Consider the following 112,487-nt stretch of genomic DNA (forward strand, 5'->3'; position numbering starts at 1 on the left):
GGGGCGGGATCGATGACGACGTCGGGCATGGGCCCTCCTTCTGTTGCGGTGTTCAGTTCGGTGCCGGCCCTGTGACCGGCGGATGTCTCGGGCGGATGTCAGAGCGGGCAGGTGCGCGCCGCGGCATCCGCTGGTTCAGCGGGTGGTTCCGGCGACCTTCGGCAGCGCGCCACCGGCTGCGGCGTTTCGGTCGGGACGGAAGTTGTGGAAGTCGACGCCCGGGATGCCCGTCACGTGGTCGATCTCATCCTCGATGAGGGCGGCCTCCCACTCTTCGGGACCGACGAGGGGCAGGCGCACGCGAGGGCTCGAGATGCGGCCGAGGCCGTGCAGGATGTACTTCGCCGCGACGGTGCCAGGCACGTGGGTCATGGTGGCCCTCACGAGCGGCTCGAGCTGCTGGTGGGCGGCCGTGGCCGTGGTGAGGTCGCCGCGGTTCACGGCGTCGACGATCGTGCGGTACGGCGCCGGCGCGATGTTCGCGGTGACGCCGATGAGGCCCGTCGCGCCGATCGCGAGGTGCGGCAGCACGTTCGCATCGTCGCCCGAGAAGTACATGAGGTCGGTCTGGTTCAGCACCCGGCTCACCTCGGAGAAGTCGCCCTTGGCGTCTTTCACGGCGAGGATGTTGGGGTGCTTTGCGAGCCGCAGGATCGTCTCGTACTTGATGGGCACGCCCGTGCGGCCGGGGATGTCGTAGAGGATGACCGGCAGGTCGGTGGCGTCGGCCACGAGCCGGAAGTGCGTGAGGATGCCGGCCTGTGTCGGCTTGTTGTAGTACGGCGTGACGATCATGATGCCGTCGGCGCCGACGCGCTCGGAGTGCTTGTACAGCTCGATCGCGTGCGCGGTCTCGTTCGACCCGCCGCCCGTGATGATCTTGGCGCGGCCCGCGGCGACATCCTTGCCGACCTCGACCAGCCGGATCTTCTCGGGGTCGGTGAGCGTCGAGGTCTCACCCGTGGTGCCCGTGACGACGATGCCGTCGGCGCCCGCCGAGATGACGTCGTCGATGTGCTTCTCGACCCCGGGCCAATCGACTTCGCCGTCCGCCGTCATCGGCGTGACGAGCGCGACGAGCACTTGTCCGAAGGGATTCTCTGAGGTCACGCTCTCCAGCGTATCGGTTCGGCCCCGCGGGGCGGGTCACGGCGGCGCTCGCCCCGCTCTCACCGCTGCGCCCTGCAGCTGCCAGTCTCGGTCGGGAGCTTCCCCATGCCCTTCCTGCGGATATACGATCCGGCGCGCCGCCAGGGTCCGCAAATCCGCGGGGTGTCGGATCGTATATCCGCAGTTCTGCACGACGGGCGGCGGGAGGCGCCGCAGAGAAGTTGCTCGGACCAGCGACGGGTGACAGAACCACGACCTCGGATCAGCCGGCCGTGCGAATGCTCTCGGCCCAACTGTCGATGTGCAGCCCACGACGACACTTCTCGAGGATCGCCGCTTCGACTGCGGGCCAGTCGTACACGACGAGCGCGTAATCGAACCGAAGGGTGTCGAAGCCGAGTCCGGCCGCCACGGCGTCACGCACCCGGTCCTTATGGCGACTCTCGGCGCCCTCGTGCCCCGGTCGCCCGTCGACCTCGATGATCAGACGGTCGCCGAGCACGAAGTCGACGCGACCGACTCCGACGATCTCGACCTGCGCCGTGAGCGTGATCCCGAGCCGATGCAAACGCACCTTCATCAGTGATTCGAGGCCGCTCTCCGACTCCGCACTGGCCAGGTCGACGAGCCAGGATCTGGACTCGGCGATCCGCGACCTCAGTCGAGAGAGGTCGGTGCGCGACAGTCGCCGCAGCCGGAGCGCTGATTCGAGTGCGGCGAAGAATGCGTCCTCACCGATGCACAACAACAGCTGAGTGAGAGCGTCGACGAGGCAGACACGGCCTGCCGAGACATCCGCTTCGCCCCAATGACTCACGCAGGTGCAGCCGACGTGAGGAAATGCGTGTCCATGGGGCGGGAGGGCGACATGCACCTGCTCGTCGTTCGGCAGCACCCAGAGGCCGGCCTCGCGCGCCACGGAGACGCAGCCGAGCACGCCACCGTGGGCGACCGCGGTGCGGAGTTCGTCGGGCGCGTCACTCGCCACATACACGCCGCGGCGTGCACGTTCGATCCCGCCTGAGCGCACAGCACGCGCAATCGCCGCGCGCCCGATGCCGTGCGCCGCGAGCTCGCGAGCACTCGCCAGTCCTCCGAGTCGGGCGCAGACGGCAAGGACTGCTGTCGATGAAGTAGCCGCCATCGGGCGAGCATGCCGGTCGTCCGGACGACACGGGCGCCGGGTGCAGCATCGGTGTCCGAGCCGGTCGGTCACCACCTTGTGGAGGAGAAGTCGGCGCTGAGGGTCGGCCCACCTGCGGGCGCGCTACTGCGGATATACGATCCGACACGCCGGTACCTCTTCAGAGTTCGCGGCGTGGCGGATCGTATATCCGCGGGAATGACGGCCGGTTGGTGAGGCGCCGGGCAGGGCGACAGAGGTCAGGCGTCAGGCGTCAGCGACAGAGGTCAGGCGTCAGGCGTCAGGCGTCAGGCGTCAGGGGCGCTCGTAGCGGCGGAACTGGTAGCCGACGCCCGTGCGGGAGACCCGCGTTCCGGCATCGTCGGTGTCGACCAGCCGCCAGCTCAGGTCGATCGACGGGGCGTAGGCGTCGCCGGGGATGTCGAGGTCGAGCTCGGTGACCTCGAGACGGTCGGCGCGATCGATCAGGCGAGCGTAGAGCTCGCCGCCGCCGATGCCCCAAATCCATTCGGGGTCGGCTGCCGCGGCCAGCGCGAGCGCCTCGTCGATCGAGCCCGCACGAACCGCCCCCGAGGCCGCCCACCCCTCGTTGCGGGTGACGACGATGTTCACGCGCCCCGGCAGCGGCCGGAACCGCTCGGGCAGCGAGTCCCAGGTCTTCCGGCCCATCACGACGGGGCTGCCGAGGGTCGCGGCCTTGAAGTGGGCGAGGTCTTCTGGCAGGTGCCAGGGCATCACGCCGCCCGCCCCGATCACGCCGCCGTAGGCTTCGGCCCAGATGAGGCCGAGCTTCGGCCGCGAGGCATCCGTTCCGCTCATACGGCGACGGCCGCGCGGATCGGCGGGTGGTGCTGGTAGCCCTCGACGACGAAGTCCTCGTATTCGTAGTCGAAGACCGAGTCGGGTGTGCGCGCCAGTCGCAGCGTCGGCGGTGCGTACGGCTCGCGGGTGAGCTGCTCCGTCACCTGCTCGACGTGGTTGTCGTAGATGTGGCAGTCGCCGCCGGTCCAGACGAAGTCGCCGACCTCGAGCCCGGTCTGCGCGGCGATCATGTGGGTCAGCAGCGCGTAGCTGGCGATGTTGAACGGCACTCCGAGGAACATGTCGGCGCTGCGCTGGTAGAGCTGGCAGCTGAGCTTGCCGTCGGCGACGTAGAACTGGAACAGCGCATGGCACGGCGCGAGCGCCATGTCGGGGATGTCGGCGGGATTCCACGCCGAGACGATGAGGCGACGCGAGTCGGGGTTCGTGCGGATCTGCTCGATGACGTCGGAGACCTGATCGATCGTCTCGCCCGACGGAGTCGGCCACGAGCGCCACTGCACGCCGTAGACGGGGCCGAGTTCGCCCGAGGCATCCGCCCATTCGTCCCAGATGGTGACGCCGTGCTCGCGCAGCCAGCCGACGTTCGACGAGCCCTGCAGGAACCACAGCAGCTCGTAGGCGATCGACTTGAAGTGCACGCGCTTGGTGGTGACGAGCGGAAAGCCCTGCGAGAGGTCGAACCGCAACTGGCGGCCGAACACGCTGCGCGTGCCGGTGCCCGTGCGATCGGTCTTGACGGCGCCGTGCTCGAGCACGTCGCGCAGCAGGTCTTCGTACGGGGTGGGGATCGTCTCGGCCATCCCGACAAGGCTAACCCGCCGCAGGCACAGGGCGGCAGAGGCGGGCGGGATGCCGCGGCATCCGTCATGCATGGTCACACTCCGCCCGGCGCGACGCGGCCTGCGTACGCTCGACCGCATGAACTGGCTCCCCGCCTTCGCGACCGGCGCAGCACTCGTCGCCGCCGCGACCGTGATCGGCCTCGCGTGGCGCTCACGGCAGGGAGTCGCCAGGAGCGGCTCCGGCGACGTCGTGCGCCCGGCCGACCTCGGCGTCGCCGCGTTCGGCGAGCGGGCCACCCTCGTGCAGTTCTCGACCGAGTACTGCGCGCGCTGCCCGGCGACGGGGCGCCTGCTGACTCAGCTCGCCGGCGAGCACGAGGGTGCGGCCCACGTCGAGGTCGACCTCACGCATCGCCCCGACCTCGCCGGCCGGTTCCGGGTCACCGAGACGCCGACGACCCTCCTGCTCGACGGCGACGGCGCGGTGCGCGCCCGCATCGCCGGGCTCCCCCGCCCCGCGGCGGTTCGCGAACGACTCGACGACCTCTTGAGGAGCCCCCGTGCCATCTCCGACTGATCCGGCATCGGCAGGCCGTACGCCCGCCGGCATCGACCCGCGCGGCCCGCGCTTCGGCGCCGCCATCACGGCGACCCTGCTGCTCATCACGTTTGTGCTCGCGATCGCGGGCGCGGATGCCGCGGCGTTCTGGCTGCTCGTCGCGGCCACCCTGCTCTTCGCCTGGGGTGCGTTCGCCGGCGTCCGGCGGCATCCGTACGGCCTGCTCTTCGCGAAGCTCGTCCGGCCGCGCCTCGCGGCACCGGCCGAGCTCGAGGACCCGCGTCCGCCGACCTTCGCCCAGGGCGTCGGCTTCGCGGTCGGCCTCGCGGGCGTGCTGCTCTCGCTGCTCGGCGTCGAATACGCGGTGCCGATCGCCGCGGCGATCGCGTTCTTCGCCGCGTTCCTGAACGCCGCGTTCGACTACTGCCTCGGCTGCCAGATCTATCTGCTTCTGGCGCGGGCCCGGATCGTGCCGCGAACCTGAACTGCGGCGGCACTCGCAGCTAGGCTGGGAGCCCGGCTCGACGAGGAGGATCACATGGCAGTCACGAGTGAAGCGACCACCGTCTGGAAGGGCACGCTCTTCGAGGGATCGGGCGATGTCGCCCTCGATTCTTCGGGCCTTGCCAGCTTCCCGGTGAACTGGAAGGCGCGCGCCGAGGGCGTTGCCGCCACCACGAACCCCGAAGAGCTGCTCGCCGCGGCGCACTCCTCGTGCTTCTCGATGGCGCTCTCGCTCGGCCTCGCGCAGGCGGGCACGCCAGCCGAGAGCATCCAGACCACTGCGGCGGTCACCTTCGAGGCCGGCAAGGGTGTGCTCGGCAGCCACCTGCTCGTCAGCGCCCGCGTGCCCGGGCTCACCGAGGAGCAGTTCGAGGCCCTCGCCGAGGACGCGAAGAAGAACTGCCCGATCTCGCAGGCGCTCGCCGGCGTCCCGATCACGATCGAAGCCGAACTCGCCTGATCCATGCGGGTACTCGTCGCCGGCGCATCCGGTTTCATCGGCACCGCGCTCGTCTCCGCACTGACCGCCGATGGGCACGAGGTCGTCCGCCTCGTGCGACGTCGCGCCCAGGGCGCCGATGAAGCGGCGTGGTCGCCGGCGGCGGGCATCATCGACTTCACCGTCATGGACCGCGTCGACGCGGTCGTGAACCTCTCGGGGGCCTCGCTCGCGCGCCTGCCCTGGACGAGGTCGTATCGCGTCGAGATCCTCGAGTCGCGCATCACGGCGACCCGCACGCTCGCCGATGCGATGCGCAAGGCGCGGCAACCGCCCGCGGTCTTCCTCAGCGCCTCGGCCGTCGGGTACTACGGCGATCGCCCCGGCGAGCTGCTCACCGAGTACTCGAGCGCCGGCACCGGCTTCCTCGCCGAGGTCGTCGGGCGGTGGGAGGCCGCTGCGCACCTCGCCCCCGAGGAGACCCGCACCGTCGTCTTCCGTTCCGGCGTCGTGATCGGGCACGGCGGCGCCATGAAGCGTGTCGGCACGCTCACTCGGCTCGGCGTCTCGGGCCGTCTCGGCACCGGCGGCCAGCACTGGCCGTGGATCGCGCTCGACGACGAGGTGGGCGCGCTCATGCACCTGCTCGGCTCTTCAGTCTCGGGTCCGGTCAACGTGGTCGGTCCGACACCGGCGACGGCCGATCGGGTGATGAACGCGATGGCCGAGCGGATGCATCGCCCCTACGCCCTCGGAGTGACCGAGCGCATGCTCGGGGTCGCCCTCGGTCGCGCCGCCGACGACCTCCTGCTCGCGAGCCAGAAGGTGCGGCCGCAGCGGCTGATCGACGACGGCTACCGGTTCCGCCACGCCACGGTCGAGTCGGCGCTCGACGCGATGCTCAGCGCACCGCACACCACGGCCCGATAGAGCCGCTCGCGACGTCAGCGCTCGGCTCGGGAGAGCTCGATCGCATGACGCACCGACTGGCGGGCGCTCTTGCGGTCGCCCGCGGCGTCGTAGGCGAGTCCGAGACGGAGCGCCGCCTGCCACGACTCGGGAGCCTCGGCCGCGGCAGCGCGGAAACCGTCGAGCGCCGCGCCGGCAGCGGCGCGCTCGGGGCGTCCGCTCGGCAGGAGCGGCAGCTCGAGGTCGAGCCCGCCCTCGGCGTCGAGCCGCTTCACGAGTTCGTGCGAATGGATGCCGAAGCTGAGCTCGCGCCACAGCGCCCACAGCGCGATGAGCGGCAGCACGAGCAGGGCGACGCCCATGGCGATCGCGACCGGCTCGCCCGTGGCCATGAACTGGACCGCGCGCCAGCCCACGAGCGCGAGGTAGAGCACGAGGAGCGCGGCCATGATGAGCGCGCCGATCTTGGTGGTCATCGGCTCGTGCCGGGCAGTCCGAGGTCGAGCAGCTTGTCGAGGCCGACGGTCACGCCAGATGCCCCGGGGGCGCTGCGGAGCGCGAGCAGGATGCCGGTCTCGTACGAGCTCGGCGAGAGCGTGGAGTGCGTGATCGTGAGGGTCTCGCCGTCGCCGCCGAACACGACGCGCTGCTCGGCCGCGACCCCGGCGAGGCGCAGGCTGTGCACCGGCACACCGCTCACGAGCTGGCCGCGAGCGCGCTGGTCGGCGTGCGGCGCGGCGACCGGGCCGCGGGCCGCGCGGGCGTCGCCGATGAGCTCCGCCGTGCGCACTGCCGTGCCCGAGGGCGAGTCGACCTTGCCGGCGTGGTGGGCCTCGACGATCTCGATCGAGTCGAAGTACGGTGCCGCGAGCGTCGCGAAGGCGGTGCCGAGCACGCTGCCGATGGAGAAGTTGGGGATGAACAGCACGGCACCCGCGTCGGCGTGGCCGCGCACGAAGGCGGAGATCTCGGCGATGCGGTCGCTCGACCATCCGGAGGTGCCGACGACGATCGGGATGCCCGCGCCTGCGGCGAACTCGACGATCTCGGCGCTCGCACCGGGGTGCGTGACATCGAACGCCACGTCGGCGCCGAGCATGAGGTCGAGGCTCGAACGCGAGTCGAGTGCGGCGTGGAGTTCGAGGTCGTCGGCCTCCTCGATCAGTCGAACCGCCAGCTGCCCCATCTTGCCGGTGGCTCCCGCCACGGCGACCCGTATCGTCACGGTTTCACCCTAGCAAGCGGCGGCCGGGCGACGGCCGCCGGAAAGCGACGGCGGAACGAGGCATCCGCTGCCCTTCGCGCCATAGTGTGGGGGCATGCTGCGTTACCGAGACGCCAACGTGACCGATGCCGACGCGCACGCGCTGCTCGGCGACTACTTCGCCGAGCGTGCCCTGGGGTTTCCGGCCGAGCAGGGCGAGTACCGTCCGACGTGGCCCGATGCAGCCCAGTTCACGCCGCCGGCCGGCGTCTTCCTCCTCGCCGTCGACGACACGGGCACGGCGGTCGGATGCGGCGGGGTGCGACGAATCGAGCGCCGACCCGAGACCCTCGAGGTGCGCTTCGAGGTCAAGCACCTCTGGCTCGCGCCCGCGGCGCGCGGCGGCGGCGAAGGGCGTCGCCTGCTCGCCGAGCTCGAGCGCCGGGCGATCGAGTACGGCGCGCAGGAACTCGTGCTCGACACGAACGCGAGCCTCGAGGCCGCAGGCGGACTCTACCGCTCGAGCGGGTACGTCGACATCGAGCCGTACAACGCGAACCCGAACGCGACGAACTGGTACGGCAAGCGCGCCGACTGACGCGGGTCGCAGCGCAGGGCTGCGGGAGCGCTCAGATCGAGTACGGCTCGGGCAGCCCGGTGCGCAGCTCGGGCGGCAGGTGCGCGATGTCGTTGTGCGCCACGAGGCTCCACGGGCGCCCGGGCTTCTGGGTGAGCACGGTGAGCGCGCAGTTCGCCTGGTTCAGCGAGACCCAGCGCCAGTCGGGCGCGCCGAGCACCTCGCGCACGAACCAGGCGATCACGAAGTTGTGCGTGATGAGCAGCTCGTGCCGGTCCTCACGGTGCGAGCGGAGGAACTCGGCGGCCGCATCGGCCATCTGGGCGCTCCCGGCCTCGATCTCGGCCTCGGTCACCGAACCGAAGAAGGCGTCGTACGCCTTCGGCGTCTCGGGCGCCGGCCCCGACGGGATGCAGTCGAACAGGAGCGGCGAGGGCTCGGGGTTCAGCGCAGGCATCTTCGCCGCGATGATCTCCGCCGTCTCAGCGGCCCGCTGCAGCGGCGAGTGCCACGCGTTGTCGAACGGCACCCCGCCGAGACGTTCGGCGAGGAGCTCGGCCTGGCGGCGCCCACGAGGTGACAACGGTCCGTCGGGCAGGCCGTGCTCGGCGTCGAGCTGCTCGCCGTGCCGGACGAGGTAGAGATGGTTGGCCACGGATATCGATTCCTCTGGTGCGGGTCGGGTGCCGCGGTCAGGCGACGTCGGAGCTCGGGGCGACCGCTTCGGTCGCGCCCGTGAGGGCTGCCTCGTCGATCGCGCCGACGGCGACGAGCGAGAAGGCGCGTGAGGCGAGGTCGCCGGCGAGCTGCTGCACGTCGTCGGCGGTGACGAGTGCGATGCGCCGCAGGGCCTCGTCGAGGTCGACGAACTCGCCGAGGGTCAGCTCGGCCCGGCCGAGCCGCGACATCCGCGTGTCGGAGTCCTCGAGGGCGAGCGCCGATGCGCCCGCGAGCTGGCCGGAGGCCCGGCGCAGTTCGTCGGCCGTCACGCCGTCGGCGGCGAGACGCTCGAGCTCTTCGCGCATGAGTGCGGCGACGGTGCCCGCCTTCGACGGGGCGCAGCCCGCGTACATGCCGAAGAGGCCGGCATCGGAGTAGCCGGGCGCGAAGGAGTAGACCGAGTAGGCGAGCCCGCGACGCTCGCGCACCTGCTGGAAGAGTCGCGACGACATGCCGGAACCGAAGATCGCGTTCAGCACGCTCATCGTGGGCCGGCGTTCGTCGGTCGCGACGAGTCCGGGAACGCCGAGGAGCAGGTTCACCTGCTCCGTCGGTCGGGAGACGACCGTGATCTCGGGGCCCACCGCGAGCGCGGCGGGCGCGACGGAACGCCGTTCGACGGGCTGCCCGGCGGCCGACGGGTCCCACCCGGCTGCCGCCAGCGCACGGTCGAGTTCGGCCAGCAGCTGGTCGTGCTCGACGGCGCCCGCGACCGTGACGACGAGGTCTTGCGGGCGGTAGTTCGCCCGGTAGTGCTCCCACACGCCATCGCGGGTGGCGCTGCGGATGGTCTCGGGATTGCCGCCGATCGGGCGACCGAGCGGGTGGGCGCCGAGCACCGCTTCGAAGAATCGTTCGTTGGCGACGTCGCCCGGGTCGTCGCCCGCCATCGAGAGCTCCTCGAGGATCACGCCGCGCTCGCTCTCGAACTCCTTCGGGTCGAGCAGCGAGGAGGTGAACATGTCGGCGAGCACCTCGACCGCCATCGGAAGGTCGCGGTCCTGCACCTTCGCGTAGTAGCAGGTGTACTCCTTCGCGGTGAGCGCGTTGTGCTCGCCGCCGACGGCATCGAAGGAGATCGCGATGTCGAGGGCCGAGCGCGCGGCCGTGCCCTTGAAGAGGAGATGCTCGAGGAAGTGCGTCGATCCGTACGTCGCGGGGTGCGCGGCATCCGCTCGCTGCTCGTCGCGCGAACCGACCGCGACCCAGAAGCCGATGGTCGCGCTGCGACTGCCCGGCACCTGCTCGCTGAGCACTCGCACGCCCGATGGGAGCACGCTGCGCCGAACTCGCGCGTCGCCTGCTGCGGTGAAGGAGAGCTCGGCCTGGCCGAGTGGGAGGTCGACAGCGCCGTTCATCCCGATCAGCCTATGCCACGCGCGTCGGGAGCGCTCGGGTTGCGAGCGCCTGGTCGACGACCGCCTCGGTCGCCGCGCTGCTCAGTCGGACGCGCGGTCGAGTTCGACGATCTCCGAGCGCTGCAGTTCGACGGATGCCGCGGCCATCAGCGCCTCGACCTGATCGGGTCGGCTCGCACTCACGACGGGCGCCACGACGGTGGGCTTCGCCAGCAGCCAGGCGAGGGCGATCGTCGCCGGCTGCACACCGTGGGCGAAGGCGATCTCGTCGACGGCGGCGAGCACGCGGTGACCGCGCCGACCGAGGTAGCGCGCCTGGCGCTCGCCCCTGGCGTCGTGACGCACATCGGCGCGGCGGCGCACCTGGCCGCCGAGGAATCCGCTCGCGAGGCCGAAGTAGGGCAGCACGGCGAGCCCCTGGGCGTGTGCCACAAGCTCGGGCGCCCCCTCGAAGGGCCGGCGCTCAAGCAGGTTGTACTTCGTCGTGAGCGCCTGGAACCGGGGCAGGCCGTTGGCGGCGAGCACACGCGCCTCGATGAGTCGCTCCGGCGAGAAGTCCGCTGCGCCGATCGCGCCGACCTTGCCTGCGGCGATCAGGGCGTCGACCGCGCCGAGGCTCTCTTCGAGCGGCACTGCGGCGTCGTCGCCGTGGAAGTAGAGCAGGTCGATGCGCTCGATGCCGAGTCGCAGCAGGGAGTCGTCGACGGCTGCCGCGATGTCGGCCGGCGACAGCCCGCGGTGGTCGGGGTGATGGCCGACCTTCGTCGCGATCGCCATGCGGTCACGGGTGCCGCGCGAGTCCATCCACTTGCCGATGATCGACTCGCTGCGACCCGCAGCGTAGCTGTCGGCGGTGTCGACGAGCGAACCGCCGATGCCTGCGAACCGGTCGAGCACGTCGAAGGCCTGCTCGGTGCTGAGCGTCCAGCCGAAGGTGCTGCCGCCGAGCGCGAGGGGGTGCACCTCGATGCCGGTGTCGCCGATCGGAACCCGGCGCGGAACGTTGATGGGGCCGGAGAGCAGGTTCGAGGCGAGGACCTCGACGTGCAGTCCGTCGAACGTGTCGACCTGATCGTCGTGCGCCGGCGCATCCGCCAGCACGAGGGCTGCTCCTGCACCGTTCGATTCGTGCGCCCGATAGACGTGTCGTCGTGCCACGTTCCCCTCCTCCCCAGGATTGACTCCGACACTACGTCTCGTTCGACGCTCGGCGTGCGCGATCCGCGGAACAGCAGGTGAACCGTTATCGAATCGTTTTGCTCACTCGCCCGCTCGACGAACGAGCGAGACAGCCTGTCGGAGCACCGGAGCATCGACCATTCCGCCCCGGAAGGCGAAGACTCCGCCGTGCTGTTCGGCCGCCTCGAGCACGGCGCGAGCCCACTCCAACTGCTCCGAATCGGGCCGGTACGCCTCGCGCACGACCTCGATCTGCCCGGGGTGGACGCACGCCGTCGCCGCGAAACCGACGGCCACCGCGTCCTCCGCTTCGGCCCGCAGCCCCTCGAGGTCGCCGATCTCGAGGTGCACGGTGTCGATGGCGGCGATGTCGTGCGCCCCCGCCGCGAGGCACACCTGGGACCTGGCGTGCCTCGCGACGTCGCGGTATCGGCCGTCGGGGAAGCGGCTCGACGAGCCGCCGAGCGATGCTACGAGGTCCTCGGCCCCCCACATGAGCGCCGAGACGTTCGGCAGCGCGGCGACCTCGTGCGCCGCGAGCACCCCTCGGGCGGTCTCGCAGAGCGCGATGACCTCGAACTCGGCGAGGTCGACGAGGTCGGCGGTGCCCTCGCACTTGGCGAGCATGACGGTGCGGTAGTCGGTCTCGACGAGCGCCGCGAGATCATCGGCGAACTCGGGACTCGCGGCGGGGTTGACCCGCACGATGACCCGCTCCGGGTCGAGCGGCGTGCCGAGGATCGCGAGGCGCGCCGCGTGCTTGGCGTCGGGGCCGACCGCGTCCTCGAGATCGAGGATCACGGCGTCGGCACGGTCGAGGGCCTTCCCGAAGCGGTCGGGCCGGTCGGCCGGGCAGAAGAGCAGGGCCGGGCCGAAGCGGAAGGTCGGATGCGTCATCCGTTCGCCCCCTCATCGTTCCGGGCCGCCGCCGAGCCGGCAGCCGGCAGCCGCTCCCCCGCCTCGCGGAGCCAGACGAGCATCGTGCGCGATGCGGTCGCGACGACCTCACCGTGCTGATTGCGAGCCGTGTGGGCCAGCACCACGACCCCCTGGCCCGGGCGCGAGGCCGACTCGCGCTTGGACTCGACGACGCTCTCGCCGTAGAGCGTGTCGCCGACGAACACCGGGTGCGGGAACGCGACCGCGCCGAACCCGAGGTTCGCGACGAGCGTGCCCTGCGTGAGCTGGCCGACCGACTGGCCGACGAGCGTCGAGAGGGTGAACAGCGAGTTGACGAGTCGCTGGCCGAACGGCTGCTCCGCCGACCACGCCGCGTCGAGGTGCAACGGCTGCGGGTTCATCGTGAGCGTCGTGAACAGCACGTTGTCGGCCTCGGTGACCGTGCGACCCGGCCGGTGCAGGTAGCGCACCCCCTGCTCGAACTCCTCGAACCAGAGTCCGCGCTGCACGACGTCGCGGAGCGGCGCCGTCTCACTCGAAGCATCCGTCATGGCGGTCCTCCTAGCCGATGCCCAGCTCGCGTGCGATGACCATGAGCTGCACTTCGTTCGTGCCCTCGCCGATCTCGAGGATCTTCGAGTCACGGTAGTGCCTCGCCACGAGCGACTCGTTCATGAAGCCCATGCCGCCGAAGATCTGGGTGGCGTCGCGCGAGTTCAGCATGGCGGCGTCGCTCGAGACGAGCTTGGCCATCGCGGCCTCCTTCTTGAACGGAAGGCCGGCGTCGACCCGCCGAGCCGCGTCGTGCCAGGCGAGGCGCGCGGTGTAGACCCGGGCCTGCATCTGGGCGATCGTGAAGGCGATGTACTGGTGCGACGCGATCGGCACGCCGAAGACGTTGCGGGTCTTCGCGTAGGCGAGCGCCTCGTCGAGGCAGCCCTGCGCGACGCCGGTCGCGAGCGCGGCGATGGCGATGCGGCCCTCGTCGAGCGTGCGCAGGAAGTTGGCGAAGCCGCGGCCGCGTTCGCCGAGCAGGTTCGCGGCGGGCACGCGCACGTCGTCGAAGGTGAGCGGATGCGTGTCGGAGGCGCGCCAGCCCGACTTGTCGTAGCCGGGGTCGACCGTGAAGCCGGGCGTGCCGTTCGGCACGATGATCGTCGAGAGCTCCTTGGAGACCGAGCCGTCGGGGCGGGTGCGCTCGCCCGTCACCGCGGTGACCGTCACGAACCTCGTGATCGGCGTGCCCGAGTTGGTGATGAACTGCTTGGAGCCGTTGACGACCCACTCGTCGCCGTCGAGCACCGCGGTCGTGCGGGTGGCGCCGGCGTCGGACCCGGCCTCTGACTCGGTCAAGCCGAACCCGGCGAGTGCGCGGCCGGCGACGAGGTCGGGCAGGAGTTCGGCCTTCTGCTCGTCGGTGCCGTGGCGGAAGACGGGCATGGCACCGAGGCCCACCGCGGCCTCGAGGGTGATCGCGATCGACTGGTCGACGCGGGCGAGTGCCTCGATCGCGAGGCACAGCGCCATGTAGTCGCCGCCCTGGCCGCCGACTTCCTCGGGGAAGGGCAGGCCGAAGAGCCCGAGCTCGCCCATCTGCGCGACGACGTCCATCGAGAGCGTGTGGGTGCGGTCGGCCTCGTACGACTGCGGGGCGACGACGGTGTCGGCGAACTCGCAGACCATGTCGTACAGCTGCTGTTCCTCGGCGCTCAGCTCGGTGCTCACGGTCGTGCTCCTCATTCCTGGTGGGGTGCGGCCGGGTGCGCGCCCTCGTGGGGTGCGCCCGACGATGCGGGGACGGATGTCGGGACCTCGGCGGATGCCGGGTCGGCGGAGGCCGCGGAGGCCGCGGAGGCCGCGGAGGCGGCGGCCGCGAGCTGCGGCTCCACCCGGGCGACGGACTGGTCGCGGGAGACCTGCTCCCCCACAGCGACGGCGAGGCGCACGATGCCGGCGACCGACGCCGTGACGCGGTGCTCCATCTTCATCGCCTCGATCGCGATGACGGCGTCGCCGGGCAGCACGGCGTCGCCGTCGGCGACGAGCACCGCGGTGACGGTGCCCGGCATGGGCGCACGGAGTTCGGGGTCGGCGAGGCCGCCGCGTTCGATCATGGCGAGACGGGCATCGAGCGCGGCGCGCCGGTCGGCGGCGGGCACGCTCCAGATGCCGGTCGGCGTGTGCAGCCAGACCGCGCCGTCGGCGTCGATCGCGACGACGTCGGCCGTCTCCGCGTCGGGGCCGGGCTGCATCGCCGGCCGGCCGAAACGCCAGTCACGTGCGGTCTGCCAGGCATGGGCGCCGACGGCCCGGGCCGCGTCGATCACCTCGGCGTCGCGAGCGGCCGCGGCAGCCGCGAGCACCTCGGGCGGCGCGGCATCGGACTCGGGGTCGGGCATCCGGTCGATGAGGCCGGTGTCGAGGTGGCCGCGCTGCACGGCGGGGTCGGCGAGGAGGCGGCGGAGGAACCCGAGGTTCGTCTCGACGCCGAGCACGACGGTGTCGGCGAGCGCAGTGTCGAGCCGCGCGAGCGCCTCGACGCGGTCGGCGCCGTACGTGATGACCTTCGCGAGCATGGGGTCGTAGTCGGCGGTGATCTGCTGACCCGAGCGGATGCCGCCGTCGACCCGCACCCCGACCCCGCTCGGTTCCCGCCAGACGAGCAGTTCGCCGATCGAGGGCAGGAAGCCGCGCTCGGGGCTCTCGGCGTAGACGCGTGCCTCGATCGCGTGGCCCGTGAGGTGCACGTCATCCTGACGCAGCGCGAGCGGCTGGCCCGCTGCGACGCGGAGCTGCTGCTCGACGAGGTCGACGCCGGTCACCAGCTCGGTGACGGGGTGCTCGACCTGGAGCCGGGTGTTCATCTCGATGAAGAAGAACTCGTCGGGCGCGGCATCCGACACCAGGAACTCGACGGTGCCGGCGCCGCGGTAGTCGACGCTTCGAGCGGCATCGCACGCCGCCTGCCCGATGCGGGCGCGGGTCTCGGCGTCGAGCAGCGGCGAGGGCGCCTCTTCGATGACCTTCTGGTGGCGGCGCTGCAGCGAGCACTCGCGCTCGCCGAGGTGGATGACGGCGCCGAAGTCATCGGCGAGCACCTGCACCTCGATGTGCCGCGGGCGCTCGATGAGCCGCTCGAGCAGCAGTGTGTCGTCGCCGAACGCGGCGATGGCCACGCGCCGGGCCGCGGGCAGCGCGGCGGCGAGCTCGCGGGCGTCGCGGGCGATCTGCATGCCCTTGCCGCCGCCGCCGGCGCTCGGCTTGACGAGCAGCGGGTAGCCCACCGACTCGGCGGCCGCGGCGAGCGCGTCGTCGTCGAGCGAGGGGTCGGCGATGCCCGGCACGGTCGGAACGCCGGATGCCTCGACGTGGCGCTTCGCGCGGATCTTGTCGCCCATGACCTCGAGCGCGTCGACGCCCGGTCCGACGAAGACGATGCCGGCGTCACGGCAGGCCTCGGCGAAGCCCGCGTGCTCGGAGAGGAATCCGTAGCCGGGGTGGATCGCCTCGGCGCCGGTCTCGCGCGCGGCGGCGATGATGCGGGCGGGGTCGAGGTAGCTCTCGGCGGCGGATGCCGGGCCGATGCGGACGGCCTCGTCGGCCAGTCGCACGTGCGGTGCGTCGGCGTCGGCGTCGGAGAAGACGGCGATCGAGCGGATCCCGAGGCGGCGCAGCGTGCGGATGACTCGCACGGCGATCTCGCCGCGATTGGCGACGAGCACCCGATCGAACGGGCGCGGCGGTCGTACCTCGGTGCCGGCGTCACCCGTGCCCATCCGCGCCTCCCTGCGCTCGACGTGCGCGAACACAGTTAACGCGCACTAACTGGATTCGATGTTAGTGGGCGTTAACTGAAATCACAAGGGGCGACTCGCGACACGGCGACGACGAATGCCCCGCCCGGGCGCCGACCGGTCGGGCGCCGACCGGCCGGGCGGTCGACGTCCGGCCGCTCGCCGTCAGACGCCGGCCGGCACGAGCGCCGCGGCGATACGATCGACGCCGAACTCGAACGCCCGGTCGACGTCGCCGCCCAGACGGAACGCCCCGGAGAGCTCCATGCTGATGAAACCCGTCACCCACGCGGTGAGCGTGCGCGCGGCATCCAGCGCGTGCTCGGGGCCGGCGAGCTCGGCGGCGACGGCGAGCAGCGGTGCACTCGCCTCGCGGAGCGCCTCGACCTCGAGCCCCGAGTCGTCGCCGGGCGCGAAGACGAGCCCGTAGGCCGCCGGTCGCTCGTGCGCGAAGGCCCGCACCGTCCTTGCGAGCCGAGCAGTCTCGGCGAGCGCCGCGTCGCGACCGCCCGCGCGGTCACCGCGCTCACCGCTCGCCGAGCCCGCATCGCTCTCCGCCTCGAGGCGCTCGCCGAGATCGACGACCGCCGCCGCGGCGATGAGCCGCACGAGGTCGCTCCGGTTCCGCACGCGCTTGTACAGCGACGGAGCCCGAACACCGACGCGTTCGGCGACGGCCTGCATGGTGAGGCCTCCGAGCCCTTCCTCTTCGAGGATCTCGCTCCCCGCGGCCAGGATCGCCCCGAGCGAGGTTCGTTCCGGTGTCGGCATCTGGGATTCCCTTCGACCATTCGACTCTAGGCTATTGCGCATAGCCATGATGGCTATGTATCATAGCCATCAACCAATCCCCCATCACAAGCGAGGCATCTGATGAAGCTCGGCCCCTCCCTCCACCGCATCGGCTCCGACATCGTCGCGGTCTACCTCGTCGACACGCCCGAGGGCGTCACAGTCATCGACGCGGGGCTCGCCGGGCAGTGGAGCGAGCTGACCGCCGAGCTGGCCGCGATGGGCCGCTCACTCGGCGACATCCGCGGCGTCGTGCTCACTCACGGCGACTCCGACCACATCGGCTTCGCCGAACGCCTGCGCCGCGACCACGGCGTGCCGGTCTTCGTGCACACGGCCGATGCGGCCCGCGCCCGCGGTGAGGAGTCGACGAAGCCGGAGTGGGGCGGCATGAAGCTCGGGGCGACCTCGAAGTTCCTCTGGTACGCCCTCACGCACAACGGCCTCCGCACGACCCCGCTCACCGAGGTCACCACGGTCAACGACGGCGACGTGCTCGACCTGCCGGGTGCACCGCGCGTGATCAGCATGCCGGGTCACTCCCCCGGCAGCGTCGCGATCCACGTGCCGGCCGCCGACGCCGTCTTCGTCGGCGACGCACTCACCACCCGCCACGTGCTGACCGGCGCGACCGGGCCGCAGCCCGCACCGTTCACCGACGACCCCGCCGAAGCGCTCGCATCGCTGCGCCGCCTCGAGGGAATCGGCGTCACCTGGGTACTGCCCGGCCACGGCATGCCGTGGAACCGCGGCGTCGACGAGGCGATCCGCGAGGTCGAGGCCGCCGCGGCGCGTCAGGCCTGAAGCAGGAACGGATTCTGGTCGGGTCGGCTCCTCCCGCTCTTCGGGTCGATCTCCCTGTCCCTTGTCTCGATCACGGTCCATACGAGGAGATCTGCGATTCCGAGGGCCAGTGCGGGCTCGGCCGTCCTCGAGACAACAGATCTCCGCGGAATCGCACGAGCTCAACGAGTGCGATGCAATCCCTGCGCCACGGCGCGCACGATGTGATCCTGAACCGTCTGCCATCGGTCGACGATCTGGGAGTAGCCGACCCGGATCACGTGGTAGCCGAGCAGCATCAGCTCCGCATCGTGCTCGATATCGGACTCGCGCTGCTCGCCGACGTGATGGCCACCGTCGATCTGCAGCACGAGGCGTTCCCCGATGAGGAAGTCCACCCGATGTCCCGCGATCCAGACCTGAGGCACGAGCGGGATCTTCATCCATGCCAGTCGTGGCACTACGAACGACTCCAGGCCGGAGTCGGAGAACGGGAGTGCCGACCCGAGCACGTTCCGCACTGCCGTCGGAAGGGGCATCCGTTCGAGCGCCTGCCGATCGAGGAGACCTCGACGCAGCGCAGACTCCCACACCGCGAGGGCCGCCTCGAACGGCTGACACTGCGCCACGAGGACGAGGACGTTCTCGATCGGGTCGGTGAGGGCATCGGGATGCCGCGGCACGAGCGGCTTCGCCCAATGCACGGTCGCATCCCTCGGAGTGGCGCATCCCGAGTGCGCGGGCGCGGCGACGTGCGGTCGGTCCTCGTCGAGTACCCAGAGTCCGAGACGCCGCGCCTGACTGATGCACGAGACCACCACCCCGGCACGAGCGGCAGCGACGAGATACGCATCGGCACCGGGGACCGCCACCCAGCCCTTGCGCACCCGGGCCAAGCTTCCGCTCGCGAGAGCCCGGTCGATTCGGTGCCGACTGTAGCCGGATCGGATGAGGTTGCGTGTGCGGACGACCCCGCCCATCGCAGACGCGTACACAGTGATCGGATCGGTCGCATGATCGGGTTCGACCGCGGTGGCGCTGTTCACACCGTCGACACTGAGCGAGGCTCGAGCGGACACGGATGTCACGGGCAGATCCGTGCACAACTCGGGTCCTCGGGCGAATGTGGAGGAGGCGTGCGGCAGCGTCGAAAACGAGGGGATCCGCGATTGCGAGGGCCTATCCCGTCCCACTCGCCCTCGGAATCGCCGATCTCCTCGCATCTGCAGGGGTGCGGGGCGCGGCTTGGACGGAAGGAGTGGCGCGAGGGCCACTCCGTGCTGAACAGCCGACCTACATGCGGAACAGCCCGAACGCCGGCTCGGGCAGCGGCGTGCGGCTCGCGAGCTCGAGCGCGAGGGCGAGCACCGTGCGCGTGTCCTCCGGCGCGATGATGCCGTCGTCCCACAGTCGGGCGGTCGAGTGGTACGGGCTGCCCTGGTCGTCGTACTGGGCACGGATCGGGTCCTTGAACGCCTGCTCCGCGGCATCCGACCAGGTCTCGCCCTTCACCGCGAGCTGGTCGCGCTTGACGGTCGAGAGCACGGATGCCGCCTGCTCCCCGCCCATCACCGAGATGCGGGCGTTCGGCCACATCCAGAGGAACCGGGGCGAGTACGCCCGCCCGCACATCGAGTAGTTGCCGGCGCCGAACGAGCCGCCGATGACGACCGTGAACTTCGGCACGCGGGTCGTCGCGACGGCCGTGACCATCTTCGCGCCGTGCTTGGCGATGCCGCCCGACTCCGCATCGCGGCCGACCATGAAGCCCGAGATGTTCTGCAGGAAGAGCAGCGGGATGCCGCGCTGGTCGCACAGCTCGATGAAGTGCGCGCCCTTCATGGCCGACTCGCTGAAGAGCACGCCGTTGTTCGCGACGATGCCGACCGGGTGGCCGTCGATGTGCGCGAAGCCCGTCACGAGCGTGTCGCCGTACTCGCGCTTGAACTCGGCGAACTCGCTGCCGTCGACGAGACGCGCGATCACCTCGCGCACGTCGTACGGCTGCTGCACGTCGACCGGCACCGCGGCGGTGAGCGTCGACGGATCGACGGCCGGCGGCCGCGGCTCGCGCACGGCCCACGCCCGCGGCGCCGGCTCGGGCAGGGTCGCGACCATGTCGCGCACGAGCTCGAGCGCGTGCTCGTCGTCTTCGGCGAGGTGGTCGGTGACGCCCGAGACGCGGGTGTGGAGTTCGCCGCCACCGAGCTCTTCGGGGGTGACGATCTCGCCGATCGCCGCCTTCACGAGCGGCGGGCCGCCGAGGAAGATGGTGCCCTGGTTCCGCACGATCACGGTCTCGTCGCTCATCGCGGGCACGTAGGCGCCGCCGGCCGTGCAGGAGCCGAGCACCGCGGCGAGCTGCGGGATGCGCATCGACGAGAGCTGCGCCTGATTGAAGAAGATGCGACCGAAGTGGTCGCGGTCGGGGAACACCTCGTCCTGCAGCGGCAGGAAGGCGCCACCCGAGTCGACGAGGTAGATGCACGGCAGCCGGTGCTCCTTCGCGACCTCCTGGGCGCGCAGGTGCTTCTTCACCGTCATCGGGTAGTAGGTGCCGCCCTTGACCGTGGCGTCATTGCAGACGACGAGCACCGGGCGTCCGTGCACGAGCCCGACGCCCGTGATGATGCCGGCGCCCGGCGAGTCGCCGCCGTAGAGCCCTTCGGCTGCGAGCGGGGAGAGTTCGAGGAACGGGCTGCCCTCGTCGAGCAGGCGGTCGACCCGGTCGCGCGGCAGCAGTTTGCCGCGAGCGACGTGGCGGTCGCGGGATGCCTCGGGGCCGCCCAGCGCCGCCGTCGCGAGGCGGGTGCGCAGCTCCGAGAGAAGCTCGGCGTGGGCCTCGGTGTTGGAACGCGCGGCATCGGCGCTCGGGTCGATGCTCGTCTGCAGGATGGACATTCGTTCCACCAGTCTTCGTCGACGGCGCGCCCCCTTGTGGCCGGCGCTGAATTTCGGTTAGTGTGCACTAACTCGATTCCCGATGTTAGCGAGCATTAACCGAGATGGCAACCACACCGAGCACGGCCGAGATCGTCGGCGAGCCTCTCGCGGGCGCACCGGCCGTCGGCGCCGCGACCGAACGCAGCCGGCAGAAGGCCGATCGCCGACAGGCGATCCTCTCCGCGGCCGCGACGCTCTTCGCACAGCGCGGGTACGCCGGTGTCACGATCGAAGACCTCGGTGCAGCCGTCGGCGTGAGCGGCCCCGCCGTCTACCGCCACTTCCCCGGCAAGGCCGCCGTGCTCGCCGCGATCCTCCAGGGCGCGAGCATCACGCTGCTCGACGGCGCCGAGCGGGTGCTCGGCGCGGCATCCGACCCCGCATCAGCGCTTCGCGAGCTCATCGCGTTCCATGTCGACTTCGCACTCGGCGACGCCGACGTGATCCTCGTGCAAGACAGGGAGCTCGAGCAGCTCGACGTCGACGCGCGTCACGAGGTGCGCCTCCTCCAGCGCCAGTACGTCGAGCACTGGGTCGACACCCTCCACAGACTCCGGCCCGATCGGGCCGAGACGGAACTCAGGATCCGGGCACACGCCGCCTTCGGCCTCCTGAACTCCACTCCGCACAGCGCCCGCATCCCTGGGCGCAGACCCGCCGACGGCACCATCCGCGGCATCCTGGAGGAAATGACATGGGCGAGCCTCATGTCGTGACCCTGCGCGCCACCCGCGCAGGCGATCTCGACGCACTGTTCGCGTTCGGTGAAGACGAGAGGGCCGTGCACATGGCCGCGTTCACGTCACCCGATCCGAGCGATCGCGCGATGTTCGACGCCCATTGGCGTCGGCTCCTCGCGGACCCCACGGTCGACACCCGCACCGTGCGCGCGGATGGCGTGATCGTCGGCAGCGTCGGCCGATGGTTCGAAGACGGCCGTGCCGAACTCACCTGCTGGATCGACTCGGCGCACTGGCACGAGGGCATCGCCACCCGGGCGATGCGGTTGTTCCTCGACGAGGTGCACGAGCGCCCGGTGCGCGCCCGCGTGGCCGCCGACAATGCTCCGTCGATCGCACTGCTCGAGAAGCTCGGCTTCCGGCACGTGGGCACCGAGACGAGCTTCGCGAACGCGCGCGACGCCGAGATCGAGGAGCGCGTCTACACGCTCGATTGAGCCCGAGCGGATCGCACCATCGACCCGGTCAGCTGCCGGAGCGCGCTCCCTGCTCCGCGGCGATGCCGGCGATGCGTGCGGCGAGCTCGAGGTCGCGCGAGGTGACCCCGCCGACGTCGTGGGAGCTCAGCTCGAACTCGATGCGACCCCACCCGAGCTTGACGTCGGGATGGTGGTTCAACTCGTCGGCCACGACGGCGACCGCGTCGAGGAATCGAACGGCGCTCGCGAAGTCCGCGGTCGAGTAGGCGGCGACGAGCCGATCGCCGTGATGGCCGAATGCACCCCCGGCCAACTCGTCGGCGGTCTCCCCGGGCGAGAGGATGCTGCGTGCGTTCATGCCACCATCCTCTCGCCGGGCCTTCGATGCCGCCACCGGTGCTCGCACCGGGGTTCGCCTCACACCATGGTCAACGCGACACCCGGCTCCCGGAGGATCGCACCGACGTCGGCGAGGAAGCGCGAGCCCTGCGCCCCGTCGACGAGCCGGTGGTCGAACGAGAGGCTCAGGGTCATCATCTCGCGGAGCGCGATCTCGCCGCGGTACTCCCACGGCTGACGGCGCACCGCGCCCATCGCGAGGATCGCCGCCTCCCCCGGGTTCAGGATCGGCGTGCCCGCGTCGATGCCGAAGACGCCGATGTTCGTGATCGAGATCGTGCCGCCCGAGAGATCGGCCGGGCTCGTGCGCCCGGCGCGCGCGGTCTCCGCGAGCGCGGCGATGGCGTCGGCGAGCTCGGCGAGCGTCATGCGCTCCGCCGCCTTCACATTCGGCACGACGAGGCCGCGCTCGGTCGCGGCGGCGATGCCGAGGTTGACCCCGCCGAACCGCACGATCTCCTGCGCCTCCTCGTCCCACCGGGAGTTGATCTCGGGGGTGCGGCGAGCCGCGATGCACACGGCCTTCGCGACGACCGTGAGCGGCGTCACCTTGCGGCCCGCGAAGTCGCGATCGTCGCGCAGCCCGCGGAGCAGCTCCATCGTGGCCGTCACGTCGACGGTCAGGAACTCGGTGACGTGGGGCGCGGTGAACGCGCTCCGCACCATCGCCGCAGCGGTGTGCTTGCGCACCCCCTTGATCGGGATCCGCGTCTCGGCGGGCGCTTCGGCGCGACCGGCCGCCGTGAGCGACGACACGTCGTCGGGCACCGGCATCGCGAGAGCGGATGCCGCGCGCTCGACGTCGTCACGAGTGATCAGGCCGCGCTCGCCGCTGCCGTCGATCGTCTCGAGGTCGAGGCCGAGATCGCGGGCGAGCTTGCGCACGGGCGGCGTCGACCGAGGGCGTTCGGTGCGCGCCGTCACAGAGGCGGCCGCCGCAGCGACCACCGGCTCGACGCGCTGAGATTCGGGCACCGACGGCACGAGGTCGGCGGCGAGCGCCCCGCGCCGGGCGCGGCGCTTCGGTCCACTCTCGGCCGCGGCGCCGTAGCCGACGAGGTTCGGCCCTGGCGCGGCGTCGGCCGCGGCATCCGCATCGGGGCTCGGCGAGGCCTGGACGGTGTGCGCCGCAGACGCGGCACCTGCGGCCGGCGCCGAGCCAGGGGCATCCGCCTCACCGGTGTCGCAGGAGAAGAGCGGGGCGCCGACGTCGATCGTCTCCCCCTCTGCCGCATGCAGCGCCGTGATGACGCCGGCGTACGGCGACGGCAGCTCGACGACGGCCTTCGCGGTCTCGACGTCGGCGATGATCTGGTTGAGCTCGACGCGATCGCCCACGGCGACGCGCCAGGCGACGAGCTCGGACTCGGTGAGACCTTCGCCGAGGTCGGGCAGCGGGAAGCTCCGGATCATGCTCACGCCTCCACCCCGCTCAGCGAGTTCGGCCGGCCCAGCACCCGGTCGACCCCGTCGAGGATGCGGTCGAGGTCGGGCAGGTGGTGCCGCTCGAGCTTCGCCGGCGGGTAGGGGATGTCGTGGCCGGTGACGCGCACCGGCGCGGCCTCGAGGAACTCGAAGCAGCGCTCGGTGATCGAGGCCGCGATCTCCGCCCCCACCCCGCCCTGCTGCCCGGCCTCGTGCGTGATCACGAGCCGGCCGGTGCGGCGCACTGAGGCCTCGATGGTCGCGTAGTCGACGGGTGCGAGCGAGCGCAGGTCGATGACCTCGATCGAGACCCCGTCTTCGGCGGCGGCAGTGGCGACATCGCGTGCCGTCGGCACGAGCCCCCCGTAGGTCACGAGGGTCACGTCACTGCCGGTCGTCACCGTCGTCGCGACGCCCATCGGCCGGGCGTCGGCGAGGTTCGCCGTCTCGTCGACCTCGCCCTTCACGTGGTAGCGCCGCTTCGGCTCGAAGAACAACACGGGGTCGTCGCTCGCGATCGCCTGGCGGATCATCACGTAGGCGTCGGCCGGGTTCGAGCACGCAACGACGCGCAGGCCGGCGGTGTGCGCGAAGTACGCCTCGGGCGACTCCGAGTGGTGCTCGGCCGCGCCGATGCCGCCGCCGAACGGCACCCGGATCGTGATCGGCATGCGCACGTTGCCGTGCGAGCGGTAGTGCAGCTTGGCGACCTGCGCGACGATCTGGTCGAACGCCGGGTAGATGAAGCCGTCGAACTGGATCTCGATGACGGGGCGGAAGCCGCGATACGCGAGTCCGACCGCGGTGCCGACGATGCCGGCCTCGGAGAGCGGGGTGTCGACGACCCGCTTCGCCCCGAACTCCGCCTTCAGCCCGTCGGTGACGCGGAAGACGCCGCCGAGGGTGCCGATGTCCTCGCCCATGAGCACGACCTTGTCGTCGTCGGCGAGCGAGCGCCGGAGCCCGGCGTTGAGGGCCTTCGCGAGCGTGAGCGTGGTCATCGTGCGCCTCCTTCGGCGGTCTCGGATGCCGCAGCGCCCGTCTCGTCGAACATCGCGAGGTAACGCGTGTAGTGGTCGCGCTGGCGCTCGACGTGGCTGTTGGGCTCGGCGTAGACGTGGTCGAAGACGGTCAGCGCCTCGGGGTCGGCGATCGTCGTGAGCGCGGCACGGAGCTCAGCGGCCGCGCGGTCGGCGTCGGCCCCGACCTCGCGCTCGAGACCGGCGACGTCGACACCGGATGCCTCGAGCAGCGCGAGCACTCGTGCGAGCGGGTCGCGTTCGCGCCATTCGGCGAGCTCCTCGTCGGTGCGGTAGCGCTTCGGGTCGTCGGCTGTCGTGTGCGGCCCCATGCGGTACGTGACGGCCTCGATGAACGTCGGCCCCTCGCCGCGGCGGGCGCGGTCGAGGGCGATGCGGGTGGCCGCGAGCACGGCGAGCACGTCGTTGCCGTCGACGCGCACGCCCGGCATGCCGAAGCCGTCGGCGCGGCGGGCGAGGTGCTGCTTCGACTGCAGGCCGACCGGTTCGGAGATCGCCCACTGGTTGTTCTGGCAGAAGAAGACGACCGGGGCGTCGAAGCTCGCGGCGAAGACGAGCGCCTCGTTGACGTCGCCCTCGCTCGTGGCGCCGTCGCCGAAGTAGGCGATGGCCGCGGCGTCAGAGCCCTCCCATGCTGCGCCCATGGCATAGCCGGTGGCGTGCAGCGTCTGGGCGCCGATGATGATCTGCGGCACGGCCATGCCGTGCTCGAACGGGTTCCAGCCGGAGGCCGTGCTGCCGCGCCAGACGGAGAGGAGGTCGGCAGGTGCGACGCCGCGGACCCACGCGAGCGCGTGCTCGCGGTAGCTGGAGAAGATGAAGTCGTCGTCGCGGAGCGCGCGGCCCGAGCCGATCTGCGCGGCCTCCTGGCCGGCGAGCGGCGGCCAGAGCCCGAGTTCGCCCTGCCGCTGGAGCGCGGTGGCCTCGGTGTCGATGCGACGCACGATCGCCATGTCGCGGTAGAGGCGGCCGAGCGCACCGAGGTCGATGTCGGCGATCCACGGATCGAACTCCGCGTTCGCGTGGCGTTCGCCCGTGGGAGTCACGAGCTGCACGAAGTCGTCGGGCCTCGTCAAGAGGCCGGTGGCGTCTCGGTCTGATGGGGTCATCGTCGATCCTCGCTGTCGGCGGGCTCGCTTCGTGGGCTGCCCGCGCCCGGCGACTCTGCCGGATACCCAGAGCGTACGTCGATCTTGCACACAGCTCAACCAACAAGAGTGCCGCTGAGCATGTTGCACGGTTCGCTCGACCGTTCGACTGCTATCGTGTGGCGTTATGACCGGTTACGACGCTGTTGACAAGGCGCTGCTCACGGCGCTCGCCCCCGACCCGAGGGCGACCGTGGTGGCGCTCGCCGACCGTCTCGGCCTCTCGCGCAACACGGTGCAGGCGCGCATGGCGCGCCTCGAGGCATCCGGCGCCTTCCTCTCCTTCGAGCGCAGCATGGACCCGGCGCCGCTCGGGTACCCGATCGAGGCGTTCGTCTCCGTGCACGTGCGCCAGAAGCTGCTCGGCGACGTCGTCGACGAGATCGGGCGCATCCCCGAGGTGATCCAGGCGCACGGGCTCTCGGGGTCGATCGACCTGCTCGTGCGAGTGGTCTGCCGCGACGCGCACGACCTCTTCCGCATCGACGGCGAGATCCTCGCGATCGACGGCGTCGAACGCACCGAGACCTCGCTCGCGATGGGCGAGCTCATCCCCTACCGACTGGCGCCGCTGCTCGAACGCTGAGGCGGCAGCGCGCGTCAGCCGAAGAGCTCGATGTGCTCCTCCTCCGGCCCGAGCTCCGGTTCCGAACGGAGCTCGAGGACGGAGCCGACGCGTTCGAGCTCGAGCACGACGATCTCGTTCCTCCCCGCACTGAGCAGCGGGCCGGGCACGTAGAGGGTCACCTGCGGTCCGACCTCCCAGTAGCGGCCGAGCAGGAAGCCGTTGATCCAGAGGAAGCCCTTCCCGAAATCGGGCAGCGCGAAGAAGGCGTCAGCCGGAGCTTCGAGGTCGAGGGTGGCGCGGAAGAACCCGGGGCGGGTGTCTCCCTCGTGCTCCGAGACCTCGGCTTCCGCGTCGGCGAGTCGGCTCGCCGCCGGCGTCACCTCGGCGAGTTGAGCCGCGCCCCACTCCGCGATCGGCAACGATAGGCTCTGCCAGCCCTGCACGAGTCGACGGTCGACCTGCACGGTGCCGAGGATGCCCTTGCCTTCGCCGAGCATCGGCCCGTAGTTGATGCGCCCCTGGTTCTCGACGAGGATCTCGAGCTCGACCCGCTCTCCCCGGCCCTCGACACCGATCCCGTCGAGCGCTTCGACCTCGTCGACGATGCCGACGAGGCGGCCGTCGATCCACACGTGCGCGCGATCGTGCAGGCCGCGGATCGTGAGCGTGCTCGATCCGGTGGGGAGAATCGGGTGCGCTCGGTACAGCACCAGGCCGGCGTCCTGTCCGAGCTCCTCGAAGCTGCGTGGGGCGGGCGTCACCGGCGCGCCGGGTGCACCACCGACGGCGCGAAGCGCCGGAAGCAGGTCGGCCGCAGGCGTGAACGGAACCCGTGCCGCCTGCAGCACCGGCCGATCGGCCGGGGCCGGCGGCGGCTCGATGCCCGTGAACGCCGTGAGGCTCGAGCGGAGCACCCGGCCCTTCGCCGTCATGCGCCCCTGTTCGCTCACCGGGGCATCCGAGTCGTAACTCGTCGTCGTGGGGGTGAGTACCCGTCCGTCATGGTTCGCCCCCGACCACAGGCCGAAGTTCGTACCTCCATGTGCCATGTAGATGCTGACCGATCCGCCCAGCGAGAGGATGTCGTCGACGACGCCCACCGCACTCTCCGGCGCCCGCACATGGTGCCGGCCACCCCAGTGGTCGAACCAGCCGTTCCAGTACTCGGCGCAGAGGAACGGCTCGCCATCGCGCCGCGAGCGGAGCAGCGCAGCCGCCTCACCCGCACGCGAGCCGAACGTCGCCGTCGCGAGCACGTCAGGCAAGGTCCCGCCGTCGAGCATGAGTTCGGTCGGACCGTCAGCCGTGTACAGGAGTTCGTCGATCCCGCGCTCGACCAAGGCCTGACGGAGCCAACGCAGGTAGCCGAGGTCGTCGCCGTAACTGCCGAACTCGTTCTCGAGCTGCACGGCGACGATCGGCCCGCCTCGGCCAGCCTGCAGGCCCGCGAGGCGCGGGATGAGTTCGTCGAACCACTCGGCGACCGCGGCAAGGTACTGCTCGTCGCTCGACCGAGGACGCAGCCCGGGCCGCGCAGTGAGCCAGGCCGGGAATGCCCCGTTGTCCCATTCGGCGCAGATGTACGGTCCGGGCCGCACGATGACGTCGAATCCGAGTTCACCGGCGAGGCGGATGAACGCCTCGAGGTCCCGCCATCCGCTGAAATCGGCCGGCCCGTTCGTACGCTGGTGGAAGTTCCACGCCACGTACGTGTCGATCGTGTTCAGTCCGAGCGCCGCCAGCCGCTCGAGCCGGTCGCGCCACAGCTCGGGGTGGACGCGGAAGTAGTGGATCGATCCGCTCAGCACGCGATGCGGTCGACCCGCGCGGAGGAGTTCGCCGTCGCGGAAGGTGAGCAGCGGCACGGATGGCTCGGCGGGAGAGTCGTCGAGCGAGGTGCTGTGGAAGGTGGTCACTTGATGGCTCCGGCGGTGAGGCCCGCACGCCAGAAGCGCTGCAGGCAGAGGAAGGCGACGACGAGGGGGAGGATCGACAGGAACGCGGCAACGACGACCGTGCCGGCCGGGATCTGGCCCTGCGACGCGGACCAGCCGGCGAGACCGACGACGACCGGTTGCAGCGAGGTGTCGTTGAGCACCATCGCCGGCAGCAGGTAGTTGTTCCACACCTCGACGAACTGGAACAGGAAGATCGTCACGAGCGCCGGCGCCATGATGCGGGCCGAGACCGAGCGGAAGATGCGGAACTCCCCCGCGCCGTCGAGCCGTCCGGCCTCGATGAGCTCGTCGGGCACCGCCTGCGACGCGAAGACGCGGGCGAGGTACACCCCGAACGGGCTGACGACCGACGGGAGCAGCATGGCGAACGGCGTGTTCAGGAGGCCGACCTGGTTGAACATCAGGAACAGCGGAAGCGTGAACATGATCTTCGGGATGAGCACGGCAGCGAGGATGGCGCCGAACACGACGCCGCGCCCCCGGAACTCGTACTTCGCGATCGCGTACCCCGCCATCGCCGAGATGACCGTGCCGAAGAGTGCGGCGGTGCCGGCGTAGAACACGCTGTTCAGCATCCAGCGACCGAAGATCCCGTCGTGGGCCTCGAAGACGAGCGCGATGTTCTCGAACAGCGCGAACCCGTCGAACCACAGGCCGCTGCCGCTGAACTGGTGGCCGGCCGGTTTCGTGCTCGCCACGACGAGCCACCAGACCGGGGCGAGGAAGTAGAAGGTCGTGATCGCAAGGACCGTCATCACGCCGATCCGGCTTGCGAGGCTGGTGTCGCGCTGCCCACCCGGGCGAGCACCGGAATCGCGTTGCTTCGGCGGGCGTGTTGCGGAGACGAGTGTCGGCGTCATCGCTCGCCCCTGCCCGTCACCTTGAAGAAGACGAAGGAGGCAACGCCGACGAGTACCGCGAGCACGACCGACTGGGCTGCAGCGTACGGATAGTTCTGCGCGGCCACAGAGGCCTGGGCGGCCATCAGCGGCGTGTAGGTCGAGGTGATCGCGCCCCCCGAGATCGGCTTCAGCACCGTCGGCTCGTTGAACAGCTGTGCGGACCCGATGATCGAGAACACCGTCGTGAGAATGATCGCGGGCCGGACCATCGGAATCTTGATGCTCCATGCGATGCGCGTCGCCGAGGCGCCGTCGAGCTTCGCGGCTTCGAGCATCTCACCCGGGATGGTCTGCAGCGCCGAGTAGATGATGAACATGTTGTAGCCGGTCCAGCACCAGGTCACGACGTTCGCGACCGACCAGAGCGCGAGCTCCTCGCTGAAGAACGGGATCGTGAAGCCGAACGCCTGCTCGAGGAAGCCGTTGATGGGGCTCGTGACCGGTGAGTAGAGGAACGACCACATGACCGCCGCGACGACCGTGGGCACGGCGAACGGCAGGAAGCTCGCCAGCCGGAAGAACCCGCGCCCCCTGGCCGACTTCGAGTCGAGCAGGAGCGCGATCAGCAGGGCGAGCCCGAGCATGATCGGCACCTGCACCGCGCCGAAGACCAGCACTCGACCGAGCGATGCGACGAACTCGTCATCGCTGAACACACGGGCGTAGTTGGCGAACGGATCGAAGGAGAGCGTCGGTGCCGCGAGTCCCAGACCGCTGCGCTGCAACGTGAACAGGCTCTGCACGAACGCGAAGACGATCGGCGCGACGTACATCGCGGCGAACAGCGCGAGGAAGGGCAGTAGGAACAACCATGGCGTGCGCCATCTGAGCGTGCGGGCGCTCGCTCCGTTCGCGGTGATCGCGGTCATTTCACTCCTGTCGTGATGCACCGTAGTGCGGTCGTGGCACGGTTCCTGTGGATGGCGGGCCGGGCTCTTCGGCCCGCCATCCACGATGCGGTGGAGACGCGTCGGATGCTACTCGGCGACCGAGAGGCCCTGGGCATCAAGACCCGCGACGGTCTTCTCCTGCGTCGCCACGAGTGCATCCGCGATGGTGCCGTCGCCGGCCCACGCCTTGCTCAGTGCGTCGTCGAGGTAGCCGACCGTCTCGGGCATCGTCGGGCCCCACACCCATCCGTTCGCGACCTGTGCGAAGGACTCGGCGAACACCTCGTAGATCTTCTGGCCGCCGAAGTAGTCGTCACCCTCGCTCAGCACCGGGAGGCTCAGCAGTTCGGTCGCTGCGGGGTAGAGCCCCGCCGTCGTCACGAGTGCGCTGAACGTGTCGGGGTCGGTGCTCATGAAGTGCGCGAAGTCCCAGGCGGCTTCGGGGTTCTCGCACCCCTTCAGCACGGCCGTGCCCGACCCGCCGACGTTGCCGGTCACTTCATCGCCCGCGTTCCACTGCGGCATCGGGGCGACCGCCCACTTGCCCGCACCATCGGGTGCGCTGCCCTTCAGGACGCCGGCGATCCAGACGGCGCCCACGTGCGTCGCGATGCTCCCGTCGCCGATACCGGTGTACCAGGACTGGTCCCACATCGGTGCCGGGCTCATCAGGCCTTCGTCCACCATTCCCTGCCAGTACGAAGCGACCTGCTCACCTTCCGGCGAGTCGATCGAAACATCCCATGCGTCGCCCTCGACGCCGAACCACGGCGCTTCGGCCTGCCAGTCGAAGCCGGCGTAGTCGTAGTTGAGGTACGTCGCGGAGATGAACTTGGACGGATCCGCGGCGTGGATCGTCTCTGCAGCGGCCTTGTACTCGTCCCACGTCGTCGGCACCGCGAGGCCGAGCGACTCGAAGACCTCGGTGTTGTAGAACATGGCCATCGGCCCTTGGTCGACCGGGGCGCCGAAGACGGCGTCGCCGACGCTCATCGCCGACCAGGTCGCCGGGCTGAATTCGTCTTCATCAGCGGCGGCGATCTCGGAGACGTCTTCGAGTGCGCCCTGTGCGGCGAAGCTCGTGAGCGTCTCGTAGCCGACCTGCGCGAGGCACGGCGCGTTGCCTGCGGTGACGGCGTTGAGCATCTTCTCGTAGCCGCCCTTCGCTCCTGAGGCGACTTCCTCGTAGTTGACCGTGACGGCGTCCTGTGACGCGTTGTACGCGTCGACTGCTTCGGCGTAGCCCGGCGCCCACCCCCAGAAGTCGATCTCGACGGGAGCGTCGGCGCTCGGCAAACCACCCGAAGTGCATGCGGTGAGCGCGATGCCCGTCGCGAGTGCGCCGGCCAGACCGACCGAGCGAAGTGCTGTCTTCTTCACTGAAATCTCCTTCGAATGCAGAGGGACTGGCCGAGCGGCCGCCGGGACGAGTGTTGCACAGATTGTTACCGATAACAACAACCGAGTTCCCGAGCAGCGCGCGGTTTCTTTGACATCCGGCGAATCGAGCCGCGGAAGCCATATGATCGATAACATCTCAAGTGGCATGGCGACCATGCCGCATCCAACGCACTGGGAGCACCGATGCCGAGCACCGAACGCCCGACCAGCGGCCGAACACCCGACATGGGCGATGTCGCCGCGCTCGCTGGAGTCTCGAAGCAGACCGTCTCCCGAGCGCTCAGCAACCACCCCAACGTCACTCCGCGCACACGAGCCAAGGTGGAGGCCGCCGTGGCCCAGCTCGGCTACCGCCGCAACGCCGCGGCGAGCACCCTCTCGTCTGGCCGCAGCCGCACGATCGGCATCGTCAGCATGCCGACCGTCAACTACTCGAGCGCCGTGTTCAGTTACAGCATCGAACGCGCCGCCCGCGCCGGCGGCTACTCTGTGAGCGTCGCATCCGTCACATCGCTCTCGCCGGACTCGATCGCCACCGCGATGTCGCGACTCGCGGAACAGGCCGTCGAAGGCATCGTGCTCATCGTTCCCATGATCGTCGGCAGCGAGGCGACGGAGGCGATCAGCCGCCGCATCCCGACCGTGACGATCGACGGATCGCGCTCCGAGTCGACGCAGGTCGTCGCCGTCGATCAGACCGAGGTCGGTCGCCTCGCCACCGAGCACCTCCTCTCCCTGGGTCACGAGACGGTCTGGCACCTGGCCGGCCCTGACGAATGGGTCGAGGCCGGAGAACGCGAGGCGGGGTGGCGGGACACCCTCGAATCGGCCGGCCGCACTGCTCCCCCGATCCTGCGCGGGGACTGGTCGCCGGAGTCCGGATACCAGGCCGGGCTCCTCCTGGCCCGCATGCCGGAGGTCACGGCGGTGTTCGCCTCGAGCGACGAGATGGCCTTCGGGGTGATCCGTGCCCTGCACGAACAGGGTCGGCGCGTGCCGCACGACGTCTCCGTCGTCGGGGTGGACGACATCGCGTTGGCGGCCTACTGCAGCCCCGCGCTCACGACCGTGCGGCAGCCGTTCGAGGAGATCGGCGCACTCGCTGTGGAGCACCTGCTCGAGAACATCGCCGATCCGTCTTCGACGCGCGAGCCGACCATCGTCGCCGCCTCGCTCATCGCGCGCGGCAGCACAGCACCGCCCGCCTGATTCCGAGCGCGGGTCGCGGCTCTCTCGTCGATCGATCGCGCGCGTGCTATCGTCTGGCGCCATGACCGGCAACAGCACTGGTCGAACGCCGGACGCGGGGCCGATGCGCATCGCGGTGCTCCGCTGCGAGCGGCTCCCCCGCTTCGTGACATGGGAGATCCCCGACGTCGAGTCACTGTTCGACGACGACCGCCGGCTCCTCGAGGCGTTCTCCGCGCTCGGCGCCGATGCCGAGCCCGTGGCGTGGACCGACCCGGAGGTCGACTGGGATGCCTACGACGCCGTCGTGCTCCGGAGCACTTGGGACTACGTCGACCGCCTGCCGCAGTTCCTCGAGGTGATCGCCGCCATCGAACGCTCGAGCGCCACCCTGCTCAATCCAGAGGCGCCCGTACGGTGGAACGCCGACAAGCACTACCTCGACGATCTCGACCGACTCGGCGCGCCGATCGTGCCGCTCATCCGCGGCACGCCCGCCGCGGGGGCACTCCTTCACGCGCAGATCGCCGATGCGGGCTGGCACGAGCTCGTGCTGAAGCCCGCGGTCGGCGTGGGCGGGTCGGGCGTCGTGCGAGCGACCGCCGCGACGCTCCACTCCGAGCTCGACGCGTTGCCGCCCGAGACCGAGGTGATGGTGCAACCGTTCGCCAGCGCGATCCTCGACGAGGGCGAACTCTCGTTCATCTACCTCGGCGACAGGCTGAGCCACGTGCTGCGCAAACGACCGGCGACCGGTGACTTCCGAGCGCACGGGATCTACGGCGGCACCGTCGAGGCGACTTCTGCCGATCCGGCGGATGTCGCGGAGGTGCACTCGTTGCTCGCGCGCCTCCCGTTCGACCTGCTCTACGCCCGCTTCGACGTCGTGCGCGTCGACGGACGGCTCGCCGTGCTCGAACTGGAACTCATCGAGCCGATGCTCTACTTCGGCCTCGCACCGGGCAGCGCCGAGCGACTCGCCGAAGCGGCACTCGCGCGACTCGGACGCCGCCCTCGCAGCTGAGCAGATCGAATTGCAAAGAAACCCTTGCAAAGGTTTCTTTGCAGCGATACCTTTGCAACATGGCATCCACGAACCCCGACGACATCACGGCCCAGCCGAGCAGCAGCCGTCACCCCGGCATCGATCACGTGCTGCCCTCCGCGAGCCTCAAATCGCTCGCGCATCCGCTGCGCGTTCGCATCTACGACGAGCTCTCGGCGTACGGCCCGCTCACTGCGAGCGGACTCGGCGAACGGCTGGGCGAGTCGAGCGGCTCGACGAGCTACCACCTGCGCCAGCTCGAACGTGCCGGCCTCGTGCGCGAAGACACCGCGAGGGGCAAGGGCCGTGAGCGCTGGTGGGACCGCACCCCGGGCTCGATCTCGATCCCCGATGCGCGATCGATGCCGCCCGGCAGTGCCGACCGCCTCGCGGTGAAACTCGTGGAAGACGAGTGGCTCCGCACCCGCGACCAGAACTTCCGCGAGTTCGTCGCCGAGGGTGAGAACGTCTTCGCCGCCGAATGGCTCGACATCGCGACCTTCGACACGATCAACCTGCGCCTCACGCCCGCACAGCTGCATGAGCTCGTCACCGACATCGACCTCGTGCTCAAGCGATACATCGACGCGTACAAGCGCACGCCATCGACCGGCTCGCGGCCGGTGCAGATCCACATCAACGCCTTCCCGCTCATCCGCGGGGAGCCGACCGACGACACCTCACCGCGCGTCACTTCACCGAAGGAGCAACGATGAACACCGCTCTCCTCTCCTCCAGCTCCGGACTGCTCTCGGGCTGGGCGGTGCGCAGCGGACTCGGCCTGGCGAGCTGGGGCATGCAGCGCGCGGCCCGGCGCACCGACCGCGACCGGCTCCAGCGCCGCCTCGAAGCGATGGCCGCCGCCGAGGCGGCCCTCGCCGAGCGCGACGCCATGCACCGCAGCGCCGGCTTCCTGCCGCTCTGAGCTGCCAGGCTCCGGGTCGCGCTGCGCTCCCCATCGGTCGGGTCGGTCGCCACTGCCACGGACTGCTCCGCCCGATCGGATCGCATCAAGCTGATCAGTCCGAGATCGCGCAGATCTCCGAAGTTGCCTAGCCCACAAACGACGGATGCCCCGCCCGAACGAATCGGGCGGGGCATCCGCCGTATTGACTGCGACTTACGCGTCGACGCCCTCAGCGGGCTCTTCGGCGTGCGTGCCTGCGGTCTCGCGACCCTCGGTGTCGGCCTCTTCAGCCAGTACCGGGGCGAGCGACAGCTTTCCGCGGTCGTCGATCTTCGTGATCTCGACGAGGATCTTCTGGCCGACGCCGAGCACGTCTTCGACGTTCTCGACGCGCTTGCCACCGGCGAGCTTGCGCACCTCGGAGATGTGCAGCAGGCCGTCCTTGCCGGGCAGCAGCGAGACGAACGCGCCGAAGGCGGCGATCTTCACGACCGTGCCGAGGAACTGCTCGCCGACCTCGGGGTTCGTCGGGTTGGCGATCGCGTTGACCTGGGCGCGGGCGGCCTCGGCCGAGGGGCCGTCGGTCGCGCCGATGTAGACGGTGCCGTCCTCCTCGATGGAGATGTCGGCGCCGGTCTCGTCCTGGATCGCGTTGATCGTCTTGCCCTTCGGGCCGATCAGCTCGCCGATCTTGTCGACGGGGATCTGCACCGAGATCACGCGGGGCGCGGTCGGGGCCATCTCGTCGGGGCCGTCGATGGCGGCGTTCAGCACGGCGAGGATCGTCGTGCGGGCGTCCTTCGCCTGCGTCAGCGCGCCGGCGAGCACCGAGGCGGGGATGCCGTCGAGCTTCGTGTCGAGCTGGATCGCGGTGACGAACTCCGACGTGCCGGCGACCTTGAAGTCCATGTCGCCGAGTGCGTCTTCGGCACCGAGGATGTCGGTGAGCGCCGCGTAGCGGGTCTCGCCGTTCACGGTGTCGGAGATGAGGCCCATCGCGATGCCGGCGACGGGTGCGCGCAGCGGCACGCCGGCGTTCAGGAGCGCGAGGGTCGAGGCGCAGACGGAGCCCATCGACGTCGAGCCGTTGGAGCCGAGCGCCTCGGACACCTGGCGGATCGCGTAGGGGAACTCCTCGCGCGTGGGCAGCACCGGCACGAGTGCGCGCTCGGCGAGTGCGCCGTGCCCGATCTCGCGACGCTTCGGCGACCCGACGCGACCGGTCTCACCGGTCGAGTAGGGCGGGAAGTTGTAGTTGTGCATGTAGCGCTTCTTGGTGACCGGGCTCAGCGAGTCGATCGACTGCTCGAGCTTCAGCATGTTCAGCGTCGTGACGCCGAGGATCTGGGTCTCACCGCGCTGGAAGATGGCCGAGCCGTGAACACGGGGAACGACCTGCACCTCGGCGTCGAGCGGGCGGATGTCCGCGAGCCCACGACCGTCGATGCGCACGCCCTCTTCGAGCACGCGCGAACGCACGACGTGCTTCGTGACCGACTTGTAGGCGGCGGAGACCTCGGCGTTGGCCGACTCGGGGAGCTCCCCGGCCTCGACCTTCGCGGCGACCTGCTCCTTGACGCGCGACTTCAGCGCGTCGTCGGCGTCTTGACGGGCGACCTTCTCGGCGATCTGGTAGATGCCCTTGAGCTCTTCGAGCGCGATCGCCTCGACGACGGCCTTCGTCTCGGCCTGGTAGGGCGGGAACGTCGGGTAGTCGGCGGTGGGCTTCGCGGCGGTCTTGGCGACCTGCTGCTGCGCCTCGACGAGCTGCTTGATGAAGGGCTTCGATGCCTCGATGCCCTGCGCGATGACGGCCTCGTCGGGCTTGACGCCACCGGCCTGGATGAGGTTCCACGCGTTGTCGGTCGCCTCGGCCTCGATCATCATGATCGCGACATCCTGCGAGCCGTCGGCCTCGGTGACCACGCGACCGGCGACCACCATGCTGAACACGGCCTCTTCGATCTGCGAGTACTTCGGGAACGCGACCCACTGGCCGTCGATGAGGGCGACGCGGACGCCACCGACCGGGCCGGAGAACGGCAGGCCCGAGAGCTGCGTCGAGAGCGACGCGGCGTTGATGGCGAGCACGTCGTAGAACTCGTCGGGCTCGATCGCGAGCACGGTGACGACGACCTGCACCTCGTTGCGGAGGCCCTCGACGAAGGAGGGGCGCAGGGGGCGGTCGATCAGGCGGCAGGTGAGGATCGCCTCGGTCGAGGGGCGGCCCTCGCGACGGAAGAACGAGCCCGGGATGCGACCCGCGGCGTACATGCGCTCTTCGACGTCGATCGTGAGCGGGAAGAAGTCGAAGTGCTCCTTCGGCTGCTTGGAGACCGAGGTCGCCGAGAGCAGCATGGTCTCTTCGTCGATGTAGGCCGCTGCGGAACCCTGCGCCTGCTGCGCGAGTCGTCCGGTCTCGAAGCGGATGGTGCGGGTGCCGAACTTGCCATTGTCGATGACGGCTTCGGCGAACGTGATTTCAGGACCTTCCAAGAGGTCGTCTCCTTTGTTTACCGTCGCACCCCGTGTGGGCGCGACTCATCCAGAGGAGCAGGAACAGGCAATACGAATCGCATCAGCCGATGCGTTCACGCTGGCCACCAGTAGAAGTCCACCAAACCCAAGATTTGGTAATCCACCACAGGGGACCAGCTTCCTGCCGGCCTGCTCCAACCGATCGCCCGCACGAATCGCACGGGCAACCTCCCCCAATGCTAGCAGAGCGCCCGTTTTCGGCCCGTGAACAGCGGATGTCGCGTGGCGCGGGCCGGCTCGGCGCCGCCCGGGCGTGCGCGAGCACCGGGCATCCGTGCCAGACTCGAACGCATGAGTTCCGACGAGCAGACCAACCAGGGCCCGTCCGACGAGGCGAAGCGCAAGTTCCGCGAAGCACTCGATCGCAAGAACAACGCGGCGAAGAAGCGCTCAGGCGAAGCCCACCTCGACGGTGGCGGCGCAGCGCAGCACACCCAGGGTCCGGCCGACCACAAGCGCGAGTTCCGGCGCAAGAGCGGCTGATCGGGTTCACTCCCCCGACGCCGGCGTCGGGATCGCGGCAACCGCCGTGCTCTGAGGCGCGTGCTCCGTCGTGCGCACGATGACGGGCAGGAGCTGGGCGCGCTTCGGCGCACGCCCGTCGCCGGCCGCGCGCCCCGCGAGCCTGCGCCGGAGCCACGGAAGTGCGTGCCGCCGGAGCCATTCGGCGTCGCCGACCGCGGCACCGGCGAGCTCCTCCTCCTGATCGTGCACGGCATGCTCCAGCTCGCCGAGCACGCTCGCGTCGCGCACGCCGAGCACACGTGCCGCGGCGTAGGCGATGCCGCGATGCCCTGCGGCGTTCAGGTGCACGCGGTCCTCGGCCCACCGCTCGTCGTCGACGAGTCCGGGATGGGCGTCGACGTCGAGGAGCATCGATCCCGAGGCCTCGGCAAGCTCGCGCAGGCGTGCGTTGTAGACCCGGAAGCGGCGTGCGAAGAACCGGGTCGCCGGCCGGCTCGGCAGGAACGGCGTCACGAGCAGCACGTCGCACCCGGTCGCGCGGAGCCGCGCCACGGCGTCGCCGAGCTCGCGTGCGAGCCGCTCCGGATCGGCCCGCCGCCCCACGAGGTCGTTCGCCCCGATGAGCACCGACACGAGGTCGGCCCCGAGCGCCGCGGCCTGCGGCAGCTGCTCCTCGATCGCGTCGCGCACCTTGCGACTGCGCACCGCGAGGTTCGCGTACGCGATCGGCTCGCCCGCCGAACTCGTGACGGCGAGCAGCATCGCGAGTCGGTCGGCCCAGCCGCGGTACTCCCCCGCCGGCACGCGCGACTCGTCGCAGAGCCCTTCGGTCAGCGAGTCCCCGACCGCGACGTAGCGGGACCAGCGTCGCGGAGTCGGGGTCGGAGTCGCAACGGGCGGTGCGGATGCCGCGGGGCCGGCGACTCGATCGAGCGGCTGCGGCGCCGAGGCATCCGTCGCCGCGACCTTCACCCGGCCGGTCGCCTCCTCGTAGTGCCCGATGAGTTCGTCGCCGAGGCGGTCCCAACCGCGCCCGGAGACCGACGCGCGCGCCCGCTCGCCGAAGGCGCGGCGCTTGGCGTCGTCGCCGGTGAGGTCGCGCACCCGTTCGCGCAGCTCGTCGAGGTCGCCGGGGCGGTAGAGCCATCCGTTCGCACTGTTCTGCACGAGGTCGACGGGGCCACCGCGACCGGTCGCGACGACCGGCACGCCGCTCGCCATCGCCTCCTGTACGGTCTGGCAGAACGTCTCGCTCTCGCCGGGGTGCACGAAGACGTCGAGGCTCGCCATGGCCCGCGCGAGCTCGTCGCCGCCGAGGAATCCGGTGAACCGGGCCTCCGGCAGCATCCGCTCGAGCAGCGGCCGCGACGGACCATCTCCGATCACGACGAGTCGGACTCCCGGCAGTGCGGCGAGCGCACCGAGATCCTCGACCTGCTTCTCGGGCGCGAGGCGGCCGACGTAGCCGACGAGCACCTCGCCGCCGGGCGCCATCCGGCGTCGCCACGCCTCGTCGCGCCGAGCCGGTGCGAAGCGATCGGTGTCGACGCCGCGGCGCCAGAGCCGGAGCCGGTCGACGCCGAGGGACTCGAGCTTCTCGACCGCCGACGACGACGGCGCGAGCGTGAGCGTCGCCCGCCGGTGCAACCGGCCGAGGTGGCGGCTGAGCGAGGGAGCCGCCCCCGGCACCCCGTAGCGCTCGGCGTACGACGGGATGTCGGTCTGGTACACCGCGACGCTCGGGATGCCGAGCGACTCGGCGGCGAGCACGCCGCGCCAGCCGAGCACGAACGGCGAGGCGAGGTGCACGACATCGGCATCGTGTGCGCGCATCACCTCCGCGAGACGGTGCGCCCCGGCGAGGGTGACGCGCACATCGGGGTAGCTCGGCAGCGGCACCGATGGGAGCAGCACCGCTCGGGCACCGTAGAGCGTGTGATCGATGGGGCCGGACCGCGGAGCGATCACGAGGGCGTCGTGGCCCCTCCGCTCCAGGTGGCGCAGCGTCTGCAGGAGCGAGTGCGTCACGCCGTTCATGTGCGGGAGGAACGATTCTGCGAGGAGGACGACCTTCACGCCTCCAGCGTGGGGGGTGCGCGGTCGCCGCTCGGACCGAATCGCAGGTTCGAGCCGAGGATTCATCAGTTGGTCGACTCCCGTTCGCCTTGCTCGTGGCCGGGGCGCCGGACGAGCCGGTGACCACAGCGCTGCAGCGGTCTCCGAGCTCGGCACGAGAGGATGAGCAGCATGAGCGTCCGAGAACCGCAGGGGATGCCGCGAGGTCGCCTCCTCCCGAGCGCGGTGCTGCTGGACTTCCACAACACACTGGCGATCGCCCGGTCGGTCGAGGACTGGATCGGCGGGGCGCGCTCGATGGTCTCCGGCGGAATCGGCGCGCCGGAGCGGCTTCCCGAGATGATCCGGAACGTCTGGGGGGATGCGAGAGAGCTCTTCCCGGCGCTGGAGTGGGATCTCGACCCTGCGGCCCATCGGCACGCGTTCGTGTCGACGCTGGGCCGCGGCGACGGCGTCTCCTCGGAGTTCGCCGAGGCGCTGTACGAGACGATGCCTCGCCAATGGGTGCTGAATGCGGGCGCCGCGGCCTTCATCGTTCGGGCCTCTGCTGCTGGGATACTACTGGGGCTCGTCTCGAACATCGCGCTGGACGTTCGACCGGCTCTGGAAGGCTGGGGCATCGCATCCGCGTTCGGGGCGGTGATCCTGTCCTACGAGGTCGGGTACGCGAAACCCGACCCGCGGATCTTCCAACTCGCCGCCGACTCGCTCGGCGTCGATCCCACCGCGTGTCTCATGATCGGCGACTCCGCTCACGACGATGGCGGTGCGTCAGCGCTCGGAATGCAGTGCATGATCACTCGACCGGAACAGATGCGGCACGTCTTCGAACTCGTCTGCCCGCCATGAGCGTCGCGGTTCGCGGCCTTCGCGGACCCCTCGCTTTCCGACCGCGCACGGCGGATGATGGGTGGCGTACGCATGCACGCCACCATTCGAGGAGGAATGCCATGGCATCCGTCGCACGAGTCACCACCATCACCGTCCGGTCCGAGACCGGGTTCGACGACGCGGTCGCCGCCGGCGTCGCGAGGGCGTCGGAGACGCTGCGCAACGTGACCGGCGCGTGGGTCAAGGAGCAGAAGGTCGACGTCGCCAACGGTGCGGTCACGGCCTGGTCGGTCACGCTCGAAGTGACCTTCGTGCTCGACGACTGAGCCGCGCCTCGTCGAGGTGTGCACACCCGGTGCAGCGGAACGCCGCCCGCACCGGGCGATGCCGTGCGCGATCGAGCCGTCGCGCTCCGGTCGCCGGTCGGTCGCATGCCGTTCACCTCGGCCCGCTAGAACGAGCAGGTGGATGACGCGTGGCTCACCGGACTGGCCGCATCGCCGTGGCTCCTCCCCCTGCTCTTCCTCCTCGTCGTGGGCGACGCGTTCCTCGTCGTGCTGCCGAGCGAGACCCTCGTCGTGGCGCTCGGCGCCCTGTCGGCGACGACCGGCTCCCCCGAGCTCTGGCTGGTCGTGCCCGTCGCCGCGGCCGGTGCGGTCGTCGGCGACGGGCTCTGCTACCTGATCGGTCGGCGCGTCGGCCCCGACCGCTGGCGCTGGCAGCGCACGGACCGCGTCGCCGCCGCGATCGAACGGATCCGCACTGCCGTCCATCGACGCACGGCACTGCTCGTCTTCACGGCTCGCTACGTTCCGTTCGCACGCATCGCGGTGAACCTCGCGGCCGGAGCCGGACGCGTGCCGCTCCGACGGTACCTCCCGTTGTCGGCCGCCGCCGGCGTCGCCTGGGCCTGCTACAACGTCGCGATCGGCGCGATCGTGGGCAGCGTCCTGCGCGATTCGCCGTTGCTCGCGATCGCCGTCTCCATCCCGGTCGCCATCGTGCTCGGGGTCGTCGTCGACCGCACGCTCGCGATGCTCGATGCGCGCCGGGCCCGGGTGAACGTCGGTCGGGGCGAGCACTGATGACGCCGGGGCATCCGCTCGCTAGCATGTGGCCGACCGTCTCAGGTCTCCCGCAGGAGTCTCGATGTCCGAATCCCTGGAACCGCACGACTATGTGACACTCCGTCTCGACGCTGCTCCATTCAGGCGGGAGTATCGGGTGTTCCCGACGAGGGAGGGCCTCGACCCCGCACCGCCGGAACCCGACTCCGCCTTCGGGGCCGACGGCACGGCGGCGGCCGAAGACCTCAATCCGCGCGTGTTCCTTCCGGAGCGGGCCCACCCCTACGCCGCGCGCGGATTGCGGGTCGCCCTCGCCATGAAGGGCGGGGTGAGCCTCGCCGTCTGGATCGGCGGCGCGATCGCCGAACTCGACATCCTCCGTCGCATCCGCATCTACGGTGTCGGCACCGACCCGCGGCCTCGTGCGCTGCTCATCCGCCCTCGCATTGCGCCTCCGACGGAGGCCGAGGCGGCGGCGGAGGGTCCGCTGCTCGACCGCGCGGATGCCTACGCGCGCCTCCTCCTCGCCCGGGGCTACGACCGTGTCGAGTACGACGTGCTCGCCGGCGCGAGCGCGGGCGGCCTCAACGGCGTGATGTACGCGGTCGCGCAGCGCGCCGGCGTCGGGCTCGAGGGCATCCTCGGAACGTGGCTCTCCACTGGGTCGGCCTGGGAGCTGCTCCAGACCGGCCGGCCGGCCTCGTTCGACTCCGTCTTCCGCGGCGACGAGTACTTCTGGCCTGAGCTCGTACGAGCGCTCGGGCGCATCTCGCGCGGCCAGGTCGGCGCGGGGGCCGACGACGCCGAAGCCGCCGCGGTGAACACGGCGCATCCCGCGCTCGCGGCACCGCACGTCGTCGTCGACCTGTCGGCGACGCTCATCGACGCGAAGGACACGAGCGAACGGAGCGCCGCCGAAGGGCATGCGCACTTCCGATTCGTCGGCACCGATCACGACACCGTCGCCGACCGCGGCATCCCGGGCATCGTCGGCACCGAGGGCGAGAGCAGGAGCGACGCCGAGGCCCGTCGCCTCGCGCTCGCCCGGCTCGCCTATGCCGCCCGCGCCACCTCGTCGTTCCCCGGTGCGTTCGAGCCGGCGCTGATCTACTCGGGCGACGAAGCCTTCGACACCACGGAACCCGCCAGTCCACCCGACATGCGCAACGTGTTCAGCGCCCACCGCGAGGACGGTCGAACGCACCCGTTCAGGGTGATCGACGGCGGCGTACTCGACAACATCCCGATCGACCGCGCTCTGCGGGCCGTCCGCAACATCCCGGCCAACGAGCATGTGAACCGCGCCCTCGTCTACCTCGACCCATCGCCGAAGGAGAGCTCGCGTTGGCTGATCCGCGCGACCGCCTACGAGGGGCCCGCCCCTGAGCTTCCGCCGGACCCTGCAACGACGCGAACCGACCCGCTCTCGCGGTTCCTGTTCCCGATTCTCACTGCGGTCCGCAAGCGCGCCACCGGCGAATCCGGCGAGGACGAGATCGACGCGGTCTACGAGGCCCGAACCGCATCACTCGTGCGCAAGGGACGCGACGAGCTGCTCGCCGTGCGGCTCGACGCACGCACCTCGGCAGAGGAGGATGAGCTGGGACTCCCCTCGGCGAATCGCTCGATCGCCGCGTTCGCCCGACTGCGCTCGACGACCGACGCCGAGTTCCTGCGCATGGTCTTCGGCCGACCCGGCGAGTGGGCGCTCGGCTCGAACCTCGTTCGGCGACCGGTTCGTCGTGCCCTCGACCGAACGAGCATCGGCCGATTCGAGAAGGAGCTCAGGGACATCCTCGATGCCTTCAGTCGTGGCCGGCTCGAGGACGGCCTGCCCCAGGATGCGGTCTCGGGCGGCTGGCAGACCCTCGTCGATGCCGCATTCTGCGCGCTGACGTGGGTGCGGGCGCTCGAGGACCAGAGCTTCCGCAGCATCTCGCTGCACGCGTTCGATGCGGTGCTCCGCGAGACGGACGGCACGCGCACCGTGTCGCGGGCACTGCTCCGCGAGCGCCTGTACGCGGTGATGAGCGAGGCGCGCGACCGGCGCGACGGCGCCGTCGAACGCACGCTCGATGCGGTCGACGCGATTCCGTCGGTCGAGTCGCCGCTCGCCGCCGACCGCGTGCGTCGACTCGCCCTGATCTGGCTGACCGCGAACGCCGAGGGGCCGGTCGATCGCGAACGCCTGTGGGCGAGCCTCGACGAGATCGTCGTCTGGCTCCAGCACGCGAACGGGGCACTCGCCGGGCAGGAGCGCTGGGCCGAGAGCCCATGGCACCGGATGCCTCCGGCGGGCCGGCCGCTGCCTGCCCGCGACCTGCCACTGATCTTCGCGGGCAGCGGCATGCCGACGGCGATGTCGACAGTGCGCTTCCACCGCATCGGCTCGGACACCCAACCGGCCGCGGTCGACGAGTTCCGCACCCTGCTCGATGCCCAACTGCTCGAGGGCTATCGGGCGGCACTGGGCAAGCCGGTCGACGAGTTGAACCACGAGACCGTCGCCCGTCTGCTCAACGAACGCGAGCTCCGATCGTCGTCGAAGCTCGCAGGGCTCAGGATCGCCAACTTCGCCGGCTTCCTCAGCGAGGACTGGCGTCGCAACGACTGGTGGTGGGGCCGCCTGGACGCATCGGCGGGGGTCATCGAGCTGCTCGAGAGCATGGAGTCGGCGCCGGGCCCTGCAGCACCCGATTCCGCGCCGGCGCTCGAACTCGCCACGGTGCACGGGGCGCTCCTCCGCGAGATGAACGCGAGCACGGAGCGACCGTACCGCCGCCGTGTCGAGGCCGACACGCCGACGGCGATCCGCGCGCAGATGGTGCGCGGCACGCAGGATCTCGAGTCGCTGCCGTCCGGGTACCGCGTCGCGCTCGCCTCACGAGCGGCACGCAACGCCTCGACGGCGCTCGTGCGCGGCAGCGCCGCGCTCTCACCGATGAGGGTGTCGCAGTGGCTCCTGCGCCCCCTGCTGATCTTCGCGCCGTCGCTCCTCTCCCCTCCTCGCCTCATTCTCGCTCTGCTCATCGTCGCGTGCGGGCTGATGCTCGTGGTGCGCGAGATGACCGGGGCACTCGGCGAATCGGCAGGACTCCGACCTGGTGCCGGCATTGCGGCGATCGCGACCGCCGTCGCCGCACTGTTCGCCGCCAGCCGGCTCCTCTCGGCGGCCGCGGCACGCCGGCGCCGGCGGCAGGCGATCGCCAATCACACGGTCGCGGAGACGCGTGCGCGCGAAGTGATCGCCACCGCCGAGCAGCGTGCGCGAGTGCCGCGCACGATCCTCGTCGCATTGACGATCGTGCTGCTCGGGGTGTTCTTCCTCGCCTCGTTCCGGTTCGGGCTGTGGACCCTGCCGTTCTGGGTCGCGCTCGCGGCACTGCTCGGAGTGACCGAGGTGACGAATCGACAGCTGCAGACGGTCGCCGCCGCGCACCGCGTCCGCCCCGGGCGCTGGGTCGCTCTCTGCGGCTTCGCGGTGCTCGCGATCGCGGTGACCGCCGTGCTGCCGCCGCTGCTCGACGACCTCGCCGACCTCGCCGACCGCGCCGACGGGATGCCGCCGGTGCTCGGCCAGATCATCTGGCGAGCGATCGCGGCGGCGATCGTCATCGCGGCGTTGACGGCGACGCTGCTCGCCCAAGCGCTCCGCCCGCTCCGGCTGCTCGTCGTCATGCTCGTGACGGTGGTCGCGACCGTCGTGACCGTGGCGGTCACGACGTTCGCCGCTTCGCTCGACGACCGGCCGCTGCCGGTCGGCGATGCCACGGCCACGGCGATCGACGCCGGCATCGCCGCGGCGCAGGGATGGGCGGCTTTCGCGATCGCGGCATGGGTCGCCGGCACCGTGCTCTGGTGGGCTCCGTGGTTCCGCGGTGGGGGCACCGCCAAGTCCGTGATGCCCCCCGACGACGTGCACGACCTCGAACCGGGGTCGCTCGTGCAAGCCACGGACGGGTGATGAGGAGGCCTCCGACAGCGGCAGCGCGAAGCGGGAAGAGCGTGCCCTTCCCGCTCCTCATTCCTTTCGATCTCGAACGTGCCGGGAATGGCGAGGGACGCGCCGCTCGTGTCATCCATGATGAAGACGTTCGACCACACGACCGACATGAGTGTCGCGGTCTGCCCGGGCGGGCAGCTCAGCACCGTGGAGGCTGCCGGGGCGTTCAATGCGAGAGACCCCGTGAGGTTGCCGTTCTTCGGGACTTCGAACACGCCGCTCGAAGAGAGATCCGAGCTGATCGTGGTCTTCTTGGGATCGCTGGGCACCTTCTTGCCGTTGACGACGCACGAGTACTCCGCGTCGAGGCGTGCCGTGGCCTCAATCGTCACGATGGTGCCGGCGGAGAGGCCGGCCTCCTTGAACTTGACGGTGAGCGTCGTGCCCGACGCGGACGCGCTCGTGCCGCTTGCGATGAAATGCGGGTTGCCGCTGGCCGATGCAGCGCCGGCACCCACCAGCATGAGTGCGGCCGCCGCTCCGATCGGCTCGCGTGCACGATGTCTGCGCCGGCCGCTTCCTGAACTCGACGCTACTCCGGCGGACGTACCCGCAGTACCTCCAAATGAGGTTCACTCACTTATTCGATACGCCCAACGTGCTCCCGACTGCCCGGGTTCGGGCCGCCGGGAGCACGATCTTGTCGAGAGCTACTCGCCCGCGAGTCCTCCGATGAGGTGCCCGAACGGTCGGTCGAGCGCGAACGGGTCGCGCACGTTCGCCGAGCGATCGCTCGCCGCGACGAGCGCGGCAAGCTCGGCGGAGGCCCGCTCGATGCGGGCGGGCAACGTCTTCACGCTGTCAGCGGACTCGCCCCAGTCGCCCGTCGCCGCGAACACCCCCGTCGGCGCGACCACCGCGTGCAGGTAGGTGAACATCGGACGCAGCGCGTAGTCGAGCGCGAGCGAGTGCCGCGGTGTGCCGGCAGTGGCACCGATCACCACGGGCAGTTCGGCGAGCGCCGCACTGTCGACCACGTCGAAGAACGACTTGAAGAGCCCCGAGTAGCTCGTCGTGAAGATCGGCGTGACGGCGATGAGCCCGTCGGCACCGGTCACGGCTTCGATGACCGCCTCGAGCTTCGGGCTCGGAAAGCCCGTGAGCATGTGGTTCATGATGTCGGTCGCGACATCCCGGAGCTCGAAGGTCTCGACGGTCGTGTCGATGCCCTGCTCTGCGAGCCTGGCGACGGTGGCGTCACTGAGCTTGTCGGCGAGCATGCGCGTCGACGAGGGCTGGCTGAGACCAGCGGAGACGACGGCGAGTGTGCGGGTGGTCATGATCAGGCTCCCTTCACGGCGGCAGCGCCGAACGCCGCGCCCTTCGGCGCTGCGCTGGTGCCATCGGCGGCCTTCGCCGCATTGCGTGCGGCGACGAGCGAGTCGTGCGTCGGGGCATCCGGAACCGTCTCGGGGCGGTTCTTCGCGAACTCGCGACGCAGCACCGGCACGACCTCCGAGCCGAGCAGGTCGAGCTGCTCGAGCACGGTCTTCAGCGGCAGGCCGGCGTGGTCCATGAGGAAGAGCTGGCGCTGGTAGTCGCCCACGTAGTCGCGGAAGCCGAGGGTCTTGTCGATGACCTCCTGCGGGCTGCCGACCGTGAGCGGGGTCTGCGAGGTGAAGTCCTCGAGGCTCGGGCCATGGCCGCAGACGGGGGCGTTGTCGAAGTAGGGACGGAACTCGCGGACGGCGTCCTGCGAGTTCTTGCGCATGAACACCTGTCCGCCGAGGCCGACGATCGCCTGCTCCGCGGTGCCGTGCTCGTAGTGCTCGAACCGCTGACGGTAGAGGGCGACCATGCGCTGGGTGTGCGAGGCGGGCCAGAAGATGTGGTTCGCGAAGAAGCCGTCGCCGTAGTACGCGGCCTGCTCGGCGATCTCGGGGCTGCGGATCGAGCCGTGCCAGACGAACGGGGGCACGTCGTCGAGCGGGCGAGGCGTGGACTGGAAGCCCTGCAGCGGCGTGCGGAACTGCCCGTCCCAGTCGACGAAGTCCTCGCGCCACAGGCGGTGCAGCAGGTTGTAGTTCTCGAGGGCGAGGTTGATGCCCTGCCGGATGTCCTTGCCGAACCACGGGTAGACCGGGCCGGTGTTCCCGCGGCCGAGCATGAGGTCGACGCGGCCGTCGGCGACGTGCTGGAGCATCGCGAAGTCCTCGGCGATCTTCACGGGGTCGTTCGTCGTGATGAGCGTCGTGGAGGTCGTCAGCTGGATCTTCGAGGTCTTCGCCGCGATGTAGGCGAGCGTCGTGGTCGGCGATGAGGAGAAGAAGGGCGGGTTGTGGTGCTCGCCGAGCGCGAAGACGTCGAGGCCGACCTCTTCGGCGTGCTGGGCGATCGTCAGCACATCGGTGATGCGCTCGTGCTCGCTCGGCGTGCGCCCCGTCGTCGGGTCCTGAGTGATGTCGCTGACGGTGAAGATTCCGAACTGCATGGTGCCCTCCTGGGCTCTTCCTCGTGGGAGATTCCGTGTTGCATGCTTTTGCATACACTTTCCGCAACGGATGCCCCCCGCACACTATTCCCGATCGATCCGCGCAACGCACACCGGGCGCCACGGGCCGGGGCCGGACAGCGCCGGGCAGCGTCCCGACGCATGCGAAAGGCGGGGGTGCCATCGGCACCCCCGCCCCGTTCCGCTGCGACTCAGTCGCCCGAGGAGTGCTCGTGCCCTCCGTCGCTGCCGACCGTACCCTGGGGCCCGGCCGGAGCCGGGAGGGTGAGGCCGCCCGGGATGCTGCGTCCCACGACGCCGTTGACCGACTCCGTTGAGTAGGAGTAGGCGAGCACGGCGAGCGCGATCGCATCGGCGTTGACGTCGAGCGCCTCGAGGTTCACGTTGTCGATGTCATCGCACGCCTGGTGGTAGCACTGGTCGTACGACTCACCGGCGACACCGCCCCAGATCACCTGCTGCGCCGGGGTCTTGACGACCTCTGCGCCCGTGAACAGGCCGCCGGCCGGGATCCCGTTGAAGATGAAGGCCTCGTAGTCGCTCCGGCCGCTGAACTCGGCATCGTCGTACGGCTCGCCGACGCTCGTGAAGTAGCTCTCGAAGAGGTCTTCGATCTGCACCGAACCCTCGGGAACCGTGACCGGCGCCTCGAAGCCCGACTCGTCGCCGTCGTACACCATGAAGATGTAGTTCGGCGAGGCGATCATGTCGAAGTTGAGGTACAGGGCGATGCGGTCCTTCTCCGCCTGGCTGAGCCCGGCGACGTACTCCTCGGAGCCGATCAGGCCGCTCTCCTCGGCACCCCACCATGCGAGGCGCACGGTGTTCTCCGGCTTGACCTTCGACATCTGCTCGGCGATCTCGAGCAGTGCGGCCGATCCGCTGCCGTTGTCGTTGATGCCGGGTCCGGCCTGCACCGAATCGAGGTGCGCGCCGGCCATGACGACGTTGTCGGCGTTCCGACCCGGCTTCTCAGCGATGATGTTCTTCTGCGCACGCTGCTCGGGCGCCGGCACGAAGACTCGCGCCGTCGAACCGTCCTGCGACAGCGCGACGCCCTGCTCGTAGCTCGCCCCGACGACCGGGATGCCGACGACATCCGGTCCGCCGAGCGTGCCGACGATGAGGCCCATGCGCGCATCGTTGTCTTCGTTGCCCTGGTTGAAGATGACCACGCCACCGGCCCCTGCGGCCTCGGCGTTCACGGCCTTCTGGGCGAACGAGCACGACCCCCGCTGGATGAGCGCGATGCTGCCCGCCGGTATTCCGTCGAAGTCGGTCGGCTCGCAGCCGCTGGAACTGGTGTTCCCGAGCCCGAGCTGGAGGTCGACCGCCCACACGTCGGCGGTCAGGTTGCCGGCACCGCTGCCGGTGAATGGCCCGGTCTCGTACGTCGCGGCGATCGGAGTGATCTGCTCGAGCTCCGACGGGCCGACGAACGTGTAGGGGAACTCGTCGATCGACACGTTCCACCCGGCGGCTTCGAGCTTGTCGACCACGTAATCCACGCTCGCCTCGTAGCCGGGCAGGCCGGCGGCGCGATTGCCCCCGTTCGCATCGGCGATCGCCTGCAGCGCCTCGAGGTGCTCCATCGCACCGTCGGCGCTGACGCACTCGGTCAGCTTCTGGATGGTGTTGTTGGTGCGATTGTCGCACCCGTTTCCGGCTGGTGCGGCGAAGGCCGCACCCGTGGGTGCGAGCGCCAGTCCGGCGATCGCCGCGGTCGCGATCACCACCGTCTTGGCGCGCTTGGAAAGTGCTGCAGATGGGTACATCGTCTCCCCTTCCGTGCCGGTTCGTCTCCATCGACCCCCGGTCGGGCGCCAGCATATGCGTTCCATCCCGCCGTCCGACAGCCCCAGTTCCGAATCGGGCACCACGACGCAGGGATCGAGCGTGGTGCGGCGTCCCCGTGGCTAGACTCGCCGTGATGGGCACGATTTCGGTCATCATCCCGAGCCTGAACGACGCGGAGTTCCTCGCCGCTTGCCTCGACGCGCTCGCGAAGCAGACCCGATCCCCCGACGAGGTCGTCGTCGTCGACAACGGCTCGACGGATGGCACGGTCGACGTCGCCCTGGCCGCGGGCGCGCGGGTGGTGCACGAGCCGATGCGCGGCATCTGGCCGGCGACGGCAGCCGGATTCGACGCGGCATCCGGCGAACTGCTGGCCCGCCTCGACGCCGACTCCGTGCCGGCTCCCGGATGGCTCGCCGAGGCCGAGCGGCGCATGGCCGAGCCCGACCGGCCCACCGTTGTGACGAACGGCGGCGCTTTCTACGGGCGGAACGCCGTCGTGCGATGGATCGCCCGCAACATCTACATCGGCGGCTACTTCACCGTGATCGGTCCGCTGCTGGGGCATCCGCCGATCTTCGGCTCGAACTACGTGCTGCGCGCCGAGGCGTGGACCCGGCTCCGCGAGGTCGTGCACCGCGACCGCGCCGACGTGCACGACGACCTCGACCTCGCGTGGTGGATGCAGCCCGGCATGACGGTCGTGCGCGACCGGCGGCTCGTCGTCGGAGTGTCCGCGCGGCCGTTCGACAGCTTCGACGGGCTCGCCCGCCGGGTGCGCATGGCGTTCCACACCATGTCGGTCGAGTCGCGCGAGTGGCCGCCGCTCAGGCGACGCGCCGAACGACGCCGCGCACCGGTCTGGGTCTGGGAGGCGATGCCGGTCGAACCCGAGGTGGCGGATGCCGCCGACCCTGACGGCGAGGAGCCGCTGACGGCGTAGCGAGCCGACGCCGACGCCCGTGCTACGGCGTGAGGTCGGTGGCTGCGAAGAGGTCGAGCATGTCGCGCACGAGCTGGTGCGGCGCCGTCTCGCATGGGCTGTGCCCCGTGGGATACACCGCCAGGTGCGCGCCGATCTCACGGGCGAACCGTTCGTGCAGTTCCCTCGGCCAGAGATCGTGCTCCCCCACCGCGACGAGCATCGGAATCGTCGATGCCGCGAGCTCGGCCCGCAGGTCGGGGGTCTGCATCATGAGCGCGATGATGTCGTCGACGCTCTCGCGCCGGGTCAGCGCGAAGCGCTGGCGCACGAACTCCAGCCGCCGCGGCGGCACGCGGTTGAGGTTGTTCCGGATGCCCCACAGCATGAGCGCGGCGCCCTGGTGCGGTGACGTGAACGCGCTGACCGGGCCGATGCGCTTGACGCCGCGGAACGCCTGGCCGGGCTCGGGTGGCGCGCTGAGCAGCGTGAGGCTCGCGAAGCGCCCGGGCCGCTCATGCAGTGCGAGCTCGGCGAGCGTGCCGGCGAAGCTGTAGCCGAGCACGTGCGCCGGGCCCGTGCCGTCGTCGAGCACCGCGAGCAGGTCGTCGAGGAAGAGGCGTTCGTCGTACCGCTGCCGCGGTGGGTCGAGGTTCCACGGCCCGGCCCGCCACGACTCGTATTGCCCTGCGAGATCGAACGATTCCGCCCGGTAGCCGGCCGCCGCGAACAACGGCATCATGAGCACGAAGTCCTCTTTCGACCCGGTCGCACCCGGCACGAGCACGACGCGCGGCCCCGAGTCCGGGCCGAGTGCGACGCGCGCGAGGGAGCCGCTCGGCGCCTCGAACGTCGTGTGCTCTGCACCTTCGGGGAAGACCCGCCAGTCGAGGTCGGGGATCGCCTCGTCGGCACGATGCGCCTCGTCGACGGCGACCTCGGGTTCCGACGGAATGTCGGCGACCGGGCCGCGCCGACGGAATGAACCGAGCGCGCCTCCGAATGCGACCACACATTCACGATAGCGGCGACCGCCCTGATGGGGTGCGGAAAACCGGCGCGCGGGTCGTCGACCGTCGAGCCGGCTCACACCTCGCGCAGAGCGAACACCGAGCACGGCCACAGGCAGCGCGTTTAAGCTTGGGGGCATGGCAACCGTCGCGCTCACCCTGGACACCTTCGAGAAGACCATCCTCGAAGGCGGCACCGTCTTCGTCGATTTCTGGGCCGGGTGGTGCGGTCCGTGCATGCAGTTCGCCCCGAACTACGAGGCGGCCGCCGAGGCGAACCCCGACTTCACGTTCGCCAAGGTCGACACCGAAGACCAGCAGCAGCTGGCCGCAGCCATGAACATCACGTCGATTCCGACGATCATGGCCTTCAAGGACGGCATCGGCGTGTTCGCCCAGGCCGGCGCACTCCCCCGGCCGATGCTCGACGAGCTCATCTCGCAGGTGCGAGCGCTCGACATGGAGCAGGTGCGGGCAGACCTCGCCAAGCAGGAGGCCGAGGAGGCCTCGGCCTGAGTCGAGCCGCCGAGCGGCCACTTCGGCCGGCGGCTCCGGCCGATCACTCCGCGGCCGGCTCCCCGAGACCTTCGAGACCGCTGAGGTCGAGTTCGACCCCGTAGGGTCGCGAGGCGCCGGTCACGAGCGCCGGCACGCGCACGTAGCGGCCGCGCTCATGCAGGCCGTCGAGCAGTTCGCGCCACCGGTCGTCGGCCGCTTCACCGAGGAATCCGGCGTGACGCGGACGGTCGCCGCCCACGAGCTGCACGCCGATGCGGTAGCGCCGCGAGAGCCACCGACTCGCCCGCGGCACGAGCACCGCGTGCTGCTCGGGTCCGCCGTGCAGCCGCGCGAGCTCGATCGCGGGCTGGTGCCTGTGCGCATCGGCGACGGGCGCGACCGCCCGCACCTCCCGCTCCACGCGCGGCGCATCGACGAGCTCGAGACCCTCGAGGGTCGTGAGATCGCCCCACTGGTCGGGATTCGCTCGGCGCGAACCGCGAACGAGGCCGACGAGCAACCAGGCGATCGAGGCGGTCACGAGCAGCACGAACGGCCAGAACAACCAGGGTTCGGCCTCGGGTCGGACGAGGCCCGTCAAGAGGAGGAGCACCAGCACCACGAGGTATGGGAGCGGTTCCCATGCGAGCAGCGGCTTCGAACGGGGTGCGGGCATGTGCTTCAGGCTATCGCGGGCACGGATGCCCCGGCGCCCGGCGATGCCGCGGCATCCGCGCTCAGCGCAGTTCGGGGAGGAGCTGCGCCACCTCGTCGAGCACCGACTCGTCGCCGGCGTAGAGGCCGTGCTCGCGAGGCCAGTGGGCGACGACGTCGGTGAACCCGAGTTCGGCCGCGCGTCCCACCGCGTCTTCGAACGCCGCCGCGCTGGCGAGGCTGTACCGCTCGTCGGAGTCGAGGGAGAGGATGCGATCGATGCTCGACACCTCGCGTCCGACGCTCTCGCAGGCCTCGTCGAGACGTGCACTCAGCTCGGCCACTCGCCGCCACCAGGCATCCGTGCCGTCGACGGTGCCGCCGGTCGTCACCCAGCCGTCGCCGATCCGCGCCGCGAGTGCAAGACTCTTCGGGCCTTCGGCCGCGATGTGCAGCGGCATCCGCGGTCGCTGCGCGGGTTCGCCCACCATGCGGGCGCCCGATGCCGTGAACCACTCGCCGTCGAACGAGATGCCGTCGGACCCCGGCTGCTCGAAGCGCAGGAGCACGTCGAGCCCTTCGGCGAACTCGACGAACCGCTCGAAGCGCTGCCGCGGCGAGTACTCGGGCTGGCCGAGCACGAAGGCGTCGAAGCCCGTGCCGCCCGACCCGACGCCGAGCAGCACGCGGCCACCCGAGATCTGGTCGACCGTGGCGACATCCTTTGCGAACGGCACGGGATGCCGGAAGTTGGGGCTCGCGACGAACGTGCCGAGCCCGATGCGCTCGGTGACCATCGCGGCGGCCGTGAGCGTGGGAACCGTGGCATGCCAGCGCTGCCCGGCGAGGGTCTTCCACGAGAGGTGGTCGTACGTCCACGCTTGGTCGAAGCCGAGCTCCTCGGCGCCGCGCCAGTAGCGCACCGCCTCGGGCCAGTCGTACTGCGGGAGGATGACGATGCCGAAACGCATGGTCCGAGTCTAGGCAGCGCGCCCGGCGTCGGCGGGCACCGGCACGAGGTCGATGTCGAGCGCCACGGCCGCGGCGTCGCGTGAACGCTCGAACCGCACGAGCACGATGCCGCCGAGGATGAGCAGGCCGCCCACCGCCTGCAGCGGCCCGATCGCCTCGCCGAGCACGAACCACGCGACGATCGCGGCGAAGATCACCTCGGAGAGGCCGAGGAACGACGAGAGCCGCGTGCCGAGCAGGCGGATCGCGCTGATGCCCGCGACGTAGGCGAACGCCGTCGAGACGAGGCCGACCGTGAGCACCGGCACCCACCACGGCGCGATCGTGCCGAAGTACGGCACGTCGACGAAGCTCGCGGTGAACGGCACGAGGCCGACGGCACCGGCGGCGCCGAGCACGACGGCGCCCACCACGAAGCCGCTCGCGGCGAGGGCGATCGGCGGCACCGAGGCATCCGCTCGCTCGCCGAGCACGTAGTAGACGCAGACGCCGACCATCGCGACGCCCGCGAGCAGCAGGCCGACGACGTCGAGGCCGCCGCCGCCCGGACCGATCACGAGGAACAGACCGGCGATCGCGAGCACCGACCCCGCGATGACGACGAACTGCGGTGCACGGCGCTGACGCGCCCAGGCGAAGAGCACGAGGGCGACCGGTGCGAGGTACTCGATGAGCAGGGTCGTGCTGACGGGGATGAGCGCGATCGAGGCGTAGAAGGCCACCTGGGTGCCGACGACGGCGATGAGCGCATAGGCCAGCACCGTCCACCGGGCGCGCCACAACGGCCGCAGGTCGAAGCGCAGGGCGATGAGGCCCGGCAGCAGCAGTGCGAGCGCGGCGACGCTGATGCGCGCGAAGACGGCGGCTCCGGGCGACCAGCCCGACTCGAGGAGCGGCTTCACGACCGCACCGCCGGCACCGAAGGCGAGCCCGGCGCCGAGGCCGAGCACGATGCCGAGGAGTCCCTTCGAACCGCGCATCGGCGTCTCCTTCCTGTGGCGGGTGTCGCGGCCGCGTCATGACCGAACGACGTTATGCTCGTGACAGTACCGGCAACGGATGTCAGGAGTCAAATGATTTTCACCGATGACACGATCGCGGCGTTGAACTTCGTCGCCGCCCTCGCCGACACCGTGCCCGAGGCCTCGGAGTCGGGCGACGACGAACTCGCGACGCCCGAGCAGCTCGCCGTGATCCTCGACGCCTGGTGGTACTCGGGTCGTCGCGACGGCACCGCTGCCGAGGTCGCAGAGGTCGCCGCCGCGCGCGACCGGTTGCGCGCCCTCTGGCGCCTCGACCGCGACGACGCCGTGACCGAGGTGAATGCGATCCTCGCCGAGGCGAACGCCCTGCCCCGGCTCGTGCGGCACGACGACCTCGACTGGCACGTGCACGCGACCAGCCAGGATGCACCGCTGAGCGAGCGCATCCTCGTCGAGGCGGCGATGGCGTTCGTCGACGTCATCCGCGCCGACGGCATGGATCGCCTGCGCGCCTGCCAGGCCGACGACTGCGCGGGCATCTACGCCGATCTGTCGAAGAACGCCTCACGCCGGTTCTGCAGCACGCGATGCGGCAACCGCATGGCCGCGCGGGCGCACCGCGCGCGCGCCGAGTAGCTGACGCTCGCGTCATCGCCCCCGGCGCCTCCGAGCCTGGACGCCTGCCCGCTCCACCTGCCACCCCGCTCGAAGCCCAATTGCGGATATACGATCGGACGCGCCGCTGCAGACCGGTCGTGATCGGCGTGTCCGATCGTATATCCGCAGGAATGTGCACGGATGGCCCATGATCGCGGCAGCGCACCTCGCCCGGAATCACGAAAGCCCCCGGCCGGCTCGTGAGAGCTGGGCGGGGGCTTCCGCAAGAAGTTCGCGGTATCAGCGAGAGTCGACTAGCGGCGGAGGCCGAGACGCTCGATGAGCTTGCGGTAGCGGTTGATGTCCACATCGGCGAGGTAGCCGAGCAGACGACGACGCTGACCGACGAGGAGGAGCAGGCCACGACGCGAGTGGTGGTCGTGCTTGTGCTCCTTCAGGTGCTCGGTGAGGTCCTTGATTCGCTTCGTGAGGAGCGCGATCTGGACCTCGGGGGATCCAGTGTCACCGGGGTGCGTCGCGTACTCTTCGATGATCGCCTTCTTGACATCAGCTTCAAGTGCCATAGATGGGATCCCCTTTCTTCTTGTTGCGCGCTGCCCGTGGCAGAATGCCCGGGCTCTCTTTGTGCGCGGCCGTCATGACGGCAACCTCAATACTCTACCAGAGCGGATGCCTCGCGGCCGACCTGCCCGATCCGTCAGCCGAGCTCGACGACCGCCTTGCCGAGCACTGCCCCCGACTGCAGCCGCGCGAGCTGGTGCGGCACCTGCTCGAGCGGGTGCGGGCCGTCGATGATCGCCCGCAGCTCCCCGCCCGCGGCGAGCGCGGCGATCTCGGGCAGGTCGCGGTTCGGCACCGCCGCGAGCAGCCCGACGTGCCTGGCGGCCTCCGGGACGGTCGCAGCCGGCCGACCGGCGCGCGCACTCGCGACGAGCACTTGCGCGATGCGGCGCGGGCTCCCCCCGATGTAGGCAGCGCGCCCGCCCTCGGCGAGCAGCCCGATCGTCTGCGCCGGCGGCAGCGCCCCGACGACGTCGAGCACGAGGTCGAAGGGATCGCGCGGCTCCTGCCCGTCGCCGACGCCCGTGGCCACGACATCGGCGCCGAGCCCGGCGAGCGCGTCGAGCTTCCACATCGCCCGCTCGACCGCCGTCACGTGCGCCCCGCCGCGCTTCGCGAGCTGGATCGCGAAGGTGCCGACTCCCCCGCCGGCGCCGACCACGAGCACGCGCCGCCCGCTCAGCGCGCCGTTCGGAGCGACGGCTTCGGCACCGCGGAGTGCCTGCCAGGCCATGCTCGCGGCCTGCGGCAGCGCGGCCGCGGTGAGGTCGTCGAGTGCGGGCGGCCTCGGCACGAGGGCATCCTCGCGCGCGACGACGACCTCCGCGAATCCGCCCCAGCCCGAGGCCGAGAGCTCGCCGAAGACCGCGTCGCCGACGCGGTGCCGGGTCACGCCCGACCCGACGGCGATCACAGTGCCCGAGACATCCGAGCCGATCACCCGGTGCTTCGGGCGGAACGGCGCCTCGAGGCGCACGAGGGTCGCGCCGGTGGCGAGGTCGACGTCCCACGAGTTGAGCGAGACGGCGGTGATGCGCACGGCGACCTCGCCGGCTCCGGGCTCCGGTTCTGGCAGCTCGGCGAGCCGAAGCACACGCTCGGGCGGCCCGTACCGGTCGAGCACGATCGCACGCATCGGATGGCCGTCCTCTCGTCGACGCAACTGGTTCGAGGATAGCGACGCACGCGCGTCGGCCGTGCGCGGGCCGTCGCCTGCTTGGCACAGCGGATGCCCCGGGGCAGACTGACCCCATGGGGTTCGTCATCAAGCGGGTCTACGACCAGGCCGAGGCATCCGACGGCGTTCGCGTGCTCGTCGACCGGCTCTGGCCGCGCGGCGTGAGCAAGGAACGCGCCGAGCTCGACCTGTGGGACAAGGACGTCGCACCCTCCCCCGAGCTGCGCACCGAGTGGCATCACCATCGCGAGCGGTTCGACGAGTTCGCCGAGCGCTACCGGGGCGAGCTCGACGCGAACGACGCGGCGCGGGCGCTGATCGCGCTCGGCGGGGAGCACGATCGGGTCACGCTGCTCTTCGGCGCGCGCGACGAGCAGGTCAACCACGCGACGGTGCTGCTCGAGTGGCTCGGCGAGCACGGGGCATCCGTCGACGGCTGATCTTGCCGCCGCCACCCGGTCGGCGTAGCGTGCGAACCGATCGAAGGAAGTGAGCAATCATCATGATCACGATCAATCGAACACGCACCGCAGCACTCGGCCTCACGGCCATCGCCGCCCTCGCCCTCGCCGGCGCGGGCGCAGCGCAGGCGGCCCCGCCGGGAACCCCCGCGATCCCGCTCACGAGCGGCCAGGAAGCGCCGCACCCGACCGACGGCGGCGGCGCGCACGGGTTCTTCAGCTACGAGATCGACGGCGACGAGCTGTGCTACACGCTCGAGGTCTCCGGCCTCTCCACGCCCGCCGCGGCAGCGCACGTCCACCTCGCCCCGCGCAACGTCGCCGGCCCGGTCGTGGTGCCGCTCGTCGTCGAGAACTCGACGGACTTCGACATCTCGACCTGCGTGCCCGGCGACCCTGCGGTGCTCGCTGCGATCGAAGCGGACCCGTCGAACTACTACATCAACGTGCACACCCCGATGAACCAGCCCGGGGAGGTGCGCGGCCAGCTGAAGTAGCCGCGCGATCCGAGCGAGCGGATGCCGCGGCATCCGCTGGTTCGAGGCGCTACCGCGCCAGCAGGAAGATCGCCGGCCAGCCCGTGTGCGCGTAGACGATGACGGCGAACACGACGGCGTCGAAGAGCATGTGGACCACGAACACGTAGGTCAGCGACTTCGTCAGCTTGAACGTGTAGCCCTGGATCAGCGCGAACGGGATGGTGAGCAGCGGCCCCCACGACTGGTAGCCGAGCTCCCACAGGAAGGAGACGAACACGATCGACTGCAGCAGGTTCGCCTGCCACGACGGGAAGTGCCGCCGCAGCAGCACGAAGACCGTGCAGATGAAGAAGAGCTCGTCCCAGGTGCCGACCGCGACGACGCCGACGAGGAGGCGCGCGATCTGCTCGGGATCGGTCACGGTGGGCCAGTTCTCGTAGACGCCGGAGGAGATGAAGTAGAACGGCAGGATGAGCCAGCCCGCGACGGTCACGAAGATCAGGTAGAGCCACTGCGTGCGGTTCCAGCGCCTCCCGGTGCGCCACGGGAAGCGGATGACGTGCTCGCGGTACAGGAAACGCGAGATGACGTAGGGCACGAGCACGGCGAGTCCGAGCACGACCGCGAAGCGCAGCATGCCCTCGTTGCTGAGATCGGCCTTCAGCGAGATGGTCGAGATGATGACTTGCCCGACGGCGATGAGGGCGAGGTCGGCGAGCAGCCGCTCGGTACGGCCCGAGCGGTCGCAGAGCCACGCGGCCAGGAGGCCGACGGCGAGCATCGCGTACCCGGCGATCGGCACCATGAATCCGAAGAGCAGCACGGCGGCGCCGCACACGAGGATCGCGGGCACGAGGGCGATCGGATGCGTCCGCAGCTCGGGCGGTTCGACGGTCTCGGCGAGGTTCGTGCTCGGCATCGGGGCCCGCTACTCGTCGCCGCCGAGCTCGCCGCGCCGCGCCGCAGCGACCCACTTGGCGAGGAACACGGCACCGGCCTCGTCGTGGATGAGGTCGCCAGCGGTGAGCACCGGGTAGCCGGTTACCGGAACGCCCTCGGCCGGGCGCACGTCGACGTGCCGCACCCGCTCGCCGCGTTCGTGCAGCCAGTCGGCCATGCGGTAGTCGCCACGCGAGTCGCCCATCGTGCGCCAGTGCTGCGGGCGGATGCCCCGCTCTTCGAGCAGTTCGACGGCCCGCGCGGCCCCGAGGTCCTTGCCGAGTCGCACCGACTCGACATCGGTCGAGATGATCGTCGGGTCGATGCGCCAGTGCACGCGACCAGCGGCATCCGGTCGCTCGTCGCCCTCGCGCACCGTGCCGAAGCCGCGGGCGGTGAGCGACTCGCCCGCGTGCGCGTCGAACCGCGGCTGGGCCTCCAGATAGTCGGCGGATGCCACGTGCACGTGCTGCTCGACCGAGACCATCGCCCTCTTGGTGTCGTCGAAGAACGCGAACTCGTCGAAGTGCGCCTCGACGTAGGCGCGCATGTCGGCGGCGAAGTCGGCGGGCATTGCGAGGTCGAGGTCGACGAACACTTCGCCGAGCCCGTCGTGGTCGATCGCGGCCCAGACCGCCCCCTTCTCGCAGATCGCCCAGACGGGCGCGCCCGGCCCGAGGCCCTCGGCCAGGAGCGGCGGCACGACCTGCTCGGCGATGAAGGCGTCGGAGCGGCCCGTGTTGAAGATCACGGGGTTGCCGGCGTTCGCGAGCTCGGCGAGGTCGCGGGCGATCGACGGGATCGCGATCGACCGCGTCACGGGGCTCGCGATGGGGCCGTCGACGTCGAGCAGGAGGCCGAGGAGCGGGGCATTGGTCACGCGTCCAGCCTATGGCGCGGCGCCCTCGGCGCGGCCCCCGGCCGATGTCGGCGGGAGGGTGCGAGCCGCCGTGGGCGCGGCGCCATGCGGATGTCGCCGGCAGGTGCGAGCATCGTGCCATGCAGCAGATCGTGCCTCCCTACCTGCTCGACCGCATCGCCGAGGCCGCCGGCCCGCGGTTCCCGATCGCGGCGGCGGCGGCGAGGCGCGCGCTGCTGCGCGAGCGGCCCGCGCGCCTCGGCATCGAACCGCTGCCCGAGCTGCCGAGCGTGCTCCCCGACGCCCCGTCGATGCCCGACCGGCGCATCTCCGACGCCGAGGGCCGCGAGAAGCTGCCGGGGCGGCTCGTGCGCCGCGAGGGCGAGCGGGCAACGGGCGACGAGGCCGTCGACGACGCCTACGACGGCCTCGGCGACACGCACCGCTTGTTCGACCGGGTCTTCGGCCGCGACTCGATCGACGGCGCGGGCATGCCCCTCGAAGCCACCGTGCACTTCGGCGACCGCTACGACAACGCCTTCTGGGACGGCGAGCGCATGGTGTTCGGCGACGGAGACGGGGAGGTCTTCCGGGGCTTCACCGACTCGCTGAGCGTCATCGGCCACGAGCTCGCCCACGGCGTCACCGAGCACACCGCGAAGCTGCGGTACCGGGGCCAGTCGGGGGCGCTCAACGAGCACGTCTCCGACGCGTTCGGCGCGCTCGTCGAGCAGTACGCCCTCGGCCAGGACGCCGGCGCCGCGAGCTGGCTGATCGGCGAGGGCATCTTCACCGACGAGGTGCAGGGGCGGGCGCTTCGGTCGATGCTCGAGCCGGGCACCGCCTACGACGACGACGTCCTCGGGCGCGACCCGCAGCCCGCCCACATGCGCGACTACATCGACACCGACGACGACAACGGCGGCGTGCACCTGAACTCGGGCATCCCGAACCGGGCGTTCGCCCTCGCCGCGACCGAGCTCGGCGGCTTCGCCTGGGAGCACGTGGGTCGCATCTGGTACGACGTGCTCACCTCGGGCCGCCTGCCGATCGACGCCGACTTCGCGCTGTTCGCAGCCGAGACGGTGCGTGCGGCGCGCGAGCGCTTCGGGCGCGACAGCCGGGAGGAGCGCGCCGTGACCGGCGGCTGGTCGGCGGTCGGCATCGAGGTGCCCGGCGAGTAGCGTCACCACCTCCGCGGCCGCTGCCGCGGAGTACCATCGGCCCCATGGACGTCATCGTGTCCCGGAGCGGCGGCCTCGCCGGCATGAAGCTCACCTGGGAGGTTCGCGTCGACGAGCAGCCCGATCCTGACGAGTGGTACATCCTCATCGACGAGATCCCGTGGGGCGAGCCGCCTCCGCTGCCGCCAGAGCCCGACCGGTTCGTGTACCGCATCCGCTGCGAACCGCATGAGGCGACGCTCGCCGAGCGTCAGCTCACCGGGCCGTGGCGTCAGCTCGTCGATCGGGTGCAGGAGACAACGGATCCGGAGCGGCAGGGGCCGCGAGCTTCGACGCCACCACGCCCCACGCGATGAGTCCCTGCGCCGCGAGGTACGTCGACATGACGGCGAAGTCGTGGCCGGCGAACTCGTACCCGGGCAGGAACCTGCCGAGGGCGAGCACCGAATCCGAGACGATGAAGAACGCGCCGCCGAGCGCGATCCACCTCCCGTGCATCGACGCGCACATCGCCATCATGCCGATCGCGGCCGCGTAGAGCGAAATCGGGGCGGCGAGCATGCCGGCGTGCGGCAGGAGCAGGCCGAGCATGACGATCATCCACGCCCAGTACGCGTACGACCACGCCGGCGGGCGGCGACGAGTGCGGGGCATCCGCAGGAAGAGCACGATGTAGACGACGTGCGCGAGCAGGAACGAGCAGAGCCCGGCCACGAACCATCCGTCGCCCGGGAACGAGAGCAGCACGTCGCCGCCCCAGGAGAAGGCGATGGCGGCGAGCAGCAACGGCACCGGAGCCCGGAGCGGTCGCACGAGGGCCACCACCGCGAGGGCGAGGAGCGGCATCAGCAACGCCTTCGTCGCCGTGACGCTCCAGGCCGGGCCGAGATACAGCAGCACGAGGTGCAGGGCCGACGCCACGAGGTACGGGGCGAACGCAACGAAGGGCGATCTGCAGCGGATCACGTCGTGCCTTTCGGATGTCCGGCCGTAGACCGGCCGCATGCCAGACTACCGAAGTGCTGCTTCCGGCGATCGACCCCTCGTCCCTCACTCTTCCCGTCTCGAGCGAGGAACTCGCCGTGCAGCGTCGGCGAGACCTCGCGGCCGCCCGCACCAACCGCGGGAGGATGATCGCGTTCGCGATCGGTCTCGGTGTGTTCGGCATCGGATTCCTCGCACTGACCGTGTACGGGATCGTCGCGGCGCAGGGCCCGGGGTGGGTGATCGCGTTCGCGGTGTTCGCGGCGTGGGCGGTGTTCGGGTCGATCGCGGTCGGCCGCCTCGCGCGCATGCCCGCGGCCACGGGCGAACCGGCCAAGGGCGAGGCCCGACTGCATCGGCTGGCGGAGCTGAACGGCCTCGTGTACGAGCCGAACGTCGAGCCGCGGCTGGCCGGCCCCCTCTTCGAGCGGCTCAGCGGGCGACGGCGCAACACGCGCTTCACGACGACGTCGGGGCGCACGGTCGAGGTCGGCAACCTGCTCTACCCGCAGGCGAGGGCCGGCATGTCGGTGTCCGTCACGATCCGCGCGGGCGGCGTGGCGAGCACGACGGCAGACGACGGGTCGTACTGGCGATACGTCGCCGTGCAGCTCGACGCGCCACTCCCCCACATGGTGCTCGAACCGCAGGGCCGACAGACGGATGCCGCGACCGAGGCCGCGACCGGACGACGCGCGTTCCCCGTCGACTTCGACGAAGACCAGCACCTGTCGCTCGAGGGCGACTTCGACCGGTACTTCAGCCTGTTCGTGCCGAAGGAGTACGAGCGCGACGCCCTCTACATCTTCACGCCCGACCTCATGGCGACGATGATCGACGAGGCGCCCGGCATGCACGTCGAGATCGTCGACGACTGGGTGATCTTCAGTCGCAACGGCCGCGCCGACTTCGGGTCGCCGTCGACGTGGTCGGCGATCGATCGCACCGTGAACCGTGCGGCATCCGAAATCGTCGAACGCGGCGGACGCTACCGCGACGAGCGCACGGCCGGTGGAACGCCGACGGCCGGCAGGGAGAGGGTGCTGCGCACCGTGGCCCCTGCCGGCCGTCGACTCGAGCGGTGAGCGTCAGCTCACGCCGAGCAGGTCGATCACGAAGATGAGGGTCTTGCCCGACAGCTGGTGGCCGCCGCCGGCAGGGCCGTAGGCCTGCTGCGGGGGCACGGTGAGCTTGCGACGGCCGCCGACCTTCATGCCGGGGATGCCCTCCTGCCAGCCGCTGATGAGCGCCTGGAGGGGGAAGTTGATCGACTGGCCACGACCCCACGAGGAGTCGAACTCCTCGCCGCTGTCGTACTCGACGCCGAGGTAATGCACGTCGACGGTCGAGCCGGGCTGCGCCTCCGCGCCGTCGCCGACGACGATGTCTTCGATCACCAGCTCGACGGGAGCCGGCCCCTCGGGAGCGTCGATCTCGGGCTTGCTGTTCGTATCGGTCATGGGTCAAGCCAAACAGGTTCGCGGCGCCGTCGCAATCGCGGACAAGCGTCCACCACCCTCTTGCGCTGACTGCGAACACGTTGCACTCTGGAGTCCTAGAACTCGCCGCCTGGTAGAGATGTCGGCAATGCCACACCACAGGGCGGCGAGTTTTTTCGTGCCCGGCGGGCGAGCGGATGCCTCAGCTCAGCAGGATCCGGCGGTCGACCACGACGGCGTCGAGCAGCGCCTGCTCGTCGGCGAACGTGCGCTCGCTCGCGAGCCCGGTGGCGATGCGCTGTCGGGTGAACGCGAGGTGCGTGGCATCCGTGATGAGCTGCTTCATCACACGGGTGCGAGCCGGGGTCTGCGCCTTCGCCCATGCCTTCGCCTGGCGCCGGCCGCCGGGCGTCGCGAGCATCTCGACCTCTGCCAGGCTGAACCAGCCGGCGGCGCCGTACTCCGCGAGCCGGTGCCGGGTGACGCGCACCTCCTGGCGGCGGAGGAGCACGGTGAGCACGATCGCGGCGATGAAGATCGGCACCTGCACGGTGAAGTAGAGCCCGATGGCGTCGTCGGCGAACGTGAGCGAACCGTTCCAGAGGGCGTGCAGCAGCACGGCACCGAGGAGGCCGAGCAGGAACCACCCGACGACGCCGGCTCCCCCACCGCGTCGGGCGCCGATGCCGATCGCGAGGCCGGTGCACGCCGTGAAGAGCACGTGCGCGAAGGGCGAGAACAGGCCGCGCACCACGAAGGTGGCACCCAGGGTCTCGGCGCCGCCCTCGGCGAGCGCGGCGCCGAAGTAGAGCACGTTCTCGGTGAATGCGAAACCGGCGGCGACGGTCGCCGCGTACACGAGCCCGTCGACCGGACCGTCGAAGTGCGATCGCGAGAAGGCGAAGATGAGCAGCACGCCGAGGCCCTTCGCGAGTTCCTCGACGAAGGGCGCCTGCACGACCGCCTGCAGCGCCTCGTCGGGTGCCCCGCCGGGCTCGGCGAACGCGAGGGCGAGCTGCACCCCGAGGTCGACGACGAGCGCGATCGCGACCGAGACGGCGGCGCCCCAGAGGAAGGCGAACCAGAGCGCCCAGCGCGGCTCGGGCTCCCACCGGTCGACCCAGCGCACGGCGAGCAGCACGAGCGCGAGCGGCACGAGGGCGAGCACCGAGCCGATGAGGAGCGTCGGCACGCCGAGGCCGACGGCCAGATAGGCGACGACCAGGAGGCCGACGAAGGCGGCGACCACGATGCCGATGATCGCGAAGGCCAGTCCGCCGCTGCGGGCCTTCGGCGGCGCGGTCCAGATCGGCGGCGCGGGCGACGGGTTCTGGGCGGGTTCTGGGGCCACTGAGGTCACCGGGGCAGCCTACCGAGCAGCCGGTGCATTCGGTTCGAACATGACCCCGGGGTTCAGGATTCCGGTGGGGTCGAAGAGCGCCTTGATGCCGCGCTGCAGTTCGAAGGAGTCGTCGCCGAGCTCGTCGGCGAGCCAGCGGCGCTTCAGCACGCCGACGCCGTGCTCACCGGTGAGCGTGCCGCCGAGCGCGACCGCCGTGCGGAACATGTCGTCCGCGGCGGCCCACACATGCGCCGGCACCTCGTCACCCGTGAACACGAAGTTGGGGTGCAGGTTGCCGTCGCCGGCGTGCGCGATCGTCGGGATCTCGATGCCGTGGCGACGGCCGATCTCCTCGATCGCGCGGAACATCTCGGGCAGCCGCGAGCGCGGCACGGCGACGTCCTCGATGAGCACCTGGCCCGATGCGGCGAGCGCGGGGTGCATCGCCCGGCGGATGCCGAGGAGGCGGTCGCCCGTCGCGGCATCCGACGACAGGGTCACCCGGCCACCCGACTCGGTGAACAGGCGCGCGATCTCGGCCGCCTCGTCGGCGGCACCGGCGCCGTCGCTCTGCGAGAGGAGGAACGTCTCGGAGGGGGCCAGCGACTCGAGCGGGGTGCCGGCGAGCTCGGCCGCACCGAGGTACGCCGCGACCCGCGACAGCCCTGCGGCGTCGATGAGTTCGAGCACCGCCGGTCGCAGGCGGGCCGCGGTAACGCGAGCGGATGCCGCGGCGGCCGCCTCCACGTCGGGGAACACTGCCGCGACCGTGACGGTCTCACCGCGCGTGATCGGACGCAGCCGCACCGTCGCCTCGACGATGACGCCGAGGGTGCCCTCCGAGCCGGTGAAGAGCGCCGTGAGGTCGTAGCCCGTGACGCCCTTCACGGTGCGATGGCCGGTACGCAGGAGGCGACCGTCTGCGAGCACGACCGCGAGGCCGAGCACCGCTTCGCGGGTGACGCCGTACTTCGCGCAGAGGAGGCCGCCCGCGTTGGTCGCGATGTTGCCGCCGATCGAGGAGATCGCGCGGCTCGCGGGGTCGGGCGCGAACCAGAGTCCGCGCGAGGCGATGGCGTCGTTCAGGTCGCCGTTCAGCAGGCCGGGTTCGACGACGGCGAGCTCATCGGCCTCGGAGATCTCGAGCACCCGGTTCATGCGCGACAGGTCGAGCACGATGGCGCCGGGGCTCGCGATGGCTCCGCCGGCCAGGCCGGTGCCCGCGCCGCGCGGCACGACCGGCGTCGACGTCTCGTGGGCGATGCGCATGACGGCCTGCACCTCGGCGACGGATGCCGCGTGCACGACCGCGATCGGCGGGGTGGCGCTACGCCACCCCGAACGGTCTTCCCGAGTGGTCTCGAGATCGGCAGGTGCGGTGGAGACGGAGGCCCCGAGGGCGTCCTGCAGGAGGGTCACGACGGCGTGCGGCATCCCTCCACCATACGGCGCGCGCTCGTGTCCGATTTCCGCTGGTCGATGTCGTCGGCTCGTGCGAGGCTGGTGTCATGACGAGCACCGCGACCACCCGCCGCCACCTGCACGGCGACCCGCTCGACGACCCGGAGTTCGCCGAGCGGTACCGCGCGATGCAGGCGCGCGACGCCCGCTTCGACGGGCAGTTCATCACCGGAGTGCACTCGACGGGCATCTACTGCCGGCCGAGCTGCCCGGCGGTCGCGCCGAAGGCGTCGAACGTCAGCTTCTACCTCACCGCGGCCGCCGCGCACGAAGCGGGCCTCCGGGCGTGCAAGCGATGCCTTCCCGACGCGGTGCCCGGCTCGCCCCAGTGGGACCTGCGCGACGACCTCGCCGCCCGAGCCATGCGCCTCATCGCCGACGGCGTCGTCGAGCGCGAGGGCGTGCCGGGTCTCGCCCGCCGGCTCGGCTACACGCCGCGGCACGTCACGCGGGTGCTCACCGGCGAGCTCGGCGCGGGCCCGCTCGCGCTGGCGCGCGCGCATCGGGCGCAGACCGCGCGGGCGCTGCTCACCTCGACGACGCTGCCCGCCGCCGACGTGGCCTTCGCCTCGGGGTTCGGCAGCATCCGCCAGTTCAACGACACCATCCGCGAGGTCTACGAGCGCAGCCCGCTCGAGCTCCGCGCCACGGCGCGGATGCGCGAGCGACGACCGGTCGCGGCCGATCCGGCGCGGCGCCCCGGGCAGGGCTCGATGCCCGGTTCCCTGCCCGGCTCGGCATCCGACTCGGTGCCCGACCTGGCCCTCGACGGCGGCGTCGTGCGGCTGAGGCTGCCGGCTCGGCCGCCCTTCGACGCGGCCGGCGTCTTCGACTGGCTCGCGGCTCGAGCACTCGACGGCGTCGAGCTGGCCACCGCCGACCGCTACGAACGCACCCTCGGCCTGCCCGGCGGCCCGGCCGCCGTCGCCTTCACCGCATCGGGCGACGCCGCGGCGCCCGGCATCGACGTCGAGGCGCGCCTCGCGACCCTCGCCGACCTGCCGCCGCTCGTCGCACGGGTGCGCCGGCTCTTCGACCTCGACGCCGACGCGGTGGCGATCGACGCGGCCCTCTCACGAGACCCGGCGCTCGCGGCATCCGTCGCCGAGACCCCCGGCATCCGCGTGCCCGGATGCCTCGATCCCCACGAACTCGTCGTCCGCGCGCTCATCGGGCAGCAGGTCTCGGTGAAGGCGGCACGCACGGCCCTCGCGAGACTCGCCGACGAGCTCGGCGAGCGCGTGGCCGGGCACGCCGAAGGTGCACCGTCGACGCTCTTCCCGACCGCCGCGGCGATCGCCGAGCACGGCCACACGGTGCTGCGGGGTCCGGCTGCGCGCGTGCGTACCATCATCGACGTCGCGACCCGGCTCGAGACGAGGTCGCTCGTCGTCGCCTCGGAGCGCGAACGCGATGAACTGCAGGCCGATCTCCTGGCGGTGCCCGGCATCGGCCCGTGGACGGCCGGCTACGTCGCGATGCGCGTGACTCGCGCACCTGACGTGCTGCTCACGGGCGATCTCGCGCTGCGGAACGGGGCAGAACGGCTCGGGCTGCCCTCGACGGCGGGCGACCTCGCCGCCGTCGGAACCCGGTGGGCGCCGTGGCGCAGCTACGCGTCGATGCACCTGTGGCGCGCCGCCGCCACAAAGATCTGATGTCTGCGCTCGTTCCGGCGTCGGCACGCGATACGATCGCGGCATGGCCGTCACCGACGAAGCGATTCTGCACATCAAAGAGATGATCATCTCGGGTGAACTCGCCCCCGGTGATCGGCTTCCTCCCGAGAAGGAGCTGAGCGACCGGCTCGGCCTGTCCCGCTCCTCGCTCCGCGAGGCAGTGAAGGCGCTCGAAGTGATCCGCGTGCTCGACGTCCGGCGCGGCGACGGCACCTACGTCACGAGCCTCGAACCCCGCCTGCTCCTCGAGGCGATGTCGTTCGTCGTCGACCTGCACGACGACCAGTCGGTGCTCGAGATCTTCGCGGTCCGGCGCATCCTCGAGCCGGCCGCGACGGCGCTCGCCACGCGCAACGCCGACGCCGACGACGTCACGCAGCTGCGCGGGATCGTCGACAGCATCGACCACGCGGCGGGGGTCGAGGCGCTCGTCGAGCACGACCTCGAGTTCCACCGCGCCATCGCCGAAGCTGCGGGCAACACCTACCTCGCGAGCCTCATCGACTCGCTCTCGAGCCACACGGTCCGCGCACGCATCTGGCGCGGCATCACGCAGGAGAACGCGGTCGAGCGCACGCTCTCCGAACACCACGCGATCCTCGACGCGATCGAGGCCGGCGATGCCGACCTCGCCTCCGCGCTCACGGTGGTGCACGTGAGCGGCGTCGAACAGTGGCTGCGCTCCGCGCTCTGAACGGCCCGCGGCCCGTGCCCTCCCCACCGGGCACGACAACGGGGGCGCCGGTCGAAACCGACGCCCCCGCGACATCCGCGGCCTACTCGTAGAGGACGGCCTGGATCTCCTCGTCGTCGATGTTCGTGGCGTCGTACCAGTAGAAGCCCGTGTCGATCGTCTTCGGCAGTGTCTTGCCGTCGAGCGCCTCGACGGCGGCCTTCACCGTCTCGTAGCCGATGCCGACCGGGTTCTGCGTGATCGCACCGGCCATGAGGCCGTCGCGGATCGCGTCCATCTGCGCCTTGCCCGAGTCGAAGCCGATCACGGTCAGCGTCGAGGAGTCGAGGCCGAGCTCCTTGACCGCCTGCACGACGCCGATGGCCGAGCCCTCGTTCGAGCCGTAGATGCCCTTGAGGTCGGGGTTGGCCGCGAGGATCGCCTTGGCGAGGTCGGCGGACTTCGCCTGGTCGCCGCCGCCGTACTGGATGTCGACGATCTCGATGTTCGGCTCGTTCTCCTCCATGTAGTCGACGAAGCCGTCGCGACGCTCCTGGCCGGTGACCGAGGTCTGGTCGTGCACGACGAGGGCGACCTTGCCCTCGTGGCCGATCGCGTCGGCCATGTGCTTGGCTGCCTCGGCGGCCGCGGCGAGGTTGTCGGTCGCGGCGGTCGTCAGCGGGATGTCGCTGTCGACGCCCGAGTCGAACGCGATGACCGGGATGTTCGAGTCCTTCGCCTGCTGCAGCAGCGGGCCGGCCGCCTGGCTGTCGAGGGCCGCGAAGCCGATGGCATCGGGGCTCTTGTCGAGCGCGGTCTGCAGCTGCTGGATCTGCTGGTCCACGTCGGCCTCGGTGTCGGGGCCTTCGAAGGTGATCTCGACGTCGAACTCCTCGGCGGCCTGTTCGGCGCCGGACTTCACGGCCTGCCAGAACTGGTGCTGGAAGCCCTTCGAGACGAGCGCGACGTACGGCTTGTCGCCGTCCCCTTCGCCGGAGGCCGAACCGCCGCCGTCGCTGGCGCAACCCGAGAACACGAGGGCTGCGGCAACGGCGCCGACGATGACGCCCATCGTTCGCTTCTTGAACATGTCACTCCTTGATGTGTGGGTATTCGTGATGGTGCAGATGGTGCAGATGGTGCGGGATGAAGCCGGAACGACGTCAGGTCAGGACCGCCGACGTCGCAGCATGTCGAGGTACACCGCGACGAGGATGACGATGCCGACCGCGACCGACTGCCATTCCTGCGGGACGGAGATGATGCGCAGGCCGTTCGTGAGCACGGCCATGATGAGGGCGCCGATCACGGTGCCGATGATCGAGCCCTTGCCACCCTGCAGCGACGTGCCGCCGATCACCACGGCCGCGATGGCCTCGAGCTCGAGGCCCATGCCGCCGGTCGGCTGCGCCGAGGAGAGGCGCGAGGCGCTCAGCACGCCCGCGAGACCGACGAAGAGGCCGGCGAGCGTGTAGACGATGATCTTCCAGCGACGCACGTTGACGCCCGACAGGGCGGTCGCCGCCTCGTTCGACCCGATCGAGAAGGTGTAGCGGCCGACGATCGTCTTCGAGAGCAGCACCGCCGCGATCACGATCATGACGATGAAGATCGCGACCCCGAGCGGGAAGCGGATGCCAGGGACGATCGACAGGTTCATGATCGACTGGAATTCGGGGGTCTCGTTGAAGTAGATCGGCTTCGTGCCCGAGATCACGAGCGAGAGGCCGGCGGCGATCAGCATCATGCCGAGCGTCGCGATGAACGGCGGGATGCCGAGCACCGAGACGTTCACGCCGTTGATCAGGCCGATGAGACCGCCGAACAGGATCGTCGCCGCGACGCCCGCCCAGAGCGGCCACCCGAGGTAGGTGAGGAACACGCCCGCCATGACCCCGCAGAGCACCATGCCGGTGCCGATCGAGAGGTCGATGCCGCCCGTGATGATCACGAAGGTCGTGCCGAGCGCCAGGATTCCCGTGACGGTGGCTGCCGTGAGGATCGACACGAGGTTGTTCGCCGTGAAGAAGTGGGGACTCGCGAACGAGAAGACCGCGACGATCACGATGAGGCTCGCGAAGGCGAGGAGCTGCTGGAGCGAGCCGCGCAGCCAGGCGAATCGAGGCGCCCCCGCCTCGACGGCGGCGAAGGCCGTCGTCGACGGGGTCGGTGCTGACGGTTGCGTCGTCGTCGGGCTCATCGTGCGATCGTTCCTTCGCTGGTGAATCGGGTGGCGTAGTCCATGAGGTTCTCCTGAGTGGCCTCGGCGTTGTCGAGCACCGCCGTGAGGCGCCCCTCGGCCATGACGGCGATCCGGTCGGAGAGCCGGAGCACCTCGGGCAGTTCGGAGGAGATCATGATGATCGCCTTGCCCTGGTCGGCGAGCTGGCGCAGGAGGGCGTAGATCTCCTCCTTCGCACCGACGTCGATGCCGCGGGTGGGTTCGTCGAAGATCAGCACCTCGCAGTCCTTCGCGAGCCACTTCGCGATGACGACCTTCTGCTGGTTGCCGCCCGAGAGGTTCTTCACCAGCTGCGCGGTCGACGGGGTCTTGATGCGGAGCTTGTCGACGTACTCGCGACCGGTCGCCTCGATGCGCGAACCGCTCACGAACCCGAGGCCCGAGACGTAGTCGCGGAGCGAGGCGAGCACGATGTTCTCCCGAACGCTGCGTTCGAGCAGCACGCCGAGTTGCTTGCGGTCCTCCGAGAGGTAGCCGATGCCGTGGCGCGCGGCCTCCGCCGGGTTCGCGATCTTCACCGGGCGCCCGTGCAGGCGGATCTCCCCCGCTTCCGTGCGGTCGGCGCCGACGATGGCGCGGGCGACCTCGGTGCGGCCGGCACCCATGAGCCCGGCGAAGCCGAGGATCTCACCGGCGTGCACGTCGAAGCTGACGTCGCGCAGCAGGTGCTTCGTGGAGAGGCCGCTCACCGAGAGCACGGGGTCGCCGGTCGTGGTCGCCGCCGGTGGCCGCTGCTCGCCGACGATCTCGCGGCCGACCATGAGGGAGATGATCTCCTTCGGTTCGGTCTCCGCGGTCACCCGGGTGCCGATGTAGCGCCCGTCGCGCAGCACGCTGATGCGGTCGGAGATGCGCGCGAGCTCCTCCATGCGGTGCGAGATGTAGATGACGCCGGTCTCGGGCGTGCGGAACCGCTGGATCAGCTCGAAGAGCACGTCGACCTCGGCGTCGTTCAGCGCCGCCGTCGGCTCGTCCATGATGAGCACCTTGGCATCGAACGAGAGGGCCTTGGCGATCTCGACCATCTGCTGGCGCGCCACGGTCAGTCGTTCGACCGGCTCAGCGGGGTCGAGCGCGAGCCCGAGCCGGTCGAAGAGGTCCTGCGCCCTGCGGTTGAGCGCGCGTTCGTCGAGGAACAGGCCGCCGGCCCGGTGCTCGCGGCCGATGAAGATATTCTGCGCGACCGTCAGGTCGGGCATCAGGTTGAACTCCTGGTGGATGATCGAGATGCCGAGCTCCTGCGCATGACGCGGGCCCTCGATCGTGAGCTCCCGGCCGTTGAGCCGGAAGGTGCCGGCGTCGGGCGTGTAGATGCCGGCGAGCAGTTTCATGAGCGTCGACTTGCCTGCGCCGTTCTCGCCGACGAGGGCGAGCACCTCGCCGTGCCTGAGGTCGAGTCGAACGTCGTCGAGGGCCTGCACGCCCGGGAATCCCTTGCTCACGCCCTTGACGTCGAGGAGCGGAGCCGTCGTGACCGTCGCGTCGTCCATCATGCCGCCCCGGTCGGCGTGTACTCGTTCACGACGCCCTTGCGGAGGACGAGGTTGCCGTAGGGCCTCAGCTCCCCGGTGCGCACGATGAGCTGCGCGGCGATGGCCCGGTCGTAGAACGCGAAGCGCTCGAGCTCCTCGACGCGGTCGGCCGTGGTCTCGGCCGCCGCGACGAGTTCGTGCTGCACGGGCAGCCGCTCACCGCCCTCGGCGGCCATGAGCAGCACCGAGGCGCCCTCGTAGGAGTCGAGCGGCAGGACGGTGCGGATGGCGCGGACGACGTCGGCGGCCGCGAGCGCGGAGGCCTCGAGGACCAGTGCCCCGACGCGATGCGCGGGGAAGTTCGCGTCGGCGACGACGAGTTCGTCGCCGTGACCGAGCCGATCGAGTGCGGCGAGCAACTCGCCTCCGAGGATCGGGTGGATACCACTCAGCACGTGCGCCTCTCTTCCTTGAGATTTCGGGATGAGTGTACTACTCATCCGATGTTTCGACGGGTCTTCACCCGATTATGTGGTGTTCCTGTGGGTTTCCGCGTAAAACATCAGATTATTCGGGCGGAGTAGACGCGTTCCGCCGTGCCGCCGAGCACCGCGTCACGCTCGTCGGGAGCGAGCGCCTCGAGGCATCCGCTCAGGACCGCCCAGGTGGGCGGGTAGCCGCCGTGCGGCACCGACATCGGCCAGTCGCCGCCGTACATCAACCGGTCGGGGCCGAAGGCGTCGAGCGCGATCTCCCAGAGCGGCTGCACGGTCGCCGCGCCGAACGCGACGCCCGGCAGGTGCAGACCCGAGAACTTCGCGACCGTGTTCGGCAGCGCCGCGACCGCCTCGAACTCGCTGCGCCAGGCGCCGAAGTCGTCGCGGCCGAGGGGCGGCTTGCCGAGGTGGTCGACCACGACGGTCAGCTCGGGCAGGTCGTGCGCGAGCGCACGCGTAGCACCGAGGTGCCGCGGCCACGCGTCGGGGATATCGAAGGTCATGCCGCGCCGGGCGAGCTCGGCGAGCGAGGCCCGCACCTCGGGCAGCTCGAGGAAGTCGTCGCGCGGGTCGCCGTGCACGAGGTGCCGGATGCCCCGGAGCGCCGCCTCCCCCTCGAGCGCGTCGAGCGCGGCGAACGCCGCGGCGCGGTCGTCGAGCGGAACCCAGCCGACGACCCCCTCCACCCAGTCGTTGGCCGCGGCCACGTCGAGCATGAAGCGGGTGTCGGCGAGCGAGTCCTCCGCCTGCACGAGGATCGCGGCGTCGATGCCGGCCGCGTCGAGTTCGGCCCGCGCCTGCTCGGCGCCGAAGTCCGCGTCGAGCGGCCCGAGCTCGGGTGTGATCCACGCGTACTCGCTCACGCTGCGATCCCACAGGTGCAGGTGCGCGTCGATCGTGCGGGCGGCGGCGGTCACGGGATCAGCCCTTCGTCGCGCAACCGGGCCCACAGGGCGTCGGGGACCGCAGCGTGTGCCCGGGCCGCGTTCTCGACGATCTCCGCCGGTCGGGCCGAACCCACGACGACCGATCGCACGGCCGGATGCCGCAGGGGGTACTGCATGGCCGCGATGGGCAGATCGACGCCCGCTTCGCGGCACACCTCGGCGAGCCGCATGGCATGCGCCAGCACCTCGGGCGGCACCGTGCCGTAGTTGTACCGCCCGCTCGCGCCCGGCGTCGCAGTCGACAGCAGGCCCGAGTTGTAGACGGCCGCGGCGACCACGCCGACGCCGCGCCGCTCGCAGAGCGGGAGCAGCTCGGCGAGCGCCGGCTGCTCGAGCAGGGTGTACCGCCCGGCGATCATCACGAGGTCGAGGTCGCCCTCCGCCACGGCGCGCGCCGCGGCATCCGCCGAGTTGGTGCCGATGCCGACGGCGCCGACGACGCCCTCGTCGCGGAGTCTCGCGAGGGCCGGGAGTCCTTCGCGAAGACCACGGTCGAGGTCGTAGGAATCGGGGTCGTGCAGGAAGGCGACGTCGATGCGATCGAGGCCGAGGCGTTCGAGCGAGTCGTCGATGCTCCGCCGCACACCGTCTTCGCTGGGGTCGAAGCGCCGCACCGTCTCGTCGGGCACGTCGAAACCGTGCTCGAGGTCGCGCCCACCGGCGAAGTCGGGGTTCGGGTCGAGTACCCGGCCGACCTTCGTCGAGACGACGAACTCGTCGCGAGGCTTCGCGGCGAGGAACGCCCCGAGTCGTCGCTCGCTGAGTCCGAGGCCGTAGTGCGGTGCGGTGTCGAAGTATCGGATGCCGCTCTCCCACGCCGTATCGAGGGCGGCGAACGCGTCCTCGTCGCTCACCTCGCGATAGAGGTTGCCGACGGACGCCGCGCCGTAACCGAGCGGCCCGAGCCGCTCGGACGAGGTGACGTCGGCGGTCATGCGCGGGCCTCGCTCACGACATGGGCGCCGCGCCACGTGTACTCGTCGACGGATGCCGCGAGCATCTCGGTGCCGGCACCCGGCGCCGTCGGCGTGAGGTAGCGGCCGCGGCGCACGACGGCGGGGGTGACGAAGTGCTCGTGGAGGTGGTCGACGAATTCGATCATGCGTCCCTCCATCGTGCCCGAGAGCGCCACGTAGTCGAACATCGAGAGGTGCTGCACGGCCTCGCAAAGCCCGACGCCGCCGGCGTGGGGGCAGACCGGCACGCCGAACTTCGCGGCGAGCAGCAGGTTCGCGATGTTCTCGTTGACGCCGCCGACGCGCGTCGCGTCGATCTGCATGACGTCCATGCCGCCGGCCTGGAGCAGCTGCTTGAACACGATGCGGTTCTGCACGTGCTCGCCGGTCGCGACCTTGATCGGCGCGATGCCGCGCGCGATGGCGGCGTGGCCGAGGATGTCGTCGGGGCTCGTGGGCTCCTCGATCCACTCGACGTCGAACCCGGCGAGGGCGCGCACCCATTCGATGGCCGTGTCGACGTCCCACCGCTGGTTCGCGTCGATCGCGATCGGGTAGCCCTCTCCGACGGCGGCACGGGCGATGCCGAGCCGGCGTATGTCGTCGGCGAGGTCGGCTCCGACCTTCAGCTTGATCTGCGGATAGCCGTCGGCGACGGCCTCGCGGCAGAGTCGGTCGAGCTTCTCATCGGAGTAGCCGAGCCAGCCCGGCGTCGTCGTGTAGGCGGGGTAGCCGACCTCGAGCAGGTGCGCGGTGCGCTCGGCCCGGCCGGGCTCTGCGGCGCGGAGCAGCTCGAGCGCCTCGCCCGGAGTGATCGCGTCGCTGAGGTAGCGGAAGTCGACGAGCTCGACGAGTTGCTCGGGCGGGAGCTCGGCGAGCAGGCGCCAGAGCGGCAGGCCTGCGCGCTTGGCCTTGAGGTCCCAGAGCGCGTTGATCGCCGCACCGATCGCCATGTGCATGACGCCCTTCTCGGGTCCGAGCCAGCGCAGCTGCGAGTCGTGGGTGAGCAGTCGCCACGCGGCGCCCATGTCGTCGAGCAGTGCCTCGACGTCCTGGCCGATCAGATGTCCGCGGAGCGCGTCGAGCGCCGCGACCTCGACGTCGTTGCCACGTCCGATCGTGAAGACGAAGGCGTGGCCCTCGAACCCGTCAGCGGCATCCGTGCGGATGGTGAGATAGGCCGCCGAGTAGTCGGGGTCCGGGTTCATCGCGTCCGACCCGTCGAGTTCGAGGGAGGTCGGGAAGCGGATGTCCCGGGTTTCAACACTGGCGATGATGCTCATGGCGTCCTTTCGTGGCGAACCCGAGCATAAACATCGGATGTCTCGTCTGTCAATCCTCCGAACTTGTGCGAGAATCTCGGAGAACCGGCCAGTGCATCACCGAGAGTTCTGATGTTCACTCAGCGCCACGATGGAGAGGACCAGCAAATGAGATTCGCCCGGCTCGGCAACGTCGGCACCGAGATCCCCGTCGTCATCGACGGCGAGCGCACGCTCGACCTGCGCACGATCACCACGGACATCGACGGCGCCTTCCTGAGCGGCGACGGCATCGAGCGCGCTCGCGCAGCGGTGGCCACCGGCGGACTCCCCGAGCTGACCGACGCCGCGAGCCTCCGCATCGGCGCACCCATCACGCGCCCGTCGGCCGTCTACTGCATCGGCATGAACTACGCCGCGCACGCCGCCGAGTCCGGATCCGAACCGCCCGAGCGGATCGTCATGTTCATGAAGTCCCCGAACACCGTCGTCGGCCCGTTCGACGACGTCGCGATCCCCCGCGGCAGCGAGAAGACCGACTGGGAGGTCGAGCTCGGCATCGTCATCGGTCGCCGCGCGAGCTACCTCGACTCCCCCGCCGACGCCCGCGCGCACATCGCCGGCTTCGTGATGGCCAACGACCTCTCCGAGCGGGACTGGCAGATCGCCGTCTCCGGCGGTCAGTGGTCGAAGGGCAAGAGCGCACCCGGCTTCTGTCCGACCGGCCCCTGGCTCGCGACGGACGACGAGCTGAACGCCGACGACGTGCGCCTGCGCAGCTTCGTCAACGGCCAGCCGCGCCAGGACTCGCGCACGAGCGACCTCATCTTCGACATCGACACGATCGTCTGGACGCTCAGCCAGTACCTCGCCCTCGAACCCGGAGACCTCGTGCTCACGGGCACGCCGGAGGGCGTCGCCCTCTCGGGGCGCTTCCCCTACCTCGCCGCCGGCGACGTCGTCGAACTCGACATCGACGGCCTCGGCCGCCAGCGCCAGCAGTACGTCTCCGCCTGACCTTGATCGACACAGCCCGGAAGGACCTCCACACATGAGCAACGAATTCACCGGATTGGTCGCGATCGTCACCGGCGGCGCGTCCGGCATCGGCGCCGCGATCGCCGCGCGCCTGCAGCAGGGCGGCGCCCGCGTCGCCGTCTTCGACCTGCAGCCGGATGCCGCGGCGCACGCCGACCTGGCGATCGCCGTCGACGTGGCCGACGACGCGAGCGTGCGAGCGGGTGTCGACCGTGTCGCGGCCGAACTCGGCCGCATCGACATCGTCGTCAACAACGCCGGCATCGGCGCGCAGGGCACGATCGAGTCGAACTCCGACGAGGAGTGGCACCGGGTCTTCGACATCAACGTGCTCGGCATGATGCGAGTCGCCCGCGCGGCACTCCCTCACCTCCGCGACTCGCCTGCGGCATCGATCGTCAACACCGCCTCGATCGCGGCGACGGCGGGACTCCCCCAGCGCGCGCTCTACAGCGCGAGCAAGGGAGCGGTCGCCGCACTCACCCGCGCGATGGCCGCCGACCACCTGCGCGAGGGCATCAGGGTGAACGCCGTGAACCCGGGCACCGCCGACACCCCGTGGATCGGTCGCCTCATGGCCTCAGCCGACGACCCCGCCGCGGAGCGCGCCGCCCTCGAGGCACGACAGCCGCACGGCCGTCTCGTGACGGCCGACGAGGTCGCGGGCGCCGTCGCGTACCTCGCCAGCCCCGCCTCGGGGTCGACGACCGGCGTCGAGCTCGCGGTCGACGGCGGCATGCAGGAACTGCGCCTGCGCCCGGCGGGCAGCTGACGCGGCATCCGCTCGATTTTGTCGACGTGGCGGTGCATCCGACCGCGTTCGTTGTACATCGCGCACAGTCGGTCCGCCTCGTCGCCCGATAGCCTGAAGAGGTGAAGTTCGCGCACCTGAGAGTCGAAGGCCAGACGACACCTCGACTCGCGGCGGTGATCGCGGAATCCGCGCTCTTCCTCGACGAGTTCATGGAGCTGCCGCCGCGCGACCTGCAGGACCTCATCGAGCGCGGCCCCGAGGGGCTCGCCGAGGTGCGCGAGGTCGTCGACACGGCCGTCTCGCTCGGCGCCGAGCTGACGCAGGTTGCCGGGCTGCGGCACGCCTCCGCGGTGCTCCGACCCGCGCAGGTCATCGCGATCGGCGCCAACTACGCCGCCCACGCCTCCGAGCTGAAGCTGCGCTCCGAGACCGCGATGACGATCTTCTCGCTGTGGCCGAACTCCCTCACCGCGCACGGCGCGACGACGACCTGGCCCGAAGACCTCACGACGCAGGTCGACTACGAGGCCGAACTCGGCGTGATCATCGGGCGTCCAGCCCGCGGCGTGCACGTGCGCGACGCGCTCGACTACGTGTGGGGCTATACCGTCGTCAACGACATCACGGCCCGCGACATCCAGTTCAGCGAAGCGCAATGGTCGCGCTGCAAGTCGTTCGACGGCTTCACCCCGACCGGGCCGGTCGTCGTGACGGCCGACGAGATCCCCGATCCGCAGAACCTCTGGCTGACCACGAACCTCGACGGCAGCATCATGCAGGACGCCTCGACGAACGAGATGGTGCGTAGCGTCGCCGAGATCATCTCGCTGCTCTCGCGGTCGGCGACGATCCCCCCTGGCACCCTCATCTCCACCGGCAGCCCCGGCGGCGCGGGCTACTCCCGCAAGCCCCCGGTGTTCCTGCGCGACGGCTCGACCGTCACCGTCACCGTCGAGGGCATCGGCTCCTTGACGACGCACTGCCGGGTCGTCTGACCCTCGGGTGCCGCGGCCGCATGGCGACCGCGGCACCCGAGGCGGCCCTCATTCCGACGGCTCGCCCTGCAGGTCGATCAGCGGGATCGCCATCGTGATCGGGCGGATGCCCGAGAGCTTCGACGGCTGCAGCTGGGCCATGACGGCCTCACGGCTCATGAGCCCGGCTTCGACGACGAGGTCGGCGACCGGCCGGCCGGTCTTCAGCGCGAGCTTGGCGATGTTGGATGCCTCGGCGTAGCCGATGAACGGGATGAGGGCCGTGATGACGCCGACGCTCGAGGCCACCATCGCCTCGAGCCGCTCGATGTTCGCCGTGATGCCGTCGACGCAGTTGACCCGGAGCGTCCAGCACGCCTGACGCATCCAGGTGATCGACTGCAGCAGCGAGTGGGCGATGACCGGCTCGAAGGCGTTCAGCTGCAGCTGGCCGTTCTCGGCGGCCATCATGACCGTGACGTCCGCGCCGGCGACCGCATAGGCGACCTGGCTGACCGCCTCTGGGATGACCGGGTTGACCTTGCCGGGCATGATGCTCGAGCCCGCCTGCCGCGGCGGCAGGTTGATCTCGCCGAACCCGGCCTGCGGGCCCGAGGAGAGCAGGCGCAGGTCGTTGCAGATCTTCGAGAGCTTGATCGCGCTGCGCTTCAGCGCGCTCGAGAAGGTCATGAACACGCCGGTGTCGCTCGTCGCCTCGATGAGGTCGGGCGCCGACTCGAGCCGGAGCCCCGTGATCGCGCTGAGGTGGCGCACGGCGGCCGCCGCGTAGCCGGGGTCGGCCGTGATGCCGGTACCGATGGCGGTCGCACCGAGGTTCACCTCGGAGAGGAGCTTGATGGTCTCGCTGAGGCGCTCGTGGTCTTCGCCGAGGGTCGTCGAGAAGCTGTGGAACTCCTGGCCGAGGGTCATCGGCACGGCGTCCTGCAGCTGCGTGCGGCCGACCTTCAGCACCTCGTGGAACTCGTGACCCTTGCGGCCGAACGAGACGCGCAGCAGGTCGAGTTCGCGCAGCATCGTCGTGAGCGAGAACGTCATCGCGAGCTTGACGGCGGTGGGGTAGGTGTCGTTCGTCGACTGGCTGCGGTTGACGTCGTCGATCGGGTGCAGCACGTCGTAGCGGCCCTTGGGGTAGCCCGCGATCTCGAGCGCGAGGTTCGCGATGACCTCGTTCGCGTTCATGTTGGTCGAGGTGCCCGCGCCGCCCTGGATGACGCCGACCACGAACTGCTCGTGATGCTCGCCGTCGATGATGCGCTGGCAGGCCGCGTCGATCCATTCGGCCTTCTGCTCGGTGAGCACGCCGACCTCGCGGTTGGCCCGGGCCGCGGCCTGCTTGACCGAGGCGAGGGCGACGACGAGGTCGGGGTAGACCGAGATGGGTCGCTTGGAGATCGGGAAGTTCTCGAGTGCACGCATCGTGTGCACACCCCAGTAGGCGTCGGCGGGGACCTCCACCGAGCCGAGGGAGTCGGTCTCTGTGCGGGTCGGCGGCTGCGCACCGCTGCCGACGAGCGTCGGATCGGTATACGTGTCGTCGGGGGTCTCGGGCTCGTGCATCTCTTCCTCCACGGAGTCGTGCGCGAGTGGACGTCGAGGGTGTCGACGCCCCCGCAACCGGCTCCATCGCCTGGGGTCTGCGCGGGGTCGCCGCGCTCGTACTCGTCTTCGAGCCTATCGCCGCGGGATGCGCCAGACGAATGCGACGGAGGGCCCGGCCGATCAGGCCGGGCCCTTCGTCGTGCCGGCGACTCCACAGGAGGAGGAGCCGCGCGGCGGCGGCGGGGCGCCCCCACGCCCCGTCGCCGGCTTCTCAGACCCGGTCGGGTTCGTCGACGCCGTCGGTCGCGAGCAACTCGCTCTCGACCGCTCCGCCGTAGCCCTCGGCCTGCGGATCCCCGTGGAGGCCGCCCGACACGGCGTACTCCTCTTCGGGCGACAGGATGAGTCGGTGCCGGCCCCACAGTGCGAAGATCGCGAGCATCACGGCGTACACGACGCCGATCGCGATGATCGCCGGCACGAAGGTCGGGTTCAGGAGGAAGCCGAGGAAGATGAGCGCGGCGATCACGGCCGCGACCACGGCCCCGGGGACGCCCCACGGGCTGCGGTACGGGCGATTGGCGTTCGGGTACTTGCGGCGGAGGATCACGAACGCGACCATCTGCAGCAGGTACGCGAGCACCGCGCCCCACACGGCGATGTTCAGCACGATCGCACCGGCGACCGCTCCGGCCCCTGCGGCGTCGACCTGGGCGAGCAGGTCGAGCGCGATGAGGGCGACGAAGCCGATGACCGCGCCGGCGACGAGGGCGACCCACGGCGTCTGCCGCTTGCCCGTGAGCGAGAGGAACTTCGGGTAGTAGCCGGCGCGCGAGAGCGAATACATGTTGCGGCCGTAGGCGAACATGATGCCCTGCAGCGAGGCGAGCAGGCCGATGAGGGCGAAGAGCGCGAGGAGTGCAGCCAGCTCGTCGCCGACGATCGCGCGGAAGCCGTCGAGCAGCGGCTCCCCCGCCGTGCCCGTGGCCTCCGCGCCGACGACGCCGGTGTTGAGGAACAGCACGAGCAGGCCGGTGACGATGAGGGTCGCCCGAGCGATGAGCCCGGCACGCGGGATGTCGCGCACGGGGTCGTGCGACTCCTCCGCAGCGAGCGGCAGTTCCTCGATGCCGAGGAAGAACCACATCGCGAACGGCAGGGCGAAGAGGATCGGCAGCACGCCGTGCGGCAGGAACGCGGTCTGTCCGGCGTCGGGCACGATGTCGAAGAGCTTGTCCCACGAGAACTGGCCCGAGAAGATCGCCATCGCGCTGAAGACGAGCAGGATCGCGATCGAGATGATCGAGACCACGATCGCGAACTTGAAGGAGATGCTCGCGCCGGCCGCGTTGATGCCGATGAAGACCAGGTAGAGGATCACCCACCAGATCCACTGCGGCATCGAGAAGCCGAGCAGCTCGCTCGTGATCGCGTCGGCGTACGAGCCGGAGAAGAACACGATCACGGCGGTCGTCGCGACGTACTCGATCGTCTCGGCGAGGCCGGTGACGAATCCGCCCCACGGCCCCATGGCCGCCCGGGAGAACGAGTAGGCGCCGCCCGTGTGCGGCATCGCCGACGACATCTCGCCGATCGAGAAGATGAGGCCGTAGTACATGACGACGAGCACGGCGAAGGCGATGAGCATGCCGCCGAAGCCCGCGAAGTCGATGCCGAAGTTCCAGCCCGAGAAGTCGCCGGAGATGACGGCCGCGACGGCGAGGCCCCAGAGGCCCCAGACCCCTGCGGTGCGGGTGAGCTTGCGTTTCTCGAAGTACCCGGCCTCGGCCGTCGTGTACTTCACTCCCGACACTTTGAGCGTGTCCTTGGTCATGGCGGTTCCCTTGCTCTCTCGAAGCGCGGCCGCAGCAGCGCGGGGGGTGGGATGCGTTGGCCTGAACTATAGAGCGCCCAATGGTTGCTCGTACAGACCTTTCTCGAACAACTTTGTTCGAACCCACCCCGAAGTCGGCCGAAACCACTGAACCCGTTCCGCCCACCGTGTGATGTAATGGTCGGCAACACCAACCATTCACCGACTCGAGGAGGCGTCAACGGATGACGGCACCCACCGGATACCTCACCCTCGACGCCCTGCGGGGCGCGGTCGCCGACGGTCACGTCGACACCGTCATCGTCGCGTTCACCGACATGCAGGGCCGCCTCGTCGGCAAGCGCGTCTCCGCGCGGCTCTTCCTCGACGACGTCGCCGCGCACGGCGCGGAGTGCTGCAACTACCTGCTCGCCGTCGATGTCGAGATGAACACCGTCGACGGGTACGCGATGTCGAGCTGGGAGCACGGCTACGGCGACATGGCGATGATCCCCGACTTCTCGACCCTGCGCATGGCGCCCTGGCTCGAGGCGACGGCGCTCGTCACGGCCGACCTGCAGTGGCTCGACGGCGCCCCGGTCGAGGCCTCGCCCCGGCGCATCCTGCAGCGACAGCTCGAACGTCTCGCCGAACGCGGGCTCACCGCCTTCGTCGGCACCGAGCTCGAGTTCATCGTCTTCGACGACTCGTTCCGCACCGCCTGGCAGAAGGGCTACCGCGACCTCACGCCGGCCAGCGACTACAACATCGACTACGCGCTGCTCGCCTCGACCCGCATGGAGCCCCTGCTCCGCGACATCCGGAACTCGATGGACGCCGCCGGCATGTACTGCGAGGGCGTGAAGGGCGAGTGCAACCTCGGCCAGCAGGAGATCGCGTTCCGCTACACGGATGCGCTCGGCACGTGCGACAACCACTCCGTGTACAAGAACGGTGCCAAGGAGATCGCCGACCGGCACGGCAAGTCGCTCACCTTCATGGCGAAGTTCAACGAGCGCGAGGGCAACAGCTGCCACATCCACATCTCCCTGCGCGGCGCGGACGGCGAAGCCGTCTTCAGCGACCCGGATGCCCCGCACGGCATGTCCACCCTCTTCCGCCGGTTCCTCGCCGGCCAGGTGGCCGCGATGCGCGAACTCACGCTCTTCTCCGCCCCGAACATCAACTCCTACAAGCGCTACGTCGCCGGCAGCTTCGCCCCGACCGCGATCGCCTGGGGTCTCGACAACCGCACGTGCGCGCTGCGCGTCGTCGGGCGCGGGCTCGGCATGCGCGTCGAGAACCGCGTGCCCGGCGGCGACGTGAACCAGTACCTCGCCGTGGCCGCCCTCATCGCGGCAGGGCTCGCGGGCATCGACGGCGAACTCGAGCTCGACGACATGTTCGAGGGCAACGCCTACGAGAGCGACGTGGCGCGCGTGCCCGCGACCCTCCGCGAGTCGGCCGAGCTGTTCGCCGGTTCGGCGATCGCCCGCGAGGCATTCGGCGACGAGGTCGTCGAGCACTACCTGAACAACGCGCGCATCGAGCTCGCCGCCTACGACGCGGCCGTCACGGACTGGGAGCGGGTGCGTGGCTTCGAACGACTCTGAGCGGATGACCGCTGCACCGATGCCCCAGAGCCCGGTGATCGGCATCACCACCTACCTCGAGCAGGCGCAGACCGGGGTGTGGGACGTGCGCGCCTCGTTCCTGCCGAAGGTCTACATCGACGCGGTGACCGACGCCGGCGGCATCGCGGTGCTGCTCCCGCCGCAACCCGCCGACGCCGCCGTCGCGCGCGCCGTGCTCGGCACGCTCGACGGTCTCATCGTCTCGGGCGGCGCCGACGTCGACCCCGCGCGCTACGGTCAGGCGCCGCACGAACGCACCGGAGCGCCGCGCACCGATCGCGACGACTGGGAGGACCACCTGCTGACGGCGGCGATCGACCTCGAGCTGCCCTTCCTCGGCATCTGCCGCGGCGCCCAGATGCTCAACGTCGCGCTCGGCGGCACGCTCGTGCAGCACCTGCCCGACGTCGTCGGCAGCGACGCGTACCAGCCGGGCCCCGCGCAGTTCGGCGAGACCTCGGCGACCGTCGAACCCGACTCGCGCCTCGCGGCGGTGCTCGGCGACGCCGCGACCCCCCTGCCGATCCACGTCTACCACCACCAGGCGCTCGACGCGGTCGCCGACGGCCTGCGGGTGACCGCACGCACCGACGACGGCGTGATCGAGGCCGTCGAACTCGAGACCGTGCCGTTCGGTATCGGGGTGCAGTGGCATCCCGAGGAGAACGCGGCCGACCGCCGGCTCTTCGCCGGCCTCGTCGAGGCGGCCCGCGAGCACCGCGCCGCCCGCACGGCGAACGCCCCTTCCGAAAGGACCCCGTCGTGACCCACACGATCGTCAACCCCGCCGACGAGAGCGTCGTGACCACGGTCTCCGCCGCCTCGATCGAGGACACCGACGCGGCGATCGCGCGCGCGGCCTCCGCCCAGCGCGAGTGGGCGCGGGTCGCCCCGGCCGACCGTGCCCGGCTGCTCCGCAGGTTCGCCGATGCCGTCGACGGCGCCGTGGAGGAACTCGCGGTCATCGAGATGCGCAACTCGGGGCATCCGATCAGTCAGGCGAGGTGGGAGGCCGGGCATGTGCGCGACGTGCTCGAGTACTACTCCGCGTCGCCCGAACGCCTCTTCGGCCGGCAGATCCCGGTGGCCGGCGGTCTCGACGTCACCTTCCAGGAGCCGCTCGGCGTCGTCGGCGTGATCACGCCGTGGAACTTCCCGATGACGATCGCGTCGTGGGGCTTCGCACCTGCCCTCGCGGCCGGCAACGCCGTCGTGCTGAAGCCCGCCGAATGGACGCCGCTCACGAGCATGCGCCTCGCCGAGCTCGGCCTCGAGGCCGGCCTGCCCGACGGGCTCTTCCAGGTGATCCCCGGCCAGGGCTCGGTCGTCGGCCAGCGCTTCGTGACGAACGAGACCGTTCGCAAGATCGTCTTCACCGGATCCACCGAGGTCGGCAAGCAGATCATGGCCGGCTGCGCCGACCAGGTGAAGCGCGTGACGCTCGAACTCGGCGGCAAGAGCGCCAACATCGTCTTCGCCGACTCCGACCTCGAGCGCGCCGCCGCGACCGCGCCCTACGGGGTCTTCGAGAACGCCGGGCAGGACTGCTGCGCCCGCAGCCGCATCCTCGTCGAGCGCAGCGTCTACGAGCGCTTCATGGAGCTGCTCGAGCCGGCAGTCGCCGGGGTGCGGGTCGGCGACCCGGCCGACGAGGGCACCGAGATGGGCCCGCTCGTCGCGGCGGCCCACCTCGACCGCGTGCGCTCCTTCGTACCGGATGACTCGGAGCTCGCGTTCCGGGCCTCCGCCCCGACCGGCCCTGGCTTCTGGTTCCCGCCGACCGTGCTCACGCCGTCCCGCGACTCGCGCACCGCGCGCGAGGAGATCTTCGGCCCCGTCGTCTCGGTCTTCCCGTTCGACGACGAGGACGACGCCGTGCGCTTCGCGAACGCGAGCGAGTACGGTCTCTCGGGCTCGATCTGGACCCGAGACCTGAGCCGCGGCATCCGGGTCGCCCGTGCGATCGAGTCGGGAAACCTCTCGGTCAACTCGCACTCCTCGGTGCGCTACTCGACGCCGTTCGGCGGGTTCAAGCAGTCGGGCCTCGGCCGCGAGCTGGGACCCGACGCACCGCTGGCCTTCACCGAGACCAAGAACGTCTTCCTCGCCGTCGACTGACGACCCGAACCCTACGACAGGAGCACCATGACCGACCTTCCACGCATCGACCTCACCCAGCGCCTCGCCGGCCGTGTGGCCGTCATCACCGGCGGCGCCTCGGGCATCGGCCTCGCGACCGCCAAGCGCCTCGCCGCCGAGGGCGCGCACGTCGTCATCGGCGACATGGACGCCACGACCGGACCGGCCGCCGCCGAGCTCGTCGGCGGCCTCTTCGTGCAGGTCGACGTCACCGACGAGGTCCAGGTCGACCACCTGTTCGACGAGGCCGCCCGCGTCTACGGCTCGGTCGACATCGCCTTCAACAACGCCGGCATCTCGCCGCCCGACGACGACTCGATTGAGACGACCGAGCTGCCCGCCTGGCAGAAGGTGCAGGACGTCAACCTGAAGTCGGTGTACCTGTGCTCGCGCGCGGCGCTGCGGCACATGGTCGCCCAGGGCCGCGGCTCGATCATCAACACGGCCTCGTTCGTGGCGGTGCTCGGCTCGGCGACCTCGCAGATCTCGTACACCGCATCGAAGGGCGGCGTGCTCGCGATGAGCCGCGAGCTCGGCGTGCAGTTCGCCCGCCAGGGCATCCGCGTGAACGCCCTCTGCCCGGGCCCGGTGAACACTCCGCTGCTGCGGGAGCTGTTCGCGAAGGACCAGGAGCGTGCGCAGCGCCGTCTCGTGCACATCCCCGTCGGCCGCTTCGCCGAGCCCGAGGAGCTCGCCGCCGCGGTCGCGTTCCTCGCGAGCGACGACGCCTCGTTCATCACCGGCTCGACGTTCCTCGTCGACGGCGGCATCAGCTCGGCGTACGTCACTCCGCTCTAGGCTCGAAGCATGGGCGATGCGGTGGACGACGAGCAGGCGGAACCGGCCGAGGTGCTGAGCGCCGGGCTGCTGCTCACCCCGGCGCGCCCGGCCAACGCCTTCGAGGAGACGGTGCAGCGACTGCTGCAGTCCATCCGGCTGGGGCTCATCGGGCCGGGCGAGCGGTTGCCCGCCGAGCGCGAGCTCGCGAGCATGCTCGAGGTCAGCCGCGACACGCTGCGCGAGGCGATCGCCTCGCTCGCCGACGCCGGATGGGTCGTGGCCCGCCGCGGGCGCTACGGCGGCACGTTCGTCTCCGACGAGCTGCCCGTCGCGCTCCCGGCGACGCCGGGCACGGCCGACGACCCGTTCGTGACCTCCGGACGCCTGGAGGACACGCTCGCACTGCGGTCGGTGATCGAGGTCGGTGCAGCGAGGCGCGCCGCGGAGAGCGAGCTGTCGGCCAACGACCGCGAGCGTCTCTGGCAGGCCTACGAGGAGTGCAGCGCCGCTGCGGGCGAGCAGTACCGCATGGCGGATTCCCGCCTGCACCTGCTGATCGCCGAGGTGCTCGGCGCGCCGAGCGTGATCCCGCTCGTCGCCGACGTGCGCATGCGGGTCAACGAGCTCCTCGACGGCATCCCGCTGCTCGCGCCGAACATCGCGCACTCGAACGAGCAGCACCGTGCGATCGTCGGCGCCATCCTCCGCGGCAGTCCCGACGACGCCGCGAGCGCCATGGCGGAGCACCTCGAGGGCACGGAGGCGCTCCTGCGCGGCTTCTACGCCTGAGCGGATGCCGCGGCATCCGCTCGCTCGCTTCGCCGCCGCCGAACGCGGAAACGGGCCGCCTCCCGAAGGAGGCGACCCGTTCACCTGCGAACTCAGAGGAACGCGAAGGGCAGCATCGCGAGCCCGAAGGCGACCGAGCCGAGCGCGACGAGCACGGTGCCCGCGAGCATCACGGCGTTGAGCACGATGCCCCAGATGGCCATGGTGCGCGACGCGGGTTCGCGACTCAACGCCAGGATGCCGAGGACGAGCCCGATCGCCGGCACGACGAAGGTGGAGCTTGCGACGATGGAGACGAGGCCGAGCACGAGGCTCGAGATGCTGAACCCGCGCGTCTCCGCGGCCGGCGCGGCGTAGGGGTTCGGCTCCGCGAACGGCGCCTGGGTTGCGGTGTCGGTGACGGTGGTCATGTGATCTCTCTCCTGTTCGTGGGTGCCCGTCGTGGGCATACAACCAAGCTACGGATGCCGCGGGGACCGCGGTATGGGGCTATCCCCCCGGTACGATCTGATGGATCCCCACCCTTCGACTCCCCCGAAACGGAGCAGCATGACTCTGCCCTGGACCCTCCATGGCGACGGCAAGAACGTCAACCCGGGCGAGGTCGTCGCCCCCGGCGAACGCCTCAGCTGGCCGCGCACGATCGGCCTCGGTGCCCAGCACGTCGTCGCGATGTTCGGCGCGACCTTCCTCGTGCCGATCCTCACGGGCTTTCCGCCCGCGACGACCCTGTTCTTCTCGGGTCTCGGCACGATCCTCTTCCTCGTGATCACGAAGAACCGCGTGCCGAGCTACCTCGGCTCCTCCTTCGCGTTCATCGCCCCGATCAGCGCCGCGATGGGCGCGAAGGGCATCGCCGACCCGATGGGCGCCGCGCTCTTCGGCATCGTGGTCGTGGGCGTGCTGCTCGCCCTCGTCGGCCTCCTCGTGCAGTGGGTGGGCACCCGATGGATCGACGCGCTCATGCCACCCGTCGTCGCCGGTGCGATCGTCGCGCTGATCGGCTTCAACCTGGCGCCCGCCGCGAAGAACAACTTCATGCTCGCCCCGCTCACCGCGCTCATCACGCTCGCCGCGGTGCTCATCGCGAGCGTCGCGTTCCGCGGCATCCTCGGTCGCATGTCGATCCTCGTCGGCGTCGTGATCGGCTATGTCGCCGCGGCGATCCAGGGCGAGATCGACTTCGCGCGCATCGAGGGCGCCGCGTGGATCGGCCTGCCGACCTTCCACCTGCCGGCGAACCCCTTCGCCGACGCCGCAGTGTGGGGGTTCCTGCCCGCCTTCCTGCCGGTCGTGCTCGTGCTCATCGCCGAGAACGTGGGCCACATCAAGGGCGTCGCGCAGATGACCGATGCTTCGGTCAACAGGTCGACCGGGCGCGCGCTCTTCGCCGACGGCCTCGCCACGACGATCGCCGGCTTCTTCGGCGGCTCGGGCACCACGACCTACGGCGAGAACATCGGCGTCATGGCCGCGACGCGCATCTACTCGACGGCCGCGTACTGGATCGCTGGCATCGTGGCGGTGCTGCTCGGCCTCTCCCCCAAGTTCGGCGAGGTCATCAACACCATCCCGGCCGGCGTGCTCGGCGGCGTCACCACCGCCCTGTACGGCCTCATCGGCATCATCGGCGTGAAGATCTGGCTCGACAACAAGGTCGACTTCGCCAAGCCGGTCAACCAGTTCACGGCCGCCACGGCCCTCATCATCGGCATCGCGGACTTCACGTTCGCGATCGGCGGGGTCTCGTTCAACGGCATCGCGCTCGGCACGATCGCCGCCATCGTGGTCTACCACCTCATGAACGGCATCGCCAAGGCGCGCGGCACGAACTGAGGCGCACGGCTCGCACGAGCCGGTGCGCGAACGACGGATGCCCCTGGGCCGATCGGCCCCGGGGCATCCGTCGTCTCTGCCGGCAGTTCAGGCGCCGAGCAGCGCCTCGACCGGCCCGCGGGCGAAGTAGACGAGGAAGCCGGCTGCGACGATCCAGAGCAGCGGGCTGATCTCGCGGGCCCTGCCCGACAGCGAGCGCACGACGACCCAGGCGATGAAGCCAGCACCGATGCCGTTCGCGATCGAGTAGGTGAGCGGCATCACGGTGATCGCGAGGAACACCGGCAGGAGCACCGAGAACTCCGAGAAGTCGATGTGCTTGATCTGCGCCATCATGAGGGCACCCACGATGACGAGCGCCGCCGACGCGACCTCGGTCGGCACGATCGAGACCAGCGGCGTGAAGAACATCGCAGCGAGGAACAGCAGACCCGTCACGACGTTCGCGAGGCCCGTGCGCGCGCCTTCGCCGATGCCGGCGCCCGACTCGATGAAGACGGTGTTCGATGACGACGAGGTGTACCCACCGGCCACGGCGCCGACGCCCTCGACGATCAGTGCGGACTTCAGGCGCGGGAAGTCGCCCTTCTCATCGGCGAGCTTCGCCTCCTTCGAGAGACCGGTCATCGTGCCCATGGCGTCGAAGAAGTTCGTGAAGACCAGGGTGAAGACGAGCATGACGGCGGCGAGCACGCCGATGCGCTCGAAGCTGCCGAACGAGACCTGGCCGACGAGCGAGAGGTCGGGCACGCTCACGGGCGAACCGGCGAGTTCCGGAACCGAGAGGCTCCAGCCGCCCGCGTTGAACTCCTCGCCCGCGAACATCGGACCGATGTTCCAGATCGCCTCGACGACGACCGCGAGCACGGTGCCCGAGACGAGGCCGATGAGGATGCCGCCCTTGACCTTGCGCGCCACGAGGATGCCCGTGAGCAGCAGGGTGAAGATGAAGACGAGGGTCGGCACGGTCGCGACGGAACCGCCGATGCCGAGGCCGACGGGCGGCGACGATGCACCCGTCGAGGTGACGAAGCCGGCGTTCACGAAGCCGATGAACGCGATGAAGAGGCCGATGCCGACCGTGATCGCGAGCTTCAGCTGGATCGGCACGGCGTCGAAGATCATGCGTCGCAGGCCCGTCGCCGCGAGCAGCACGATGACGAGGCCGTTGATGACCACGAGACCCATCGCCTCGGGCCACGTGACCTGTCCGACGACCGAGACCGCGAGGAACGAGTTGATACCGAGCCCAGCGGCGAAGCCGAACGGCAGCCGGGCGACGAGACCGAACAGGATCGTCATGACGCCGGCGGTCAGTCCGGTGACGGCGGAGACCTGGGCGAACCCGAGCTGGTCGCCGTCGACGTCGACGCCGGACGACAGGATGATCGGGTTGAGGATCACGATGTAGGCCATCGTCACGAAGGTGACGATGCCGCCGCGCACCTCGGTCGCGACGGTGGAGCCGCGCTTGGTGATCTCGAAGAAGCGGTCGACGGGGTGGGCCGGCCTCTCGCTCTGCGGAGCCGTTTCGGGGGTCGTTTCAGTGGTCATCCGGGAACCTTCGATGAGGGACGCGCCGGAGTGCGGCGCGACGGGTGGACTGGTGTCGATCAGGTGAACAGTTTGATGACGTGCTCGCCCACGATCAGGTAGAGCCCGTAGATCACGGCGAGGCCGCTCACGATGAAGCAGACCCACGCACCGACGAGCGCTGCGCGTTTCTGGCCGTCGCTCAACGGGCTCTTCTTCGCCGCCTTGGCCGCCCGCTTCTCAGCCTGGCGGATCTCGGCGGGCGTCACCACGGTGATCGCGTCGGTGAACTCGGCCGGCGTCACGATGGGCGTGCGGCCCGAGATCGTGAGGAGCCGGACGCCGAACGAGTAGGCGGAGACGACGACGACGGTGCCGATCATCGCGGTGACGAAGACGAGGAGGAACGCGAACCAGTCGATCACGAGGTCACCTTCTTCTTCGGCTTCGGGTTGCGCTTGATCTTCACCGCACGGCCCGAGTGGGCGACTTCGCTCACCACGTTGTGGTGGGAGACCTCGTTGCGACGAGACCAGAGGAAGATGCCGGCGATGACGGAGACGCCGACGATGGTGTCGATGATGATGCCGACGACCCCCAGGTGGGCGACGACCGCGGCAAGGGCACCCACGCCGCCCGCGGCCGGCAGGGTCAGCAGCCAGCCCACGCCGATGCGGCCGGCGGTGCGCCAGCGCACCTTCGATCCTCGACGGCCGAGGCCGGAGCCGATGACCGAGCCCGAGGCGACCTGCGTGGTCGAGAGGGCGAAGCCGACGTGGCTCGACGCGAGGATGGTCGCGGCGGTCGCGGTCTCGGAGGCGAAGCCCTGTGCGGGCTTCACATCGGTCAGGCCCGTGCCGAGGGTCTTGATGATGCGCCATCCGCCCATGTAGGTGCCGAGCGCGATCGCGATGGCGCACGTGACGATGACCCAGAGCTGCACCTCGGCGCCCGCAGGCTGGAGGCCGGCGGCGACGAGGGTGAGGGTGATGACGCCCATCGTCTTCTGCGCGTCGTTGGTGCCGTGCGCGAGCGCGACGAGCGACGACGAGAAGATCTGCGCATGGCGGAACCGGTCGCGGCCGTCGGGCTTGCCGTCGTAGCGACGGGTGATCGCATAGGCGAGCTTCGTCGCGGTGTAGGCGATGAGCCCCGCCGTCAGGGGCGCGAGCAGCGCGGGCAGGATGACCTTCGACATCACGACCGCGAAGTCGATCGCGCCGACGCCGAACCCGACGAGCGCCGCGCCGATCAGGCCGCCGAAGAGCGCGTGGCTCGACGACGAGGGCAGGCCCAGCAGCCACGTGATCATGTTCCACACGATCGCGCCGATGAGGCCGGCGAAGATGAGCTCGGGTGTGATGAGCACACCGTCGTCACCCTCCTTGATGATGCCGCCCGAGATGGTCTTGGCCACCTCGGTCGACAGGAAGGCGCCGATGAGGTTCAGGATGGCGGCGAGGCCGACCGCGACCTTGGGCTTCAGCGCGCCCGTGGCGATGGGCGTCGCCATCGCGTTGGCCGTGTCGTGGAACCCGTTGGTGAAGTCGAAGAAGAGCGCCAGTGCGATGACCAGCACGACGATGAGGGTGAGATCCACCGGCGTCTTTCTCTGGGATCGGTGACTCCCGAGCTGTGGGAATTCACCAGATGTTCAAGGGACGTGCCTTGCAGAAGCAAGTCCGCCATGCACGAATCGATCCTACGTGACGGTGCTGCGCTCCTCCACCACCGTAGCGAGGTCGGCGCCGAACACGAACGTGCGCCGCACCGTGCCGCCGGCGAGCACCTCGGGCAGCCACCGGCTCGCGTCGTCCCACATCTCGTCGAGCGGGATCTCCCGCACGTCGAACCACTCGGGGTCGAGTTCGTCCGACGGCACCGGCTCGCCCGCCCATCGTCGGCTCACGAAGACGTTCGACTCCTGACTCCAGGCCTCCCGATGCGGGAAGACGTAGCTGAGCACGCCGCGCGGCTCGAGGTCGGCCGCCGCCACGACGAGACCCGACTCCTCGAAGACCTCGCGCACCGCGGCATCCGTCGCCGACTCGCCCGGCTCGAGCTTGCCGCCCGGCGCGACGAAGTAGCCCATGCCGAGCCCGTGCTTCTTGCGCCCCAGGAGCACCTCGATGCGGCCTCCCTGCTCGCGCAGGAGGTAGCAGACGCACACCTGGGGCAGCGGCACGCTCAGCCGAAGAGGATCCTCGCCTCGTCGTAGCGCGACTGCGGCACCCGGTTGAGGGTGCCGACCGCTTCCGCGATCGAGACGGTGTGGATGTCGGTGCCCCGCAGCGTCACCATCGAGCCCCATGCCTTGTCGTAAGCGGCGTCGACGGCGGCCATGCCGAGGCGGGTCGCGAGCACGCGGTCGTACGCCGAAGGGGCGCCGCCGCGCTGGATGTGGCCGAGCACGGTGGCACGGGACTCGATGCCGGTGCGCTCCTCGATCATCGGGGCGAGCTGCTCCGAGATGCCGCCGAGACGCGGCCGGTTGAATGCGTCGAGGCCCTTGTGCGAGTGCGCCTCGCTCATGCCCGGCAGGGTGAAGCCCTCTGCGACGACGACGAGCGGCGCCCGGCCGCGGTCGCGCACCGACTCGACCCACTCGCAGATCTGCTCGATCGACTGCGGCTGCTCGGGGATGAGGATCGCGTGCGCGCCGCCGGCCATGCCGGAGTGGAGCGCGATCCAGCCGACGTGGCGGCCCATGACCTCGAGCACCATGCAGCGGCCGTGCGAGTCGGCCGTCGTGCGCAGGCGGTCGATCGCCTCTGTGGCGATCTCGACCGCGGTGTCGAAGCCGAAGGAGTAGTCGGTGGCTGCGAGGTCGTTGTCGATCGTCTTCGGCACGCCGATGACGTTGATGCCGCCCTCGTCGTGCAGGCGGCGGGCCGCGGTCAACGTGCCCTCGCCGCCGATCGCGATGATCGCGTCGATGCCCTGCTCGTCGAGCATGCGCTGGATGTTCTCGGGGCCCCCGCCCTCACCCTCGAAGGGGTTGGTACGGCTCGAACCGAGGATCGTGCCGCCCACCTTGGCGAGGCCGCGCACGTCGTGACGGGTGATCGGCACGATGTCGGTCTCGACGACGCCCTTCCAGCCCCATCGGAATCCGACGAACTCGGTCTCGTGCGAGATGACGCCCTTCAGCACAGCTCCGCGGATGACCGAGTTGAGGCCGGGGCAGTCTCCGCCCGACGTGAGGATGCCGATCTTCATGCGCGTGGGACTCCTTGTTGCTCTGGGGGTGACGTCGCCGGAGCCGCTTCATCGGGGCACCACTCCGGGAAGTCTAGCGAACCTCGACTTCCCGTTCCGACTCCGGCGAGCCCTGCCGCGCGGCGCGGCACGGGCAGCACCCGACCGCGCTCGCGCCTACAGCGCGCCGTCGAGCGCCTGCCTGAGCAGGTGCTGGAGTGCGTCCATCTGCACCGAATCGGCCGAGCCGGCCTCGACGTCGCTGCCGTCGAGCGCTCGCGCGGCGAGCCCCTGCTTCGAGTCGATGAGCTCGGCGATGCGGGCGTCGATCGTGTGCGCCGCGATGATGCGCCACGCAGTGACCGGTTCGTCCTGACCGATGCGGTGCACGCGGTCGATCGCCTGGGTCTGCTCGGCAGCGGTCCAGCTGAGCTCGGCGAGCACGACGTTCGACGCGGCCTGCAGGTTCACTCCGACGCCCGCCGCGGTGAGCGAGCAGACGGCCACGGCGACCTCGGGGTCGTTGTTGAACGCGTCGATCGCCGCCTGGCGCGCGAGCGCGGTCTGGTCGCCGCGCAGCGACACGGTGCGCAGCTCGCGGGCCGCGAAGGCGGCCTCCGCCTGGTCCATGACGTCGATGTGCTTGGCGAAGAAGACGACCTTGCCCACCGAGCGGGCGAGCTGGGCGGCGTAGTCGGCCGCGAGGCCGGCCTTCGCCTGGCCGATGCGCCGCACCATGGTGAAGACGTTCTCGCCCGACTTCGTCGACTTCGACTCCTCGAGCTCGGCGCTCGCGACGGCACGGATGAACTGGTCGCGCTGGTCGTCGTCGAGATCGCCGACGCGCAGGTGCCGCGCCTCGACGAGGGCGCGGAAGCGGCCGGCGAGACGGTTGCCGAGCTCGCGCTCCGCTGCCCGCACCGAACGACCGAGCTCGTCGTCGAGTTCCACGGGGAGATCGGCGATGCGCTTGGCGGGCAGGTCGGCGGCGACGTCGACCTTGCGGCGGCGCACGATGCCGAGGTCGATCACGGCGCGGCGTGCGGCGCTGTAGAAGCCGGGTTCGGCCGGCGTCAGACCGGTCTCCTCGAGCCTGCCGAGCAGTTCGGGCGAGGGCTTGTCGCCCTCGATCCAGCCGAGGAACTTCCAGATCGCCCGGAAGTCGTCGACGTCGTTGATGAGCGGCGTGCCGGTGAGCGCGAGCAGGAGCGGGTCGCCGCCCGGCGCGGCGCTGCGGATGCGATCGGCCAGCGCGAGCACGTTCTTCGAGCGCTGCGACTGCAGGTTCTTGATGAAGTGCGCCTCGTCGACGACCATGCCCTTGAAGCCGAGTGTCGACAGCCACGCCATGTGCCGGTCGAGCACGTCGTAGTTGACGACGACGACGTCGGCGAAGGCGTCGAGGGTGTCGCCGTCGCCGTGGATGACGGTCGCGCGACGGTGCGGCGTCCACCGCTCGACCTCGCGCGCCCAGTTCATCTTCACGACGTTCGGCACGACGGCGAGCAGCGGGTAGGCGCCGGCGACGGATGCCGCGAGCACTGACTGCGCCGTCTTGCCGAGGCCCGGCTCGTCGGCGAGCAGGAACGTGCGGTGCCCATCGCGGGCGCTCTCGATGAAGCGCGCCTGGTGCTTCATGAGTTCGAGCCCGCGCGGCGCGAGCCGGTCGACCTTCGGCGCCTCCGGCAGCTCCATCGTGGCGGCCTGGCCGCCCGAGCCCACCTCGAACGACTTGAAGAGCGGCCCGAGCAGCTCCCAGTTCGCGAGCCGGCGCACCGGCACCACCGGAGCCGGCTGCTTGGAGAAGTCGGGCGGGAGGAACGGGTTCGCGAGCTGTCGCGAGCGAACGGATGCCGGGATCACCTGGTTCTCGCTGAGCACGGGCGCAGCCGCGGGCTCGCGGGTGATGATGAGCTCGTCGGGCGAGAGCTCCGCGCCCGACTCGAGCAGCCAGTCGCGGCGGAACCGCTGCGCGACCGTGGAGATCGAGGCGTCGGGCTCGAGCAGTGCGATGAGGCTCGTGTCGCGGGCCGCGGTCTTCGCGAGGATCTGCGCGATGCCGTCGAGTCGTTTGAGCAGCTCGGAGCGCGCGGCATCCGTCACCTCGGTGTCGGCCTTGACCCTGGCGCGCTCCTCGCGCATGAGGAGGGCGATCACCTGGAACTTCGTGCGATTGGTCGGGCCGAGCTTGCCCTTCTGCGCCTTCTGCTCCACCTCGCGCACCTTGCGGGCGAGGATGGGGATGATCGGTGCGTCATCGTCGCGCGAACGCGTCCGCTGTCGCTGCCTCGTCTGGGCCAATGGTCCTCCAGTATCTGGGCCGAATCCGGCACGCCCCTCGACATCGTCGGATGGTCGAGACCGCTCGGCTGCACCGAATCGCTCGGTGCTCGCGGCGGGCGGATCCCGAACCGAGCAGCGCATGAGCTCAGGTTCGAAACAGACCCAGCTCACGCGGTCGGACGTGGAACGGATTCGCCGTGCGCAGGGCCAGTCTAGCGTCAACCCGGTGCAAGATCGGCGCGACAGGCCTACCCTTGCCCTATGGACGGTCTCGCAGGTGCGGGCGACAGCGTCTCGCCCGATGACGATTTCACGGTGTCGCAGGACACCGAGTTCGACGAACTCGAAGACGCCGCCGACGACGACGAACGGGCGATCGACGACAGTCTCGACGACGAGGTGCCCGGCGTCGATGCCGAGCGCCGGGTCGACCTCGCCGACGAAGGCGTCGCGGCAGCCGAGGAGTAGCGGCCGACGCGGTGACGGGTCAGACCCCGCCGCCGCCTCCCCCGCCGCCTCCGCCGCCCGAGGAGCCGCCGCCGCCCGAACCGCCCGACGACGAGCTCGCGCTCGAGCCGGTCCACGAGGCGCTCGACGCCGCCGAGAACGTCGAGATGCCGCTCGCGAAGACGCCGGCGTTGAAGCCGTCGCGTCCGGCGTACCACGTCGGCTCGCTGCCGATCTGCTCGTGCAGCGCGGAGAGCACCCGGCTCCACTCGCGCTCCAGGCCGAAGAGCACGGCGTAGGGCAGCAGCCGCTCATTGAGCTTCAGCACCGTGACCGGGTCGAGTTCGATGGTCGAGACGGATGCCGCCGCGGCATCCGTCGCCGCTCGCCCCGCATCGGATGCCGCGGGCTGCTGCACCCGGAGCGCACCGCTCGGGCTCTGCAGCACGCGCAGACGGTCGGCCTCGGCGAGCCGGATGTAGAGCCGCAGGCCCATGAGGTGGTCGCGGATCGCGCGCCCCTGCTCGGTGAGCGGGCGCACGCTGACGACGGTGACGATCGTCACCGCGGCCGCGACGATCGCGACCAGGAAGCAGACGGCGGGCCAGAACCCGCCCATCTGATTCTCGAGCGCCACCACGCCGAGGATCAGCGAGGCCGTCGCGGCGATGGCGGCGCCCACGACGAGGAGCACTCGGGGCCCCACGCCGGGGCTCCAGCGCAGTCCCGACGACGTCACGCGCTTCGCGACCTCCGAGCGCAGCGCGAGCAGTCGCCTGCCGAGCGCCGTGTCCTGCGCGAGCTCCCGCCGCTCGCCCACGAGACGCCGGCCGAACAGCGCGCTGACGACGGCCTCCGCATCGGCGTCTGCGGGGCCGGCCGCGCCGCGGTACTCGACGGCGTACTTCCGACTGCCGGATTCGACGATGCGGAGCTGCCCGGCGACCGCCTGCTCGAGGATCGTCGCAGTGACGCCCTTCTCCGGCGCACCGACGAGGTCGGCCGCGACCATCGTCGAGACGCCGGCCGGCGGTTCGTACTCGGCGATGATGGTGCCGCGTCCTGGATGGCTGCGCCAACGCGTGCTTCGCAGGACGATGGCCGCGACGGCGGCGAGCGCGGCGAACCCGGCGGCGATGGCGCCGGCGATCGCCGCGGGCGATGCGCCGAACGACTCGTCGCGCGGCACGAAGGTGCCCTCGGCGAACCCCGCTGCGATGGTGAGGTTCTGGTACGGCCCGAGGTCGAGCGCCTCAGCGCTGATGACGAGCGGCGACTGCCCCTGCTCGAGCGAGTCGCAGGGCGTGGTCGAGCCGCCGGAGCCACGGTAGCAGGCGGCGGCGCCCGTGAAGGCGGCGGCGACGTCGTCGCTGAGGTGCAGTTCGGCGCTCACCCGCCCGAAGGGCTGCGCCCACCCGATGCCGTTGACGTCCCAGTAGAACTCGTCGATGTCGGCGTCGTCGGGCTGCAGCGCGACGTTGTGCTGCCGGTAGCCGATCACGTACGTCTGCTCGCCGTGCACGTAGTCGTCGGCGCGGATCGTGACGTAGACGAAGTCCTCGTCGTCATCGTCGTCGGACGACTCGACCTCGAAAGAGCGTGGAGCGCCGGTGCCGTCGGTCACCGTGATCTGCTCGATGTCGGTCGGGTGGCCGCGGTACGAGCTCGGAATCGCGCGGCGGATTCCGCGGTTCTGATCGAACTCGGGGAACCGGGCGACGATGGTCTCCGTCGTGTCGAGGACCGAGTGCCCGCCCTCGTCGCGCGAGAGTTCGTAGACGGCGTCGAAGGAGTCGAAGGTGAAGTCGTCGACGCCGGTCGCGCCGAGACCGGTCACGGATGCCGCGGGCTCGGCGAGCTGCCGCGACGAGCCGATGCCCGTGGCGGCGGATGAGCCGGTCGCGACGCCGGCGGCGACCGCCGGGAACGCCCCCGCGAGCGCGGCGACGAGGCCGACGGCGGCTGCGGTGATGCCGACGAGTGCTGCTGAACGAGAGCGGCGCATGCACTCACGATAGTGCCGCGCGGGCTCCGATCGGCGGCTGCCGATCGGAACCCGCGTCGGACCTCACGCCCGGCGGAGCCGCAAGCTGTTGAGCACGACGAACACGCTCGAGAACGCCATCGCCGCACCCGCGATCATCGGGTTCAGGAAGCCCGCCGCCGCGAGCGGGATCGCCGCCACGTTGTAGGCGAACGCCCAGAACAGGTTGCCGCGGATCGTGCGGAGCGTCGCCCGGGCGAGGGAGATGGCATCGGCGATCGCGCCGGGCTCGTCGCGCGTGAGGGCGAGGTCGCTCGCCGACGCCGCGGCATCCGTTCCGCCGCCCATCGCGATGCCGAGGTCGGCCGCGGCGAGCGCCGCCGCGTCGTTCACGCCGTCGCCGACCATCGCGACCCGTCGGCCGTCGGCCTGTTCACGGCGCACGATCTCGAGCTTGCCCTCGGGGCTCACGCCCGCGTGCACCTCGTCGATGCCGAGTGCGGCGGCGACGCGTGCCGCGGGGCGCTCGGCGTCCCCGGTCACGAGCGCCGGACGGAGTCCGAGCTCACGCAGGCGATCGACCGCCTCACGTGCGCCGTCGCGCACCCGGTCGCCGACTTCGATGAGCGCCTGCACCTCGCCGGCCCGGCCGACGGCGACGAGCGTGTCGTCCGAGGCCGCGGCACGCGCCTCGAGCGCGGCGGGCATGCGGTAGCCGAGCCCGACCACGAAGGCCGGTCGCCCCGCTGCTGCGGCGACGCCGTCGACGTCGCCCGTCACGCCGAGGCCGGCGTGGGCACGGAAGTCGGTCACCTCCGTGTCGCGCCAGGCGGAGCCCGAGGCATCCGCCCCGTCCACGATCGCCCTGGCGATCGGGTGCTCGGAACCGTGCTCGAGGGCTGCGGCGAGGTCGAGAGCCGACGCACTGCCGGCGCCGTCGGGCCCGTCGGCGGTGGAGACGGCGGTGAGGCTCATGCGACCGGTCGTCAGGGTTCCCGTCTTGTCGAGCAGGATCGTGTCGACGTCGCCCGCCCGGTCGAGCGCCTCCGGGCCGGTGATCAGGATGCCGCGCTCGGCGCCGCGACCGGTGCCGACGAGGATCGCCACCGGAGTGGCGAGACCGAGTGCGCACGGGCAGGCGATGACGAGCACGGCGACCGCCGCCGTGATGGCCTGCTCGACGGGGCTGCCGGTGGCGACCCAGACGATCGCGGTCGCCGCGGCGAGCGCGATGACGATGGGCACGAACACCGCCGAGATGCGATCGGCGAGACGCTGGGCGTTCGACTTGCCGAGCTGGGCGTCCTCGACGAGGCGCGCGATCTGCGCGAGCCTCGTGTCGGAGCCGACGCGCTCCGCCGACACGACGAGGCTGCCGCCGTGCACGATCGTCGCCGCCGTCACGGCGCTGCCGGGAGCGACGTCGACGGGAGCGGGCTCACCGGTCAGCATGCTCTCGTCGACGCCGGCCTCGCCGCGAACGACGATGCCGTCGGCCGCGACGCGCTCACCTGGGCGCACGACGAACCGGTCGCCGGGGCGGAGCGCCGAGATCGGCACCCGCTCCTCGCGCTCGTCGGCCTCGCCCCGCAGCACGGAGACCTCGCGCGGCGCGAGTTCGAGGAGCGTGCGAAGCGACTGGCCGGCGCGACGCTTCGACCGCGCCTCGAGCACGCGCCCGAGCAGCAGGATCGTGATGACGCCCGCGGCGACCTCGAGGTAGATGTCGCCGCCGGGTGCGCCGCGCACGCCGAAGGTCCACTCATGGGTCATCCCCGGCATGCCGGCGTGCCCGAAGAAGAGCGACCAGAGCGACCAGGCGAAGGCGGTGAGCGTGCCGAGCGAGACGAGGGTGTCCATCGTCAGCGAGCCGTGGCGCAGGTTCACCGCCGCGGCGCGGTGGAACGGCCAGCCGCCCCAGACCACGACCGGCGCGGCGAGCACGAGCGAGAACCACTGCCAGTACGTGAACTGCAGCGCCGGCACCATGGCGAGCACGACGACCGGCACCGTGAGCACGGCCGAGATCACGAGACGGGTCATCAGCGGGTCGGATGCCGCGGCGGCCGCGCCGCGCCCCCGTGCCGCGCCGCTCGCCCCGCGCTCCCCCGCCGCGCCGCTCGCCCCGCGCTCCCCCGTGTCGCCCGACGCAACTGCGGATATACGATCCGACACGCCGTGCGCGGCCTTCGGACCCTCGGCGTGGCCGATCGTATATCCGCTGTTGTGCAGAGGCGCCGGGGGCGAGGCGGGTGGAGGAGCGGCGGCGGAGGATGCCGGGAGGTGCGCCGTGTAGCCAGCCTGGCGCACCGCTTCGACCAGCTCATCGATCGAGGTGCTCGACGGGAACCGCACGCGGGCCTTCTCGGTCGCGAGGTTCACCTCGGCCTCGACCCCGTCGAGCCGCCCGAGCCGTTTCTCGACCCTCCCGACGCAGCTCGCACACGTCATGCCCTCGATGCCGAGGTCGATCGTGCGGGTCTCCTGCTGCAGCAAATCCGTCACTCTCCTTCATTGATGGTCGATTTCCGAATCCCAACAGTACCCCCCTGGGGTATCTGGCGCAAACGAGGTATCCTGTTCAGGTGATCGAGGACATCAAGAAGCGCGCACTGCACCGCACGAAGATCATCGAGGGCCAGCTGCGCGGCATCGAGAAGATGATCGAGAACGACGACTACTGCGTCGACATCATCACCCTCTCCCTCGCCGTGCAGAAGTCGCTCGGCTCCCTCAACAAGCTCCTCGTCGAGAACCACCTGCGCACGCACGTGACCGAGATGTACGAGGCGGGCGGGGAGCAGCGCGAGGCCGCGGTGGCCGAACTCGTGCGCATCTTCGAGCTCTCCAACAACCGGGGGTAGGCGAGCGGATGCCCCGCATCGAGCTGGTCACGGGCGACATCACCGTGCAGCGGGTCGATGTCATCGTGAACGCGGCGAACTCCTCGCTCCTCGGCGGCGGCGGCGTCGACGGGGCGATCCACGCAGCCGGAGGGCCCGAGATCCTCGCCGAGTGCCGGCGGCTCCGCGCGACCACCCTGCCCGACGGACTTCCCACGGGCGACGCCGTGGCGACGACTGCCGGCCGCCTTCCGGCGCGCTGGGTCGTCCACACGGTCGGTCCGGTCTGGCCGGGCGACGGCCCGGAGGCCGATGCCAGGCGCATGCTGCTCGCCGCCGCCTACCGCAACTCGCTGGATCTCGCCGAGTCGCTCGGAGCCGCCTCCGTCGCCCTCCCCGCCGTTTCGGCCGGCGTCTACGGCTGGCCCGCAGCGGATGCCGCGCGCGTGGCGCTCTCGACCGCGGCCGACGCCACGACCGCCGCGGACCTCCGATTCGTGCTCTTCTCCCCCGCCATGCACGGCGTCTTCGCCGACGCCGCGGCGGCCCTCGGCCTCGCCGTCGCCACCGATTGACCCCCGAACGGGGGAGATTCGGTAGACTCCGGGCGATGTGGTGTCGCTGGTGGCATGCCTCATGACCATGCGCTTCGAGGTGCTGGGTCCGCTCGTGGTGCGTCTCGACGGCCGTGACATCACACCCCGCGGAGCCCGCACGCGCACCCTGCTCGCCGCCCTCCTCGTCGCCGACGGCGCCCGCGTGACCGACGACCGATTGAGCGAGCTGCTCTGGGGCGACGACGGAACCGCCGCCCGGCTCCAGCTGCTCGTGCACCGGTTGCGAGCGACGCTCGACCACACCGACCGCCTCCTGCGCGAGCCCGACGGCTACCGGCTCATCGCCGGCGACGACGAACTCGACACCGCCGAGTTCGAACGCCTCGCGGCATCCGACCGCGGCCGTGCCGCCCTCGCGCTGGTGCGGGGCCCCGCGTTCGACGGGTTCGACGGCGAGCCGTTCGAGTCCGCACGCGTGCGCGCTCGCGATGCGCAGCGGACCGTGCAGCACCGAGTGCTCCGCGCCGAACTCGAACGCGACGATCCGGCCGGGCTCCTCGCCGAGATCGGCGCCGCGGTCGCTGCAGACCCGCTCGACGAAGAGCTCGTCGCCCTGCACATGACCGCGCTCGCCCGCTCCGGGCGCCAGGCCGACGCGGTCGACGCCTACTTCTCGCTCCGCTCGACGCTCGCCGAGGAACTCGGGATCGACCCCGGCGCCGAGATCGACGAGCTGTACCGGCGCCTCGTGTCGGGCGACACTCTCGACCCCACGCCGGCACCTCGACAGCTGCCGGCCGCCGGCGCCCTCGTCGGCCGCGACGCCGAACTCGAACGGCTCGACCTGCTGACCTCGACGGATGCCGCAGGCATCGCGGTCATCTCGGGCACGGCGGGTGCCGGCAAGACGGCACTCGCCCTCGGCTGGGCACGCCGGGCGCGCCGGCACTTCGGCGACGGCAGCCTGTTCGTCGACCTCCGCGGCTTCAGCGAGACACGTCCGCGAGCCGCGAGCGAAGTGCTCGCGGGCTTCGTGCGGGCTCTCGGCTACCGGTGGAACCTCCCCAGCGACGTCGAGGAGCTCGCGGCCCTCTTCCGCAGTCTCGTGCACGAACGGCGCATGGTGATCGTGCTCGACAACGCGAGATCGGTCGACCAGGTTCGGCCCCTGCTGCCCGGCGGCGAGGGACCCGTGGTCGTCGTCACGAGTCGCGAAGGGCTCGTCGGGCTCGGCGTTCATGTTCCCGTCCACCACGTCGAGCTCGACGCCCTCGACCGCGACGCCGCCGTCGAGCTGATCCGCACGCTGGTACCGGATCGGGTGCGCCGGGCCGATGCGGAACGCCTCGCCGCGCAGTGCGCCGGGCTGCCGCTCGCCCTGCAGATCGCCGCGCGCATCGCCGTCACCCACGGGCACGGCGTCGAACGGCTCGCCGACGACCTCGACGCCCACCGCGACCACCTCGATCGGCTGGACACCGGCGACGACTCCCGGTCGGGCCTGCGCACGGTGCTCTCCTGGTCGTACGAAGCCCTCGACCCGCGGGTGCGACGGGTGTTCCGGCTGCTCGGGCGCCTCCCCGATCCGGGTGCGCCCGAAGCCGCGGTCGTCGCCCTCATCGGCGGCGACCCCGGTGACGCACGCACCGATCTGCGGTCGCTCAGGCGCGTGCATCTGGTGGACGTCGACGAGCGCGGGCGGCACACCCAGCACGACCTGCTGCGGGCGTATGCCCGGGAGCTCTCGGAGGCCGAACAGGGCGCGGGTGCGGAAGCCGATGCCCACGACCGCCTCCTCGCATACTACGCCGCGGGCTGCGCCGATGCCGCGGCGGTGCTCGTGCCCCGATGGGGACCGATGCCGACGGCGAGTGACGCCCGCGAACCCGACGACGCCGCGGTGAACGCGGTCTCCCCCGCCACCCGACCCGGCCCGTTCCCCGACGCCGTGGCCGCGCGCGCCTGGCTCGACGACGAGCACGGTGCGATCGCCGCGGTCGTCAGGGCGACTGGCCCGGAGTCGGACGCACGGGCGATCACGATCGTGCTCCGGCTTCGGCCGTACCTGGCCGCGCAGGGATGGCTGGCCGAGGCCCGGCTCCTGTTCGCCGACCTGCTCGAGCGCACCACCCGTCGCAACGACCTGCTCGGGCAGGCCACGGCACTGCGGCTGCTCGGTTCGCACGACGCGCACATCGTCGACTACCCCTCGGCCACCAGGCGCCTCACCCGTGCGCTCGAGTTGAGCCGCCGACTGGGCGACCCGACCGGGGCGGCGATCGCGCTGAACAACATCGCCGAGATGGAGCGGCTGCTCGGCGACCCGGCCCGCGCCGTGGAGCGCCTCGAGGAGGCCGTGCAGATCAACGCCGAGGTCGGCGACGTCGCCCGTGTCGGCCTCGGGCACGGCAACCTCGCGCTCGCCCACAACGCGCTCGGCGACCACGAGGCGGCGGAGGCGGCGAGCCGGCTCGCGCTCGAGGCGGCCGACCGGATCGGCTCGGAGCGCGTTCGCTGCCTCGGCCTCCGTGCGCTCGCCGATGCGAAGCTCGGACTCGGCTCGACGGCCGAGTCGGTGCGCATCGCCCGCCGCGCCCACGAACTCGCACGGAGCATCGACGACCTGGAGATGGAGGGCTGGTCGGCGGAGGTGCTCGGCAGGGCGCTCTCCGCGAGCGGAACGCCCGACGAGGCCGAGCGCATGTTCGAGGCGGCGATCGACGCGAGCAGGCGGAGCGGCTCGCTCGCCCAGCTGGCACCGGCCCTGCGCGCGCTCGCGGAGCTCCGCGAGGGGCGAGCGCCCGAGGAGGCGGCTCGCCTCCTCGAGGAGGCGATGGCGATCGGCGAGCGGTTGCGGAACGGAGCGACCGCTCCGATCGAGCCGTGAGCAGCCGTGCCCGATCCGGCACGAGCGTCACGCCAGGCGCGCTCGCGGCATCCACGGCAGCGCCCCCGGGCCGGTGGCGCCGATGAGACTCATCGCGGAGCCTCCGTCCCCGTCTGCGTCGGTGTCTGCAGGCTTCGGAGTCGACCCGCGCCGACGCCCGCCGCCGCCACGGCGACGACCACGAACAGTGCCGAGACGAACATCGCCGGTTCGATGCCGACCGACTCCCCCACGCCGGGCACGAGGCCGGCCGTCGTCACGAGGGCGATGCCGACCGCGCCGCCGATGTTCTGCGCCGTCGTCAGCAGGCCGGCGGTGGTGGCGCGGGCCTCCTCGGGTGCGGCATCGACCGCGGCGACCGACACGGCCGGGAACGCCAGGGCGAGCGAGCATCCCACGCCGAGCATCGCGGGCAGCACTCCGACCCACGGCGGCGCGGCGAGACCGACGAATCCGAGCCACGTGAGGCTCGCCACGAGCACCGCGGCACCGATGCCCGCCGTGGGCCGAGCGCCGATGCGGGTCACGAGTCGGGCGCCGCTGCCGGCCAGCATGCTGAAGGCCAGCGGCTGGGGCAGGATGAGGAGCGCGACGACGAGCGCCGTCGCCCCGCTCTCGACGAGTCCGAGGCTCAGCACGTACATCGACGCGACGACGCCGGCGAACACGCCGGCGAGCGCGAGGCACGCGGCGCGCACGCCCGACGAGCGCACGACCCCGCTCGGGAAGCCCCGCACGCCCCGTCTGGCGATGAGCGCGATCACGACGCCCCCGAACACGGCGAGCTCGATGCCGGCGAGGAGCGCCGGCAAACGTCCGATCGCCCCGACGAGGTGGACCCCGATCATGAGCCCGGCCGTCAGCAGCACCGCTCCGACGAGATCGGGACGCTCGGTCGATCGGGTTCGGCCGGCGCGGATGCGCCAGGTTGCCGCGAGCACCGCGAGCACCACCGGAATCGAGACGAGGAAGCTCGCTCGCCAGCCGAGCACCGTCACCACGAGACCGGGCACGACGAGACCGAGCGAGAAGCCGACGGCGCCCATCGCGCCGTACAGCGCCACCGCCCTGTTCCTCGCCGCACCGTTCGGGAGGCCCTCGGTGATGAGGGCGAGCGCCGCGGGCGCGCTGAGGGCAGCACCCGCGCCCTGCACGAGGCGCCCGGCGACGAGCACCCACGCTTCAGGAGCGAACGCGCACACGAGGCATCCGACGCCGAACAGTGCGATGCCGAGCAGGAACACGCGACGTCGATCGAGCGTGTCGGCGAGGGAGCCGGCGATCGGCAGGAGCCCCGCGTAGGCGATCAGGAACGCGCTCGCCACGAGCGCCAGTTCGGCGGAGCCGATGCCGACCTCGTCGCGCATCGCGGCGATCTGCACGTTGATGCCCGAGGCGCTCATGCCCTCGAGCAGCAGCGCGAGGCAGACCACCACCATGCGAGCCCGGGAGAGCGGCGCGCCCGAGGCGCCTCCGCTCTGCTCGCTGCCGCTTCCGCTTCGTCGATACCTCGTGCGCATGCCCCGCTCCGATCGCTCTCGTCTGGTCGAGAGACATCGTGGGACGGGCGCCTTTCAGCGCGCTTTCATCACGTGGCACGGCCGTTCAGGTGCCGGGCGCCGTGAGTGCCAACCAGTCGTCGAGCAGACTCGGCTCGTCCGTGATGATGCCGTCGACGCCGAGCGCGCTGACCTCCTGCCAGTGCTCGTGGCTGTTGAGGGTGTAGCAGAGCACGGCGATGCCGGCCTCGTGCAGTGCCACGAGCGCGGCGGGCTGGGCGGTGACGGATTCCACGGTCGTGCCGAACCCGATGACCCCGAGCCGCTCGGCGAGCGGCAACGGGTTCGCCGGCAGCTCCCTGATCAGCATGATCCGGGGAATGCTCGGTGCGACGCGCTGCAGGGCGAAGAGCGTCTCGAGGCTGAAGCTCTGCAGCACCACGCGGCCGCGCACGCCGTGAGCCTCGATGAGTCCGGTGACCGCACGGATGCCCTCGGCGCCCCAGTCCGCCTTCAGCTCGATGAGCGCTCGCGCGTCGCTGCGCTCGGCGAGGGCCTCGAGGAACGCGTCGAGCGTCGGGATGCGGGTGCCGGCGAACTCCTCTCCGTACCAGGCGCCGGCGTCGAGTCGTTCGACGGCAGCAGCGTCGAGTTCGCCGACTGCTCGCGAGTCCCCCGCGATGCGCTCGAGCGTCGTGTCGTGGAAGAGCACCGGCACGCCGTCGCGCGTGAGCTGCACGTCGGTCTCGACGAATGCGAGCTCGTCCATGGCGAGTTCGAGCGAGGGCATCGTGTTCTCGGGGGCCTCGGCTCGGTCACCGCGGTGCCCGACCGTGAACGCGGGGTCCCCTGGCTCGCGCAGGGCGCCGAAGACGTCGATCGCGTAGACGGTCGGCGGCACCTGCGCGAAGAGGAGGAGGCCGGCGAGCACTGCGGCGGCGAGACTCGCGAGCGTGATGCGCACGCCCCGGGGCGGCGGGCTCAGCAGGCGCGGATGGCGCCGGGAGGCGGCGGGTTCGGACGTCCGGGTGGCGGCAGCGGCTCGGGTGGGCCGCCGACGCCGGGTCGCCGAAGCGACCGTGTCGAGGGGGTGGAACACGGGTTCGGGCCTTTCCACCGTCGCGCGCCGTTGCGCGATCGGTGCAGGTCACTCTAGCAAGACCGTTACCGTTTCGTTACAGAATTTCCGGTGGAAGTCCGCCCCCGTCCGGGGCACCGCGGTCGCGCGGCGCGATGGCGCGCCGAGCGACCCGTCACGCCTGCTCGTTGCCCCGCCGGTCGTTGCCGCTCGCCCGCGCGAGCAGGTGCTGCACGTGCGTCTCGTCGGCCCGTTGCAGTGCGGCGACGAGCCGCGCGGCATCGCGCCCGCCGACGGTCATCACAGCCTGACCGCCGCGGGAGACGATCACCCCGCCCTGCTTGGTGAGGCGGTACTTCGAAGGGGTCGGTCGCGAGCCGGCCCCGCTCGTCTGACGCGCCATCGCGTCCGGACATCTCGCTCCTATCGCAGGCTCTTCGTGTGCCAGACCGTCTTGGTCTCGGTGAACGCGGCGATGCGGCCGAGCGCGGGCGCGGCGGCGTCGGGGCCCGACTCGGGTCGCAGCACGCGCTTCAGCGTGTCGGCCGCGTCGATCTCGAGCGACACCCAGTCGAGCGCGCCGGCGCCCACGAGGTCGAGCGCGTTGACGTCCGCGTGACTCGCGAGCCACGGCGCGATCTCGGCCGGCGATCCGGTGAGCACGTTCACGACGCCCTTCGGCACGTCGCTCGTCGCGAGCACCTCGGCGAGGCTGATCGCCGAGAGCGGGAATCGCTCGCTCGCGACCGCCACGACCGAGTTGCCGGCGACCAGCGCCGGCGCCACGGCCGAGACGAAGCCGAGGAGCGAGGAGTCCTGCGGCACGACGATCGCCACGACGCCGGTCGGTTCGGGCACCGAGATGTTGAAGTACGGTCCGGCGACGGGGTTCGCGTTACCGGCGACCTGGGCGAACTTGTCGGCCCAGCCCGCATACCAGACCCAGCGGTCGATCGCCTCGTCGACCTGAGCGGATGCCGCGGCGCGCGTGACCCCCTCGGTCTCCTCGATCTCGGCGACGAACTGCGCCCGACGCCCCTCGAGGAGCTCGGCGATGCGGTAGAGCACCTGGCCGCGGTTGTACGCGGTGGCGCCCGACCAGCCGGAGACGGCGGCCCGTGCGGCGACGACCGCGTCGCGGGCGTCCTTTCGGGAGGCCAGCGCGGCGTTCGCGAGGAACGAGCCGTCGGCCGCGAGCACCTCGTAGGTGCGGCCCGACTCGCTGCGGGGGAACGCTCCCCCGATGTAGAGCTTGTACGTCTTCGGCACGGCGAGGCGGCTCATCGCTTCGATCCCTTCGTCGTGGTCTTGGCTGTTCGGGCGGGCTTCGCGACCCGCGAGCGCTTCGCGGGTGCCGGGGCATCCGCTTCGATGGCGGCCGTCGACGCGGCGCCGAGTGCGCCGCGACTGGCCGACGACTGGCCGATCGGGGCGGGCGACAGGTAGGCGCCGAGACCGTGGCGACCGCCCTCGCGGCCGTAGCCCGACTCCTTGTACCCGCCGAAGGGCGATGCGGGGTCGAAGCGGTTGAACGTGTTCGCCCAGATGACGCCGGCCCGCAGCTGGTCGGCGACCGCGAGGATGCGGCTGCCCTTGTCGGTCCAGATGCCCGCGGAGAGCCCGTAGGGGGTGTTGTTGGCCTTCGCGATGGCCTCGGCCGGGGTACGGAAGGTCAGGACCGAGAGCACCGGGCCGAAGATCTCCTCGCGAGCGATTCGGCTCGAGGTCTGCACGCCCGTGAAGATCGTGGGCGCGTACCAGAAGCCGTTCTCGGGGATGTCGCAGGGGGCGGTCCAGCGCTCCGCACCCTCGGCCACGCCGATGTCGGAGAGCGCCCGGATGCGCTCGAGCTGCTCGCGCGAGTTGATCGCGCCGATGTCGGTGTTCTTGTCGAGCGGGTCGCCGAGGCGAAGGGTCGACAGGCGCGACTTCAGCCGGTCGACGACCTCGTCGTGGATGTTCTCCTGCACGAGGAGGCGGGAGCCTGCGCAGCAGACGTGCCCCTGGTTGAAGAAGATGCCGTTGACGATGCCCTCGATCGCCTGGTCGATGGGCGCGTCGTCGAAGACGATGTTCGCGGCCTTGCCGCCGAGTTCGAGTGTGACCTTCTTGTCGGTGCCTGCGACCTGCTTGGCGATCGCGCGGCCAACCCCGGTCGATCCGGTGAAGGCGACCTTGTCGACGCCCTCGTGGCCGACGAGCGCTGCGCCGGTGTCGCCCGCGCCCGTGATGATGTTCACGACGCCGGCGGGCAGCTCGGCCTGCTGCAGGATCTCGGCGAAGATGAGCGCCGTGAGCGGCGTCGTCTCCGCGGGCTTCAGCACGACGGTGTTGCCGGCGGCGAGCGCCGGGGCGATCTTCCACGCGAGCATGAGCAGCGGGAAGTTCCACGGGATCACCTGCGCGGCGACGCCGAGCGAGCGCGGGTTCGCGCCGAGGCCGGCGTGATCGAGCTTGTCGGCCCAGCCCGCGTAGTAGAAGAACCAGGCCGCGACGAGGGGCACGTCGACGTCGCGCGACTCCTTGATCGGCTTGCCGTTGTCGAGCGACTCGGCAACGGCGAGCTCACGAGCCCGCTCCTGAACGAGGCGCGCGATGCGGAAGAGGTACTTGCCGCGGTCGCGACCGCTCATCTTCGACCAGGTGCGGTCGTAGGCGCGGCGGGCCGCGGCCACCGCGGCGTCGACGTCGGCGGCGTTCGCGTTCGCGATCATGGCGATGCGCTCTTCGGTCGCCGGGCTGATCGTCTGGAAGGGTTCGCCGCGGCCGTCGACGAACTCGCCGTCGATGAAGAGGCCGTAGCTGTCACGGAGCGAGAGGATCGCGCGCGACTCGGGGGCGGGTGCGTAGTCGAGGAAGCTCATGATGTCCGTCTCAGTCGATCGTCACGTAGTCGGCGCCGGAGTAGTGCCCCGACGCGATCTTCTGCCGTTGCAGCAGCACGTCGTTCAGCAGGCTCGACGCGCCGAAGCGGAAGAGGTGGGGCTGCAGCCACTCTTCGCCGACGGTCTCAGCGACCGTCACGAGGTACTTGATGGCGTCTTTCGACGAGCGGATGCCGCCCGCCGGCTTCACGCCGATGCGCTGGCCGGTGGCCAGGTGCCAGTCGCGCACGACCTCGAGCATGAGGAGCGTGACGGGCAGCGTCGCCGCGGGGGCGACCTTGCCGGTGGAGGTCTTGATGAAGTCGCCGCCCGCGAGGATCGAGAGCCACGATGCGCGGCGCACGTTGTCGTAGGTGACGAGCTCGCCGGTCTCGAGGATGACCTTGAGGCTCGCGCTCGTGCCGTCGGGTCGCCGGCAGGCTTCCTTGACGGCGGCGATCTGGTCGAAGACGAGACCGTAGCGACCGGCGAGGAATGCGCCGCGGTCGATGACCATGTCGATCTCGTCGGCGCCCGCCGCAACCGCCTCGGCCGTATCCGCGAGCTTGATGTCGAGCGAGGCGCGGCCGCTCGGGAACGCCGTGGCCACCGCGGCGACGGAGATCAGTCCGTCGTCGGGGTCGCCATGCGCGCCGCCGAGCGCCTCGATCGCATAGGGCACCATGTCGCCGTAGACGCAGACCGCTGCGACACGGGGCGTCGAGGCGTCGGACGGGTCGGGATTGACCGCCTTCGCGACGAGGGAGCGCACCTTGCCCGGCGTGTCGGCGCCTTCGAGGGTCGTGAGGTCGATGAGTTCGATGATGCGATCGAGCGCCCACTGCTTGGAGCTCGTCTTGATGGAACGGGTGCCGAGCCCGGCTGCGCGCTGTTCGAGGCCGACGGCGTCGACGCCCGCGATGCCGTGCAGGTAGCGCCGCAGGGTCGCATCGTCGGGCTCACCGCCGAGCACGGCGATGGCCCGCTCGCGGGCTGAGACGAGGGAGGTGCCTGACATGAGAGGAGACCTGGCTTTCGTGAGTGGTGCGATGGGACGGCCTCAGCCGTCGAGGAGATGGAGGGCGGTGGCCTCGTCGGTGACGAGCACCGAGCAGAGCCGGCTGCGCACGACCGCGTCGGCCACGGCGTGCTTGCCAGGGCCCGAGATGACGGCGATCGCGAGCTGTGCGCGGCGCAGTTCGTCGAGGGTGAGCCCGACGGTGCGCGCGTCGAGCGCCGGATCGACGATGTTGCCGTCGGAGTCGATGTAGCGGCCGACGACGTCGCCGACGGCGCCCTTCTGCACGAGCAGGTCGACGTCGGGCACCGAGAGGTAGCCGCTCTCGACGTGCACCGAGGAGTGGTCGGCGGCTCCGGCGCTGAAGAGGTAGGCGTCGGCGGATCGAGCGAGGTCGATGACGCCCGCGACGACGCGATCGGACTCGATCGCCTCTTTCGTCTCGAGCCGTTCGAGGATCGCGGGGCTCGGCAGCAGCGTGGCGCTGCCGCCGCCCTTCTGGGCGATGCCGACGGCGGTGGCCGCTGCGGTGCCCGGCCTGCGGTTGAGGCTGACGCCGCCGTTGATCTGCACGACGTTGACGCCGGTCGCCCAGCCTTGGCGCAGGTGCTGGGAGATCTCGAAGAGCGTGCGCCCCCAGCTGACGCCGAGCGTGCGCGGCACCGGTCGCAGGGCGGTGAGGTAGTCGGCGGCGGCCTGAGCCGTGCGCGCCTGCAGCTCTTCGGGCGAGGTCACGCCTGCGGTCGAGACGACGATGGCGTCGTCGAGGCCGCGCTCATCGCGCAGCCGCCGTTCGATCGGCAGTCGCCTGGCCCGGGGGTGCAGGATCTCGATCCGGATGAATCCGCGCTGCTTCGCCTGTGCGAGGAGCCGCCCGACCTTCCACCGGGTGAGGCGCAACGCCTGCCCGATCTCGTCTTGGGTCTT

At 70.7% G+C, this 112,487-nt stretch carries 108 protein-coding genes and 1 pseudogene (2 of these 109 only partly in view); 41 read left to right on the top strand and 68 right to left on the bottom strand.

The genetic code is table 11. The features are described from left to right. The 5 genes from ASE14_RS17100 to ASE14_RS17120 form a co-directional block, all read right to left on the bottom strand. Positions 1-29, bottom strand: partial view of a ribonuclease J gene (locus tag ASE14_RS17100; protein ID WP_056657969.1) — the 5' end (the start) only. 1,648 nt of this gene lie to the left of the window's left edge; 29 of the gene's 1,677 nt are visible here — the first part of the coding sequence; the start codon lies at positions 27-29; the stop codon falls past the left edge of the window. A gap of 106 nt (positions 30-135) precedes the next feature. Continuing rightward, the gene (gene dapA, locus ASE14_RS17105; protein WP_082601010.1) at positions 136-1,110 is read right to left on the bottom strand and encodes a 4-hydroxy-tetrahydrodipicolinate synthase; all 975 of its coding nucleotides are present in this window, start codon (positions 1,108-1,110) and stop codon (positions 136-138) included. 262 nt (positions 1,111-1,372) lie between these two features. Beyond that, entirely contained in the window at positions 1,373-2,254 is an 882-nt protein-coding gene (locus tag ASE14_RS17110; RefSeq protein ID WP_082601011.1) for a type IV toxin-antitoxin system AbiEi family antitoxin domain-containing protein, read from the bottom strand. A 294-nt stretch (positions 2,255-2,548) separates the two neighbouring features. Continuing rightward, positions 2,549-3,073, bottom strand: a complete 525-nt coding sequence (locus tag ASE14_RS17115) for a dihydrofolate reductase (RefSeq protein ID WP_056657976.1) — start codon at positions 3,071-3,073, stop codon at positions 2,549-2,551. Next, complete coding sequence (locus ASE14_RS17120) at positions 3,070-3,879, bottom strand: thymidylate synthase (protein ID WP_056657980.1); 810 nt, start codon at positions 3,877-3,879, stop codon at positions 3,070-3,072. The genes ASE14_RS17115 and ASE14_RS17120 overlap by 4 nt, the downstream gene beginning before the upstream one ends. Before the next feature lie 118 nt (positions 3,880-3,997). Here ASE14_RS17120 and ASE14_RS17125 point away from each other — a divergent pair, with 118 nt between their 5' ends. Genes ASE14_RS17125 through ASE14_RS17140 form a run of 4 tightly spaced genes read left to right on the top strand, consistent with a single transcriptional unit; the run spans position 3,998 to position 6,293 of the window. Then, the gene (locus ASE14_RS17125; protein WP_056657982.1) at positions 3,998-4,438 is read left to right on the top strand and encodes a thioredoxin family protein; all 441 of its coding nucleotides are present in this window, start codon (positions 3,998-4,000) and stop codon (positions 4,436-4,438) included. Further along, positions 4,422-4,904 carry a DUF4395 domain-containing protein gene (locus ASE14_RS17130; RefSeq protein WP_056657986.1) on the top strand — a complete coding sequence of 161 codons (483 nt, stop codon included), beginning with the start codon at positions 4,422-4,424 and terminating at the stop codon, positions 4,902-4,904. Before ASE14_RS17125 ends, ASE14_RS17130 begins: the two co-directional genes overlap by 17 nt. Positions 4,905-4,958: 54 nt before the next feature. Further along, the gene (locus tag ASE14_RS17135; RefSeq protein WP_056657989.1) at positions 4,959-5,384 is read left to right on the top strand and encodes an OsmC family peroxiredoxin; all 426 of its coding nucleotides are present in this window, start codon (positions 4,959-4,961) and stop codon (positions 5,382-5,384) included. 3 nt (positions 5,385-5,387) lie between these two features. Further along, a complete protein-coding gene (locus ASE14_RS17140; RefSeq protein WP_056657992.1) occupies positions 5,388-6,293 on the top strand; it encodes a TIGR01777 family oxidoreductase in 906 nt (301 codons plus the stop codon). A gap of 14 nt (positions 6,294-6,307) precedes the next feature. On the opposite strand, the gene ASE14_RS17145 is transcribed toward ASE14_RS17140, so the two are convergent. Together ASE14_RS17145 and dapB are read right to left on the bottom strand one after the other, a co-directional pair. Continuing rightward, positions 6,308-6,748 (bottom strand): hypothetical protein, encoded by a 441-nt coding sequence (locus ASE14_RS17145; RefSeq protein WP_056657995.1) that lies wholly within the window; start codon positions 6,746-6,748, stop codon positions 6,308-6,310. Beyond that, on the bottom strand, positions 6,745-7,497 hold the full coding sequence (gene dapB, locus ASE14_RS17150) for a 4-hydroxy-tetrahydrodipicolinate reductase (protein WP_056657997.1): 753 nt from the start codon (positions 7,495-7,497) through the stop codon (positions 6,745-6,747). Before dapB ends, ASE14_RS17145 begins: the two co-directional genes overlap by 4 nt. A gap of 94 nt (positions 7,498-7,591) precedes the next feature. Here dapB and ASE14_RS17155 point away from each other — a divergent pair, with 94 nt between their 5' ends. Next, positions 7,592-8,074 carry a GNAT family N-acetyltransferase gene (locus tag ASE14_RS17155; protein ID WP_056658001.1) on the top strand — a complete coding sequence of 161 codons (483 nt, stop codon included), beginning with the start codon at positions 7,592-7,594 and terminating at the stop codon, positions 8,072-8,074. A gap of 31 nt (positions 8,075-8,105) precedes the next feature. Here ASE14_RS17155 and ASE14_RS17160 read toward each other — a convergent pair whose 3' ends face one another. The 8 genes from ASE14_RS17160 to ASE14_RS17195 all read right to left on the bottom strand — a co-directional run bounded on the left by ASE14_RS17160 (position 8,106) and on the right by ASE14_RS17195 (position 16,775). Continuing rightward, positions 8,106-8,708, bottom strand: a complete 603-nt coding sequence (locus tag ASE14_RS17160) for a histidine phosphatase family protein (protein ID WP_056658003.1) — start codon at positions 8,706-8,708, stop codon at positions 8,106-8,108. Positions 8,709-8,745: 37 nt separating this feature from the next. Next, positions 8,746-10,131, bottom strand: a complete 1,386-nt coding sequence (locus ASE14_RS17165; RefSeq protein ID WP_056658006.1) for a pitrilysin family protein — start codon at positions 10,129-10,131, stop codon at positions 8,746-8,748. Between the two features lie 81 nt (positions 10,132-10,212). Continuing rightward, positions 10,213-11,289, bottom strand: a complete 1,077-nt coding sequence (locus ASE14_RS17170; RefSeq protein WP_235511464.1) for an aldo/keto reductase — start codon at positions 11,287-11,289, stop codon at positions 10,213-10,215. Between the two features lie 102 nt (positions 11,290-11,391). Further along, positions 11,392-12,207: a CoA ester lyase gene (locus ASE14_RS17175; protein ID WP_056658009.1), complete on the bottom strand. Its 816-nt coding sequence runs from the start codon at positions 12,205-12,207 to the stop codon at positions 11,392-11,394. After that, positions 12,204-12,761: a MaoC family dehydratase gene (locus ASE14_RS17180; protein WP_056658013.1), complete on the bottom strand. Its 558-nt coding sequence runs from the start codon at positions 12,759-12,761 to the stop codon at positions 12,204-12,206. Before ASE14_RS17180 ends, ASE14_RS17175 begins: the two co-directional genes overlap by 4 nt. 10 nt (positions 12,762-12,771) lie before the next feature. Further along, positions 12,772-13,950: an acyl-CoA dehydrogenase family protein gene (locus ASE14_RS17185; protein WP_056658015.1), complete on the bottom strand. Its 1,179-nt coding sequence runs from the start codon at positions 13,948-13,950 to the stop codon at positions 12,772-12,774. Then, positions 13,947-15,986, bottom strand: a complete 2,040-nt coding sequence (locus ASE14_RS17190; protein WP_082601091.1) for an acetyl-CoA carboxylase biotin carboxylase subunit — start codon at positions 15,984-15,986, stop codon at positions 13,947-13,949. The genes ASE14_RS17185 and ASE14_RS17190 overlap by 4 nt, the downstream gene beginning before the upstream one ends. 183 nt (positions 15,987-16,169) lie before the next feature. Then, positions 16,170-16,775, bottom strand: coding sequence for a TetR/AcrR family transcriptional regulator (locus tag ASE14_RS17195; RefSeq protein WP_056658018.1), 606 nt, complete (start codon positions 16,773-16,775; stop codon positions 16,170-16,172). Between the two features lie 102 nt (positions 16,776-16,877). Here ASE14_RS17195 and ASE14_RS17200 point away from each other — a divergent pair, with 102 nt between their 5' ends. Continuing rightward, the gene (locus tag ASE14_RS17200; protein ID WP_056658021.1) at positions 16,878-17,600 is read left to right on the top strand and encodes an MBL fold metallo-hydrolase; all 723 of its coding nucleotides are present in this window, start codon (positions 16,878-16,880) and stop codon (positions 17,598-17,600) included. 161 nt (positions 17,601-17,761) lie between these two features. On the opposite strand, the gene ASE14_RS17205 is transcribed toward ASE14_RS17200, so the two are convergent. The 3 genes and pseudogenes from ASE14_RS17205 to ASE14_RS17210 all read right to left on the bottom strand — a co-directional run bounded on the left by ASE14_RS17205 (position 17,762) and on the right by ASE14_RS17210 (position 20,480). Further along, a complete protein-coding gene (locus tag ASE14_RS17205) occupies positions 17,762-18,283 on the bottom strand; it encodes an endonuclease domain-containing protein (protein WP_235511465.1) in 522 nt (173 codons plus the stop codon). 183 nt (positions 18,284-18,466) lie between these two features. Continuing rightward, positions 18,467-18,802: pseudogene (locus ASE14_RS21460) on the bottom strand (hypothetical protein); the annotation flags it as partial. Positions 18,803-18,872: 70 nt separating this feature from the next. Further along, the gene (locus tag ASE14_RS17210) at positions 18,873-20,480 is read right to left on the bottom strand and encodes a carboxyl transferase domain-containing protein (protein WP_056658024.1); all 1,608 of its coding nucleotides are present in this window, start codon (positions 20,478-20,480) and stop codon (positions 18,873-18,875) included. Between the two features lie 104 nt (positions 20,481-20,584). Between ASE14_RS17210 and ASE14_RS17215 the strand changes: the two genes are divergently transcribed. Together ASE14_RS17215 and ASE14_RS17220 are read left to right on the top strand one after the other, a co-directional pair. Continuing rightward, positions 20,585-21,238: a TetR/AcrR family transcriptional regulator gene (locus ASE14_RS17215; RefSeq protein ID WP_082601012.1), complete on the top strand. Its 654-nt coding sequence runs from the start codon at positions 20,585-20,587 to the stop codon at positions 21,236-21,238. Beyond that, positions 21,217-21,699: a GNAT family N-acetyltransferase gene (locus ASE14_RS17220; protein WP_056658027.1), complete on the top strand. Its 483-nt coding sequence runs from the start codon at positions 21,217-21,219 to the stop codon at positions 21,697-21,699. The genes ASE14_RS17215 and ASE14_RS17220 overlap by 22 nt, the downstream gene beginning before the upstream one ends. Before the next feature lie 28 nt (positions 21,700-21,727). Here ASE14_RS17220 and ASE14_RS17225 read toward each other — a convergent pair whose 3' ends face one another. The 4 genes from ASE14_RS17225 to pdhA are packed head-to-tail and all read right to left on the bottom strand — an operon-like array spanning position 21,728 to position 25,654. Continuing rightward, positions 21,728-22,039, bottom strand: a complete 312-nt coding sequence (locus tag ASE14_RS17225; protein ID WP_056658028.1) for a 4a-hydroxytetrahydrobiopterin dehydratase — start codon at positions 22,037-22,039, stop codon at positions 21,728-21,730. Between the two features lie 59 nt (positions 22,040-22,098). Continuing rightward, entirely contained in the window at positions 22,099-23,493 is a 1,395-nt protein-coding gene (locus ASE14_RS17230; protein ID WP_056658031.1) for a dihydrolipoamide acetyltransferase family protein, read from the bottom strand. 2 nt (positions 23,494-23,495) lie between these two features. Beyond that, positions 23,496-24,506, bottom strand: coding sequence for an alpha-ketoacid dehydrogenase subunit beta (locus ASE14_RS17235; protein ID WP_056658035.1), 1,011 nt, complete (start codon positions 24,504-24,506; stop codon positions 23,496-23,498). After that, positions 24,503-25,654, bottom strand: a complete 1,152-nt coding sequence (gene pdhA, locus ASE14_RS17240) for a pyruvate dehydrogenase (acetyl-transferring) E1 component subunit alpha (RefSeq protein ID WP_056658038.1) — start codon at positions 25,652-25,654, stop codon at positions 24,503-24,505. The genes ASE14_RS17235 and pdhA overlap by 4 nt, the downstream gene beginning before the upstream one ends. A gap of 166 nt (positions 25,655-25,820) precedes the next feature. Here pdhA and ASE14_RS17245 point away from each other — a divergent pair, with 166 nt between their 5' ends. Next, positions 25,821-26,279 carry an Lrp/AsnC family transcriptional regulator gene (locus ASE14_RS17245; protein WP_056658041.1) on the top strand — a complete coding sequence of 153 codons (459 nt, stop codon included), beginning with the start codon at positions 25,821-25,823 and terminating at the stop codon, positions 26,277-26,279. Between the two features lie 14 nt (positions 26,280-26,293). Here ASE14_RS17245 and ASE14_RS17250 read toward each other — a convergent pair whose 3' ends face one another. The 4 genes from ASE14_RS17250 to ASE14_RS17265 all read right to left on the bottom strand — a co-directional run bounded on the left by ASE14_RS17250 (position 26,294) and on the right by ASE14_RS17265 (position 31,391). Beyond that, a complete protein-coding gene (locus ASE14_RS17250; RefSeq protein ID WP_082601013.1) occupies positions 26,294-28,177 on the bottom strand; it encodes a beta-galactosidase in 1,884 nt (627 codons plus the stop codon). Continuing rightward, positions 28,174-28,974 (bottom strand): carbohydrate ABC transporter permease, encoded by an 801-nt coding sequence (locus ASE14_RS17255; RefSeq protein ID WP_235511466.1) that lies wholly within the window; start codon positions 28,972-28,974, stop codon positions 28,174-28,176. Before ASE14_RS17255 ends, ASE14_RS17250 begins: the two co-directional genes overlap by 4 nt. A 101-nt stretch (positions 28,975-29,075) precedes the next feature. Beyond that, positions 29,076-29,990 (bottom strand): carbohydrate ABC transporter permease, encoded by a 915-nt coding sequence (locus ASE14_RS17260; protein ID WP_056658047.1) that lies wholly within the window; start codon positions 29,988-29,990, stop codon positions 29,076-29,078. A gap of 108 nt (positions 29,991-30,098) precedes the next feature. Further along, positions 30,099-31,391 (bottom strand): ABC transporter substrate-binding protein, encoded by a 1,293-nt coding sequence (locus ASE14_RS17265; protein ID WP_056658049.1) that lies wholly within the window; start codon positions 31,389-31,391, stop codon positions 30,099-30,101. A 204-nt stretch (positions 31,392-31,595) separates the two neighbouring features. On the opposite strand from ASE14_RS17265, the gene ASE14_RS17270 reads away from it, so the two are divergent. From ASE14_RS17270 to ASE14_RS17285, 4 genes are all read left to right on the top strand, one after another. Next, positions 31,596-32,621 carry a LacI family DNA-binding transcriptional regulator gene (locus ASE14_RS17270; protein ID WP_056658052.1) on the top strand — a complete coding sequence of 342 codons (1,026 nt, stop codon included), beginning with the start codon at positions 31,596-31,598 and terminating at the stop codon, positions 32,619-32,621. Between the two features lie 61 nt (positions 32,622-32,682). After that, positions 32,683-33,624 carry a RimK family alpha-L-glutamate ligase gene (locus ASE14_RS17275; RefSeq protein WP_157373073.1) on the top strand — a complete coding sequence of 314 codons (942 nt, stop codon included), beginning with the start codon at positions 32,683-32,685 and terminating at the stop codon, positions 33,622-33,624. 59 nt (positions 33,625-33,683) lie between these two features. After that, positions 33,684-34,361 (top strand): transcriptional regulator, encoded by a 678-nt coding sequence (locus ASE14_RS17280; protein WP_056658058.1) that lies wholly within the window; start codon positions 33,684-33,686, stop codon positions 34,359-34,361. Next, positions 34,358-34,570, top strand: coding sequence for a hypothetical protein (locus tag ASE14_RS17285; RefSeq protein ID WP_056658062.1), 213 nt, complete (start codon positions 34,358-34,360; stop codon positions 34,568-34,570). Before ASE14_RS17280 ends, ASE14_RS17285 begins: the two co-directional genes overlap by 4 nt. A gap of 195 nt (positions 34,571-34,765) precedes the next feature. On the opposite strand, the gene ASE14_RS17290 is transcribed toward ASE14_RS17285, so the two are convergent. Next, a complete protein-coding gene (locus ASE14_RS17290) occupies positions 34,766-37,048 on the bottom strand; it encodes a polyribonucleotide nucleotidyltransferase (protein ID WP_056658065.1) in 2,283 nt (760 codons plus the stop codon). A gap of 333 nt (positions 37,049-37,381) precedes the next feature. Here ASE14_RS17290 and ASE14_RS17295 point away from each other — a divergent pair, with 333 nt between their 5' ends. After that, complete coding sequence (locus tag ASE14_RS17295; protein WP_056658069.1) at positions 37,382-37,573, top strand: DUF5302 domain-containing protein; 192 nt, start codon at positions 37,382-37,384, stop codon at positions 37,571-37,573. 6 nt (positions 37,574-37,579) lie between these two features. On the opposite strand, the gene ASE14_RS17300 is transcribed toward ASE14_RS17295, so the two are convergent. Then, positions 37,580-39,631 carry a GDSL-type esterase/lipase family protein gene (locus ASE14_RS17300; protein ID WP_056658072.1) on the bottom strand — a complete coding sequence of 684 codons (2,052 nt, stop codon included), beginning with the start codon at positions 39,629-39,631 and terminating at the stop codon, positions 37,580-37,582. A gap of 171 nt (positions 39,632-39,802) precedes the next feature. Here ASE14_RS17300 and ASE14_RS17305 point away from each other — a divergent pair, with 171 nt between their 5' ends. From ASE14_RS17305 to ASE14_RS17320, 4 genes are all read left to right on the top strand, one after another. Next, a complete protein-coding gene (locus ASE14_RS17305) occupies positions 39,803-40,480 on the top strand; it encodes an HAD family hydrolase (protein ID WP_162257761.1) in 678 nt (225 codons plus the stop codon). A gap of 101 nt (positions 40,481-40,581) precedes the next feature. Then, positions 40,582-40,788 carry a dodecin family protein gene (locus ASE14_RS17310; protein WP_056658079.1) on the top strand — a complete coding sequence of 69 codons (207 nt, stop codon included), beginning with the start codon at positions 40,582-40,584 and terminating at the stop codon, positions 40,786-40,788. Between the two features lie 138 nt (positions 40,789-40,926). Then, positions 40,927-41,547: a DedA family protein gene (locus ASE14_RS17315; protein ID WP_056658082.1), complete on the top strand. Its 621-nt coding sequence runs from the start codon at positions 40,927-40,929 to the stop codon at positions 41,545-41,547. Between the two features lie 64 nt (positions 41,548-41,611). Continuing rightward, positions 41,612-45,493 carry a DUF3376 domain-containing protein gene (locus ASE14_RS17320; protein WP_082601017.1) on the top strand — a complete coding sequence of 1,294 codons (3,882 nt, stop codon included), beginning with the start codon at positions 41,612-41,614 and terminating at the stop codon, positions 45,491-45,493. A gap of 689 nt (positions 45,494-46,182) precedes the next feature. Here the strand turns inward: ASE14_RS17320 and ASE14_RS17325 are convergent. The 3 genes from ASE14_RS17325 to ASE14_RS17335 all read right to left on the bottom strand — a co-directional run bounded on the left by ASE14_RS17325 (position 46,183) and on the right by ASE14_RS17335 (position 49,759). Continuing rightward, a complete protein-coding gene (locus ASE14_RS17325) occupies positions 46,183-46,812 on the bottom strand; it encodes an FMN reductase (RefSeq protein WP_056658088.1) in 630 nt (209 codons plus the stop codon). A gap of 2 nt (positions 46,813-46,814) precedes the next feature. Beyond that, the gene (locus ASE14_RS17330) at positions 46,815-47,963 is read right to left on the bottom strand and encodes an LLM class flavin-dependent oxidoreductase (RefSeq protein WP_056658091.1); all 1,149 of its coding nucleotides are present in this window, start codon (positions 47,961-47,963) and stop codon (positions 46,815-46,817) included. A gap of 212 nt (positions 47,964-48,175) precedes the next feature. Continuing rightward, the gene (locus ASE14_RS17335; protein WP_056658093.1) at positions 48,176-49,759 is read right to left on the bottom strand and encodes a M28 family metallopeptidase; all 1,584 of its coding nucleotides are present in this window, start codon (positions 49,757-49,759) and stop codon (positions 48,176-48,178) included. A 155-nt stretch (positions 49,760-49,914) separates the two neighbouring features. Here ASE14_RS17335 and ASE14_RS17340 point away from each other — a divergent pair, with 155 nt between their 5' ends. After that, positions 49,915-50,724, top strand: a complete 810-nt coding sequence (locus ASE14_RS17340; protein ID WP_082601018.1) for a glycosyltransferase family 2 protein — start codon at positions 49,915-49,917, stop codon at positions 50,722-50,724. Between the two features lie 22 nt (positions 50,725-50,746). On the opposite strand, the gene ASE14_RS17345 is transcribed toward ASE14_RS17340, so the two are convergent. Then, positions 50,747-51,658: an alpha/beta fold hydrolase gene (locus tag ASE14_RS17345; RefSeq protein ID WP_056659186.1), complete on the bottom strand. Its 912-nt coding sequence runs from the start codon at positions 51,656-51,658 to the stop codon at positions 50,747-50,749. Positions 51,659-51,851: 193 nt separating this feature from the next. On the opposite strand from ASE14_RS17345, the gene ASE14_RS17350 reads away from it, so the two are divergent. After that, the gene (locus ASE14_RS17350) at positions 51,852-52,229 is read left to right on the top strand and encodes a co-chaperone YbbN (RefSeq protein WP_056658096.1); all 378 of its coding nucleotides are present in this window, start codon (positions 51,852-51,854) and stop codon (positions 52,227-52,229) included. A gap of 43 nt (positions 52,230-52,272) precedes the next feature. On the opposite strand, the gene ASE14_RS17355 is transcribed toward ASE14_RS17350, so the two are convergent. The 3 genes from ASE14_RS17355 to ASE14_RS17365 form a co-directional block, all read right to left on the bottom strand. Then, the gene (locus ASE14_RS17355) at positions 52,273-52,887 is read right to left on the bottom strand and encodes a hypothetical protein (protein ID WP_056658098.1); all 615 of its coding nucleotides are present in this window, start codon (positions 52,885-52,887) and stop codon (positions 52,273-52,275) included. Between the two features lie 61 nt (positions 52,888-52,948). Next, positions 52,949-53,836 carry an LLM class flavin-dependent oxidoreductase gene (locus tag ASE14_RS17360; protein WP_056658101.1) on the bottom strand — a complete coding sequence of 296 codons (888 nt, stop codon included), beginning with the start codon at positions 53,834-53,836 and terminating at the stop codon, positions 52,949-52,951. A 9-nt stretch (positions 53,837-53,845) separates the two neighbouring features. Then, positions 53,846-54,817 (bottom strand): DMT family transporter, encoded by a 972-nt coding sequence (locus ASE14_RS17365; protein ID WP_056658105.1) that lies wholly within the window; start codon positions 54,815-54,817, stop codon positions 53,846-53,848. 93 nt (positions 54,818-54,910) lie between these two features. On the opposite strand from ASE14_RS17365, the gene ASE14_RS17370 reads away from it, so the two are divergent. Next, on the top strand, positions 54,911-55,456 hold the full coding sequence (locus tag ASE14_RS17370; protein WP_056658107.1) for a CGNR zinc finger domain-containing protein: 546 nt from the start codon (positions 54,911-54,913) through the stop codon (positions 55,454-55,456). Between the two features lie 275 nt (positions 55,457-55,731). Here ASE14_RS17370 and rpsO read toward each other — a convergent pair whose 3' ends face one another. Together rpsO and ASE14_RS17380 are read right to left on the bottom strand one after the other, a co-directional pair. Then, complete coding sequence (gene rpsO / locus ASE14_RS17375; RefSeq protein ID WP_056658110.1) at positions 55,732-56,001, bottom strand: 30S ribosomal protein S15; 270 nt, start codon at positions 55,999-56,001, stop codon at positions 55,732-55,734. Between the two features lie 134 nt (positions 56,002-56,135). Beyond that, on the bottom strand, positions 56,136-57,134 hold the full coding sequence (locus ASE14_RS17380; RefSeq protein ID WP_056658113.1) for an NAD(P)-dependent alcohol dehydrogenase: 999 nt from the start codon (positions 57,132-57,134) through the stop codon (positions 56,136-56,138). 116 nt (positions 57,135-57,250) lie between these two features. Here ASE14_RS17380 and ASE14_RS17385 point away from each other — a divergent pair, with 116 nt between their 5' ends. Together ASE14_RS17385 and ASE14_RS17390 are read left to right on the top strand one after the other, a co-directional pair. Next, positions 57,251-57,616: a DUF488 domain-containing protein gene (locus ASE14_RS17385; protein WP_056658117.1), complete on the top strand. Its 366-nt coding sequence runs from the start codon at positions 57,251-57,253 to the stop codon at positions 57,614-57,616. 62 nt (positions 57,617-57,678) lie between these two features. Next, positions 57,679-58,134 (top strand): CHRD domain-containing protein, encoded by a 456-nt coding sequence (locus tag ASE14_RS17390; protein ID WP_056658120.1) that lies wholly within the window; start codon positions 57,679-57,681, stop codon positions 58,132-58,134. Positions 58,135-58,183: 49 nt separating this feature from the next. On the opposite strand, the gene ASE14_RS17395 is transcribed toward ASE14_RS17390, so the two are convergent. Beyond that, positions 58,184-59,035: a CPBP family intramembrane glutamic endopeptidase gene (locus tag ASE14_RS17395; protein ID WP_056658123.1), complete on the bottom strand. Its 852-nt coding sequence runs from the start codon at positions 59,033-59,035 to the stop codon at positions 58,184-58,186. A 9-nt stretch (positions 59,036-59,044) separates the two neighbouring features. After that, positions 59,045-59,935 carry a hypothetical protein gene (locus ASE14_RS17400; RefSeq protein WP_056658127.1) on the bottom strand — a complete coding sequence of 297 codons (891 nt, stop codon included), beginning with the start codon at positions 59,933-59,935 and terminating at the stop codon, positions 59,045-59,047. 119 nt (positions 59,936-60,054) lie between these two features. Between ASE14_RS17400 and ASE14_RS17405 the strand changes: the two genes are divergently transcribed. Further along, positions 60,055-61,098 (top strand): M4 family metallopeptidase, encoded by a 1,044-nt coding sequence (locus ASE14_RS17405; RefSeq protein WP_056658131.1) that lies wholly within the window; start codon positions 60,055-60,057, stop codon positions 61,096-61,098. Positions 61,099-61,142: 44 nt separating this feature from the next. Beyond that, complete coding sequence (locus tag ASE14_RS20190; RefSeq protein ID WP_082601020.1) at positions 61,143-61,454, top strand: protealysin inhibitor emfourin; 312 nt, start codon at positions 61,143-61,145, stop codon at positions 61,452-61,454. Here the strand turns inward: ASE14_RS20190 and ASE14_RS17410 are convergent. After that, positions 61,354-62,064, bottom strand: a complete 711-nt coding sequence (locus tag ASE14_RS17410; RefSeq protein WP_162257762.1) for a lysoplasmalogenase — start codon at positions 62,062-62,064, stop codon at positions 61,354-61,356. The two genes, ASE14_RS20190 and ASE14_RS17410, sit on opposite strands and share 101 nt — an antisense overlap. Positions 62,065-62,117: 53 nt before the next feature. Here ASE14_RS17410 and ASE14_RS17415 point away from each other — a divergent pair, with 53 nt between their 5' ends. Next, on the top strand, positions 62,118-63,167 hold the full coding sequence (locus tag ASE14_RS17415; RefSeq protein ID WP_056658137.1) for a hypothetical protein: 1,050 nt from the start codon (positions 62,118-62,120) through the stop codon (positions 63,165-63,167). A gap of 3 nt (positions 63,168-63,170) precedes the next feature. Here the strand turns inward: ASE14_RS17415 and ASE14_RS17420 are convergent, their stop codons facing one another. The 3 genes from ASE14_RS17420 to ASE14_RS17430 form a co-directional block, all read right to left on the bottom strand. Beyond that, complete coding sequence (locus ASE14_RS17420) at positions 63,171-63,542, bottom strand: FKBP-type peptidyl-prolyl cis-trans isomerase (RefSeq protein WP_056658140.1); 372 nt, start codon at positions 63,540-63,542, stop codon at positions 63,171-63,173. A gap of 181 nt (positions 63,543-63,723) precedes the next feature. Then, positions 63,724-64,881, bottom strand: a complete 1,158-nt coding sequence (locus ASE14_RS17425; protein WP_056658143.1) for a PrsW family intramembrane metalloprotease — start codon at positions 64,879-64,881, stop codon at positions 63,724-63,726. A 9-nt stretch (positions 64,882-64,890) separates the two neighbouring features. Next, positions 64,891-66,297 carry an FAD-binding oxidoreductase gene (locus ASE14_RS17430; RefSeq protein ID WP_056658144.1) on the bottom strand — a complete coding sequence of 469 codons (1,407 nt, stop codon included), beginning with the start codon at positions 66,295-66,297 and terminating at the stop codon, positions 64,891-64,893. 74 nt (positions 66,298-66,371) lie between these two features. On the opposite strand from ASE14_RS17430, the gene ASE14_RS17435 reads away from it, so the two are divergent. Together ASE14_RS17435 and ASE14_RS17440 are read left to right on the top strand one after the other, a co-directional pair. Then, complete coding sequence (locus ASE14_RS17435) at positions 66,372-67,982, top strand: AlkA N-terminal domain-containing protein (RefSeq protein ID WP_056658147.1); 1,611 nt, start codon at positions 66,372-66,374, stop codon at positions 67,980-67,982. Between the two features lie 43 nt (positions 67,983-68,025). Continuing rightward, positions 68,026-68,697 (top strand): FadR/GntR family transcriptional regulator, encoded by a 672-nt coding sequence (locus ASE14_RS17440; protein WP_056658150.1) that lies wholly within the window; start codon positions 68,026-68,028, stop codon positions 68,695-68,697. 82 nt (positions 68,698-68,779) lie between these two features. Here ASE14_RS17440 and ASE14_RS17445 read toward each other — a convergent pair whose 3' ends face one another. The 7 genes from ASE14_RS17445 to ASE14_RS17475 form a co-directional block, all read right to left on the bottom strand. Then, positions 68,780-69,766, bottom strand: a complete 987-nt coding sequence (locus tag ASE14_RS17445; RefSeq protein ID WP_056658152.1) for an ABC transporter substrate-binding protein — start codon at positions 69,764-69,766, stop codon at positions 68,780-68,782. A gap of 78 nt (positions 69,767-69,844) precedes the next feature. Next, a complete protein-coding gene (locus tag ASE14_RS17450; protein WP_082601021.1) occupies positions 69,845-70,876 on the bottom strand; it encodes an ABC transporter permease in 1,032 nt (343 codons plus the stop codon). Further along, the gene (locus ASE14_RS17455; RefSeq protein WP_157373074.1) at positions 70,873-72,411 is read right to left on the bottom strand and encodes a sugar ABC transporter ATP-binding protein; all 1,539 of its coding nucleotides are present in this window, start codon (positions 72,409-72,411) and stop codon (positions 70,873-70,875) included. Before ASE14_RS17455 ends, ASE14_RS17450 begins: the two co-directional genes overlap by 4 nt. Next, positions 72,408-72,845: an RbsD/FucU family protein gene (locus ASE14_RS17460; RefSeq protein ID WP_056658158.1), complete on the bottom strand. Its 438-nt coding sequence runs from the start codon at positions 72,843-72,845 to the stop codon at positions 72,408-72,410. Before ASE14_RS17460 ends, ASE14_RS17455 begins: the two co-directional genes overlap by 4 nt. Positions 72,846-72,952: 107 nt before the next feature. After that, positions 72,953-73,804: an amidohydrolase gene (locus ASE14_RS17465; RefSeq protein WP_157373075.1), complete on the bottom strand. Its 852-nt coding sequence runs from the start codon at positions 73,802-73,804 to the stop codon at positions 72,953-72,955. Beyond that, positions 73,801-74,769 carry an aldo/keto reductase gene (locus ASE14_RS17470; protein ID WP_056658161.1) on the bottom strand — a complete coding sequence of 323 codons (969 nt, stop codon included), beginning with the start codon at positions 74,767-74,769 and terminating at the stop codon, positions 73,801-73,803. The genes ASE14_RS17465 and ASE14_RS17470 overlap by 4 nt, the downstream gene beginning before the upstream one ends. Further along, a complete protein-coding gene (locus ASE14_RS17475) occupies positions 74,766-76,073 on the bottom strand; it encodes an L-fuconate dehydratase (RefSeq protein ID WP_056658164.1) in 1,308 nt (435 codons plus the stop codon). Before ASE14_RS17475 ends, ASE14_RS17470 begins: the two co-directional genes overlap by 4 nt. 147 nt (positions 76,074-76,220) lie before the next feature. Here ASE14_RS17475 and ASE14_RS17480 point away from each other — a divergent pair, with 147 nt between their 5' ends. The 3 genes from ASE14_RS17480 (at position 76,221) to ASE14_RS17490 (ending at position 78,839) form a co-directional block, all read left to right on the top strand. Beyond that, complete coding sequence (locus ASE14_RS17480; RefSeq protein ID WP_056658168.1) at positions 76,221-77,069, top strand: fumarylacetoacetate hydrolase family protein; 849 nt, start codon at positions 76,221-76,223, stop codon at positions 77,067-77,069. A gap of 34 nt (positions 77,070-77,103) precedes the next feature. Continuing rightward, positions 77,104-77,862 (top strand): SDR family NAD(P)-dependent oxidoreductase, encoded by a 759-nt coding sequence (locus ASE14_RS17485; RefSeq protein WP_056658172.1) that lies wholly within the window; start codon positions 77,104-77,106, stop codon positions 77,860-77,862. Positions 77,863-77,963: 101 nt separating this feature from the next. After that, the gene (locus ASE14_RS17490) at positions 77,964-78,839 is read left to right on the top strand and encodes a fumarylacetoacetate hydrolase family protein (RefSeq protein ID WP_056658175.1); all 876 of its coding nucleotides are present in this window, start codon (positions 77,964-77,966) and stop codon (positions 78,837-78,839) included. A 48-nt stretch (positions 78,840-78,887) separates the two neighbouring features. Here ASE14_RS17490 and ASE14_RS17495 read toward each other — a convergent pair whose 3' ends face one another. Next, positions 78,888-80,396, bottom strand: a complete 1,509-nt coding sequence (locus ASE14_RS17495) for an aspartate ammonia-lyase (protein WP_082601092.1) — start codon at positions 80,394-80,396, stop codon at positions 78,888-78,890. Positions 80,397-80,649: 253 nt separating this feature from the next. Then, positions 80,650-82,212, bottom strand: a complete 1,563-nt coding sequence (locus tag ASE14_RS17500) for an amino acid permease (protein ID WP_056658179.1) — start codon at positions 82,210-82,212, stop codon at positions 80,650-80,652. A gap of 224 nt (positions 82,213-82,436) precedes the next feature. Between ASE14_RS17500 and ASE14_RS17505 the strand changes: the two genes are divergently transcribed. Genes ASE14_RS17505 through ASE14_RS17525 form a run of 5 tightly spaced genes read left to right on the top strand, consistent with a single transcriptional unit; the run spans position 82,437 to position 87,533 of the window. Next, positions 82,437-83,804, top strand: a complete 1,368-nt coding sequence (locus tag ASE14_RS17505; protein ID WP_056658181.1) for a glutamine synthetase family protein — start codon at positions 82,437-82,439, stop codon at positions 83,802-83,804. 4 nt (positions 83,805-83,808) lie between these two features. Next, complete coding sequence (locus tag ASE14_RS17510) at positions 83,809-84,591, top strand: gamma-glutamyl-gamma-aminobutyrate hydrolase family protein (protein WP_056658184.1); 783 nt, start codon at positions 83,809-83,811, stop codon at positions 84,589-84,591. Continuing rightward, entirely contained in the window at positions 84,588-85,943 is a 1,356-nt protein-coding gene (locus ASE14_RS17515; RefSeq protein WP_056658187.1) for an aldehyde dehydrogenase, read from the top strand. Before ASE14_RS17510 ends, ASE14_RS17515 begins: the two co-directional genes overlap by 4 nt. A 27-nt stretch (positions 85,944-85,970) precedes the next feature. After that, positions 85,971-86,762: a 3-oxoacyl-ACP reductase gene (locus ASE14_RS17520; protein ID WP_082601022.1), complete on the top strand. Its 792-nt coding sequence runs from the start codon at positions 85,971-85,973 to the stop codon at positions 86,760-86,762. Between the two features lie 9 nt (positions 86,763-86,771). After that, positions 86,772-87,533 (top strand): FadR/GntR family transcriptional regulator, encoded by a 762-nt coding sequence (locus tag ASE14_RS17525; RefSeq protein ID WP_056658189.1) that lies wholly within the window; start codon positions 86,772-86,774, stop codon positions 87,531-87,533. 92 nt (positions 87,534-87,625) lie between these two features. On the opposite strand, the gene ASE14_RS17530 is transcribed toward ASE14_RS17525, so the two are convergent. Further along, complete coding sequence (locus ASE14_RS17530; protein WP_235511467.1) at positions 87,626-87,943, bottom strand: DUF4190 domain-containing protein; 318 nt, start codon at positions 87,941-87,943, stop codon at positions 87,626-87,628. A gap of 139 nt (positions 87,944-88,082) precedes the next feature. On the opposite strand from ASE14_RS17530, the gene ASE14_RS17535 reads away from it, so the two are divergent. After that, the gene (locus ASE14_RS17535; protein ID WP_056658192.1) at positions 88,083-89,369 is read left to right on the top strand and encodes a uracil-xanthine permease family protein; all 1,287 of its coding nucleotides are present in this window, start codon (positions 88,083-88,085) and stop codon (positions 89,367-89,369) included. Between the two features lie 87 nt (positions 89,370-89,456). Here ASE14_RS17535 and ASE14_RS17540 read toward each other — a convergent pair whose 3' ends face one another. The 6 genes from ASE14_RS17540 to ASE14_RS17565 all read right to left on the bottom strand — a co-directional run bounded on the left by ASE14_RS17540 (position 89,457) and on the right by ASE14_RS17565 (position 96,401). After that, complete coding sequence (locus tag ASE14_RS17540) at positions 89,457-90,923, bottom strand: NCS2 family permease (protein ID WP_056658195.1); 1,467 nt, start codon at positions 90,921-90,923, stop codon at positions 89,457-89,459. A gap of 59 nt (positions 90,924-90,982) precedes the next feature. Then, positions 90,983-91,327, bottom strand: a complete 345-nt coding sequence (locus ASE14_RS17545) for a peptidase (RefSeq protein WP_235511468.1) — start codon at positions 91,325-91,327, stop codon at positions 90,983-90,985. Beyond that, positions 91,324-92,502 carry an inorganic phosphate transporter gene (locus ASE14_RS17550; RefSeq protein ID WP_056658198.1) on the bottom strand — a complete coding sequence of 393 codons (1,179 nt, stop codon included), beginning with the start codon at positions 92,500-92,502 and terminating at the stop codon, positions 91,324-91,326. The genes ASE14_RS17545 and ASE14_RS17550 overlap by 4 nt, the downstream gene beginning before the upstream one ends. 102 nt (positions 92,503-92,604) lie before the next feature. Next, positions 92,605-93,087, bottom strand: coding sequence for an 8-oxo-dGTP diphosphatase (locus ASE14_RS17555; protein ID WP_056658201.1), 483 nt, complete (start codon positions 93,085-93,087; stop codon positions 92,605-92,607). 2 nt (positions 93,088-93,089) lie between these two features. After that, the gene (locus ASE14_RS17560) at positions 93,090-94,121 is read right to left on the bottom strand and encodes a 6-phosphofructokinase (protein WP_056658204.1); all 1,032 of its coding nucleotides are present in this window, start codon (positions 94,119-94,121) and stop codon (positions 93,090-93,092) included. Positions 94,122-94,277: 156 nt separating this feature from the next. After that, positions 94,278-96,401, bottom strand: coding sequence for a DEAD/DEAH box helicase (locus ASE14_RS17565; protein ID WP_056658207.1), 2,124 nt, complete (start codon positions 96,399-96,401; stop codon positions 94,278-94,280). Positions 96,402-96,644: 243 nt separating this feature from the next. Between ASE14_RS17565 and ASE14_RS17570 the strand changes: the two genes are divergently transcribed. After that, on the top strand, positions 96,645-96,851 hold the full coding sequence (locus ASE14_RS17570) for a hypothetical protein (RefSeq protein WP_056658210.1): 207 nt from the start codon (positions 96,645-96,647) through the stop codon (positions 96,849-96,851). Positions 96,852-96,870: 19 nt separating this feature from the next. On the opposite strand, the gene ASE14_RS17575 is transcribed toward ASE14_RS17570, so the two are convergent. Then, complete coding sequence (locus ASE14_RS17575; protein ID WP_056658213.1) at positions 96,871-98,835, bottom strand: DUF2207 domain-containing protein; 1,965 nt, start codon at positions 98,833-98,835, stop codon at positions 96,871-96,873. A gap of 63 nt (positions 98,836-98,898) precedes the next feature. Continuing rightward, positions 98,899-101,319, bottom strand: coding sequence for a cation-translocating P-type ATPase (locus ASE14_RS17580; RefSeq protein WP_056658216.1), 2,421 nt, complete (start codon positions 101,317-101,319; stop codon positions 98,899-98,901). An 80-nt stretch (positions 101,320-101,399) separates the two neighbouring features. Here ASE14_RS17580 and ASE14_RS17585 point away from each other — a divergent pair, with 80 nt between their 5' ends. From ASE14_RS17585 to ASE14_RS17595, 3 genes are all read left to right on the top strand, one after another. Then, positions 101,400-101,678, top strand: a complete 279-nt coding sequence (locus ASE14_RS17585; protein WP_056658220.1) for a metal-sensitive transcriptional regulator — start codon at positions 101,400-101,402, stop codon at positions 101,676-101,678. Positions 101,679-101,686: 8 nt separating this feature from the next. Beyond that, positions 101,687-102,232, top strand: coding sequence for an O-acetyl-ADP-ribose deacetylase (locus tag ASE14_RS17590; RefSeq protein ID WP_056658223.1), 546 nt, complete (start codon positions 101,687-101,689; stop codon positions 102,230-102,232). Between the two features lie 61 nt (positions 102,233-102,293). Beyond that, complete coding sequence (locus ASE14_RS17595; protein ID WP_157373077.1) at positions 102,294-105,101, top strand: BTAD domain-containing putative transcriptional regulator; 2,808 nt, start codon at positions 102,294-102,296, stop codon at positions 105,099-105,101. A gap of 89 nt (positions 105,102-105,190) precedes the next feature. Here the strand turns inward: ASE14_RS17595 and ASE14_RS17600 are convergent, their stop codons facing one another. From ASE14_RS17600 to ASE14_RS17630, 7 genes are all read right to left on the bottom strand, one after another. After that, a complete protein-coding gene (locus tag ASE14_RS17600) occupies positions 105,191-106,621 on the bottom strand; it encodes an MFS transporter (RefSeq protein ID WP_056658229.1) in 1,431 nt (476 codons plus the stop codon). A gap of 85 nt (positions 106,622-106,706) precedes the next feature. Next, positions 106,707-107,564, bottom strand: a complete 858-nt coding sequence (locus ASE14_RS17605; protein WP_056658232.1) for a glycerophosphodiester phosphodiesterase family protein — start codon at positions 107,562-107,564, stop codon at positions 106,707-106,709. A gap of 289 nt (positions 107,565-107,853) precedes the next feature. After that, a complete protein-coding gene (locus ASE14_RS17610) occupies positions 107,854-108,081 on the bottom strand; it encodes a hypothetical protein (protein ID WP_056658235.1) in 228 nt (75 codons plus the stop codon). Between the two features lie 20 nt (positions 108,082-108,101). Further along, positions 108,102-108,962, bottom strand: a complete 861-nt coding sequence (locus ASE14_RS17615; protein ID WP_056658237.1) for an aldehyde dehydrogenase family protein — start codon at positions 108,960-108,962, stop codon at positions 108,102-108,104. After that, positions 108,959-110,542 carry an aldehyde dehydrogenase family protein gene (locus tag ASE14_RS17620; protein WP_082601024.1) on the bottom strand — a complete coding sequence of 528 codons (1,584 nt, stop codon included), beginning with the start codon at positions 110,540-110,542 and terminating at the stop codon, positions 108,959-108,961. Before ASE14_RS17620 ends, ASE14_RS17615 begins: the two co-directional genes overlap by 4 nt. A gap of 10 nt (positions 110,543-110,552) precedes the next feature. Then, positions 110,553-111,560: a deoxyribose-phosphate aldolase gene (gene deoC, locus ASE14_RS17625; RefSeq protein WP_056658240.1), complete on the bottom strand. Its 1,008-nt coding sequence runs from the start codon at positions 111,558-111,560 to the stop codon at positions 110,553-110,555. Positions 111,561-111,602: 42 nt separating this feature from the next. Beyond that, on the bottom strand, positions 111,603-112,487 hold the 3' portion of the coding sequence (locus tag ASE14_RS17630) for a sugar-binding transcriptional regulator (protein WP_056658243.1). It continues 60 nt past the right edge of the window; only the last 885 of its 945 coding nucleotides appear in the window; its start codon lies beyond the right edge, outside the window; it ends in the stop codon at positions 111,603-111,605.

The sequence above is a fragment of the Agromyces sp. Root81 genome (assembly GCF_001429165.1).
Classification (GTDB): Bacteria; Actinomycetota; Actinomycetes; order Actinomycetales; family Microbacteriaceae; genus Agromyces.

Coding starts and splice junctions, on each gene's coding strand:
- ASE14_RS17110 (WP_082601011.1), bottom strand. CDS start 2,254: ATGGCGGCTACTTCATCGACAGCAGTCCTTGCCGTCTGCGCCCGACTC.
- ASE14_RS17115 (WP_056657976.1), bottom strand. CDS start 3,073: ATGAGCGGAACGGATGCCTCGCGGCCGAAGCTCGGCCTCATCTGGGCC.
- ASE14_RS17120 (WP_056657980.1), bottom strand. CDS start 3,879: ATGGCCGAGACGATCCCCACCCCGTACGAAGACCTGCTGCGCGACGTG.
- ASE14_RS17125 (WP_056657982.1), top strand. CDS start 3,998: ATGAACTGGCTCCCCGCCTTCGCGACCGGCGCAGCACTCGTCGCCGCC.
- ASE14_RS17135 (WP_056657989.1), top strand. CDS start 4,959: ATGGCAGTCACGAGTGAAGCGACCACCGTCTGGAAGGGCACGCTCTTC.
- ASE14_RS17140 (WP_056657992.1), top strand. CDS start 5,388: ATGCGGGTACTCGTCGCCGGCGCATCCGGTTTCATCGGCACCGCGCTC.
- ASE14_RS17145 (WP_056657995.1), bottom strand. CDS start 6,748: ATGACCACCAAGATCGGCGCGCTCATCATGGCCGCGCTCCTCGTGCTC.
- ASE14_RS17155 (WP_056658001.1), top strand. CDS start 7,592: ATGCTGCGTTACCGAGACGCCAACGTGACCGATGCCGACGCGCACGCG.
- ASE14_RS17165 (WP_056658006.1), bottom strand. CDS start 10,131: ATGAACGGCGCTGTCGACCTCCCACTCGGCCAGGCCGAGCTCTCCTTC.
- ASE14_RS17175 (WP_056658009.1), bottom strand. CDS start 12,207: ATGACGCATCCGACCTTCCGCTTCGGCCCGGCCCTGCTCTTCTGCCCG.
- ASE14_RS17180 (WP_056658013.1), bottom strand. CDS start 12,761: ATGACGGATGCTTCGAGTGAGACGGCGCCGCTCCGCGACGTCGTGCAG.
- ASE14_RS17185 (WP_056658015.1), bottom strand. CDS start 13,950: ATGAGGAGCACGACCGTGAGCACCGAGCTGAGCGCCGAGGAACAGCAG.
- ASE14_RS17190 (WP_082601091.1), bottom strand. CDS start 15,986: ATGGGCACGGGTGACGCCGGCACCGAGGTACGACCGCCGCGCCCGTTC.
- ASE14_RS17195 (WP_056658018.1), bottom strand. CDS start 16,775: ATGCCGACACCGGAACGAACCTCGCTCGGGGCGATCCTGGCCGCGGGG.
- ASE14_RS17200 (WP_056658021.1), top strand. CDS start 16,878: ATGAAGCTCGGCCCCTCCCTCCACCGCATCGGCTCCGACATCGTCGCG.
- ASE14_RS17210 (WP_056658024.1), bottom strand. CDS start 20,480: ATGTCCATCCTGCAGACGAGCATCGACCCGAGCGCCGATGCCGCGCGT.
- ASE14_RS17215 (WP_082601012.1), top strand. CDS start 20,585: ATGGCAACCACACCGAGCACGGCCGAGATCGTCGGCGAGCCTCTCGCG.
- ASE14_RS17220 (WP_056658027.1), top strand. CDS start 21,217: ATGGGCGAGCCTCATGTCGTGACCCTGCGCGCCACCCGCGCAGGCGAT.
- ASE14_RS17225 (WP_056658028.1), bottom strand. CDS start 22,039: ATGAACGCACGCAGCATCCTCTCGCCCGGGGAGACCGCCGACGAGTTG.
- ASE14_RS17230 (WP_056658031.1), bottom strand. CDS start 23,493: ATGATCCGGAGCTTCCCGCTGCCCGACCTCGGCGAAGGTCTCACCGAG.
- ASE14_RS17235 (WP_056658035.1), bottom strand. CDS start 24,506: ATGACCACGCTCACGCTCGCGAAGGCCCTCAACGCCGGGCTCCGGCGC.
- pdhA (WP_056658038.1), bottom strand. CDS start 25,654: ATGACCCCATCAGACCGAGACGCCACCGGCCTCTTGACGAGGCCCGAC.
- ASE14_RS17245 (WP_056658041.1), top strand. CDS start 25,821: ATGACCGGTTACGACGCTGTTGACAAGGCGCTGCTCACGGCGCTCGCC.
- ASE14_RS17255 (WP_235511466.1), bottom strand. CDS start 28,974: ATGACGGTCCTTGCGATCACGACCTTCTACTTCCTCGCCCCGGTCTGG.
- ASE14_RS17260 (WP_056658047.1), bottom strand. CDS start 29,990: ATGACCGCGATCACCGCGAACGGAGCGAGCGCCCGCACGCTCAGATGG.
- ASE14_RS17270 (WP_056658052.1), top strand. CDS start 31,596: ATGCCGAGCACCGAACGCCCGACCAGCGGCCGAACACCCGACATGGGC.
- ASE14_RS17275 (WP_157373073.1), top strand. CDS start 32,683: ATGACCGGCAACAGCACTGGTCGAACGCCGGACGCGGGGCCGATGCGC.
- ASE14_RS17280 (WP_056658058.1), top strand. CDS start 33,684: ATGGCATCCACGAACCCCGACGACATCACGGCCCAGCCGAGCAGCAGC.
- ASE14_RS17285 (WP_056658062.1), top strand. CDS start 34,358: ATGAACACCGCTCTCCTCTCCTCCAGCTCCGGACTGCTCTCGGGCTGG.
- ASE14_RS17295 (WP_056658069.1), top strand. CDS start 37,382: ATGAGTTCCGACGAGCAGACCAACCAGGGCCCGTCCGACGAGGCGAAG.
- ASE14_RS17305 (WP_162257761.1), top strand. CDS start 39,803: ATGAGCGTCCGAGAACCGCAGGGGATGCCGCGAGGTCGCCTCCTCCCG.
- ASE14_RS17310 (WP_056658079.1), top strand. CDS start 40,582: ATGGCATCCGTCGCACGAGTCACCACCATCACCGTCCGGTCCGAGACC.
- ASE14_RS17320 (WP_082601017.1), top strand. CDS start 41,612: ATGTCCGAATCCCTGGAACCGCACGACTATGTGACACTCCGTCTCGAC.
- ASE14_RS17325 (WP_056658088.1), bottom strand. CDS start 46,812: ATGACCACCCGCACACTCGCCGTCGTCTCCGCTGGTCTCAGCCAGCCC.
- ASE14_RS17330 (WP_056658091.1), bottom strand. CDS start 47,963: ATGCAGTTCGGAATCTTCACCGTCAGCGACATCACTCAGGACCCGACG.
- ASE14_RS17335 (WP_056658093.1), bottom strand. CDS start 49,759: ATGTACCCATCTGCAGCACTTTCCAAGCGCGCCAAGACGGTGGTGATC.
- ASE14_RS17340 (WP_082601018.1), top strand. CDS start 49,915: ATGGGCACGATTTCGGTCATCATCCCGAGCCTGAACGACGCGGAGTTC.
- ASE14_RS17350 (WP_056658096.1), top strand. CDS start 51,852: ATGGCAACCGTCGCGCTCACCCTGGACACCTTCGAGAAGACCATCCTC.
- ASE14_RS17355 (WP_056658098.1), bottom strand. CDS start 52,887: ATGCCCGCACCCCGTTCGAAGCCGCTGCTCGCATGGGAACCGCTCCCA.
- ASE14_RS17360 (WP_056658101.1), bottom strand. CDS start 53,836: ATGCGTTTCGGCATCGTCATCCTCCCGCAGTACGACTGGCCCGAGGCG.
- ASE14_RS17365 (WP_056658105.1), bottom strand. CDS start 54,817: ATGCGCGGTTCGAAGGGACTCCTCGGCATCGTGCTCGGCCTCGGCGCC.
- ASE14_RS17370 (WP_056658107.1), top strand. CDS start 54,911: ATGATTTTCACCGATGACACGATCGCGGCGTTGAACTTCGTCGCCGCC.
- rpsO (WP_056658110.1), bottom strand. CDS start 56,001: ATGGCACTTGAAGCTGATGTCAAGAAGGCGATCATCGAAGAGTACGCG.
- ASE14_RS17380 (WP_056658113.1), bottom strand. CDS start 57,134: ATGCGTGCGATCGTGCTCGACCGGTACGGGCCGCCCGAGCGTGTGCTT.
- ASE14_RS17385 (WP_056658117.1), top strand. CDS start 57,251: ATGGGGTTCGTCATCAAGCGGGTCTACGACCAGGCCGAGGCATCCGAC.
- ASE14_RS17390 (WP_056658120.1), top strand. CDS start 57,679: ATGATCACGATCAATCGAACACGCACCGCAGCACTCGGCCTCACGGCC.
- ASE14_RS17395 (WP_056658123.1), bottom strand. CDS start 59,035: ATGCCGAGCACGAACCTCGCCGAGACCGTCGAACCGCCCGAGCTGCGG.
- ASE14_RS17405 (WP_056658131.1), top strand. CDS start 60,055: ATGCAGCAGATCGTGCCTCCCTACCTGCTCGACCGCATCGCCGAGGCC.
- ASE14_RS20190 (WP_082601020.1), top strand. CDS start 61,143: ATGGACGTCATCGTGTCCCGGAGCGGCGGCCTCGCCGGCATGAAGCTC.
- ASE14_RS17420 (WP_056658140.1), bottom strand. CDS start 63,542: ATGACCGATACGAACAGCAAGCCCGAGATCGACGCTCCCGAGGGGCCG.
- ASE14_RS17430 (WP_056658144.1), bottom strand. CDS start 66,297: ATGCCGCACGCCGTCGTGACCCTCCTGCAGGACGCCCTCGGGGCCTCC.
- ASE14_RS17435 (WP_056658147.1), top strand. CDS start 66,372: ATGACGAGCACCGCGACCACCCGCCGCCACCTGCACGGCGACCCGCTC.
- ASE14_RS17440 (WP_056658150.1), top strand. CDS start 68,026: ATGGCCGTCACCGACGAAGCGATTCTGCACATCAAAGAGATGATCATC.
- ASE14_RS17445 (WP_056658152.1), bottom strand. CDS start 69,766: ATGTTCAAGAAGCGAACGATGGGCGTCATCGTCGGCGCCGTTGCCGCA.
- ASE14_RS17450 (WP_082601021.1), bottom strand. CDS start 70,876: ATGAGCCCGACGACGACGCAACCGTCAGCACCGACCCCGTCGACGACG.
- ASE14_RS17455 (WP_157373074.1), bottom strand. CDS start 72,411: ATGATGGACGACGCGACGGTCACGACGGCTCCGCTCCTCGACGTCAAG.
- ASE14_RS17470 (WP_056658161.1), bottom strand. CDS start 74,769: ATGACCGCCGACGTCACCTCGTCCGAGCGGCTCGGGCCGCTCGGTTAC.
- ASE14_RS17475 (WP_056658164.1), bottom strand. CDS start 76,073: ATGAGCATCATCGCCAGTGTTGAAACCCGGGACATCCGCTTCCCGACC.
- ASE14_RS17480 (WP_056658168.1), top strand. CDS start 76,221: ATGAGATTCGCCCGGCTCGGCAACGTCGGCACCGAGATCCCCGTCGTC.
- ASE14_RS17485 (WP_056658172.1), top strand. CDS start 77,104: ATGAGCAACGAATTCACCGGATTGGTCGCGATCGTCACCGGCGGCGCG.
- ASE14_RS17495 (WP_082601092.1), bottom strand. CDS start 80,396: ATGCACGAGCCCGAGACCCCCGACGACACGTATACCGATCCGACGCTC.
- ASE14_RS17500 (WP_056658179.1), bottom strand. CDS start 82,212: ATGACCAAGGACACGCTCAAAGTGTCGGGAGTGAAGTACACGACGGCC.
- ASE14_RS17505 (WP_056658181.1), top strand. CDS start 82,437: ATGACGGCACCCACCGGATACCTCACCCTCGACGCCCTGCGGGGCGCG.
- ASE14_RS17510 (WP_056658184.1), top strand. CDS start 83,809: ATGACCGCTGCACCGATGCCCCAGAGCCCGGTGATCGGCATCACCACC.
- ASE14_RS17520 (WP_082601022.1), top strand. CDS start 85,971: ATGACCGACCTTCCACGCATCGACCTCACCCAGCGCCTCGCCGGCCGT.
- ASE14_RS17525 (WP_056658189.1), top strand. CDS start 86,772: ATGGGCGATGCGGTGGACGACGAGCAGGCGGAACCGGCCGAGGTGCTG.
- ASE14_RS17530 (WP_235511467.1), bottom strand. CDS start 87,943: ATGACCACCGTCACCGACACCGCAACCCAGGCGCCGTTCGCGGAGCCG.
- ASE14_RS17535 (WP_056658192.1), top strand. CDS start 88,083: ATGACTCTGCCCTGGACCCTCCATGGCGACGGCAAGAACGTCAACCCG.
- ASE14_RS17540 (WP_056658195.1), bottom strand. CDS start 90,923: ATGACCACTGAAACGACCCCCGAAACGGCTCCGCAGAGCGAGAGGCCG.
- ASE14_RS17560 (WP_056658204.1), bottom strand. CDS start 94,121: ATGAAGATCGGCATCCTCACGTCGGGCGGAGACTGCCCCGGCCTCAAC.
- ASE14_RS17570 (WP_056658210.1), top strand. CDS start 96,645: ATGGACGGTCTCGCAGGTGCGGGCGACAGCGTCTCGCCCGATGACGAT.
- ASE14_RS17575 (WP_056658213.1), bottom strand. CDS start 98,835: ATGCGCCGCTCTCGTTCAGCAGCACTCGTCGGCATCACCGCAGCCGCC.
- ASE14_RS17590 (WP_056658223.1), top strand. CDS start 101,687: ATGCCCCGCATCGAGCTGGTCACGGGCGACATCACCGTGCAGCGGGTC.
- ASE14_RS17595 (WP_157373077.1), top strand. CDS start 102,294: ATGACCATGCGCTTCGAGGTGCTGGGTCCGCTCGTGGTGCGTCTCGAC.
- ASE14_RS17600 (WP_056658229.1), bottom strand. CDS start 106,621: ATGCGCACGAGGTATCGACGAAGCGGAAGCGGCAGCGAGCAGAGCGGA.
- ASE14_RS17610 (WP_056658235.1), bottom strand. CDS start 108,081: ATGGCGCGTCAGACGAGCGGGGCCGGCTCGCGACCGACCCCTTCGAAG.
- ASE14_RS17615 (WP_056658237.1), bottom strand. CDS start 108,962: ATGAGCCGCCTCGCCGTGCCGAAGACGTACAAGCTCTACATCGGGGGA.
- ASE14_RS17620 (WP_082601024.1), bottom strand. CDS start 110,542: ATGAGCTTCCTCGACTACGCACCCGCCCCCGAGTCGCGCGCGATCCTC.
- deoC (WP_056658240.1), bottom strand. CDS start 111,560: ATGTCAGGCACCTCCCTCGTCTCAGCCCGCGAGCGGGCCATCGCCGTG.